Annotated in this window: 97 protein-coding genes, 8 tRNA genes, 1 other RNA gene and 1 pseudogene (1 of these 107 running past the window's edge); 60 read left to right on the forward strand and 47 right to left on the reverse strand. The window is 25.6% G+C overall.

All coding sequences use genetic code 11. The features are described 5' to 3' along the window. The 9 genes from mnmG (at window position 1) to atpC (ending at window position 8,518) form a co-directional block, all read left to right on the forward strand. On the forward strand, window positions 1–1,893 hold the full coding sequence (gene mnmG, locus RJT54_RS00005; RefSeq protein ID WP_343128196.1) for a tRNA uridine-5-carboxymethylaminomethyl(34) synthesis enzyme MnmG: 1,893 nt from the start codon (window positions 1–3) through the stop codon (window positions 1,891–1,893). A 100-nt stretch (window positions 1,894–1,993) separates the two neighbouring features. Beyond that, entirely contained in the window at window positions 1,994–2,815 is an 822-nt protein-coding gene (atpB, locus tag RJT54_RS00010; protein ID WP_343128197.1) for a F0F1 ATP synthase subunit A, read from the forward strand. A gap of 34 nt (window positions 2,816–2,849) precedes the next feature. Next, entirely contained in the window at window positions 2,850–3,086 is a 237-nt protein-coding gene (gene atpE, locus RJT54_RS00015; protein WP_343128198.1) for a F0F1 ATP synthase subunit C, read from the forward strand. Window positions 3,087–3,153: 67 nt separating this feature from the next. Then, complete coding sequence (locus RJT54_RS00020; protein ID WP_343128199.1) at window positions 3,154–3,624, forward strand: F0F1 ATP synthase subunit B; 471 nt, start codon at window positions 3,154–3,156, stop codon at window positions 3,622–3,624. A 16-nt stretch (window positions 3,625–3,640) separates the two neighbouring features. Then, entirely contained in the window at window positions 3,641–4,177 is a 537-nt protein-coding gene (gene atpH, locus RJT54_RS00025; protein ID WP_343128200.1) for an ATP synthase F1 subunit delta, read from the forward strand. Between the two features lie 18 nt (window positions 4,178–4,195). Further along, on the forward strand, window positions 4,196–5,734 hold the full coding sequence (atpA, locus tag RJT54_RS00030) for a F0F1 ATP synthase subunit alpha (protein ID WP_343128201.1): 1,539 nt from the start codon (window positions 4,196–4,198) through the stop codon (window positions 5,732–5,734). 52 nt (window positions 5,735–5,786) lie between these two features. Next, entirely contained in the window at window positions 5,787–6,665 is an 879-nt protein-coding gene (gene atpG, locus RJT54_RS00035) for an ATP synthase F1 subunit gamma (RefSeq protein ID WP_343128202.1), read from the forward strand. A 27-nt stretch (window positions 6,666–6,692) separates the two neighbouring features. Beyond that, window positions 6,693–8,090 carry a F0F1 ATP synthase subunit beta gene (gene atpD / locus RJT54_RS00040; RefSeq protein WP_343128203.1) on the forward strand — a complete coding sequence of 466 codons (1,398 nt, stop codon included), beginning with the start codon at window positions 6,693–6,695 and terminating at the stop codon, window positions 8,088–8,090. A 20-nt stretch (window positions 8,091–8,110) separates the two neighbouring features. Further along, the gene (gene atpC, locus RJT54_RS00045; protein ID WP_343128204.1) at window positions 8,111–8,518 is read left to right on the forward strand and encodes an ATP synthase F1 subunit epsilon; all 408 of its coding nucleotides are present in this window, start codon (window positions 8,111–8,113) and stop codon (window positions 8,516–8,518) included. 26 nt (window positions 8,519–8,544) lie between these two features. On the opposite strand, the gene gyrB is transcribed toward atpC, so the two are convergent. Together gyrB and dnaN are read right to left on the reverse strand one after the other, a co-directional pair. Then, window positions 8,545–10,959 carry a DNA topoisomerase (ATP-hydrolyzing) subunit B gene (gene gyrB, locus RJT54_RS00050; RefSeq protein ID WP_343128378.1) on the reverse strand — a complete coding sequence of 805 codons (2,415 nt, stop codon included), beginning with the start codon at window positions 10,957–10,959 and terminating at the stop codon, window positions 8,545–8,547. Window positions 10,960–11,066: 107 nt separating this feature from the next. After that, the gene (gene dnaN / locus RJT54_RS00055; protein WP_343128205.1) at window positions 11,067–12,167 is read right to left on the reverse strand and encodes a DNA polymerase III subunit beta; all 1,101 of its coding nucleotides are present in this window, start codon (window positions 12,165–12,167) and stop codon (window positions 11,067–11,069) included. Between the two features lie 307 nt (window positions 12,168–12,474). On the opposite strand from dnaN, the gene rpmH reads away from it, so the two are divergent. The 4 genes from rpmH to mnmE all read left to right on the forward strand — a co-directional run bounded on the left by rpmH (window position 12,475) and on the right by mnmE (window position 16,088). After that, window positions 12,475–12,618, forward strand: a complete 144-nt coding sequence (gene rpmH / locus RJT54_RS00060; RefSeq protein ID WP_343128206.1) for a 50S ribosomal protein L34 — start codon at window positions 12,475–12,477, stop codon at window positions 12,616–12,618. Between the two features lies 1 nt (window position 12,619). Then, complete coding sequence (rnpA, locus tag RJT54_RS00065; protein ID WP_343128207.1) at window positions 12,620–12,979, forward strand: ribonuclease P protein component; 360 nt, start codon at window positions 12,620–12,622, stop codon at window positions 12,977–12,979. Between the two features lie 127 nt (window positions 12,980–13,106). Then, window positions 13,107–14,696 (forward strand): membrane protein insertase YidC, encoded by a 1,590-nt coding sequence (yidC, locus tag RJT54_RS00070; protein WP_343128208.1) that lies wholly within the window; start codon window positions 13,107–13,109, stop codon window positions 14,694–14,696. 27 nt (window positions 14,697–14,723) lie between these two features. Beyond that, window positions 14,724–16,088 (forward strand): tRNA uridine-5-carboxymethylaminomethyl(34) synthesis GTPase MnmE, encoded by a 1,365-nt coding sequence (gene mnmE, locus RJT54_RS00075; RefSeq protein ID WP_343128209.1) that lies wholly within the window; start codon window positions 14,724–14,726, stop codon window positions 16,086–16,088. A 35-nt stretch (window positions 16,089–16,123) separates the two neighbouring features. Here the strand turns inward: mnmE and RJT54_RS00080 are convergent. Continuing rightward, window positions 16,124–16,196 (reverse strand) — tRNA-Phe (locus tag RJT54_RS00080). Window positions 16,197–16,454: 258 nt separating this feature from the next. On the opposite strand from RJT54_RS00080, the gene RJT54_RS00085 reads away from it, so the two are divergent. From RJT54_RS00085 to RJT54_RS00095, 3 genes are all read left to right on the forward strand, one after another. Next, entirely contained in the window at window positions 16,455–16,748 is a 294-nt protein-coding gene (locus RJT54_RS00085) for a co-chaperone GroES (RefSeq protein WP_343128210.1), read from the forward strand. 52 nt (window positions 16,749–16,800) lie between these two features. Beyond that, on the forward strand, window positions 16,801–18,447 hold the full coding sequence (gene groL / locus RJT54_RS00090; RefSeq protein WP_343128211.1) for a chaperonin GroEL: 1,647 nt from the start codon (window positions 16,801–16,803) through the stop codon (window positions 18,445–18,447). A 104-nt stretch (window positions 18,448–18,551) separates the two neighbouring features. Continuing rightward, window positions 18,552–19,127 carry an elongation factor P gene (locus tag RJT54_RS00095; protein ID WP_343128212.1) on the forward strand — a complete coding sequence of 192 codons (576 nt, stop codon included), beginning with the start codon at window positions 18,552–18,554 and terminating at the stop codon, window positions 19,125–19,127. A gap of 6 nt (window positions 19,128–19,133) precedes the next feature. On the opposite strand, the gene RJT54_RS00100 is transcribed toward RJT54_RS00095, so the two are convergent. Both RJT54_RS00100 and rsmD read right to left on the reverse strand, forming a co-directional pair. Beyond that, window positions 19,134–19,868 carry an ATP-binding protein gene (locus RJT54_RS00100; protein WP_343128213.1) on the reverse strand — a complete coding sequence of 245 codons (735 nt, stop codon included), beginning with the start codon at window positions 19,866–19,868 and terminating at the stop codon, window positions 19,134–19,136. Between the two features lie 62 nt (window positions 19,869–19,930). Further along, entirely contained in the window at window positions 19,931–20,488 is a 558-nt protein-coding gene (gene rsmD, locus RJT54_RS00105) for a 16S rRNA (guanine(966)-N(2))-methyltransferase RsmD (RefSeq protein ID WP_428994171.1), read from the reverse strand. 102 nt (window positions 20,489–20,590) lie between these two features. Here rsmD and ftsY point away from each other — a divergent pair, with 102 nt between their 5' ends. The 3 genes from ftsY to metE all read left to right on the forward strand — a co-directional run bounded on the left by ftsY (window position 20,591) and on the right by metE (window position 25,137). Next, the gene (ftsY, locus tag RJT54_RS00110) at window positions 20,591–21,607 is read left to right on the forward strand and encodes a signal recognition particle-docking protein FtsY (RefSeq protein WP_343128214.1); all 1,017 of its coding nucleotides are present in this window, start codon (window positions 20,591–20,593) and stop codon (window positions 21,605–21,607) included. Between the two features lie 137 nt (window positions 21,608–21,744). After that, window positions 21,745–22,593, forward strand: coding sequence for an RNA polymerase sigma factor RpoH (gene rpoH, locus RJT54_RS00115; RefSeq protein WP_343128215.1), 849 nt, complete (start codon window positions 21,745–21,747; stop codon window positions 22,591–22,593). 270 nt (window positions 22,594–22,863) lie between these two features. Then, window positions 22,864–25,137, forward strand: coding sequence for a 5-methyltetrahydropteroyltriglutamate--homocysteine S-methyltransferase (gene metE / locus RJT54_RS00120; RefSeq protein ID WP_343128216.1), 2,274 nt, complete (start codon window positions 22,864–22,866; stop codon window positions 25,135–25,137). 82 nt (window positions 25,138–25,219) lie between these two features. Here metE and purH read toward each other — a convergent pair whose 3' ends face one another. Further along, window positions 25,220–26,809: a bifunctional phosphoribosylaminoimidazolecarboxamide formyltransferase/IMP cyclohydrolase gene (purH, locus tag RJT54_RS00125; protein WP_343128217.1), complete on the reverse strand. Its 1,590-nt coding sequence runs from the start codon at window positions 26,807–26,809 to the stop codon at window positions 25,220–25,222. 178 nt (window positions 26,810–26,987) lie between these two features. Here purH and RJT54_RS00130 point away from each other — a divergent pair, with 178 nt between their 5' ends. Then, on the forward strand, window positions 26,988–27,497 hold the full coding sequence (locus RJT54_RS00130) for a TIGR00645 family protein (protein ID WP_343128218.1): 510 nt from the start codon (window positions 26,988–26,990) through the stop codon (window positions 27,495–27,497). Between the two features lie 153 nt (window positions 27,498–27,650). Here the strand turns inward: RJT54_RS00130 and rpoC are convergent. The 12 genes and pseudogenes from rpoC to RJT54_RS00190 form a co-directional block, all read right to left on the reverse strand. After that, window positions 27,651–31,772, reverse strand: a pseudogene (gene rpoC, locus RJT54_RS00135) (DNA-directed RNA polymerase subunit beta'); the annotation flags it as partial. A gap of 72 nt (window positions 31,773–31,844) precedes the next feature. Further along, window positions 31,845–35,873, reverse strand: coding sequence for a DNA-directed RNA polymerase subunit beta (gene rpoB / locus RJT54_RS00140; RefSeq protein WP_343128380.1), 4,029 nt, complete (start codon window positions 35,871–35,873; stop codon window positions 31,845–31,847). Window positions 35,874–36,133: 260 nt separating this feature from the next. After that, window positions 36,134–36,502 (reverse strand): 50S ribosomal protein L7/L12, encoded by a 369-nt coding sequence (rplL, locus tag RJT54_RS00145; RefSeq protein WP_343128219.1) that lies wholly within the window; start codon window positions 36,500–36,502, stop codon window positions 36,134–36,136. A 66-nt stretch (window positions 36,503–36,568) separates the two neighbouring features. Continuing rightward, the gene (rplJ, locus tag RJT54_RS00150; RefSeq protein WP_343128220.1) at window positions 36,569–37,069 is read right to left on the reverse strand and encodes a 50S ribosomal protein L10; all 501 of its coding nucleotides are present in this window, start codon (window positions 37,067–37,069) and stop codon (window positions 36,569–36,571) included. 76 nt (window positions 37,070–37,145) lie between these two features. After that, window positions 37,146–37,838: a 50S ribosomal protein L1 gene (gene rplA / locus RJT54_RS00155; protein ID WP_343128221.1), complete on the reverse strand. Its 693-nt coding sequence runs from the start codon at window positions 37,836–37,838 to the stop codon at window positions 37,146–37,148. Beyond that, window positions 37,839–38,267, reverse strand: a complete 429-nt coding sequence (rplK, locus tag RJT54_RS00160; protein ID WP_343128222.1) for a 50S ribosomal protein L11 — start codon at window positions 38,265–38,267, stop codon at window positions 37,839–37,841. Window positions 38,268–38,326: 59 nt separating this feature from the next. Next, window positions 38,327–38,875 (reverse strand): transcription termination/antitermination protein NusG, encoded by a 549-nt coding sequence (nusG, locus tag RJT54_RS00165; protein ID WP_343128223.1) that lies wholly within the window; start codon window positions 38,873–38,875, stop codon window positions 38,327–38,329. Between the two features lie 2 nt (window positions 38,876–38,877). Next, window positions 38,878–39,066 carry a preprotein translocase subunit SecE gene (secE, locus tag RJT54_RS00170; RefSeq protein ID WP_343128224.1) on the reverse strand — a complete coding sequence of 63 codons (189 nt, stop codon included), beginning with the start codon at window positions 39,064–39,066 and terminating at the stop codon, window positions 38,878–38,880. A gap of 196 nt (window positions 39,067–39,262) precedes the next feature. Continuing rightward, a tRNA-Thr gene (locus tag RJT54_RS00175) sits at window positions 39,263–39,337 on the reverse strand. A gap of 8 nt (window positions 39,338–39,345) precedes the next feature. Beyond that, window positions 39,346–39,417, reverse strand: a tRNA-Gly gene (locus tag RJT54_RS00180). A 16-nt stretch (window positions 39,418–39,433) separates the two neighbouring features. Continuing rightward, window positions 39,434–39,516: transfer RNA gene (locus RJT54_RS00185), tRNA-Tyr, on the reverse strand. Window positions 39,517–39,532: 16 nt separating this feature from the next. Next, window positions 39,533–39,605, reverse strand: a tRNA-Thr gene (locus RJT54_RS00190). 194 nt (window positions 39,606–39,799) lie between these two features. Between RJT54_RS00190 and RJT54_RS00195 the strand changes: the two genes are divergently transcribed. From RJT54_RS00195 to argH, 4 genes are all read left to right on the forward strand, one after another. After that, on the forward strand, window positions 39,800–40,696 hold the full coding sequence (locus RJT54_RS00195; RefSeq protein ID WP_343128225.1) for a methylenetetrahydrofolate reductase: 897 nt from the start codon (window positions 39,800–39,802) through the stop codon (window positions 40,694–40,696). A gap of 66 nt (window positions 40,697–40,762) precedes the next feature. Further along, a complete protein-coding gene (locus RJT54_RS00200) occupies window positions 40,763–41,428 on the forward strand; it encodes a hypothetical protein (protein WP_343128226.1) in 666 nt (221 codons plus the stop codon). A 127-nt stretch (window positions 41,429–41,555) separates the two neighbouring features. Next, window positions 41,556–42,761 carry an argininosuccinate synthase gene (locus RJT54_RS00205; protein ID WP_428994172.1) on the forward strand — a complete coding sequence of 402 codons (1,206 nt, stop codon included), beginning with the start codon at window positions 41,556–41,558 and terminating at the stop codon, window positions 42,759–42,761. A 67-nt stretch (window positions 42,762–42,828) separates the two neighbouring features. Next, window positions 42,829–44,220, forward strand: coding sequence for an argininosuccinate lyase (gene argH, locus RJT54_RS00210; protein ID WP_343128228.1), 1,392 nt, complete (start codon window positions 42,829–42,831; stop codon window positions 44,218–44,220). Between the two features lie 100 nt (window positions 44,221–44,320). On the opposite strand, the gene rpoD is transcribed toward argH, so the two are convergent. The 3 genes from rpoD to rpsU all read right to left on the reverse strand — a co-directional run bounded on the left by rpoD (window position 44,321) and on the right by rpsU (window position 48,220). Continuing rightward, window positions 44,321–46,147: an RNA polymerase sigma factor RpoD gene (gene rpoD / locus RJT54_RS00215; protein WP_343128229.1), complete on the reverse strand. Its 1,827-nt coding sequence runs from the start codon at window positions 46,145–46,147 to the stop codon at window positions 44,321–44,323. An 86-nt stretch (window positions 46,148–46,233) separates the two neighbouring features. Further along, window positions 46,234–47,958: a DNA primase gene (gene dnaG / locus RJT54_RS00220; protein WP_343128230.1), complete on the reverse strand. Its 1,725-nt coding sequence runs from the start codon at window positions 47,956–47,958 to the stop codon at window positions 46,234–46,236. A 46-nt stretch (window positions 47,959–48,004) separates the two neighbouring features. Beyond that, the gene (rpsU, locus tag RJT54_RS00225) at window positions 48,005–48,220 is read right to left on the reverse strand and encodes a 30S ribosomal protein S21 (RefSeq protein ID WP_343128231.1); all 216 of its coding nucleotides are present in this window, start codon (window positions 48,218–48,220) and stop codon (window positions 48,005–48,007) included. A 112-nt stretch (window positions 48,221–48,332) separates the two neighbouring features. Between rpsU and tsaD the strand changes: the two genes are divergently transcribed. Next, the gene (tsaD, locus tag RJT54_RS00230) at window positions 48,333–49,346 is read left to right on the forward strand and encodes a tRNA (adenosine(37)-N6)-threonylcarbamoyltransferase complex transferase subunit TsaD (protein ID WP_343128232.1); all 1,014 of its coding nucleotides are present in this window, start codon (window positions 48,333–48,335) and stop codon (window positions 49,344–49,346) included. A 7-nt stretch (window positions 49,347–49,353) separates the two neighbouring features. On the opposite strand, the gene ribB is transcribed toward tsaD, so the two are convergent. The 4 genes from ribB to RJT54_RS00250 all read right to left on the reverse strand — a co-directional run bounded on the left by ribB (window position 49,354) and on the right by RJT54_RS00250 (window position 52,832). Next, window positions 49,354–50,001: a 3,4-dihydroxy-2-butanone-4-phosphate synthase gene (gene ribB, locus RJT54_RS00235; RefSeq protein ID WP_343128233.1), complete on the reverse strand. Its 648-nt coding sequence runs from the start codon at window positions 49,999–50,001 to the stop codon at window positions 49,354–49,356. A 146-nt stretch (window positions 50,002–50,147) separates the two neighbouring features. Next, on the reverse strand, window positions 50,148–50,651 hold the full coding sequence (gene crr / locus RJT54_RS00240) for a PTS glucose transporter subunit IIA (protein ID WP_343128234.1): 504 nt from the start codon (window positions 50,649–50,651) through the stop codon (window positions 50,148–50,150). A gap of 48 nt (window positions 50,652–50,699) precedes the next feature. Then, window positions 50,700–52,412 (reverse strand): phosphoenolpyruvate-protein phosphotransferase PtsI, encoded by a 1,713-nt coding sequence (ptsI, locus tag RJT54_RS00245; RefSeq protein ID WP_343128235.1) that lies wholly within the window; start codon window positions 52,410–52,412, stop codon window positions 50,700–50,702. A gap of 162 nt (window positions 52,413–52,574) precedes the next feature. Beyond that, window positions 52,575–52,832: an HPr family phosphocarrier protein gene (locus tag RJT54_RS00250; RefSeq protein WP_343128236.1), complete on the reverse strand. Its 258-nt coding sequence runs from the start codon at window positions 52,830–52,832 to the stop codon at window positions 52,575–52,577. Between the two features lie 344 nt (window positions 52,833–53,176). Here RJT54_RS00250 and ligA point away from each other — a divergent pair, with 344 nt between their 5' ends. Then, window positions 53,177–55,207, forward strand: coding sequence for an NAD-dependent DNA ligase LigA (gene ligA, locus RJT54_RS00255; protein WP_343128237.1), 2,031 nt, complete (start codon window positions 53,177–53,179; stop codon window positions 55,205–55,207). Between the two features lie 2 nt (window positions 55,208–55,209). Here ligA and RJT54_RS00260 read toward each other — a convergent pair. Together RJT54_RS00260 and RJT54_RS00265 are read right to left on the reverse strand one after the other, a co-directional pair. Beyond that, window positions 55,210–55,282: transfer RNA gene (locus RJT54_RS00260), tRNA-Lys, on the reverse strand. Window positions 55,283–55,292: 10 nt separating this feature from the next. Beyond that, window positions 55,293–55,365 (reverse strand) — tRNA-Val (locus tag RJT54_RS00265). Between the two features lie 146 nt (window positions 55,366–55,511). On the opposite strand from RJT54_RS00265, the gene gltX reads away from it, so the two are divergent. The 7 genes from gltX (at window position 55,512) to RJT54_RS00300 (ending at window position 64,145) form a co-directional block, all read left to right on the forward strand. Beyond that, window positions 55,512–56,924, forward strand: a complete 1,413-nt coding sequence (gltX, locus tag RJT54_RS00270; protein ID WP_343128238.1) for a glutamate--tRNA ligase — start codon at window positions 55,512–55,514, stop codon at window positions 56,922–56,924. 183 nt (window positions 56,925–57,107) lie between these two features. Continuing rightward, the gene (fliF, locus tag RJT54_RS00275; RefSeq protein WP_343128239.1) at window positions 57,108–58,397 is read left to right on the forward strand and encodes a flagellar basal-body MS-ring/collar protein FliF; all 1,290 of its coding nucleotides are present in this window, start codon (window positions 57,108–57,110) and stop codon (window positions 58,395–58,397) included. A 1,633-nt stretch (window positions 58,398–60,030) separates the two neighbouring features. Further along, on the forward strand, window positions 60,031–60,189 hold the full coding sequence (locus tag RJT54_RS00280) for a hypothetical protein (protein ID WP_343128240.1): 159 nt from the start codon (window positions 60,031–60,033) through the stop codon (window positions 60,187–60,189). Between the two features lie 1,466 nt (window positions 60,190–61,655). After that, complete coding sequence (locus RJT54_RS00285; RefSeq protein ID WP_343128241.1) at window positions 61,656–62,012, forward strand: hypothetical protein; 357 nt, start codon at window positions 61,656–61,658, stop codon at window positions 62,010–62,012. Beyond that, complete coding sequence (gene fliP, locus RJT54_RS00290; protein ID WP_343128242.1) at window positions 62,009–63,079, forward strand: flagellar type III secretion system pore protein FliP; 1,071 nt, start codon at window positions 62,009–62,011, stop codon at window positions 63,077–63,079. The genes RJT54_RS00285 and fliP overlap by 4 nt, the downstream gene beginning before the upstream one ends. 29 nt (window positions 63,080–63,108) lie before the next feature. Continuing rightward, window positions 63,109–63,387, forward strand: coding sequence for a flagellar biosynthetic protein FliQ (locus tag RJT54_RS00295; protein ID WP_343128243.1), 279 nt, complete (start codon window positions 63,109–63,111; stop codon window positions 63,385–63,387). Between the two features lie 2 nt (window positions 63,388–63,389). Continuing rightward, window positions 63,390–64,145, forward strand: a complete 756-nt coding sequence (locus RJT54_RS00300; protein WP_343128244.1) for a flagellar biosynthetic protein FliR — start codon at window positions 63,390–63,392, stop codon at window positions 64,143–64,145. A gap of 75 nt (window positions 64,146–64,220) precedes the next feature. Here RJT54_RS00300 and rpmG read toward each other — a convergent pair whose 3' ends face one another. From rpmG to rsmI, 5 genes are all read right to left on the reverse strand, one after another. Next, window positions 64,221–64,388, reverse strand: coding sequence for a 50S ribosomal protein L33 (gene rpmG, locus RJT54_RS00305; protein ID WP_343128245.1), 168 nt, complete (start codon window positions 64,386–64,388; stop codon window positions 64,221–64,223). After that, the gene (gene rpmB, locus RJT54_RS00310) at window positions 64,360–64,620 is read right to left on the reverse strand and encodes a 50S ribosomal protein L28 (RefSeq protein ID WP_343128246.1); all 261 of its coding nucleotides are present in this window, start codon (window positions 64,618–64,620) and stop codon (window positions 64,360–64,362) included. Before rpmB ends, rpmG begins: the two co-directional genes overlap by 29 nt. Before the next feature lie 45 nt (window positions 64,621–64,665). Then, the gene (ppa, locus tag RJT54_RS00315; RefSeq protein WP_343128247.1) at window positions 64,666–65,223 is read right to left on the reverse strand and encodes an inorganic diphosphatase; all 558 of its coding nucleotides are present in this window, start codon (window positions 65,221–65,223) and stop codon (window positions 64,666–64,668) included. A 393-nt stretch (window positions 65,224–65,616) separates the two neighbouring features. Next, window positions 65,617–65,970: RNase P RNA component class A (gene rnpB / locus RJT54_RS00320), an RNA gene on the reverse strand. A 20-nt stretch (window positions 65,971–65,990) separates the two neighbouring features. Further along, window positions 65,991–66,851: a 16S rRNA (cytidine(1402)-2'-O)-methyltransferase gene (gene rsmI, locus RJT54_RS00325; RefSeq protein ID WP_343128248.1), complete on the reverse strand. Its 861-nt coding sequence runs from the start codon at window positions 66,849–66,851 to the stop codon at window positions 65,991–65,993. Between the two features lie 147 nt (window positions 66,852–66,998). Here rsmI and RJT54_RS00330 point away from each other — a divergent pair, with 147 nt between their 5' ends. From RJT54_RS00330 to dapE, 4 genes are all read left to right on the forward strand, one after another. Next, window positions 66,999–68,192, forward strand: coding sequence for a beta-ketoacyl synthase N-terminal-like domain-containing protein (locus tag RJT54_RS00330; RefSeq protein WP_343128249.1), 1,194 nt, complete (start codon window positions 66,999–67,001; stop codon window positions 68,190–68,192). Window positions 68,193–68,308: 116 nt separating this feature from the next. Then, on the forward strand, window positions 68,309–69,259 hold the full coding sequence (gene tal, locus RJT54_RS00335; RefSeq protein ID WP_343128250.1) for a transaldolase: 951 nt from the start codon (window positions 68,309–68,311) through the stop codon (window positions 69,257–69,259). Between the two features lie 38 nt (window positions 69,260–69,297). Continuing rightward, window positions 69,298–71,319 (forward strand): transketolase, encoded by a 2,022-nt coding sequence (tkt, locus tag RJT54_RS00340; RefSeq protein ID WP_343128251.1) that lies wholly within the window; start codon window positions 69,298–69,300, stop codon window positions 71,317–71,319. A 40-nt stretch (window positions 71,320–71,359) separates the two neighbouring features. Then, complete coding sequence (dapE, locus tag RJT54_RS00345) at window positions 71,360–72,487, forward strand: succinyl-diaminopimelate desuccinylase (protein ID WP_343128252.1); 1,128 nt, start codon at window positions 71,360–71,362, stop codon at window positions 72,485–72,487. Between the two features lie 70 nt (window positions 72,488–72,557). Here dapE and dapA read toward each other — a convergent pair whose 3' ends face one another. Further along, complete coding sequence (gene dapA / locus RJT54_RS00350) at window positions 72,558–73,466, reverse strand: 4-hydroxy-tetrahydrodipicolinate synthase (RefSeq protein WP_343128253.1); 909 nt, start codon at window positions 73,464–73,466, stop codon at window positions 72,558–72,560. Between the two features lie 414 nt (window positions 73,467–73,880). Continuing rightward, a complete protein-coding gene (gene aroC / locus RJT54_RS00355; RefSeq protein ID WP_343128254.1) occupies window positions 73,881–74,957 on the reverse strand; it encodes a chorismate synthase in 1,077 nt (358 codons plus the stop codon). Window positions 74,958–75,208: 251 nt separating this feature from the next. On the opposite strand from aroC, the gene smrB reads away from it, so the two are divergent. From smrB to metG, 11 genes are all read left to right on the forward strand, one after another. After that, entirely contained in the window at window positions 75,209–75,739 is a 531-nt protein-coding gene (gene smrB, locus RJT54_RS00360; RefSeq protein ID WP_343128255.1) for an endonuclease SmrB, read from the forward strand. Window positions 75,740–75,933: 194 nt separating this feature from the next. Next, window positions 75,934–76,833 (forward strand): ATP phosphoribosyltransferase, encoded by a 900-nt coding sequence (gene hisG, locus RJT54_RS00365; RefSeq protein WP_343128256.1) that lies wholly within the window; start codon window positions 75,934–75,936, stop codon window positions 76,831–76,833. A gap of 2 nt (window positions 76,834–76,835) precedes the next feature. Next, window positions 76,836–78,149, forward strand: coding sequence for a histidinol dehydrogenase (hisD, locus tag RJT54_RS00370; RefSeq protein ID WP_343128257.1), 1,314 nt, complete (start codon window positions 76,836–76,838; stop codon window positions 78,147–78,149). Then, complete coding sequence (hisC, locus tag RJT54_RS00375; protein WP_343128258.1) at window positions 78,139–79,209, forward strand: histidinol-phosphate transaminase; 1,071 nt, start codon at window positions 78,139–78,141, stop codon at window positions 79,207–79,209. Before hisD ends, hisC begins: the two co-directional genes overlap by 11 nt. Window positions 79,210–79,236: 27 nt before the next feature. After that, entirely contained in the window at window positions 79,237–80,304 is a 1,068-nt protein-coding gene (gene hisB / locus RJT54_RS00380) for a bifunctional histidinol-phosphatase/imidazoleglycerol-phosphate dehydratase HisB (protein WP_343128259.1), read from the forward strand. Next, the gene (hisH, locus tag RJT54_RS00385; protein WP_343128260.1) at window positions 80,305–80,895 is read left to right on the forward strand and encodes an imidazole glycerol phosphate synthase subunit HisH; all 591 of its coding nucleotides are present in this window, start codon (window positions 80,305–80,307) and stop codon (window positions 80,893–80,895) included. It abuts the gene before it with no gap. A gap of 4 nt (window positions 80,896–80,899) precedes the next feature. After that, a complete protein-coding gene (locus RJT54_RS00390; RefSeq protein WP_343128261.1) occupies window positions 80,900–81,652 on the forward strand; it encodes a 1-(5-phosphoribosyl)-5-[(5-phosphoribosylamino)methylideneamino] imidazole-4-carboxamide isomerase in 753 nt (250 codons plus the stop codon). After that, window positions 81,616–82,392: an imidazole glycerol phosphate synthase subunit HisF gene (hisF, locus tag RJT54_RS00395; protein WP_343128262.1), complete on the forward strand. Its 777-nt coding sequence runs from the start codon at window positions 81,616–81,618 to the stop codon at window positions 82,390–82,392. The genes RJT54_RS00390 and hisF overlap by 37 nt, the downstream gene beginning before the upstream one ends. Further along, a complete protein-coding gene (gene hisIE, locus RJT54_RS00400; RefSeq protein ID WP_343128263.1) occupies window positions 82,386–83,003 on the forward strand; it encodes a bifunctional phosphoribosyl-AMP cyclohydrolase/phosphoribosyl-ATP diphosphatase HisIE in 618 nt (205 codons plus the stop codon). The genes hisF and hisIE overlap by 7 nt, the downstream gene beginning before the upstream one ends. A gap of 90 nt (window positions 83,004–83,093) precedes the next feature. Next, complete coding sequence (gene gndA, locus RJT54_RS00405; RefSeq protein WP_343128264.1) at window positions 83,094–84,488, forward strand: NADP-dependent phosphogluconate dehydrogenase; 1,395 nt, start codon at window positions 83,094–83,096, stop codon at window positions 84,486–84,488. Between the two features lie 189 nt (window positions 84,489–84,677). After that, window positions 84,678–86,249 carry a methionine--tRNA ligase gene (metG, locus tag RJT54_RS00410; RefSeq protein WP_428994173.1) on the forward strand — a complete coding sequence of 524 codons (1,572 nt, stop codon included), beginning with the start codon at window positions 84,678–84,680 and terminating at the stop codon, window positions 86,247–86,249. Here the strand turns inward: metG and tilS are convergent. Next, window positions 86,242–87,537 carry a tRNA lysidine(34) synthetase TilS gene (gene tilS, locus RJT54_RS00415; protein ID WP_343128265.1) on the reverse strand — a complete coding sequence of 432 codons (1,296 nt, stop codon included), beginning with the start codon at window positions 87,535–87,537 and terminating at the stop codon, window positions 86,242–86,244. The two genes, metG and tilS, sit on opposite strands and share 8 nt — an antisense overlap. 48 nt (window positions 87,538–87,585) lie before the next feature. Continuing rightward, a tRNA-Val gene (locus RJT54_RS00420) sits at window positions 87,586–87,659 on the reverse strand. A 135-nt stretch (window positions 87,660–87,794) separates the two neighbouring features. On the opposite strand from RJT54_RS00420, the gene RJT54_RS00425 reads away from it, so the two are divergent. Both RJT54_RS00425 and tyrS read left to right on the forward strand, forming a co-directional pair. Then, the gene (locus RJT54_RS00425; RefSeq protein ID WP_343128266.1) at window positions 87,795–88,427 is read left to right on the forward strand and encodes a riboflavin synthase subunit alpha; all 633 of its coding nucleotides are present in this window, start codon (window positions 87,795–87,797) and stop codon (window positions 88,425–88,427) included. Between the two features lie 86 nt (window positions 88,428–88,513). Continuing rightward, complete coding sequence (gene tyrS / locus RJT54_RS00430) at window positions 88,514–89,773, forward strand: tyrosine--tRNA ligase (RefSeq protein ID WP_343128267.1); 1,260 nt, start codon at window positions 88,514–88,516, stop codon at window positions 89,771–89,773. Window positions 89,774–89,788: 15 nt separating this feature from the next. Here tyrS and RJT54_RS00435 read toward each other — a convergent pair whose 3' ends face one another. Further along, window positions 89,789–90,157 (reverse strand): iron-sulfur cluster assembly accessory protein, encoded by a 369-nt coding sequence (locus RJT54_RS00435; RefSeq protein ID WP_343128268.1) that lies wholly within the window; start codon window positions 90,155–90,157, stop codon window positions 89,789–89,791. A 242-nt stretch (window positions 90,158–90,399) separates the two neighbouring features. Here RJT54_RS00435 and RJT54_RS00440 point away from each other — a divergent pair, with 242 nt between their 5' ends. From RJT54_RS00440 to pheT, 7 genes are all read left to right on the forward strand, one after another. After that, window positions 90,400–91,446 (forward strand): 3-deoxy-7-phosphoheptulonate synthase, encoded by a 1,047-nt coding sequence (locus RJT54_RS00440; RefSeq protein WP_343128269.1) that lies wholly within the window; start codon window positions 90,400–90,402, stop codon window positions 91,444–91,446. A gap of 599 nt (window positions 91,447–92,045) precedes the next feature. Further along, window positions 92,046–93,245 carry a threonine--tRNA ligase gene (thrS, locus tag RJT54_RS00445; protein ID WP_343128270.1) on the forward strand — a complete coding sequence of 400 codons (1,200 nt, stop codon included), beginning with the start codon at window positions 92,046–92,048 and terminating at the stop codon, window positions 93,243–93,245. A gap of 17 nt (window positions 93,246–93,262) precedes the next feature. Further along, entirely contained in the window at window positions 93,263–93,811 is a 549-nt protein-coding gene (infC, locus tag RJT54_RS00450) for a translation initiation factor IF-3 (RefSeq protein ID WP_343128365.1), read from the forward strand. A 26-nt stretch (window positions 93,812–93,837) separates the two neighbouring features. Further along, on the forward strand, window positions 93,838–94,035 hold the full coding sequence (gene rpmI, locus RJT54_RS00455) for a 50S ribosomal protein L35 (protein ID WP_343128271.1): 198 nt from the start codon (window positions 93,838–93,840) through the stop codon (window positions 94,033–94,035). A 50-nt stretch (window positions 94,036–94,085) separates the two neighbouring features. Continuing rightward, complete coding sequence (gene rplT, locus RJT54_RS00460; RefSeq protein WP_343128272.1) at window positions 94,086–94,439, forward strand: 50S ribosomal protein L20; 354 nt, start codon at window positions 94,086–94,088, stop codon at window positions 94,437–94,439. A 131-nt stretch (window positions 94,440–94,570) separates the two neighbouring features. Further along, window positions 94,571–95,545: a phenylalanine--tRNA ligase subunit alpha gene (gene pheS, locus RJT54_RS00465; protein ID WP_343128366.1), complete on the forward strand. Its 975-nt coding sequence runs from the start codon at window positions 94,571–94,573 to the stop codon at window positions 95,543–95,545. Then, a complete protein-coding gene (gene pheT / locus RJT54_RS00470) occupies window positions 95,545–97,881 on the forward strand; it encodes a phenylalanine--tRNA ligase subunit beta (protein ID WP_343128273.1) in 2,337 nt (778 codons plus the stop codon). Before pheS ends, pheT begins: the two co-directional genes overlap by 1 nt. An 84-nt stretch (window positions 97,882–97,965) precedes the next feature. Here pheT and glyS read toward each other — a convergent pair whose 3' ends face one another. Beyond that, window positions 97,966–100,038, reverse strand: a complete 2,073-nt coding sequence (gene glyS, locus RJT54_RS00475; protein WP_343128274.1) for a glycine--tRNA ligase subunit beta — start codon at window positions 100,036–100,038, stop codon at window positions 97,966–97,968. Continuing rightward, window positions 100,028–100,954: a glycine--tRNA ligase subunit alpha gene (gene glyQ, locus RJT54_RS00480; protein ID WP_343128275.1), complete on the reverse strand. Its 927-nt coding sequence runs from the start codon at window positions 100,952–100,954 to the stop codon at window positions 100,028–100,030. Before glyQ ends, glyS begins: the two co-directional genes overlap by 11 nt. A gap of 223 nt (window positions 100,955–101,177) precedes the next feature. Here glyQ and rplY point away from each other — a divergent pair, with 223 nt between their 5' ends. Continuing rightward, a complete protein-coding gene (gene rplY / locus RJT54_RS00485) occupies window positions 101,178–101,465 on the forward strand; it encodes a 50S ribosomal protein L25 (RefSeq protein ID WP_343128276.1) in 288 nt (95 codons plus the stop codon). A 176-nt stretch (window positions 101,466–101,641) separates the two neighbouring features. Here rplY and RJT54_RS00490 read toward each other — a convergent pair whose 3' ends face one another. Continuing rightward, complete coding sequence (locus RJT54_RS00490) at window positions 101,642–102,295, reverse strand: DedA family protein (protein ID WP_343128277.1); 654 nt, start codon at window positions 102,293–102,295, stop codon at window positions 101,642–101,644. A gap of 154 nt (window positions 102,296–102,449) precedes the next feature. Here RJT54_RS00490 and rsmA point away from each other — a divergent pair, with 154 nt between their 5' ends. Further along, the gene (gene rsmA / locus RJT54_RS00495; protein ID WP_343128278.1) at window positions 102,450–103,265 is read left to right on the forward strand and encodes a 16S rRNA (adenine(1518)-N(6)/adenine(1519)-N(6))-dimethyltransferase RsmA; all 816 of its coding nucleotides are present in this window, start codon (window positions 102,450–102,452) and stop codon (window positions 103,263–103,265) included. Between the two features lie 337 nt (window positions 103,266–103,602). On the opposite strand, the gene carB is transcribed toward rsmA, so the two are convergent. From carB to ileS, 5 genes are all read right to left on the reverse strand, one after another. Beyond that, entirely contained in the window at window positions 103,603–106,824 is a 3,222-nt protein-coding gene (gene carB, locus RJT54_RS00500; RefSeq protein ID WP_343128279.1) for a carbamoyl-phosphate synthase large subunit, read from the reverse strand. A gap of 1 nt (window position 106,825) precedes the next feature. Beyond that, window positions 106,826–107,986 carry a glutamine-hydrolyzing carbamoyl-phosphate synthase small subunit gene (gene carA, locus RJT54_RS00505; RefSeq protein ID WP_343128280.1) on the reverse strand — a complete coding sequence of 387 codons (1,161 nt, stop codon included), beginning with the start codon at window positions 107,984–107,986 and terminating at the stop codon, window positions 106,826–106,828. Window positions 107,987–108,096: 110 nt separating this feature from the next. Continuing rightward, window positions 108,097–108,888, reverse strand: a complete 792-nt coding sequence (dapB, locus tag RJT54_RS00510) for a 4-hydroxy-tetrahydrodipicolinate reductase (RefSeq protein WP_343128281.1) — start codon at window positions 108,886–108,888, stop codon at window positions 108,097–108,099. Between the two features lie 123 nt (window positions 108,889–109,011). Next, window positions 109,012–109,434 (reverse strand): signal peptidase II, encoded by a 423-nt coding sequence (lspA, locus tag RJT54_RS02135; RefSeq protein WP_428994174.1) that lies wholly within the window; start codon window positions 109,432–109,434, stop codon window positions 109,012–109,014. 20 nt (window positions 109,435–109,454) lie between these two features. Next, complete coding sequence (ileS, locus tag RJT54_RS00515) at window positions 109,455–112,271, reverse strand: isoleucine--tRNA ligase (protein WP_343128282.1); 2,817 nt, start codon at window positions 112,269–112,271, stop codon at window positions 109,455–109,457. 183 nt (window positions 112,272–112,454) lie between these two features. Between ileS and rpsT the strand changes: the two genes are divergently transcribed. Continuing rightward, window positions 112,455–112,721: a 30S ribosomal protein S20 gene (rpsT, locus tag RJT54_RS00520; protein ID WP_343128283.1), complete on the forward strand. Its 267-nt coding sequence runs from the start codon at window positions 112,455–112,457 to the stop codon at window positions 112,719–112,721. A 91-nt stretch (window positions 112,722–112,812) separates the two neighbouring features. Here rpsT and dnaJ read toward each other — a convergent pair whose 3' ends face one another. Together dnaJ and dnaK are read right to left on the reverse strand one after the other, a co-directional pair. Next, on the reverse strand, window positions 112,813–113,955 hold the full coding sequence (gene dnaJ, locus RJT54_RS00525) for a molecular chaperone DnaJ (RefSeq protein ID WP_343128367.1): 1,143 nt from the start codon (window positions 113,953–113,955) through the stop codon (window positions 112,813–112,815). 90 nt (window positions 113,956–114,045) lie between these two features. Further along, window positions 114,046–115,343, reverse strand: the 3' portion of a protein-coding gene (gene dnaK, locus RJT54_RS00530; protein WP_343128284.1) for a molecular chaperone DnaK. It continues 616 nt past the right edge of the window; only the last 1,298 of its 1,914 coding nucleotides appear in the window; the start codon falls outside the window, past its right edge; its stop codon occupies window positions 114,046–114,048.

A 115,343-nucleotide genomic window follows, 5' to 3' on the forward strand; every position in this document is an offset into this window, starting at 1 on the left:
ATGAATTTTTATAATAAATATTTTGATGTTCTCGTTGTTGGTGGAGGACATGCCGGAATAGAAGCAGCATTAGCTGCATCTCGTATTGGTTGTAAGACACTACTTTTAACACAAAGAATACATACTTTAGGTAATTTATCATGTAATCCAGCAATAGGTGGAATAGGAAAAAGTCATTTAGTAAAAGAAATAGATGCATTAGGTGGTATTATGGCTGTTGCTACTGATATTTCTGGTATTCAGTTTCGTATTTTAAATGCAACTAAAGGACCAGCTGTACAAGCTACTCGTGCTCAAGTTGATCGACAAATATATAAAAATGTTATCCAAAAAATATTGTTTCAACAAGAACATTTAAAGATATTAGAGGCAGAAGTTATTGATTTAGTTATAAAAAATAACTGCATATTAGGTGTAAAAACTATTTATAAAAATATATTTTATGCACAATCAGTTATACTCACTACAGGAACATTCTTAGGTGCTAAAATACATATAGGATTAAAAAGTTACTACGGAGGTAGGATAAATGATGTTACATCGATACAATTATCAAACAAATTGAAAAAATTACCATTACAAATAAAAAGATTAAAAACTGGAACACCACCCAGACTAGATATACGAACAATTAATTTTCAGAATTTAACTATACAGTCAGGCGATAAACCTGTACCAGTATTTTCATTTTTAGGTCATTATACACAACATCCAAAACAAGTTGTTTGTTATATTACAAAAACAAATGAAAATACTCATAATATTATAAAATCAAATTTACATCAAAGTCCAATGTTTATAGGAAATATATCAAGTAAAGGACCACGATATTGTCCATCTATTGAAGATAAAATTATCAAATTTAAAGATAAAAATAGTCATCAAATTTTTATTGAGCCTGAAGGTATTCATTGTATCGAAGCATATCCAAATGGTATTTCAACAAGCTTGCCTTTTAACATTCAAATGCAATTTATTCATTCAATACAGGGTTTTGAAGATGTTAAAATTATTCAACCAGGATACGCAGTTGAATATGACTTTATAGATCCAAGAGGTTTACAACCGACCTTAGAAAGTAAATTTATTAAAGGTCTCTTCATGGCAGGCCAAATTAATGGTACAACTGGATATGAAGAAGCTGCAGCTCAAGGTTTATTAGCAGGTATTAATTCTGCCTTATTAATTCAAGGTAAAAATTGTTGGTATCCAAAAAGAAATGAATCATATTTAGGTGTTTTAATTGATGATTTATGTACTAAAGGTATAAGCGAACCTTACCGTATGTTCACTTCACGTGCAGAATTTCGTTTATTATTGAGAGAAAATAATGCAGATTTAAGATTAACTGGACATGCTAAAAAAATTGGTTTAATTGATCCAAATCGATGGGCAGCATATCAAAAAAAGATTCATTGTATAAATCAAGAAAAAAACAGGATTAAAAATATCATTATCCGTATGAACTCTAAGGAATCAAAAGAACTAAAAGATGTTTTTAATATTCAATTAAAAAGTAATATTTCCGGATATGAATTATTAAAAAGACCAGAATTAACATTTAATAATATTAAAAAATCAAAAATTTTTTTTAATAAAAATACTAATTTTTTTGCATTAAATGAAGTAATGATAGATATTAAATATCAAGGATATATTATTAAACAAGATCAACAAATTACTCAATATAAAAAATATGAAGATACCATATTGCCAATTAAATTTAATTATTGTAATATTCCAGGATTATCAAAAGAAGTAATGAGTCTCTTAAATGATTATCAACCAAGTTCTTTAGGGCAAGCTTCTAGAATTTCTGGTATTACTCCTGCTGCAATATCTATTTTATTAATTTTTTTTAAAAAAAATAATTTTTTAAATAAAAAAATATAAAATACTATAATTAATTACTCTAAATATAAATTTTATTTTTAAATATTCTATAAGAATAATTTACTTAATAGATTCTCTATTAATGAAGGTCTTTTTTATTATGATATTATCAACAATACCCAATCCTGTAAAATATATTCATCATCATTTACAACATTTACAAATTAACCTAAAAAAATTAATTTTTGTACATGATAATACAAAACAAACATTTTGGGTTATTAATATTGATTCAATTGTATTTTCTTTATTTTTGGGTATTATATTTTTAGCTATTTTTTATTATATCAGTAAAAATTTATCTTTAAAAAATCCATCAAAAATACAAATTTTCATTGAATTAATTATAGAATTTGTTAATAAAAATGTAAAAGATATATATTATGGAGATAATGTATTAATTGCCCCGTTATCGTTAACAATATTTGTTTGGATTCTGTTGATGAATACTATGGATTTAATTCCAATTGATTTTATACCATATTTATTGAATTTAACATTTTCTATTTCTTATTTTAGAATTGTACCTTCAGCAGATATTAATGTTACAATTGCAATTGCTATCGTCGTATTTGCATTAATCATTTTTTATAGTTGTAAAACCAAAGGGATAATCGGTTTTTTAAAAGAATTAATTACACAACCATTTAATTATTACGTATTTTATTTAATAAATTTCTTTTTAGAATCTATATCATTATTATCCAAACCAATGTCTTTAGCACTGCGTTTATTTGGTAATATGTATGCTGGTGAAATGATTTTTATTTTAATCGCTGGTTGTTTACCCTGGTGGTTACAATGGACGTTGAGTGTACCCTGGGCTATTTTTCATATCTTGATTATTTTTTTACAAGCATTTATTTTTATGATTTTAACAATTGTTTATTTATCTATGGCAACTAAAAAACACGATTTATAAAATATTTTTTATTATTAAAAAAAAGGATATTGATATGCATAATTTATATATGTTATATTTAGCTGCAGGAATTATGATTGGTTTAGCATCTATTGGTGCGGCAATTGGTATTGGAATTTTAGGTGGAAAATTTTTAGAAGGAGCAGCACGTCAACCTGATCTAATTCCGATTTTAAGAGCACAATTTTTTGTTGTAATGGGTTTAGTTGATGCTATTCCTATGATTGCTGTAGGTTTAGGTTTATATATGATTTTTGCGTTTTCTAAGTAGTTTTGTATCTAATGTTATAAATTTATTTTTCTTAAATATTACTTTTTTATATAAGGTTATATAATTTATGGATTTAAATTCAACAATATTAGGTCAAATAATTGCATTTATTTTGTTTATTTGGTTTTGTATGGAATATATTTGGCCTAACTTAATTACAATAATTAAAAAACGTCAATCCTTAATTCAAGAAAAATTATTTAATATTAACAAAAAAAAAAAAGATGTAACAAATATGTATCATCAAGCAAAAAAAGAAATTGCTGATTCTCAAAAAAAAGCTCGTGATATTATTAATGATGCTAATAAAAATAAATTATTAATTATAGAACATGCTAAACAATGTGCAAGACAAGAAAAAGAAAAACTGATTAAACAAGCTAACATGGAAATTAAAATCAAAGAAATTCAATTAAGAAAAAAACTTACAACAGAAATTAGTATATTAGCTGTGATGATGGCAAAAAAAATAATTATTAATAGCATATCTTGTAAAGATAAAAATTGTAATATAGAAAATATAATTAATAATTTATAATTTTGGGGTAATATTTGTGCAATACAACTTAATTATAGCTCGTGCTTACGCTACAGCAATATTTAATACTTCTATTCAACATCGATCTTTGAAATATTGGAAGGTATTATTAAGAAAGTTATTACAAATATCTCAAATCCAAAATGTGAATCAATTTTTTAATATAATTTACCCGATTGATGTTATATTGAAAATTATTATCACAACGTGTTCTGACATAAAAATCGATAAATATGGTACAAATTTTATTAAATTATTAATTCTAAACCAAAGATTACATTTAATAAAATATATTTTTCATGAGTATATGACATTGTATAATAATCATTATAATATTATTAATGTTGAAATTACCACTACGCATGCTTTGGATAAAGACCAAAAAGAAAAAATTAATATTATTTTAAAACGTAGATTTCGTAAAACTGTTAATTTAATTTGTTTCACTGATCCATCTATTTTATATGGTGTGATTTTAAGATATCATGATATGGTAATTAATGACTGTATTTTTATAAAATTACATGAATTATCAAATTTTTTAATATCATAAATGAGAATAAATAAAAATATGCAATTACATTCAAATGAAATTAGTGATTTAATTAAACAACGTATTGAAAAATTTAATATATTAAAAAAAATTTATAATGAAGGTATTATTATTTCTGTCAGTGACGGTATTATTAAAATTCATGGTATTACTGAAGTAATGTTTGGTGAAATGATCCTTCTGCCAAATAATTTACATGCTTTGGCTTTAAACTTAGAACAAGATATTACAAGTGCTGTAGTATTGGGATGTTATTTAAATATTACGGAAGGTATGCGTGTTTATTCAACAGGAAAAATGCTTGAAATTCCTGTTGGTTCTAATTTATTAGGTCGTGTTGTTAATGCATTAGGATGTCCGATTGATGGGCAAGGTGATATTGTTAGTACAGTATCTTATCCTATTGAACAGGAAGCTCCAGGAGTGATTGAACGTATTTCGGTATCTGAACCAATTTATACAGGGTATAAATCTATTGATTCTATGGTACCGATTGGTAAAGGTCAAAGGGAGTTAATTATCGGTGATAGACAAACCGGAAAAACTACATTAGCTATAGATACTATTATTAATCAAAAAAAATCAGATGTGTTGTGTATTTATGTTGCAATCGGTCAAAAACAATCAACAGTGTTACATGTTGTGAAAACATTGGAAAAATATCATGCTTTATCACATACAATTATTGTTAATGCTTCGGCATCTGAAGCTCCAGTTATGCAATATTTAGCACCTTATTCTGGATGTGCTATTGGTGAATATTTTAGGGATCATGGAGAAAATGCGTTAATTATATATGATGATTTATCCAAACATGCCATTTCATATCGTCAAATTTCATTATTATTAAGACGTCCTCCAGGACGTGAAGCATTTCCAGGAGATATTTTTTATTTACATTCACGTTTATTAGAAAGATCAGCCCGGATTAATATAAATAGTGTGAAAATAAGGAGTAAAAATCAAGTTTGCAATAAAACAGGGTCATTAACTGCGTTGCCAATTATAGAAACACAATTTGGCGATGTTTCATCTTTTATACCTACAAATGTTATTTCAATAACTGATGGACAAATTTTTTTAGAATCTAATTTATTTAATATTGGTATTCGTCCTGCTATTAATCCTGGTATTTCAGTGTCACGGGTCGGAAGTGCTGCTCAAATACAAATTATTAAAAAATTATCTTCTAAAATTCGCGTAGCTTTAGCGCAATATCGTGAATTGGCTGCATTTGCTCAATTTTCTACTGATTTAGATACAGTTACTAAAAAACAATTAAATTATGGGAAAAAACTTACTGAATTATTAAAACAACAGCAACATGCTCCACTTTCTGTGGCAGAACAATCAATTATTTTTTTTGCGGCTGAACATGGTTTTATAGATGATATTGATATAGATAAAATTTCTATTTTTGAGAAAGATATAATAGAATATTTTAATAAATATCATATTGATTTAATCGATCATATTAATAGTGCAGATATATATACAAAAGATTTAGAAAATAAAATTAAAAATAATATTAAATTATTTAAGAAAAGTATTAGTTAGTTATCTAATATATTTGATATCGCATATATTGTATATACAATAAGGGTGATTTATGGCAAATACGAAAACGATACGTAATAAAATTTCGAGTATAAAGAATACTCAAAAAATTACAAAAACTATGGAAATGGTTGCAATTTCTAAAATGAAAAAAGTGAAAAAAAAACTACTAATTAGTTCTCCATATTTAGAAAATATAAAAAAAATCATTTCCCATTTTTTTCATGGTAAATTAAGTTATAAACATTGTTTTTTACATAAAGAAAATATAACTAAAAAAATAGGTATTATTATTATATCATCTAATCGTGGTTTATGTGGTAATCTTAATTATAATGTTTTTAAACAAGTGAATAATTTTATTGCCATACATAAAAAAAAAAATATATCTTGTAATTTATACCTGTTAGGTTCAAAAGCAATATTATTTTTTAATAATTCTTATTATTCAAATGTTAAAAAAACTATGTACTATAATGATGATATTAAACATGACACGTTATTACCTTTAATAAACGAATTAATTCAAGAATATCAAACCGATGGTTTTGATCAATTATTTATTGCAGGCAATAAATTTCACACTCAGAATAATAAAATGTCATATATATTACAATTATTACCATTACAATCGATTCTTTTTATGGATAAAAAATATACAAAATATACGATGTGGGATTATTTGTATGAACCCAATTCAAGTATAGTATTAGATTATACATTACAAAAATATATTTTATTACAAGTATTTCAGGTAATATTAGAAAATATTGTCTGCGAACAATATTCAAGAAGATTAATTATGAAAACTGCTACCGATAATAGTGAAAATATAATTCAAGAATTACAATTATTATATAATAAAATTCGTCAATATAGTATTACTCAAGAAATTATGGAAATTGTGTCAGGTGCATCAAGTATTAATTAATTATTTATCGTAATTAGCGGAGTAAATATGAAGACAGGTAAGATTGTGCAAGTGATCGGTGCTATAGTAGATGTAGAATTTCCAAAAGATCATATTCCGAAAATATATCATGCATTGGAAGTACATAACGGTACTCTAGTATTAACTTTAGAAGTACAACAACAACTTGGTTCAGGCATTGTGCGTACCATTGCTATGGGTTCATCTAACGGCTTGAAAAGGGGTTTATTAGTAAAAAATATGGGTCATTATATTCGTGTGCCTGTTGGATCGGCTACATTAGGTAGAATGATTAATGTACTAGGGGAACCAATTGATATGAAAGGCCCAATAAAAAGATCAGATGGTACTGATCCTGAATACTGGGAAATTCATCGAGCAGCACCAACATATCAAGAACAATCAAATATGGAAGAAGTGTTAGAGACTGGAATTAAAGTTATTGATTTAATCTGTCCATTTGCTAAAGGTGGTAAAATTGGTTTATTTGGAGGGGCGGGAGTTGGTAAAACAGTTAATATGATGGAATTAATTCGTAATATTGCAGTTAAACATTCTGGATATTCTGTGTTTACTGGAGTTGGTGAAAGAACACGAGAAGGTAATGATTTTTATCATGAGATGCAAACATCTAATGTATTAGATAAAGTATCGTTAGTATATGGTCAAATGAATGAACCGCCAGGTAGTAGATTAAGAGTGGCTTTTACAGGGTTAACAATAGCAGAGAAGTTTCGAGATAATGGTAAGAATGTATTATTATTTATTGATAATATTTATAGATATATTTTAGCTGGTACAGAAGTTTCCGCATTACTGGGAAGAATGCCTTCTGCGGTTGGTTATCAACCAACATTATCTGAAGAAATGGGGTTACTTCAAGAGCGCATCACTTCAACTAATACAGGTTCTATTACATCAATACAAGCTGTATATGTACCAGCAGATGACTTGACAGATCCGGCTCCGGCAATAACATTCTCGCATCTTGATGCTACTATTACTTTAAGTCGTCAAATAGCATCTTTAGGGATTTATCCTGCTGTTGATCCTTTAAATTCAACAAGTCGTCAATTGGATGTAGAATTGGTAGGTTTGGAACATTATCAAACAGCTAGAAATGTACAGTCAATTTTACAAAAATATGAAGAATTAAAAGATATTATTGCAATATTAGGAATGGATGAATTGTCGGAACAAGACAAGATTTTAGTTTCACGTGCACGCAAAATACAAAAATTTTTATCACAACCTTTCTTTGTAGCTGAAGTTTTTACTGGTTTTCCCGGCAAATATGTTTCTTTAAAAGATAGTATTCGGGGGTTTCAGGGTATCATAGAAGGTGAATTTGATAATTTACCTGAACAGGCTTTTTATATGATTGGTAATATTGAAGAAGCAATAAAAAAGGCAAAAATATTATAATTAATGTGGAGTGTTGCACGATGGATTGTTTTTTAAATGTAATTAGTATAAAACAACATTTATTTTCTGGTGCTATTCAAAAAATTCATATTACTGGATATCAAGGTGTATTAAATATTTATCCTGGGCATGCACCATTATTAACGATGATTAGAGCAGGATTATTATCGATTTTTACTAACGATAATACACAATACTTATATGTTTCAAGGGGTATTTTAGAAGTACAGCCTTTTGTTATTTATGTTTTACCAGATGAAGGATGTTTTTTAAGTGATTTAAAATACGATGAATTAATATATCAAAAAAAACAGCTTAGTAAATCAATATTACAAGTTAAAGATAGCGAAAAAAAAATTTTACAGCGTCAATTATTAGATATCGTACTAAAAATTAAATTAATAAATAATTATTGTAACATTTCATAAAATAGAAGTATTTAAAGCGTTAAATTTTAAATATCAATATTTTCAACCATGAGGGCATTCTTTTCTATAAAGATTTTACGCGGTTCGACTAAATCACCCATGAGCGTTTGAAATAATGTACTTGCGGATTCGGCATCTTTTATTGTTACTTGTAACATATTACGTGTTTGAGGATTCATAGTCGTTTCCCATAATTGCTGAGGATTCATTTCTCCTAGTCCTTTATATCTTTGTATATGTATTTCTTTTTGAACGGTATTCATAAGCCATTCGGTTGTGGATCTTAGGTTAATAATTTTATGTATTTCGTTACCTTTTTGAATATAATCGCCGTTTTGAATTAATTCACTCCATTGAGTATGTATTTTTTGCATGTGTGTATATTCACTACTTAATAATAATTTATTAGTAATATAATAAGTATTATTTTTTGTATTTAATCTATTATATTCTAAAATTCTTGGTTCAAAAATATTTTTAATAATATTGTTTTTGATTTTACTAGAATATGTGATATATTTTGTTTTATTATTTAAATTTAAGACTATATTATTTATCCATGTTGCAATCTTGGCTTTATTCTTTAAATTTTCTAGTTTTGGTTGATGAATTAATTCATCTAATACGACATCTGAAAAATAATATTGATTTTTTTTCAAACGATATTTAATATCTTCATATTCAAAAATAATATTTTTAAATTTTTCAGAATATCTATTATGATGATCAGAATTTATTTTAAAATATATTATTTTTTTTAATGCAATATACATTTGTGTTTTATGCATGTCTTCCTCGTTTTTAATGTATATTTCTTTCTTACCTTGTTTAATTCTATAAAGCGGGGGTTGTGCAATGTATATATGTCCTTTTTGAATTATTTCTGGCATATATCGATAAAAAAATGTCAATAATAATGTACGAATATGTGAACCATCAATATCAGCATCAGTCATAATAATAATATTGTGATATCTAAGTTTGTCAGGATTATATTCTATTTTTCCAATTCCGCAACCTAATGCAGTAATAATTGCATTGATTTCTTGTGACATTAACATTTTTTCAAATGTTGCTTTTTCTACATTAAGTATTTTCCCTTTTAATGGTAAAATTGCTTGGTTTTTTCGATTTCTTCCTTGTTTAGCTGAACCTCCTGCAGAATCACCTTCTACTAAGTAAATTTCTGACAGTGCTGGATTTTTTTGTTGGCAATCTGATAATTTTCCAGGTAATCCACTTAAATCTAATATTCCTGTTTTTTTACTAATTTCACGTACTTTTTTTGCTGCTTCTCTCATTTTTGATGCATGAATAATTTTATTAATGATATTTTTAGCATCTTTTGGATTTTCTAATAAAAAATCTGATACATGTGTTATTATTACAGATTCTATTACTGCTTTTACTTCTGATGATACTAATTTTTCTTTTGTTTGTGATGAAAATCGCGGATTTGGCATTTTAATGGAAATAATTGCAGTTAATCCTTCTCGTGTATCATCACCTGTTGTTTGAATTTTTCCTTTTTTATTATATCCCTCTTTATTAATATAATTATTAATAGTTCGCGTTATAGCAGTTCTAAAACTGGATAAGTGTGTTCCTCCGTCTTTTTGAGGTATATTATTTGTAAAACAATAGATTTGTTCCTTAAATGAAGTATTCCATTGTATGGATATTTCTAATTCAATTTCATGTTTTATTACATGAAAATATATTGGTTGTAGATGTATTGGTTGTTTATTAGTATTTAAAAATTTAATAAATGCTTTAATACCTCCGGTATAATGAAATGTATTTTGTAATTTTTTTTTACGGTCTATGATTTGAATTTCAAGATTAGAATTTAGAAATGATAACTCTCTTAATCTTGATGATAATATTTCATATTGAAAATGAATAATATGATTAAATATTTTATGACTTGGCCAAAAATGGATTTTTGTTCCTCTAATATTTGTGTTTCCGGTAATTTGTAATTTATGGATTGGGGTACCGTTTTTATACGTTTGTTGATATATATTTCCCTGTCTATATATTGTCAATTTTAGTTTTTTAGATAATGCATTAACAACAGAAATACCTACACCATGTAAACCTCCAGATATTTTATATGTATTATTATCAAATTTTCCACCAGAATGTAACATCGTTAAAATCACTTCTGCAGCTGATATACCTTCTTCAGGGTGAATATCAGTAGGTATACCCCTTCCATCGTCTTGTACGGAAATTGATCCATCTAGATGCATTACGACGGTAATTTTTTTACAATATCCAGATAGAGCTTCGTCAATAGCGTTATCTACTATTTCAAAAACCATATGATGTAATCCACTACCATCATCTGTGTTACCAATATACATACCAGGTCGTTTACGAACAGCATCTAATCCTTTTAAGATTTTAATATTAGATGAATTATACATATGAAAGATTTTTCCTTATTATCGTGTTTGTTATATAAATATATATATATAAAGTTCATTAGGTATTATAAATATACACAAATAGTATATTGTATATGATAGATAACGGTAATTTTTTATAAAATTAATGGCATAATTATATGATATGAATTATAATCTGACTTATATTTTATATATATTATTGAGCTTGTATTTTGTAGAAATATATTGATGTTTGGTTGGTTAATAATATTAATAACATCTAAAAAATAGTTAATATTCATTGTTAATTCGATCGGTTCATCGGAATAATTAATCTGAAATTCTTCTTGAATCGTTTCATCATGTTCATTACTTGCTTGTATAATACATAATCCTTTTTGGATAATAATTCTCACACCATGTAGTTTTTGATTTATTACAATTAATGCTCGCAATAACGCTTGTTTTAATTTTTCTCGATCAAGAATAATATGTTTATCAAATTCTTTTTGTATCAGATTTACATATTTTGGGAATTGATTTTCAATTAATTTACTAGATAAGGTATATTGTTTTAAATTAAATTGAATAATTTTATTACCAATATATACTTGCATCTCATTATTTTTTGATTCTAATAATTTAATTAATTCTATTATTGTTTTATAGGGTATAATTATTGAAATAGATTGTGTATTATTTGGATATGATGTATATGTTATTGCCATACGATAACCATCGGTAGCAACTGAAAATATTTTATTAGAATTAATCTCAATATTTAAACCATTTAAATAATGACGTACATCTTGTTTTGCCATAGCATAATGGCTATTATAAATTAGATTTTTGAATACATATTGATTAAGGTAAATATTACGTGTAATTTTTTCCGTCTTAAATCTTGGAAAAGTTTTTGCGTGTAATGTATTTAATTTAAAAATAATATTTTTATACTGTAATGTCATAATATTATTTTTCGCGGTTATGTGAATTTCTGATTCACTTGGAAAGCTACGAACAATGCTTAATATTTTTTTACCAGATACAAGGATTTCACCAAGATTAAAAATTTTACTACAGTGTATTTTTGCAATAATTTCTAATTCTAGATTTGTACTTATTAAATACGTATACTTGTTATGAATATAAAAGAAAATATTGTTAGTAATTGGATTTTTATGATTTGCAAATAGAATACTATTCAATTTTTGTAATGGCGTTAAGAAGTTTTTTTTTGTTATAGTAAATTTCATATTTTTTTATAATTGTAAAATCTAGTGAATGAATGAAACTAAATTTGACAAAATATATATATACTGAATTAATTATAATGATTTAAATGCAGTATTTTTAATATCTTTGACATTATATCACAATTATTGTATGTTAAATAGAATTTTTGTATAAAATATTTTATAATTAAGACTTCCATATGTCATGTGGTAATTATATTTTATACTATGCATATTTATATGAATCAAGAATTTTTTAGTTATTTATATATATATTTAGCGTATGTTTCAATATGATTAATATGTAAATCATAATAAGGAAGATTATATGAAGCGAACTTTTCAACCGTCTATATTAAAAAGAAATCGTGTTCATGGTTTTAGAGCGCGTATGGCGACTCGTTCAGGTCGTGATATTTTGTCACGTAGAAGAAGTAAATTACGTGTTCGTTTAACCATTTCAACAAAATAATATGAATGCTCCGGATCGGTTATTTTTTAAAAAAAAATTGAGATTACTAAAAACGAATGATTTTAGAAGAGTATTTCAGAAATCTAGAAAATATGTAACTTCTGAATTAATTACATTTAATATACATAATCAATTTAATTATCCGAGATTAGGTATTATTATTTCAAAAAAAATTTCTAAATCTTCTGTTAAACGTAATTTAATAAAACGATTGATTCGAGAAAGTTTTCGTATCTCGCAATATTATTTATTAAATTTAGATTTTATTATTTTAGTAAAATTCAATATTATGAAAATTACTCGTTTGGCATTAAAAAAAAATCTTAATAATTTTTGGATGAGGTATTTTGAGAATTTTTAAAAGATTGAACTATTTTTATCAATACGTGTATGACATATTATTGCGTATCTTTTGGATATTTATTGTATTCAATATTTATCAAATCAACTATCTTTATACAAACTATAATAAAAAGAGAATATTTAACATGCGTTTAAAGCGTTTTTTTTTAATATTTATATTATTATTATGTTCATTATTTTTATGGAAATTCTGGACTATGCGATTATATAGTTTTGACACCAAAACAATACAAATTAAATATGATATTTTAGAAACAAATACCCAATTGCAGAAAAATAAAATTATTAATGTAAAAACTGATGTCATGGATTTAAAAATTAATTTATATAATGGAGATATCTTGCAAGGGAGATTATTAAATTATCAGGAAAAACTATCATGTTTTAAAAAATTAGAATTAATTAATCAGAATCATTCTGAACAAAAAATAATCAGTGGTTTAATATATAATAATAAAAATATTTTTCATGATTATAAACATATATCATACCAAGCAAATCGTATTAATTTTAAACTACTAAATGGACAACAAATATTATTTGTCCCAATTGTGTTAGATATAAAAAATAATTTACATCTTGTAAAAACATTTATTTTTAAGAAAGGATCTTACGATATTGGTATTGAATATAAATTATATAATTATAATACATATCCAGTATCATATTACTTGTATGGTGGCCTGAAACAAAAATTATTCAGTGAAAATGTTAATTCAGATACTTTAAGTAATCAGTTTGAAAACATTGCATATTCTCAAGATCATGTAAAGTATAAAAAATATTTTTTAAATGATATTAAAAATCAACACCCAATACATTATATTTCACATAGTGGATGGATTGCATTACTGAAAAAGTATTTTTCTATTGCGTGGATTTTAAATAAATCAGATAAAAATACTGTTTATATTATTAATAAAAATAATCAAGATGTAGTTTTTTGGTATCAAACATCACAATGTACTATTTTACCTGAAACAAATATTATTAAAAGAACTATATTTTGGTTTGGTCCAAAAATTCAAAATCAAATATCATCTATTGCTCCATATTTTGATTGCACAATAGAATATGGATGGTTTTGGTTTTTATCAAAACCGTTATTTCAGTTTTTAACTATACTACATTATTTTGTGAATAATTGGGGTTATGCAATTATTTTAATTACATGTATTATTCGGACTATTACATATCCATTGATTAAATCTCAATATCTTGCAACAATTAAAATGAAAATTTTACAACCTGAAATTCGTCATCTGAAAAAACAATTTAAAAATGATCGTAAAAAATTAAATGCAAAAATATTACAATTATATCAAAAAAGTGCAATTAATCCATTAAGTGGATTGTTTCCGGTGTTATTACAAATGCCTATTTTTCTAGCATTGTATTATATGTTAGTTAATACAATAGAATTAAGACATGCGCCTTTTATATTATGGATTAATGATTTATCTGCTCAAGATCCATTATATATTTTACCTGTCTTGATGGGTATAACAATTTTTTTTATGCAAAAAACCGCTCCTGCTAATTACTTTACGCTTTCTATACAGGAAAAGATAATAAATTTTTCACCTATAATATTTGTATGTTTTTTTTTCTGGTTTCCTTCGGGATTAGTTTTATATTATACTATTAGTAATCTCGTTACTATACTACAACAAATGATGATTCATCGTACTTTAAAAAATCATCCATATATATAAACTATATACATATGTTTTACAAAAAATATGACTATTGACACTATAGTAGCTCAATCTACTCCTTATGGACGTTCTGGAGTAGGTATCTTAAGGGTTTCTGGTACAAAGACTCGTGATATCGCAAATAAAATCTTAGGATTATTACCTCCAGAACGATATGCATATCATACAACATTTTTAGATTATTTTGGAGTAGCTATTGATGTAGGTATTGCAATATGGTTTCCTAAACCATATTCATTTACCGGAGAAGATGTATTAGAATTACAAGGACATGGTAATCCCGTCATTTTAGATTTGTTAATAAAATCTATTTTATACTTTAAAAATGTTCGTATAGCGCATCCGGGTGAATTTTCTGAACGTGCGTTTTTAAATGGAAAAATTGATTTAATACAAGCTGAATCAATTATTCAGTTAATTAATGCTACTACTGAATCTAGAGTAAAATGCGCATTGCGATCTTTACAAGGTCAATTTTCAAAACAAATCCATCATTTAATCAATAATGTTATTGAAATACGTATGTTAATTGAAGCAATATTAAATTTTCCAGAAGAGGATTGTTGTATATATGATAAAACAATAGAATTAAAATTAAAAAAATTTTTTAGTGATATAAAAAATATTTATAAAAATGCTAAGTTGGGATATATACAACATGATGAAATTAAAATTGTGATTTCTGGTCAAACTAATGTAGGTAAATCCACTATTTTTAATCTTTTAGCGTGTAAAAATTCTGCAATAATAACAAATATTGCAGGAACTACTCGTGATATTTTACATGAATCTCTTTATATAGACGGTACACAAATTAAATTAATTGATACTGCTGGTTTTCGTGAAACACAAAATATTATAGAAAAAATAGGTATTAATAAAGCGTGGGAACAAATTAAATTATCTGATCATATTTTGTTTGTTCTTGATAATACCCAAAGTTTATTATATCAAAAAACTATAATTACAACTTTTATGAAAAAGTTGATAAATAAAGATAAAGTTACATTCATTATAAATAAATGTGATCTTTTTAATAGAAGTATTGGTATAAGAACATATTATGGTGGGCATACATATATTATGATTTCTGCAAAATATGGTTTAGGCTCGGAAATACTCAAGAACCATTTAAAATATCTTGTGCAAACTTTTATGGTACATAACACAGAAACAGTATTTTTAACACGTCGACGACATTTAAATATTTTAAGGTGTATTAAGAAACAGGTTACATATTTAAAATATAATTGGTTTTTATTAAGAAATTTTGAATTATTGGCTGAAGATTTTAAAATAATCCAAAATAGGTTAAATGAAATTACTGGTTCTGTTACCTCTGATGATATTTTGAATTCAATTTTTAAAAATTTTTGTATCGGGAAATAAGAATATTTATTATTTTTGATACGGAATTTTCGTTTTGCCCGAAGGCGGAATTGAACCACCGACACGGGGATTTTCAGTCCCCTGCTCTACCAACTGAGCTATTCGGGCAAACAGTTTACTATTTATTAAACCATATAATTACAGTTTGTGTCAATAGTTTTTATAATCTTTGGTAGTATAAATATGGGATATATTTGTGTTCAGTTAAGTATTTTTTTACATTATAAAATATTATTTTATTATTGAAAATTTTTATATGTATCCTTATAATTATTTGTGATATAATAATAGTTATTTATACAAAATATTCATTAAAAAATAATTTTTAGATGAGATATTTAAAAATGTTTTAAGGAGCTTAACGTCATGAAAATTCGTCCATTGCATGACCGGGTTATTATTAAAAAGAAAGAGGTGGAATTAAAGTCAGCAGGTGGTATTGTCTTAACTGGTACAGCTGCAGGTAAATCAACTCAAGGAACAGTAATTGCAGTAGGTAATGGTCGTGTTTTAGAAAATGGAACAATTAAAAAATTAGATGTTAAGAAAGGCGATATTGTGATTTTTAATGAAGGATATGGCGCAAAAACTGAAACGATTGATAATGAAGAAGTATTAATTTTAACTGAAAGTGATATTTTAGCAATCGTTGAAGAGTAATATATTCTTTATAAAGTAATGATAAATATTTTATATATGAAGGAATATGATTATGGCAGCGAAAGATGTAAAATTTGGTAATGAAGCTCGTGTTAAAATGCTTCGTGGAGTAAATGTATTAGCAGATGCTGTGAAAGTTACTCTAGGACCAAAAGGTAGAAATGTTGTTTTAGACAAGTCTTTTGGTGCGCCTAGTATTACGAAAGATGGTGTATCTGTTGCTCGTGAAATTGAACTTGAAGATAAGTTTGAAAATATGGGCGCACAAATGGTAAAAGAGGTTGCGTCAAAAGCTAATGATGCTGCTGGGGATGGAACAACTACTGCAACTTTATTAGCACAATCTATAGTAAATGAAGGATTAAAGGCAGTAGCTGCTGGTATGAATCCTATGGATTTAAAAAGAGGGATTGATAAAGCAGTTATTAAAGCTGTTGAAGAATTAAAAAATATGTCTGTTCCATGTTCTGATTCTAAAGCTATTACACAAGTTGGTACAATATCTGCAAATGCTGATGAAACTGTTGGTAAATTAATTGCTGAAGCGATGGAAAAAGTTGGTAATGATGGAGTTATTACTGTAGAAGAAGGAACTGGTTTACAAGATGAGTTAGAAGTTGTAAAAGGTATGCAATTTGATCGTGGTTATTTATCTCCATACTTTATTAATAAATCTGAAACTGGGATTGTTGAATTAGATAATCCTTATATTTTAATGGCAGATAAAAAAATATCAAATATTCGTGAATTATTACCATTATTAGAAGCAGTAGCTAAATCAAGTAAACCGTTATTAATTATTTCTGAAGACCTAGAAGGTGAAGCATTAGCTACTTTAGTAGTTAATTCTATGAGAGGCATTGTTAAAGTGTCAGCTGTAAAAGCTCCAGGTTTTGGAGATCGAAGAAAAGAGATGTTACAAGATATTGCTATTTTAACATCTGGTACAGTAATTTCTGAAGAATTAGCAATGGAATTAGAAAAATCTACTTTAGATGATTTAGGACAAGCAAAACGAGTTGTAATTACTAAAGATACAACAACAATTATCGGTGGATTTGGTAATAAAGGTGGAATTCAAAATCGTATCATGCAAATTAGAAAACAGTCACAAGAAGCAACTTCAGAATACGACAAAGAAAAGTTAAATGAACGGTTAGCGAAATTATCAGGCGGAGTAGCAGTTTTAAAAGTTGGTGCAGCAACAGAAGTAGAAATGAAGGAAAAGAAAGCTCGTGTTGAAGATGCATTACACGCAACTCGGGCAGCTGTAGAGGAAGGCGTAGTTGCTGGAGGTGGTGTAGCGTTAGTAAGAGTTGCCGGTCGTATCTCAAATTTATCTGGTCAAAATGAAGACCAAAATGTTGGTATTCGTGTTGCATTACGTGCAATGGAGGCTCCTTTACGTCAAATAGTTTCTAATTCTGGAGAAGAACCATCTGTTGTAACGAATAATGTAAAAGATGGTAAAGGAAATTATGGATATAATGCTGCAACTGATCAATATGGTGATATGATTAATTTTGGTATATTAGATCCAACTAAAGTTACTCGATCCGCTTTACAATATGCAGCTTCTGTAGCTGGTTTAATGATTACTACTGAATGTATGGTAACAGATTTACCAAAAGATGAAAAACAGGATCTTAGTGCTCCTACCCCAGGAGGTATGGGTGGTGGAATGGGTGGTATGATGTAATTTTTTTTGTATACAGATTTTTTAATACATTAATAATTACCCTAAATAACCTTTTATTTAGGGGTAATTATTAAAATTTTACATATAAATAAAATTGATAATTTATGATTTTATATTTTAGTAATAGTTTTAAATCAGGACTAAAAGTATTGTTTGATAATGCTCCGTATCTCATTGAGAGTGTTAATTTTGTAAAACCAGGAAAAGGTCAGGCATTTGCTAGAGTGAAACTAAGAAATTTATTGACTAAACAATTATTAGAAAAAACATTCCGTTCTACTGATAGTTTGATGCATGCTGATGTAGTAGATGTAAAATATATATATATATATTATGATAATAATGCTTGGTATTTTATGAATCCCGAAAATTTTGATCAATTGTCATTAAATACGGCAATTATTGAAAATAAGTATAAATGGTTAATAGAACAACATGAATATTTAATTACTTTTTGGAATAACATTCCAATATTCATAGAGATTAATAAATTTATGAATTTAAAGGTTGTTTCTGATGTTTCAGCTAAAGAATTAAATTCTATTATGAGTAATAAAAAATGTAAATTATATAAATTACAAACTGGATTAATTATGCAGTTACCGTTATTTATTCAAATCGGAGATATCGTTAAAATTAATACTATAACCGAAGAATACCATTCTAGAATTAATATATAATATCTTTTATTGCATATTATTTGTTTTTTTACGATAACTATTCCAATTAAAATTTAGCCATAAACTATTACTTAAGTTTATTCTATCAATAATTCTTTCTCCTAATATTTTTTTTATCGTATAATAATTTAGGTTAGATAATATACCTATTGGTTTTTTTGCAGATGATCTTTGATCAATAATTTGGTTGATAATAATTTTTTCATATTTTGATTCTGTCTGTATACCAATTTCATCTAATATTAATAAATCTATATTACTTAAGCGATATATAAATTTTTTTTCGGTCATTTGATTATTATTATTAAATGTTTCTTTCAGCGTTGACATTAAATCAGCTATTGTAATAATAAATACTGTTTTACCTCTTAAAATTAGATAATTACTAATTGCTGTAGCTAAATGGTTTTTTCCAGTCCCCGGTCGACCTAAAAAGACAAAACTAGATTGATTGTGATCAAAGTTTTGAGCATAGTTTTTTGTTAAATATACTGCTTTTTTATGTCCTTCATGTTCTATGATATAGTTATAAAATGAACAATTTGCATATAAGGCACGGATTCCAGATGTTAAAAATGTATTTTGTATTTTATAATCTTGATTTTTTTGAATAATTTTTTTAGAAAAAATTTTTCCTTCTTGTTGATTCCAATATAATAAATCATTTTGATTTTTAAATTTTGGTTTAATGTGATCAGGAATAATATTTTGTAATTTTTTTAAAAAATTTTTATTATTCATAAAATGACCTTAATTTATCTGAGACGCATTAATATAATAATAAAGATTATTATGTAATTATTTTATATTGAAATATATAATTTATAATTAATATCATTATTATATTTATTTTTGCATAATTTCCAATTTTTTGGATATTGAATTTTTTGATTTTTATTGGTTTCTACATATATATATCCTAATTTTTTGATTAATTTATTTTTTTCAATTAACCAAATTGCTTTTTGTAAAGTTTGACTAGAATATGGTGGATCTAGGAAAATAATATCATATTTATAAAATTGTGTTTTTAACCAAAATAATGTATTTGTATGAATAATTGTGATATTTTTAATATTTAATTTTATAATATTATATGTTAGATTATCAAATATTTTCTTGTTGCTTTCTAATGCTGTAACATGTTTAGCTGATCGAGATATTGATTCGATACTTAATGCACCACTACCAGCAAAACAATCTAAACATTCAGCATCTGGAATTATTGTAATTAACCAATTAAATAGTGTTTCTTTAATTTTATTTAATGTTGGTCTTAATATAGAAACTGGAATAGTGCGTATTACACGTCCTTTTAATATTCCTGAGATAATACGAATATTTTTAAAATATAGATTCATGTGTATATAGAGTTTTTATAAAAGTTATTTTATATTAATTATATATATATTTAATGCTATATTGAATGTATTATTATTAATATCATTATTTAGGTACAATTTATGTTAAATAAAAAAAATATATTTTCTTGGTTAAATTTTTTTAAAAAAAAGTCATTAAATAATAATAATAAAATTATAAATAACGATAATAATAACTCTACAGTTAATAGTGTATTACAAAGTATTAAACATACTAAAAATAATTTTTTATTTAAAATTAAAAAATTTTTTTTAAAAAATACACTTAATGACCTTTTTTTTGAAAAATTAGAAGAACAGTTATTACAATATGATTTCGGAGTGTTTGTTTCAAAAAGTATTGTTAATAATATTTTTAAAAAATATAAAAATAATGTGTTAAAGGATGAATCAGATATATATTTAGAATTAAAAGATAGTCTTTATAAAATTTTAAATAAACCGATTCTCAATCGTGATATTATTGTAAAATCTACTCAACATAATCCATACATTATATTATTAATTGGTATTAATGGTGTTGGTAAAACAACAACAGCAGCAAAACTAGCATATTTTTATAAAAATTTAGGAAAGTCTGTTGCTTTATCCGCAAGTGATACTTTTCGTGCTGCTGCTATTGAACAGATTAAAGCGTGGGGTGATAAAATTTCTATTCCTGTATTTTGTAAACAATATGGTACAGATCCTTCTTCTGTAATTTTTGATTCGATAGATTTTGCTCGTACGAATAAGATTGATGTTTTAATTATTGATACAGCTGGTAGATTGCATAGTAACATTAATTTAATATATGAATTACAAAAAAATATTCGTGTCATACAAAAAAAAATGTCTGCTAATCCTAATGAAGTATTATTAGTTTTAGATGCGTGTAATGGTCAAAATTCTTTTACGCAAACAGAATTATTTTTTCAACATATATCAAATATTACAGGTATTATATTGACTAAATTGGATGGTACTGCTAAAGGTGGAATAATATTTTCAATAATAGAAAAATTTTCTATTCCAATTCAATATTTTTCAAATGGTGAAAATTTATCTGATTTTTATAAATTTGATGCAAAAGATTTTATTGAAAGTATTTTTTCATAGTATTTTTGTATACTGTTATGATTGTTAGTACTGTAAATACATATTACTATATTATATATATTTCATAATATTATGGTTGAAAACAATTTTATTAATTATGTTTGGAAATATACTTGACTGATATAGGAACTAGTATAATGTATGATGCAAAATGTTTAAATAAACTTTCTTTAAAAGATTTGCCTGCATATATTCATACAGTAAATTCATGGAAGATATTATCTAGTGAAGAAGAACGTTTTTTAACAGAACGTATATATTATCATTCAGATGTATTAGCTGCAAAAACCATTATTTTATCTAATTTACGATTTGTTGTGCATATTTCTCGTAATTATGTAGGTTATGGGCTTGCACAATCCGATATTATTCAAGAAGGGAATATTGGTTTAATGAAAGCTGTTCGTCGATTCAATCCGAATATGAATGTACGTGTTATATCTTTTGCTGTACATTGGATTAAAGCCGAAATTCATGAATATATATTAAAGAATTGGAGGATTATTAAAGTTGCTACTACGAAATTACAAAGAAAAATATTTTTTAATTTACGAAAAATAAAAACAAAATTAGGGTGGTACACTGGATGTGAATCAAAAACCGTTGCTAAAGAATTAGGTGTTTCATATCATGATCTGAAAGATATGGAATCACGAATGTTGGTTCAAGATATAACATTATATGCACCTTTAAAAAATAGAGCTAATATAAAAATAACAAATATTGTACCAATTTTACAGGATTATACATCAAATTTTTCTATCCAATTAGAACGTTATAATTGGGATACACATGCATCAAATAAATTAAAGTATACAATATTACAATTAAATGAGCGTAGTCGATATATTTTATATTCGCGTTGGTTAAACAAGAAACATAAAATTACACTTTATGCAATATCCAATAAATATGATATTTCGGCGGAACGCGTACGTCAGTTAGAATACCAAGCGGTAGAAATATTAAAATTAAATACAGAATAGCTCGATAGTATTATTATATACATAAGCAAATTTATCATATAAAAATGTATGTAGTGTGTGATTAGTTGTATTTGTACGGTGTAATATTTTTATAAATATTCATTCGTTATGTATATTTATTACTATTGATAGAAAATTCTTTTATTGTGTATAATATACGTATGTTATATTTTATAAATTGATTATGGTATAATTAATATTACTGTGATATAATAAATTATTAGGGAAATTTATAATAATATTTATTAAAAAGTTCATAGGATATTATTTATGACTGTTATGAATCATATTTTAGGATTTCCCAGAATAGGATCTAAAAGGGAATTAAAACAAGCTCAAGAACAGTATTGGTCGAATAAGATTTCGAAACAACAATTGTTAGATGTAGGATCGAAACTTCGACTGAAACACTGGAGACAGCAGAAAAAGCTAGGTATTGATTTACTTCCTGTAGGTGATTTTGCTTGGTATGATCACGTTTTATCAACAAGTATGTTATTAGGCAACATCCCAAATCGGCATCAAAATAAAGATGGCGTAGTTGATTTAGATACATTGTTTTATATAGCTAGGGGTACATCTCCAAATAATAAACCAGTTTTAGCATCTGAAATGACAAAATGGTTTAATACAAATTATCATTATATTGTACCTGAATTTATTGAAAATCAAACCTTTAATTTAACTTGGTGTCAATTATTTCATGAAATTGATGAAGCGTTAAATCATGGTTATAAAGTGAAACCAGTTCTTTTAGGTCCAATAACATATTTATGGTTAGGTAAAATTAAAGGTAATTTTTTTAATCGATTAGATTTGTTGCAGAATTTATTACAAGTATATCAGGAGATATTTTGTAAATTAGAAGAACGGGGTATTGAATGGGTGCAAATTGATGAACCTATTTTAGCGTTAGAGTTACCCCAAGAATGGTTACAAGCTTTTCAATCTGCGTATACATTTTTATCTAGTACGTGCAAGTTATTATTAACGACATATTTTGGAAGCATAGAACATAATTTAGATACAATTATTAAATTACCGGTACAGGGTTTACATATTGATTTAGTGCATGGTACATATAATCTTACAAAATTCAATCAATTGATACCAGATCATTGGATATTATCACTAGGTATAATTAATGGTCGTAATATTTGGAAATCAGATTTAAAACATTGGTTTAAGATTATTAGCCCACTGCGTAATGTTCGGCAAGAGATTTGGATTAGTGGTTCTTGTTCGTTTTTACATTGTCCTGTTGATTTAAAATATGAAAATAATATTAGTCTTGAGGTAAAAAACTGGTTTTCTTTTGCAATTCAAAAATGTTATGAAATTAATTTGTTTACACAAGCAATGCAGTTGAATGATGCGACTATATTAGAAGAGTGGAGTAATTTATTATATACACATCATTATTCGAATCATGTAAATAACATATCTGTTCAAAAAGCAATTAACAACATTCATGATACTGATACAGTTCGGAATACACCGTACGTAATTCGTTCGAAATTACAAAAAAAAAAATTTAATTTTTCGATTTTACCTACTACTACCATTGGTTCTTTTCCTCAAACAGAGGATATTAGAAAATTACGTTTGAATTATAAAAATAAAATAATTACGTTTCAGGATTATAGTACAGAAATTAAAAAACACATTAAATATGCTATTAGAGCACAAGAAGCCTTAGATCTTGATGTATTGGTACATGGTGAATCAGAACGAAGTGATATGGTTGAATATTTTGGCGAACATCTAAATGGCTTTGTATTTACAGATTTTGGATGGGTCCAGAGTTATGGTTCAAGATGTGTGAAGCCACCGATTATTATAGGTGATATATATCGTTCTAATAAAATTACAATTGAATGGTTACAATATGCACAATCATTAACGAAAAAACCAGTCAAAGCTATGTTAACAGGGCCTGTTACAATTTTATCTTGGTCATTTATCAGAGAAGATCTTCCTAAGGAAATTATCTCTAATCAAATTGCATTAGCGTTACGTGATGAGGTCTCTGATCTAGAACAGGTTGGTATACATATTATTCAAATTGACGAACCAGCTTTACGTGAAGGTTTACCATTAAAACAATCTGAATGGAATGAATATTTATCTTGGGCAACTAAATCGTTTCGATTAGCGTCTTCACAAGTACAGGATATTACACAAATTCATACACATATGTGTTATTGTGAGTTTCAAGATATTATGAATGCTATCGTTGAATTAGATGCAGATGTCATAACTATTGAAACTGCTCGATCTGATATGGAATTATTAAGATTTTTTAAAAAATTTCAATATCCTAATGAAATTGGTCCTGGTGTTTATGATATTCATTCACCAAATATTCCAAATGTTCATAATATTGAAAGTTTATTGAATGAAGCAATAAAATATATTCCAATAGAACGTTTATGGGTAAATCCGGATTGTGGTTTAAAAACAAGAAGCTGGAAAGAAACAAAATCGGCTTTAAAAAATATGGTTTTTGCAACAAAAAATATTCGAAAAAAATATCAAAATTAATTTTTTTTAGTTTTTTTGATAAAAAAAGGGGGAGATATTTGCCCCTTTTTGTATTGATATTATAAATATGGTGATATAATATCTAATGTTTAAAAATTCTATGATCAGTAAAAATCATACAAATGTTATTTTCATTAGCCGCTTGTATAACTTCTGCGTCTCGTATCGATCCTCCTGGTTGAATTATGCAAGATATATCATGATTTTTTTCTTTACATATGTCGATACTATCTCGGAATGGAAAAAATGCATCAGAAACCATAATTATTTTTGGATTTTTTAGTTTGAGTTGTTTTTTATTTTGAAAATATTTAGAATTGGCAATTTTTACAGCTTCTACACGATTGGTTTGTCCTGCTCCAATACTAATTGTATTAAATCCATTTATATATACAATAGCATTAGATTTCACAAATTTTGTTATTTTCCATCCGAACAAAGCATATTTTTTTTCTAGCACTGTTGGTTGTTTAATACTGACAATACGCCATTTTTTATAATCTTCAAATTGATTGTTTATTTCTTGCACTAATAAACTATTGTTAATGGTTTTATATTCTATCGTAGCAGAATGTTTTTTTTTATAATTATTAAAAATTAATATTTTGATTTTATTATTTTGCTTGATAATATTCATTGCATCTTTAGTAATTTCAGGTCCAATAATTAGTTCAACAAATTGTTTTTTAATAATTGTAGAAATGAGTTTTTTATCAATTAGTTGATTAAAACCAATAATTCCTCCAAATGCTGAAATAGAATCGCTATTATATGCATGTAAATATGCTGATATTAGATCAGTAGCGCTTGATGCGCCACATGGATTACCATGTTTAATAATTACGCATGTTGGGTTTGTAAATTGATTTACACATTCAAATGCTATGTGAGCATCATAAATATTATTGTATGATAATTTTGCACCGTTCATTTGCTGCATGGATTCTATATAATCTGTATTACATTCTGTGTTTTGTACATATAACGCTGACTTTTGATGTGGGTTTTCACCGTATTTTAAATTTTGTTTTTTATGATATTTGATATATATTGTTTCAGGTAAATTATTTTTTTTATTTTCTGAAATATTAATTTTATTTTGTAAGTATTGTAGAATTAATTGATCATAATGTGCAGTATATTCAAATGCTTTTTTTGCTAATCTTAGTCTTGTTTCTATACTGATAATACCAGTATTCTGTATTTCATTTAAGAAAATCTGATAATCTAATATATCTACTATAACAATAGTATTTTTATAATTTTTTGCGGCTGCGCGTACCATCGCCGGTCCTCCAATATCAATATTGGGTTTTACATAATCTTTTATATTATATAAAGTGTGACATGGATAGAAATTAACTATTACTAAATCGATAATTGGGATATTATATTTTTTAGTAGTTTCTATGTTTTTATTATGTTTCCCTAAAATTCCTCCAAATATTTTTGGATGTAGTGTTTTTATTTGTCCATCGAAAATTTCTGGATATTTTGTAATTTCTGAGACATCTTTTGTTATAATGTTATTTTTTTTTAAATATTTTCCGGTTGAATTGGTTGTAAATAGTGTAATATTTTTTTTAAATAATTCTTTTACTAAAGAAATAATATTTTTTTTATTATATACACTAATTAATGCGGTTTTAATTTTTTGATTTTTGTAATACATATTATTTCCAATAAAAATACATATTATATTTTTAACATAAATATTAAATTACGTTCTTAAAATATGGTTTTTACATATTTCATAATTTCTTTGTAATTTTTTTAAGTATATTGTGTATATATTATATTATTATAAAATATTCATTCAAAAATATTAAATACATATAGGGAGTGGAGACATGGAAGAAAAAATTGAGAGAATGATATATGCTTCTCGTTGGTTAATGTTTCCAGTGTATGTTGGTTTATCTTTTGGTTTTATTTTATTAACATTAAAATTTTTTCAACAAGTGATTTCTGTTATACCGGAAATTTTAATTATGTCAGAGTCAGGTTTAGTATTAATTGTATTATCATTAATTGATATTTCTTTAGTAGGTGGGTTATTAGTGATGGTTATGTTTTCAGGGTATGAAAATTTTATTTCTAAGATGGATATTCATGATAGTACAAAACGATTGAGCTGGATGGGTACAATGGATGTTAATTCTATTAAAAATAAAGTTGCTTCTTCAATAGTAGCCATTTCTTCCGTACATTTATTGAGATTATTTATGGAGGCAGAAAAAATATTAGATGATAAAATTATGTGGTGTGTAATTATTCATTTAACATTTGTATTATCAGCTTTTGGTATGTCATATATTGATAAAATGACTAAAAAAAAAATGTATCTTGGTAAGATGTAGTATAATTTCAAAATATATAATAAATTTATATATTTTTTATAAAATATAATATTGTGATAGCCGTATCTTGAAAATAGGTTATCACAAATAATATATTATTATATCATTTAATATATTTTCAGAGTATTATTTTTTATTTTTTTTTGTATTTTTTTTGTGTTTAATACGATTAATATGATAAATATATCCTGTACCTGCCGGTATTAACCGGCCTACAATAACATTTTCTTTTAGTCCTCTTAAGTTATCTCTTTTTCCTGATACTGCTGCTTCAGTTAATACGCGTGTTGTTTCTTGAAATGATGCTGCAGATATAAATGATTCTGTTGCAAGAGATGCTTTAGTTATACCTAATAAATTTCTTTCAAAAGTAGCAGGTGTTTGATACATATGTTCTAATTTGCTATTTTGTATTTTAATACGAGCGTATTCTACTTGCTCACCATTTAAGAACTTGGATTGTCCGACATCAGTGATGGTAACTTTTCTTAACATTTGTTTAATAATTACTTCAATATGTTTATCATTAATTCTTACACCTTGTAATCGGTATACTGCTTGTACTTCATTAACGATATATTTTGTTAAATGTTTTACGCCTTTTAAACGTAAAATATCGTGTGGGGATTCAATTCCATCAGATATAATATCTCCTTTTTTAATGTTTTCGCCTTCAAATACATTAACTGGTCTCCATTTTGGAATCATTACTTCATATGTTTTTTCATCTTGATTACTTGGAGTAATAATTAATCTAATCTTTCCTTTTGTTTCTTTACCAAACGATATTACCCCATCTATTTCAGATAGAATTGCTAAATCTTTACCATATCTTGCTTCAAATAAGTCTGCTACTCTTGGTAAGCCTCCTGTAATATCTTTAGTACCCCCTGTTGCTTGTGGAATTCTTGCAATAATATCTCCTGGATGTACTGTACTTGTATCACTTAATTGAATGATTGCTTTTCCAGGTAAAAAATATTGTGCTGGTACTCCTGATCCAGGTATTAATATATCTTCTCCATTTTTTTGGGTAATTTTGACTGTAGGTCGTAATTCTTTACCAATATTTGTACGTTCAGAGGTATCTAATATTACTATAGAAGATAAACCAGTTAATTCATCCCTTTGTTTAATGATACTTTGCCCTTCTATCATATCTATAAATTTTATATGCCCGGGAACTTCAGTAACGATTGGTATGGTATGTGGATCCCAGGTAGCTAGTGTTTCTCCGATATTGACTGTTTCTCCATGTCCTTTTTCTAGGGTAGCACCATAAGGTATTTTATAACTTTCTTTAATTTTTCCCATAAAATCTAGTATGTGTAATTCAACTTTATTATCAACAATCACGGTTTTTCCATAAAAATTCAGTACTGTTTTGGCATTATTTAAGTTGATTGTACCTTTATTTTTTACTTCAATACGTGATTCTGTTACAGATCTTGAAGCTGCTCCACCAATGTGGAATGTTCGCATTGTTAATTGAGTACCTGGTTCTCCAATAGATTGCGCGGCTATTACACCAATAGCTTCACCAGTTTTTACTAATTCTCCTCTCGCTAAGTCATATCCGTAACAACATGCACAAACTCCAAAATTAGTTTCACAATTTACTACTGATCGTACTGTTATTGTGTCGATACCATATTTATCTAATATATCACAATGATAATCACTAAGTAATGTATTTTGTGAAATTAGTATTTTATTTGAATTAGGATGTAAAATACTTTTTGTAGTTACACGTCCCAATACTCTTTCTCTTAACGGTTCTTTTACGTCACTACCTTCAATAATAGGATATAATTTAATACCTTTGTTAGTACCACAATCGTATTCTGTTATTACTAGGTCTTGAGCGACATCAACTAATCTACGTGTTAAATAACCAGAATTGGCAGTTTTTAAGGCGGTATCTGCTAATCCTTTTCTTGCGCCATGTGTAGAAATAAAATATTGTAATACATTTAAGCCTTCTCTAAAATTTGCTGTAATTGGTGTTTCAATAATCGATCCATCTGGTTTGGCCATCAAACCTCTCATACCTGCTAATTGTCTAATTTGAGCTGCAGAACCTCTTGCTCCAGAATCAGCCATCATAAAAATATTATTAAAAGATTTTTGTTTTATATTTGTGCTATCTGTATTTTTATCATGTGTTATAGATAAGTTTTTCATCATTGCTTGTGATATTTTATCGTTTGATGTGGACCATATATCAATAATTTTATTATATTTCTCTCCTGAAGTCACTAATCCTGATTGAAACTGTTCTTGTATTTCTAATACTTCATATTTTGCCGCTTCAAGAATACTCTCTTTTTCTTTTGGGATCACCATATCATCGATACCCACTGAAATACCTGATAATGTAGAATATTTAAATCCAGTATACATAATCTGGTCTGCAAATAGAACTGTTTTCTTTAGCCCTAAAGTTTTAGAACATAAAGTTAATAAAGATGAAATAGATTGTTTATTTAAAGTCGTCTTTAGTAAGCTAAATGGTAATCCTTTTGGGAAAATTTGCCATAAAATTGCTCTTCCTACACTGGTACGAAGAATGCGTGATTTTTTGATAAAAGTATTGACTTTTGTTTTAGTATATTCAACAATTTTGACATATATTATAGCATGTAAATCAATTGATCCCATTTGGTATATTTTTTCCACTTCACGTACATCTTTGAATAAAGATCCTTCTCCTTTGCTATTTTTCTTTTTTCGGGTCATATAATATAAACCCAATACAACATCTTGTGATGGAATAATTACGGGCTCACCATTTGCAGGGGAAAGAATATTTTTTGTTGACATCATCAAAGATTGTGCTTCAAGTTGAGATTCTTGGGTTAACGGTATATGCACGGCCATTTGATCTCCATCAAAATCAGCATTATACGCAGCGCATACTAATGGATGCAATTGTATTGATTTACCTTCTATTAATATTGGGTTAAATGCTTGTATTCCTAATCTGTGCAATGTTGGTGCACGATTTAATAAAATCGGATGTGTGTGAATAATTTCATCTAATACATCCCATATTATAGGATCGGATAATTCAACCATTTTTTTAGCGCTTTTAATAGTGGCAGCAAAACCTTTACTTTCCAATTTTCCTAGAACGAATGGTTTAAATAATTCTAATGCCATTTTTTTTGGTAAACCGCATTGATTTAATTTTAAGTATGGTCCTACGGTAATTACAGAACGACCAGAGTAATCTACTCGTTTACCTAGTAAATTTTGTCTAAATCTACCTTGTTTCCCTTTAATCATATCTGCTAATGATTTTAATGGCCGTTTATTAGAACCTAAAATTGCTTTTCCTCTTCTTCCGTTATCAAGTAGTGCATCCACTGCTTCTTGCAGCATTCTTTTTTCATTACGGATAATAATGTCCGGAGCAAATAATTCTAATAATCTTTTTAATCTGTTATTTCGGTTTATAACACGTCGGTATAAATCATTTAAATCTGATGTTGCAAATCTTCCTCCATCAAGTGGAACTAGTGGTCGTAAATCAGGGGGTAAAATGGGTAATACGTTTAAAATCATCCATTCTGGTTTATTATTAGATAGAATAAATGATTCTATAATTTTAATTCTTTTAGTTAATTTTTTTTTCTTATTTTCTGCTTGTATGCCTTGTAATTGATTATGTAATTGTTCATGTTCTTCAGATAAATCAATTTCTTTTAATAAGATTTGAATCGCTGCTGCTCCCATTTGAGCATCAAATTCATCTCCAAATTCTTCTAATGCATCTAAATATTGTTCTTCTGTTAAAATTTGTTTTCTTTCAAGATCCGTCATGCCTTCTTCGATTATGATATAAGATTCAAAATATAGTACTCTTTCTATATCACGTAACGGTATATCCAATAGCAAGCTTATTTTTGACGGCAATGATTTTAAAAACCAGATATGAGATACCGGTGTAGCTAATTCAATATGACCCATACGTTCTCGACGTACACGCGTTTGTGTGACTTCTACGCCACATTTTTCACACATGATACCACGATGTTTAAGTCGTTTATATTTTCCACATAAACATTCATAATCTTTAATTGGCCCAAATATTTTTGAACAAAATAATCCATCTCTTTCAGGTTTAAATGTACGGTAATTAATAGTTTCTGGTTTTTTAACTTCTCCAAATGACCAGGATCGAATTGTATCTGGAGAAGCAAGTTGAATCTTAATAGAGTTAAAGTCTTCAATAGTATTATTATTTTTAATAAATTGTATTACGTCTTTCACAAAAGACTCCGTTATTTTTAAAACTGTTGTTTAAGGTATTGTAAAAATGGTTGTATGTTGATTGTTAATATTTTATTCATCGTCGAGTTCAATGTTTATACCTAAAGATCGAATTTCTCGTAATAGTACATTGAATGATTCTGGCATTCCTGGATTCATATGGTAATTACTTTTTACTATATTTTTATATATTTTTGTTCTACCAGTGACATCATCTGATTTTACAGTTAACATTTCTTGTAATGTATATGCAGCTCCATAAGCTTCTAAAGCCCATACTTCCATTTCTCCAAATCGTTGTCCACCGAACTGTGCTTTTCCACCGAGAGGTTGTTGTGTAATTAAACTATATGAACCTGTTGATCGAGCGTGCATTTTATCATCAACTAAATGATTTAATTTCAACATATACATATATCCAACTGTTACTGGTCTATCAAATTTATTACCAGTGCGTCCATCAAATAAATTAATTTGACCAGATTGTGGTATACCACCTAGTTTTAATAATTCTTTAATTTCTTGTTCAGTAGCGCCATCAAATACTGGTGTTGCAATTGGCAATCCGTTTTTATAATTGCGTGCTAATGTTAATATTTCCGTATCGGAAAAATTATTAAAGTTAATTTTTTGTCTAATGTTATGTCCTGTATTAAATACTTTTTGTATGAAATTACGGATATTTGTAACTGATTGTTGTGTTTTAAACATGTTATTGATTTTATTACCTATACCTTTTGCTGCCATTCCTAAATGTGTTTCTAATATTTGTCCAATATTCATACGTGATGGTACGCCTAATGGATTAAGAACAATATCTATTGGTATTCCATATTTATCATATGGCATATCTTCAATTGGATTAATTTTTGATATTACTCCTTTGTTTCCATGTCTACCTGCAATTTTATCACCAGTTTGTATTTGTCGTTTTATTGCTAAATATACTTTAATAGTTTTTAATACCCCAGGTGCTAAATCGTCACCTTGTACAATCTTTTTCTTTTTAAAATCTATTTTTTTTTCAAATTCTTTTTTGAACGTATAATACTGATCAAATATTTTATTGATTTGTTGAGCGATGTTTTGATCAGTAATTCCAATTTTATACCATTTTTCTTGATTCATTTGTTGTAATTTTGTTTCTGATATTCCATATTTTATTAAAATATTTTTTATTCTTTCAAATAAATAATATTTAAAAATTTTAAATTCTCTTGTTAGTTCTTTTTGAATATTTTTAATTTGGATATTTTCAATTTCTAATGTTCTTTTATCTTTTTCTACTCCATTTCTTGTAAATATTTGTACATCTATAACTGTTCCTGATATTCCGCTCGGTACTCTTAAGGATGAGTCTTTGACATCTGATGCTTTTTCTCCAAATATTGCTCGTAATAATTTTTCTTCTGGTGTTAATTGACTTTCATTTTTTGGTGTTACTTTACCAACGAGAATATCACCTTCAGTGACTTCGGCACCGATATATACAATACCTGACGCATCTAATTTCGAGAGACACGATTCACTAATATTTGGTATATCAGCGCTAATTTCTTCAGGTCCTAATTTAGTATCACGAGCCATACATGATAATTCTTGAATATGTATTGTAGTAAATTGGTCTCGGTGTATAATTTTTTCGGAAATTAATATCGAATCTTCAAAGTTATATCCATGCCATGACATAAATGCTACGCGCATATTTTGTCCTAATGCAAGTTCACCTAAATCTGTTGCAGGGCCGTCTGCTAATACATTACCTTTGCTAATTTTATCTCCTATTTGAATACACGGTACTTGATTAATACAAGTATTTTGATTCGATCGAGTATATTTAATAAGATTATAAATATCAATACCAGCTTCTTCAGATGTGATTTTATTATCATCGACTTTAATAATAATTCTAGATGAATCAACATGTTGTACAGTTCCACTTCTTTTTGCAACTACTGTAACACCCGAATCGACAGCAACAGCTCGTTCTATTCCAGTTCCTACTAATGGTTTTTCTGCTTTCATTGTTGGGATTGCTTGTCTTTGCATATTTGCACCCATTAGTGCTCGATTAGCATCATCGTGTTCTAAAAATGGTATTAAAGATGCGCCAACAGAAACTGTTTGTTGTGCAGAAACATCCATATAATGAATTTTATTTTTTGGAAATAAATTTGATTCTCCTTGGAAACGACAAGTAATGAGTGGATTAAGTAATTCGCCTTTTAAACCAAGTTTTGTACTTGCTTGAGCAATAATATAATTATTTTCTTCTATTGCTGATAAGTAATGTATATGATTTGTTACTATTCCATGTTGTACTTGTCGATATGGTGTTTCTAAAAAGCCATATTTATTAATTTTTGCATATAGTGCTAATGAATTAATTAATCCGATGTTTGGTCCTTCTGGAGTTTCAATTGGACAAATTCTACCATAATGTGTTGGATGTACATCGCGTACTTCAAATCCAGCTCGTTCTCGAGTTAATCCACCGATTCCGAGTGCAGAAATTCGTCTTTTATGTGTAATTTCAGAAAGTGGGTTATTTTGGTCCATAAATTGTGATAATTGACTTGATGTAAAAAATTCTTTTACAACAGCTGAAATTGGTTTAGAATTAATTATATCTTGTGGCATTAAAGTATCTAAATCACCTAAAGATAATCTATCTCGTATAGTTCTTTCGACTCGAATGAGTCCGATTCGAAATTGATTTTCGATCATTTCTCCGATTGATCGGATACGTCTATTACCCAAATGATCAATATCATCAATTTTACCTTTACCATCTCTGATATTAATTAATTTACGAATTACAGCAATAATATCATTTTTACTTAAGACACTTTTTTTTGTTTTCTTATTTTTACATAACGCGTTATCAAATTTCATTCTTCCAACGGAAGATAAATCGTATCGATCTTCTGAAAAGAATAAATTTTCAAAAAGATGTTCGGATGCTTCTTTAGTTGGTGGTTCTCCTGGTCTCATAATACGATATATTTCTATGAGTGCGCTTGTCGTATCAGATGCTGGGTCCATTTTTAATGTTTTTGAAATATATGGCCCTCGATTATCACGATTTGTAAAAATCGTTTCTATAGTACAGATATTATTTTTTTTTATTTTTTTGATATATTCTGCTGTCAGTTTTGTGTTTGCAGGAACAAGATTTTTTTTATTTTTTGAATCATAATAATCTTTAGAAACAATTTTACCGATTAAATGTTCGATTGGTACTGGTGTTGATGTAATATTTTCTTTTTTTAACATTTTAATATGTTGATTATTAATTTTTTCTCCTTTTTTAATGTAGATAATATTCTTATGAATAATATTGAATGATATTTTTTCATTTTTTAATATCGTAGGTTCAAATTCTAAATAGATTTTATTATTAATAAATCGGTAAATCATTTTATCAAAAAATAAATTTAAAATTTCTGTGGTATTGTATCCTAAAGCACGTAATATGATACTAACTGGAATTTTCTTACGTCGATCAATACGTGCAAATAAATTGTCTTTATGGTCAAATTCAAAATCTAACCAAGAACCTCGATATGGTATAATTCTAGCATTGTACAACGTTTTTCCAGATGAGTGTGTTTTTCCTTTATCATTATCAAAAAATACTCCTGGACTTCTGTGAAGTTGCGATACGACGACTCTTTCAGTTCCATTGATAATAAATGTTCCATTATTCGTCATAATCGGTATTTCACCCATATATACTTCTTGTTCTTTTATATTTTTAATATTTTCTTTTTTTCCATCTGGTTCATATATTATTAATCGTAACGTTGCACGTACCGATATAGAATATGTTGTACCTCTAATTTGACATTCCCTAGCGTTAAATATTGGTGTTCCTAGGAAATAATCAACATATTGTAATTCTGCATTATTATTATAACTTTTAATTGGAAAGATAGATTGAAAAACTGATTCTAAACCTTTTTGACCTGTTTTATCTTTTTGAATAAATTTCTTATAAGATTTTATTTGTACAGAAAGGAGATAGGGAATATCTAACACTGTTACATATTTTCCAAAATCTTTCCGAATGCGTTTTTTTTCAGTTTCAGAATACACTATTATACGCCCAATCTTTTAGATAATGGATTTATATATATTAAATATAATTTAATATATATAACGTGAATTATAAATATTGTTATTTTTTGCTAACAATAACATGAAATTAACATTTATGTATTATTTTAGTATATTATAGTTTATAATATTTTTTTATTTTATAATAGTATTATTAATAATATACTATAGCTGGTGATACTATATTTCACCAGCATTTATATGTTATNAANATATATATAATTTATTATTATAAATGTAAATTATTTAATTTCAATAGTAGCACCGGCTTTTTCTAAAGTATCTTTAAATAATTCAGAATCTTTTTTACTGATTTTTTCTTTTAGCATAGTTGGCGCTGATTCTACTAAATCTTTTGATTCTTTTAATCCTAATCCCATAGTACTGCGCACAGCTTTAATAACTGATATTTTGTTTTTGCCAAATGATTTTAGAAATATGTCAAATTCTGTTTTTTCTTCTGGTTGTTGTGATTGTTGATTTTCATTGTTTGTGACAACTGGAATAGAAGATACACCAAATTTTTTTTCCATAGTAGAAACAAGATCAACAATTTCGATAACAGACATTGTTGATATTGCGTCTATTATTTGTTCTTTTGTAATAGCCATTATTCAAGATTCCTAACAACAATAAAAATTAATTTTATTTAATGTTTTAGTTTACTACAGTAGTATTTATTTTAATATTATTTTCTTATCTTTAATCGCTAATAATGTAGAAAATAATTGTCCTATCGTTGCAGTTTTTATGGTTATTATAAAACGTGTTATTGCTTCTTTGAAATTTGGTAAATTTGCTAAATCATGAATTTCTATCTGTGATAGAATTTTATTATTCAAGGCAGCGGTTATAATTGAAAAGCCTTGATTTTCTTGAGAAAATCTTTGAAATATTTTTGCTGCACTGCCTGGATTATCTAATGAAAAGCCAATTAGAGTTGATCCGTTAATTTTTGTATTTAAGCATGCTAATTGTGTATCTTTTAAAGAAAGTTTGAGCAAGGTATGCTTTATGACATATAAAAATACGTTTTCTGTACGACTTATTTTTCTTAATTCGGTAATTTTATTTGCTGGGATATTTTTTAGTGTTGCAATAACTGCAGATAATGCTGTTTTTGCAATTTGATTAATTTTTATAACGATATTTTTTTTTTCTGCTAAATTTAATGCCATGTATTTTATTGATCCTTCATGAAAGTTATAAAGATATCTAATGAGTACATCATAATATTAAATCATTTTCTATTATTTATATTATACTATTTAAATCAATTATAATTCCACAACCCATTGTAGTTGATAAGGTCATTTTTTTAATAAAATTTCCTTTTAAGTTTTTTGGTTTTAGTTTTTTTATTTCTGTAATAAATTGTTTGATATTTTCATGTATTTGATTATCTGAAAAATTAATTTTTCCAATTGTAGTATGTATTATTCCGTTTTTATCATTTTTATATCTTATATTACCTTTTTTAGCATTTTTTACTGCTGTTCCAATATTTTCTGTAATTGTTCCTGTTTTTAAATTTGGCATCAGTCCTCTTGGACCTAATATTGGTCCTAATTTACTAACAATATGCATAGTATCAGGGGAGGCTATAACAATATCAAAATTATTTTTTTTGTTTTTTAAAATTGGTATTATATCTTCATTACCCGCGATATTAGCGCCATTATTTCTTGCAATTTGTATGTTTTCACCTTGTGTAAAGACAGCAATTTTAATATTTTTACCTAAACCATGTGGTAATATTGTTGCACCTCGGATGGTTTGTTCTGTTTTTTTTGGATCGATACCTAAATTCATTGCAATATCTATGCTTTCAATAAATTTATGTGTTTTGTATTTCTTTAAAATAGTAATGGCTTGTACAATATTATATTCTTGATTGAGGTTAATTTTTTTATATATAATTTGTTTTTTTTTTGTAATTTTAATCATTTAGTCCTCAATTGTTAATCCCATAGATCGTGCTGTTCCTTGGATGGAATTTTTAATTTTATCAAGATTCGCGCCTGTCATATCTGACAATTTAATTTTTGCTATTTCTTGCATTTGTTGTTGGGTAATATGTCCCACTTTTTCTATTTTAGGTTTTTTAGAGCCTTTTTCAATTTTAGAGTATTTTTTTAATAAAAAAGACGCTGGAGGAGTTTTTGTTATAAATGTGAATGATCGATCAGTATACACTGTAATCACTACTGGAATTGGCATACCTTTTTCTAAATTTTTGGTTTTTTCGTTAAATGATTTACAAAATTCCATAATATTTACTCCTTTTTGCCCTAACGCGGGTCCGATTGGGGGGCTAGGATTTGCCATTCCTGCAGAAATTTGTAACTTGATATATGATTGTATTTTTTTTGCCATAATTTCTCTTTATGTAAATAAAAGATTTTTTATTTATACCAATATAGTATTATATATTTTTATGTATTTTTTTCAACTTGACTAAAATTTAGTTCTACTGGTGTAGAACGGCCAAAGATTGATATTGACACTGTCAATCTGTTTTTTCCATAATCTATATTTTCCACAATTCCTATAAAGTCTATAAATGGTCCGTTTTTTACTCTTATTTTTTCTCCTGGTGTAAATATAATTTTTGGTCTTGGCTGATCTCCCAATTCTGATAATCGGCGATTAATTTTATCAATTTCACTATCATCAATAGGAGAAGGTTGGTTTGAGGCGCGTCCTATAAATCCAATAACTTTTGGAACGCTCTTTATAAGAGACCAACTTTTTTCATTTAAATGCATATTAATAAAAATATATCCAGGAAAAAATTTAATTTCACTTTCTTTTTTTTTTCCAAATTTTATTTCTACTACTTGTTCACCTGGTGCCATAATTTTTCCGAAAAGATTTTGTGCTTGACTAGATGCGATTTGTTCTTTTATTTTTTGTATTACATAGTTTTCCAAACCTGAAAACGTTTGTAAAATATACCAACTTTTTTTGTTATTATTATACATTTTTAAAACCGTATATTGATAATAGATGATATTATAAAAAACAAAGTTTTATCTATAACCCATAAAACTAAAGATAGTATAGTACTTACACTAAATATCGTGAATGTCATTTGTAGTGTAGTAGTATATTCTGGCCAACATATATTATTAATTTCGTTTTTTAAACGTTGTATGAAATATAATATTTTCATATATGAAATGTAATTTTTATTATTTTTAATATTTTCATGATATTTTTTCAATAAATATTATATATTATTACATAATATAATATGTTTATAATATTATACTATATATAATATACTTTTATTTTTATAATTATTTTTATAATATTTTAATTTTTTGGATTTATTGAGTATCTTTTTATTATATAAAATTTTATTGTTTTGCTGATACCCAGATTCGAACTGGGGACCTCACCCTTACCAAGGGTGTGCTCTCTACCAACTAAGCTATATCAGCTAAATATCAGCGGGTAGCGGGAGTCGAACCCGCATTTTTAGCTTGGAAGGCTAAAGTAATAACCATTATACCATATCCGCATTTTTATATTTTATATGGTGGAGGAAGGATTCGAACCTTCGAAGTCGTTAGACGACAGATTTACAGTCTGCTCCCTTTAGCCGCTCGGGAACTCCACCGAAAAATAATAATTTATGCCGGCTACCGGAATCGAACTGGTGACCTACTGATTACAAGTCAGTTGCTCTACCTGCTGAGCTAAGCCGGCTAAGTATTTTTTTCTCTTACTTTATATATTACTTTTAGATCATGAATTATGCAAGTTGAAATTTCATATTTTTAAAGTTTTATTCCGTTTTATACAAAATATTTGTAATCAACTATAATATTATTATATATTATTAAAAAATATAATTTTAAAAATATGATATAAATTATATTAATTATACCTGGTATATATTTATGAAAAATAATTATAGTCATCATGATACTTTGTATCAAACTATTTTTGATATTCAATCTACAGTAAATTTTTCTTTTGAGTTTTTTCCACCAAAAACATTATATAATATAAATAACAATTTTTTACCCACAATTAATAAATTAAGTATATTTAATCCAAAATTTATTTCAGTAACATGTTCTCCACAAATAGAATATTCGATTGATTATACTTATCAAGCTATTCAGAATATTCCTAAGAATTTAAGTTTAAATATTGCTCCTCATATTACATATATTAATAATATTAATAAAATTTCTGAATTAGCTCAACGATATTGGGATCATGGTATTAAAAATATTGTTGCTTTACGTGGTGATGTTATATCACAAGAATATTGTACAGAAGTTTATGCTTGTGATTTAGTTACATTATTAAAAAAAATTGCTGATTTTGATATTTCGGTTGCAGCATATCCTGAGATGCATCCTGAAGCACAGAGCGCTAAATTAGATTTATTATATTTAAAAAAAAAAATTGATTGCGGTGCAAATAGAGCAATTACACAATTTTTTTTTGACGTTGATAAATATTTAAGGTTTAGAGATCGTTGTATTGCGATTGGTATTGATGTTGATATTATTCCAGGCATTTTACCAATTTTAAATTTTCAACAATTACAACGATTTGTAAAGTTAACAAATGTTTATGTACCAACTTGGATACATAATATTTTTTATAATCTTGATAGTAATAATTCTACTTTGAATAAAATGGCTAGTTTAATGATATGTGTAAATATTATTCAAAGATTATGTACAGAAGGGGTAAAAAACTTTCATTTTTATACACTAAATCAATTTGATATTACATATTCTTTATGTACATTATTAAAAAACAAGATAAAAGTAAATTAATTTTTATGTTATAAGTTTTATTCGAGATAGAACCAATATAATTTGTATTTAAATGAGTATATTTATATGAATGATATATTAGTCATCAAATTAGGAGGTATTTTATTAACTAGTAATTATGTTGTTAATAATTTTTTTAAAATATTATCTCAATATAAAAAGTTAGATCAGCATATATTACTTNTGCATGGANGGGATAGTTGGGCAAAGTCTTTATTTTATAATTTTACTGATTGTATACAAGATAATCGATTGTGTAAGTTAGATTATAAGAATAATACTAATAATGATTTTAAAATAGGTTTATTTGCAGGCACTATCAATTTAAATCTTGTAAAATATGCTGGTATGCATGGTTTTAATGCCATTGGTTTACATTATACGGATGGCGATACTCTAGTTTTTAATTCAGAACATATACAAGATTTTTTATTTTTTAAAAATAATTCATTAAAGTTGATTCATTATCTTTTTAAGTCTAATATGATACCAATTATTAGTTCCACTGGTATTACTAAAAATCATATATTAATTAATATTGATTCTGATGTAATAGCTGCATTATTAGCACAAGAATTACAAGTGTGTTTGATTATGTTAACAGATGTTGGTGGGGTGCTAAATGGTGAGGGCCATATAATAAAAACCATGAATTATAACATGTATCACCAATTAATGTTGGATGGTATTATTAATGAGGGTATGATGATCAAGGTTAATGCAGAGCTATGAGAGTTTCAAAATATTTAAAACAAGTAGTGTACATTGCAGGTTGGATAGATTATATATAATTAAAAAAATTTTTTTATGATCATAATATTGGTACTATGATTGTAAATATAGATAAGGAAATTTCTTTGTGAACAGTATGAATAATAGAAAGGTTGTTTTAGCATATTCTGGGGGTTTAGATACTTCCGCGATTATTCCATGGGTTAAAGAAAATTATTCATTAGATGTTATAGCGTTTGTTGCAGATATTGGACAATCTAAAAAAGAATTGGACGGAATATTTGAAAAAGCTATACAGTCAGGAGCGATAGATTGTTGTATTGTTGATTTAAAAGAAAAGTTTATTCGAGATTATATTTTACCAGTATTGAGTACTGGTGCACTATATGAAGGTAATTATTTATTGGGAACGGCTATGGCAAGGCCAATTATTGCAAAAGAACAAATAAAATTGGCGCTTCAAAAAAAAGCTATTGCGGTTTGTCATGGTGCAACTGGAAAAGGTAATGATCAGATTAGGTTTGAAATGGCATATGCGGCCTTAGCTCCTAATTTACAAGTATTATCTCCATGGAGAGAATGGAAATTATCGTCTCGTGAAGAATTAATTGAATATTTAAAATTGAGAAATATTCCAACAACTGCTACAAAAGAGAAAATTTATAGTAGAGATGAAAATATTTGGCATATTTCCACAGAAGGTGGAATATTAGAAGATACTTGGAATGCTCCGGATAAAAATTGTTGGGTTTGGACAAACGATCCTATTTCTGCTCCAAATGAAGCTGAATACGTAACGATAGAATTTAAAAATGGATACCCAATTTCTGTTAACGATAATAACTTGAGTTTATTAGGTGTGTTAACGTTTTTAAATCAAATTGGTTCAAAACATGGTATAGGTCGTATTGATATTGTTGAAAATCGTGTGACTGGTATGAAATCACGAGGATGTTATGAAACCCCTGGTGGAACAATTTTAGTAACAGCAATGAGAGCAGTAGAACAATTAGTATTAGACCGTCATAGTTTTCAATGGAGAGAACAACTTGGTTTAAAAATGTCTACTGTGGTATATGATGGACTTTGGTTTACACCTGTTCGAAAAGCAATACAAAATTCAGCGATGGTTTTTTTTAATATGTTATCTGGTAAAATTGTATTACAGTTATATAAAGGTAATGTTTTTGTTATTAAAAAATATGCTAAACATACATTATATTTAGAAGAGTTTGCAACTTTTGGTAAAGATACAGTCTATAATCAGAATGATGCTCAAGGGTTTATTAAATTATTATCTTTATCTTCTAAAATTCGAGCACTACAAAAATAAATGATATTACAATTTTTTTTAAACAGTTTATATATTTTTATGAATATTTTAAAGGTTTAATAAATTTATGAATCAAAATAAAAAATTGTGGGGTGGTCGATTTTATCAAAAAACGCATCCATTGTTTGAGAAATTTAATAATTCTTTACAGGAAGATTATTTTTTAGCAAAATATGATATATTAGGTTCAATTGCATGGTCAAAATCTCTATTGGAATGTAATATCTTAACTGGGGATGAACAACATAAAATTGAATATGCATTAAAAAAAATTCTAAAAATAGTAGACCGTAACCCTATAATCATGTTAGATTCAACAGTAGAAGATATTCATAGTTGGGTAGAATTAAAATTAATTAATCTTGTTGGTCATTTGGGTAAAAAATTACATACTGGTCGTAGTCGAAATGATCAGGTTACAACAAGTTTAAAATTATGGTGTAAATATATTATCAATGAATTAATTTTTTATTTAAAAAAACTACAATATACATTAATTTTACAAGCTGAGATCTCTTCTGCATATATTATGCCAGGATATACTCATTTACAAAGAGCACAGCCCATTACCTTTGCTTATTGGTGCCTGGCATATATTGAGATGTTGCAAAGAGATGAAAATAGATTAAAAGATGCATTATTAAGACTCAATATTAGTCCTTTAGGATCTGGTGCTTTATCTGGCACATTTTGTAATATTAATCGAGATAGATTAGCGTTAAATATGGGTTTTTACAGTTCTACACAAAATAGTTTAGATGCTGTTTCTGATCGTGATTATGTGCTAGAATTATTATCCATCTCATCGATTAGTATGATGCATTTATCAAGATTATCTGAAGATTTAATTTTTTTTAATTCTGGAGAGGTGAATTTTATTGAACTATCAGATTATGTGACTTCTGGTTCATCTTTGATGCCTCAAAAAAAAAATCCAGATGCATTAGAGTTGATTAGAGGTAAAACAGGTACAGTATATGGTTGTTTAATGAGTATGTTAGTCGTATTAAAAGGATTACCTTTGTCTTATAACAAGGATATGCAAGAAGATAAAAAAATTTTATTTTCTGCAATTGATAATTGGATTATGTGTTTAAAGATGACTTCTTTAGTCATAAAGACTATAAAGATTAATCAAGATGTATGTTTAACGTCTGCTAAAAAAGGGTATGCTAATTCTACTGAATTAACAGAATATTTAGTTAATAAAGGTGTAACATTTAGAGAAGCACATTTTATTGTTGGAAAAATCGTTTTAGAAGCAATAAAAAAAAAATGTACTTTAGAGGATTTAAGTCTTAATTGTTTTAAAAAATATCACCAGGCTTTTCAAAATGATTTATATAAAAAATTAAATATTTTCATGTGTATTAATAGTAAGAATTCAACCGGTGGTGTTTCTTCGCATCAAGTATTAAATCGTATTTTACAAGTTAAACGTAATTTATATTCTAATTGATTTTTAATTTTTTATATGATTTAATTTTGTAATAATAGTATTATAAAATAATTAGCTTCCGATTAGTTTTAGGAAGCTATATTTATGTTTTTCATATTAATTAGTCATCTAAAAAATTTTTTAAAATATCTGATCTGCTTGGATGTCGTAATTTACGTAATGCTTTTGCTTCAATTTGTCTAATTCGTTCTCTAGTTACTGAAAATTGTTTACCGACTTCTTCCAGAGTGTGATCGGTATTCATATCAATTCCAAAACGCATTCTTAGTACTTTAGCTTCTCTGGGGGTTAGTGCAGATAAAATATTATATGTGGCTAATCTTAAACTATCAGTTGTTGCTAAGTTAATTGGTAATTCTAAATTTGTATCCTCGATAAAATCACTTAATTGTGAATCTTCATCATCACCAACTGGTGTTTCCATGGAAATCGGTTCTTTAGCTATTTTTAATACTTTTCGAATTTTTTCTTCTGGAATCAACATTCTTGTTGATAGTTCTTCAGGTGTTGGTTCTCGGCCAATTTCTTGTAAAATTTGTCTAGAAATACGATTTAGTTTATTAATAGTTTCAATCATATGTACTGGTATGCGTATTGTTCTCGCTTGATCAGCAATGGATCGTGTAATAGCTTGTCTAATCCACCAGGTTGCATATGTAGAAAATTTATATCCTCTCTTATATTCAAATTTTTCAACAGCTTTCATTAAACCAATGTTGCCTTCTTGTATAAGATCTAAAAATTGTAGGCCCCGATTAGTGTATTTTTTAGCAATAGAAATTACTAGTCTTAAGTTTGCTTCGATCATTTCTTTTTTAGATTTTTTAGTTTGTATTTCTCCCATAATCATCTGTCTATTAATATGTTTGATTTCATATATCATTAATCCAGTTTCTTTTTCTATTTGTTTTAATCTTTGCATGATTATACAAAATTTATTTTTATATTTATCAAGTTTTTCTGCCCATGATATTTTTAGTTTTCCGATATTATGTAACCATGTTTTATTAGTTTCGTTATCAATAAAAAATTTTATAAATATTTTTTTTGGGATTTTGCATTTTTCGATGCATAATTTCATAATAATACGTTCTTCTGTTCTAATTCTTTGTATCATATTACGCATATTATGCATTAAATAATCAAATTGTTTAGGTACTAATTTGACTGTTTTAAACATTATTGAGAGTTTGTAAATTTCTTGTTTTATATCTTGATTATGTCGATTTTTTTTATTAGCAATTTTAGACACTTTGATATATTGATTTTTTAATTGCATAAAAAAGTTTTCTGCTAATTCTGGATCAATATTGTATTCTTCTGTAGTTATAGTAGTGTCTGTTTTTTCAATATTAGTATCATTATTAATATTTTGGTTATTATTCAAATTAGGTTGTATGAAAAAATTCTTTTTTATTCCAGATTGTGTAAAACCGGAAATTACATCAGATAGTCGAATTTGTCCTAACTGTACGCGTTCATATTGATTTAATAGATAAATAATCGCTTCAGGATATGTAGATACTGAAGATTGGATTTGTTTCATACCTGATTCAATTTTTTTTGCAATATTAATTTCTCCTTCTCGTGTTAATAATGCAACAGTTCCCATTTCGCGCATGTACATACGAACCGGATCGGTTGTTCGTCCTACTTCTGTATCTGTATCAGTATTTCCTGTTTTTGTTGATATATTCGTATTTTTATTTTTTTTTTTATTCATGTATAAATCTTTCGTATTTTTTTTTGGTATTTTATCAATGACTTGAATACCCATATCATTAATCATTTGAATAATATCTTCAATTTGATTAGAGTGAATAACTTCTTTTGATAAGAAGTTATGAATATCTAGATAAGTTAAATATCCTTGTGCTTTTCCGTGTATGATCAGTAATTTAATTTTTAATTGTGAATTTTGTTCCATAATACATTTCCTGTGGTATTCTGTTTAATATCAATGAATTATATATTGTAATAAAATCTCTATTTTATATTTTAAATATGATATTATTAATTATGTGATAATGTTTTATTAATTTTCCATAATATACATTTTTCATCATAATTTAGATGAGTTAATCTATCTTTGATGATTAATTTTTGATATTTTTTATCTAGAGCGATATAGTATATTTTTTTAATTAAATTAATAAATACATGATTTATTGTATCGTGATCAATAAAATTATTCCAGTATGCTAATTTAGTAACCACAGAAAAAATATTTTTATTTCTATAAAATTCAATAATTTGCCCGGTATTAATATTATTATATTTTCTACAAATATGTAAAATTTCCAAAAATAAAGATAAGCCATTAATATGAATCGTTTTGAGTTCATTAATATCAAATATTAAAATATTACTTAATTCAGGATTTTGTATAATTAAACTAATTAAAATCCGTATATTATTTGGTTTAATCACTTTATTAAGTATATAATGTTTTTTTTTATAGAATATTTGATTTAATTGTATTTCGTCAAAAATACCTATTTTTTGTCCAATAATTTTTTTTAAATGTATTTTAATATATGTATTGGGTATTTGATGAACTAATGGTACAGCAATATTAAGCATGTTATTTATTTCATATAATGAATTTAATTTCAGATTTTTTATGAGCATGTTAAATAAAAACTGTATTATATTTATAGAATGCTTCATTCTTTTTTTAAATTTTATAGTACCTTCTTTATGAATCAGACTATGTGGATCTTCTCCTGTTGGTAAAAACATAAATTCAATATTTATATTTTGGTGTAGGTGTGATAACATAAGTTGCATAGTTCTCTGAGATGCTTTTTTTCCTGCTATATCGCCGTCATAGCAGAAAATAATATGTTTACTAAATTTTAATAGTAGGTTGATTTGGTATTTTGTAATAGTAGTTCCTAGGATCGCTACTGTATTATGGATATTAAATTGGGTTAATGATATAACATCAAAATATCCTTCTACTACTAGTATATATTTATTGTTGGATTGTATTTGTACTTTTTCAATTCCGTATAGTTGATAACTTTTATTAAATATTGTATTTTGTGGTGAATTAATATATTTTGGATAATTATTATTTAAATTCCGTCCTCCAAAACCAGTAATTTTACCATATTGATTTTTAATGGGAAAAATAATTTTTTTATAAAATCGATCATATTGATAGGTATGGTTTTTATTAAATAAAATGCCTAGGTGTATTAAATAATCAATATATATGTTATTATGAATATTTTTTGATAAAAAAAATGGATTATTAGAAAATCCAATATTAAAGTTTTTTATTGTGTTTAATGTAATATTTCTATTTTGTAAATATTGTATTGCTTCTTGAGAATATTTTAATTGAATATTTTTACAATATAATTTTGCTGATTCTTGTGTCGCTTGATATAGTTGATTTTTATAATATGCTGTTTTTGTATTATTTGCATGAGTTTTTTTAAGTGTTATACCTGTAATACTTGAAAGTTCATATATACTTTCTAAAAAACTCATGTGATCGTATTGCATTAAAAAATCAATAATATTACCGTGTACATGACATCCGAAACAATAAAAATATTGTTTTTCATAGTTTATAGTAAATGATGGTGTATTTTCTGTATGAAATGGACATAAAGCATAATAATTTTTACCGATTTTTTTTACTTTAATACGTTCATTAACAATATTTACGATATTTGTTTGATCAAGTAGTTCTTTGATAATATCCGATGGTATAAATTGATGCATATTATATTATCTATAATTTTATTGAAAATGGAATTTATATATTATATTAGTATAAACGTACACGACGAGCATTTTCTCGAGATAATTTTTTTATCAGTCTTTTAATAGCAGAAGCTTTAGCTCTTTTTCTTTGTGTAGTAGGTTTTTCATAAAATTCTCTTCTACGAATTTCAGATAGTATTCCTGATTTTTCGCATGCTCTCTTAAAACGTCTTAATGCTACATCAAATGGTTCATTATCTCTTATTTTAATAACTGGCATAAGTTATGTCCTTAAATTTGTTATTTAAAAATATTTTTTATTTTTAATATATATATTATATAATATCTTATTTTAAATATTTAAATAAGTGTGTTATGTTTAGGGATAAAATATGCGTATATTAGGTGTAGAAACTTCTTTTGATGATACCGGTGTTGCTATTTATGATGACCAGAGTGGATTATTAATCAATAAATTATTACATCAAAATAATATACATAGTAAGTATGGTGGTGTAGTACCAGAGTTAGCATTTCGACAATATATATATCAAGTTGCTCCATTAATTAGAGATGTTATAAAAAAATATAATATTTGTTTAGATAGTATTAACGGTATTGCATATACTGCGGGTCCAGGTTTATCTGGTTCTTTACTGATTGGTGCAGCAGTAAGTTGTGCTTTTGCTTATTCCTGTAATATTCCTGCGATTCCAATCAATCATATGGAAGCGCATTTATTATCACCAATGATGGAAAATAATTCTATTCAATTTCCTTTTATTGGTTTATTGGTATCAGGAAAACATACGCAATTAATTAATGCACATAAGTTAGGTCAGTATGAAATTTTAGGTAATACATTGGATGATGCTGTCGGGGAAGTATTTGATAAAGTTGCTCAAGCATTACATTTAGGGTATCCAGGCGGAGCACTACTATCACAATTTGCACAAAAAGGAGAATTAGGTAAATTTGTTTTTCCTTTTCCCATGAAAAATAATTCAGGATTCAATTTTAGTTTTTCAGGATTAAAAACTTTTACATTAAAGTTAATACAACAAAATCTTCATAATATTCAAAATTTACATAATATTGCTTGTCAATTTGAATATACAGTATTTGATATTTTAAGACATAAAACGTATTATGCTGTACAAAAAGCAGGTTATAATCGTGTTATTGTTGCTGGAGGTGTGAGTGCAAATTTAAGATTAATTCATTTATTGAAATCAACGTTTCAAGACAATAATATAGTATTATATTCTCCAAGTGTTAATATTTGTACGGATAATGCAGCAATGATTGCATATTTAGGGTTTTTATATTTTCAATCTGAAAGTTTCACTCAAAACACAGATATTTTTATTAATCCCCGTTGGTCCATGGCGAGTATAAAAAAATGATACATAATTAAATATATATATTATTTCTTACGTATAATATTAAATCATCTATTGTTAATACTGGCATATTATGTAAATAAGAAAATTGTATAATGTCTTTGATTTGTGCCATACTACCGTCTTTATTTGTAAGTTCACAAATTACACTCATAGGTTTAAAACCTGCTAAAGACATTAATGTAATTGATGCTTCTGTATGACCTGGTCTTAATAATAAACCCCCTGAATGGGCACATAACGGGAATACATGACCGGGTTTATTAAAATCACTTGATCGTGCAGTATCTGAGATAGCTGTTTTTATTGTTTTCAGTCTGTCTTTAGCGGATACACCTGTTGATATACCCTTTGCTGATTCAATGCTAATTGTAAATCCTGTATGATAAGTACTAGTATTATTTTTTACCATCATTGGTAAATCTAACTGTTTTCTTTTTTTTTCAGTAATACATAAACAAACAATGCCACTACCATAACGTATTGTTAATGCCATTTGTTTAATTGTCATGTTCTCACATGAAAATATCAAGTCACCTTCATTTTCTCGATTTTTATTATCTATTAAAATAACACCTTGATGTAAACGTAATGCCAAGATTGCTTTTTTTATTCTGGTGTTATAATGACTGAGTTTTGATAAACAAAATTTTTTCATAAATGGATTTCATTCTATGGAGTAAATTAAAATGTTTTATATCATATAATAAATATTAACGATTGTATAATATATATTGATTTTGTATATCATTGACTGTTGAAAACGGCACTATATTTTATCGTACCGTTTCAAAAAATTGTTTTTTATTTAAAAATTTTCATAATTAGCGTTTTTCCCGCTTTGACTGTTCCTGAATATTTTGTTATTTTTTTTATTTCATCTATATTTGAAACAACAACTGGCGTTAAAATAGATTTTGCATTATTTTTTAGGAATTGTAAATCATATTCAATGATTGTATCACCGATATTAACGTATTGGTTTTCTTTTGCAATTTGTTTAAATCCCTTTCCTTTTAATAGAATTGTATCAATACCAAAATGTACAAAGATTTCTATTTTTTCTTTCGATAGGATTGAAAAAGCGTGCATAGTTTTAAAGATTTTACCAATAGTGCCTGCAATAGGTGCAACAATTCTTTGACCTGATGGATTAATAGCTATACCATCACCAATAATTTTTTTTGAAAATACTTCATCAGGAACAGATTGTAAGTTGACTACGATTCCAGAAATAGGAGCAAAGATTTTTATATTTTTTTCTAATAAATGTGATTTTTTATTAAAAAAGTTAGAAAATAAGTTCATAATTTATTCTTAATTAGTGTATTCGTAATAAAATTTTAAATATTTAATTTATAAAATATAACTATTGAGTAATTGCATAATGTTTTTATGAGTGTTTTGTTTTAATACCATATTTGCTAATTCTTGTGCTTTTTTAAATGTCGTGGTTCTGATTATTTTTTTAATTTTTGGAATAAACGATGCATTCATACTAAATTCATTTAACCCCATTCCTAACAGGAGTATTGTTGCTTTTTCGTTACCCGCAAACTCACCGCACATACCTGTCCATTTACCTTCTTCGTGTGATGCATTTATAACGTTTTTTATTAATTTTAAAATAGATGGACTCATTGGATTATATAAATGTGAAATAAGGTCATTTCTTCGGTCTACTGCTAAGGTATATTGTGTTAAATCATTTGTACCAATACTAAAAAAATCTACTTCTTTAATTAAAGAGTGTGCAATGATAGCGGATGAGGGTGTTTCAATCATGATACCAATTTTAATATCTTTATCAAATGGTATTTTTTTTTGATGTAATATGTATTTAGCTTTTTGAATTTCATGTTTTAATTCATGTATTTCTTCTATTGAAATAATCATCGGAAATAATATTCTTAGTTTTCCAAAATGTGATGCCCGTAAAATTGCTAATAATTGTGTGATTAAAATATCTTTTTTGGCCAGGCTGATTCGAATTGCTCGCCAACCAAGAAAAGGATTTTCTTCTTTTGGAAAATTCATATACGGAATTTCTTTATCTCCGCCAATATCCATTGTGCGGATAATTACTGGTTTATGCTGCATAATTATTGCAGCTTTTTTATATTCATGAAATTGTTCTTCTTCAGAAGGTAAGTTTGTACGTTCCATAAATAAAAACTCTGTTCTATATAAACCAATTGATTCTGCTCCGTATTTTTTTGCATTTATTATATCTTGTATATTACTAACATTAGCGCTAATTTCTATTTTACGATTATCAATAGTTATTGCTGGTAAAGAAATAAATTTTTTTAGTTTGTTTTTTTGATTTAGATATGTTTTTTTACGTATTTTGAAAGTATGAATAATGTGTTCATCAGGGTTAATAAATATTTTGTTATTGATGCCATCTAATATGATAAAATCACCACTTGTGATTTTTGTTGTAATATTACCTGTTCCAACAATAGCAGGTATTTCTAAAGAACGAGCCATAATAGATGTATGTGCTGTTTCACCACCAACATTTGTAATAAAACCCTGGATATATTGAAAATTAATTTGAGCTGTTTGAGATGGTGTTAAATCATGAGCTATTAGTATAACTTTTTCTTTTATATTTTTTAAATCTATTGTTTTTAAATTTAATAAATTTCTTAACCATCTATTACCAATATCTCGAATATCTACAGCTCTATTTTGCATATATGTATTTTTAATTTGTTGAATTTTTTTTATTTGTTTAGAAATAATATATTCAATTGCAAATGCTGCAGTTTGATATTGTGTTTTAATTAATGTAATAATTTCTTTTTCTAATTCTATATCTTCAAGGATCATAATATGTCCTGAAAAGATATCTGCTTCTGTTTTAGAAAATATTTTTTTTGATGTTTTTTGAATATTTTTTAATTGTTTAATAGACTTAACTTTAGCTTGTGATAATTGATTTATTTCATATTCAATATTTATAGGATCAATATTTGTTTTTTTGATAAGTATAGTTTCTGTTTCTAACAATAATGCTTTACCAAAAGCAATACCTGGTGATGCTAAAATACCTGAAATCATAATATTACCTTTATTTTTTAATATGAAATGTATCTGTATTTGCATGTAAGATATACGATGGTATGAACAAAAATGTTATGAGCAAATCTTTAACTGAATGTATGATTTCAGAGATATTTTTATTGTAATTAAAAAGTTATTTTTTATATTTTATTAATAAATTTATTTTAATTTTTCAAGTTTTTGAATTAAATATTCTACAGCTTGTTTTTCGTCTTCACCTGTTGCAGAAATAGTCAGTATATTATTTTTTGATAAATCTAACGTTTGTAATTGAAATAAACTTTTTCCATTTGCAGATTGTCCATTAACAGTAATATTAATATCAGAGATAAATTGTTGTGCGTATTTTACAAATTTTGCAGCTGGTCGTATGTGTAAACCATGTTGAGCGGTAATTTTAATATTTTTTTGGAACATTCATATATTCCTGGATGAGTAGTAATGTTATTAATAAGATCATATCATGTCATGTATTAAAAATATATTTTAATGCAATATGTATGTATTTATATAATATTTTTTTATACAGTTATTTTAGACAGATTGTGTATGATGTAAATATTTTTTTGAAAATATTTTATATTTATTTTTTTATATATGATATATTATTTTATATTTATTTTTTAATGTGGCTATTTTATATTTTTATAATGTTTTAATACGATTAATATAATTAGCATAGGAATATATTTTTGTACAACTGTATACGTGATTTTTATATTGCGTATGACAAGCATGTATCTTTGATATTATTATAATATATGAATTCTATAAAAAACAGATTTTTAGATTTATATGCATTATTATGTTATCATGATTATTTATATCATGTTTTAAATATGCCTATTTTATCTGATCTAGAATATGATTTTTTATTACAAAAATTTTATTCTTTACGAAAAAAATATGTTTATTTAACCAATGTAGTTAATAATAACGGTAGTGTATTTCCTCAATTAAATTATGATACATGTAATAAGCATTACACACCGATGCTATCTTTAGAAAATACATTTGATGTAAATGGATATATTAAATTTCATAATAATATAAAAAATAATTTTATAGATTTAAAGGTAAATTTTTTTTGTGAATTAAAATTTGACGGTGTAGCTTTAAGTTTGTTATATCAAAACGGTAAATTAATTCGTGCGTTAACTCGTGGAGATGGAGTATTTGGGGAAGATGTTACGAAAAATGCTCGTGTCATTAATAATGTTCCTTTAATATTAATAGGCAATAATATACCTCAATTAATGGAAGTGAGAGGTGAAGTATGTATGCTAAAAAGAGATTTGAATCAACTAAATTCTGTTGTTGGTAAGAAGAATCAAAAAATCTTTTTGAATACAAGAAATGCAGCAGCTGGATCATTAAGACAAAAAAATATTGCCATCACTAAATCAAGAAATTTATTCTTTTATTGTTATGGTTGTAATATTATTACACGGTTTCAACGATATTCTACACATTCTAATCAACTGAATATGTTGGTTAAGTTTGGTTTTTTAATTAGCCCATATGTTTTATTGTCTTCAAATGTAAATAAAATTTTAAATTTTTATTATTTAATGCAGAAGGTTCGAAATTTTCTATCTTTAAATACAGATGGTATTGTTGTAAAAGTGGATTCTATCGAATTACAAACACGGTTAAGTTATACTAATAAATTTCCGAAATGGGCCATAGCAATAAAGTTTATATCTCAATTCGCAAAAACAAAATTACTAGGTGTAGATTTCCAAATTGGGCGAAGTGGTATAATTACTCCAGTGGCTATATTAGAACCTATTTTATTATCTGGGGCTATAATTAAAAAAGCTTCTTTATATAACAAACACGAAATCGAAAAATTAAATTTATTTGTGAATGATACTGTTGTAGTACATCGGATAGGAGATGTAATTCCTAAAATTCAATCTGTGATTTCATGTGATAGATTGCATCATGCAAATAAAATTATTTTTCCTAAGTATTGTCCATCTTGTAATTCATTGTTGTATAATAATATAAATGATACTATTGTTCAATGTTTGGCTGGAGTAAATTGTTTGGAACAAAAAAAGAAACAAATTGAACATTTTTTTTCTAAAAATGGATTATATGCAGAGGGTTTAAGTACGGGTATTATTAAACAATTAATATTAAATGGATATATTAAAAAACCTGTAGATTGTTTTAAATTGCAGTTTCAATCATTATTACAATTAAAATATTTTGGTAAAAAATCTGTTGCTAAATTATTACATACATTAGAACAATGTAAAAAAACAACATTAAGCAAATTTATTTATGCATTAGGTATTCCAGAAATTGGTGTAGAAAATGCCAATTTAATTGCTAAATATTTTCATTCTTTAGATAATATTATGAATTGCACAATTACTGACTTACAAAAAATTAAACATATTGGAAATATTTGTGCTAGTTATTTTTATAATTTTATAAATTCGAAATATAATATAGAATATATTACGCAGTTAATAGTAGAAGGTGGAATTACTTTTATTGATCAATCTAAATGTATTATTAATAATAAAAATAATTATTTCTTAAATAAAAAAATTGTTTTAACGGGTAAATTTCAAACTTATAAAAGAAGTAATATTATTAAGATCGTATTAAGTTTAGGCGGAATTGTTTCCAGTAATATTTCTAAAAATACAGATATTTTAATTGTAGGTAGTAGCCCAGGTCAGAAAGTAATAAATGCTTCACGTCTAAATATTAAACTTATGCTAGAAAGTGATATTTGTAAAATATTTAAAAATAATAATTTTGTAACAATGTAATTTGGGTCGTGCAGGATTTGAACCTGCGACCAATTGATTAAAAGTCAACTGCTCTACCGACTGAGCTAACGACCCATGATCTACATGGGTAATGACGGATTCGAACCGCCGACATCCTCCGTGTAAAGGAGGCGCTCTGCCAACTGAGCTAATCACCCAAATATTCTAATTCATTAACCAATTATAACGTTCAAAAAAAAATAGTCAACAAATTATGATATAATTTTTATTTGCCATATTGAACAGTATCAATATAATTATTACATAATAAATTTATTTTACTGCGTGTAATAGAAGATATAATATGAATATTAAAACTAGATTTGCACCAAGTTCAACAGGTTGTTTACATATTGGTAGTGTAAGAACAGCGTTATATTCGTGGTTATTTGCACAACATTATAACGGATCGTTTATATTACGTATTGAAGATACTGATATTAAACGATCAAATAATCAATATATTGATAATATTATAAAAACATTAAAATGGTTAGGTATTTTTTGGGATGAAGGTCCTTATTTACAGAGTGATAGATTAACAATATATAAAAATAAAATCAACGAATTGTTAGATTCAGGACATGCATATAGGTGTTATTGTTCCATAGATCGATTAAAAAAATTAAGGTTAAAACAAATTTTACATGGATATAAACCAAATTATGATCGCAAGTGTAGGGATAAAAAAAGGTTGATTCTTAATAATCAAGATTATGTTGTACGTTTTAAGAATCCTGTAACAGATCAAGTGATTTTTCATGATCAAATTAGGGGTAAAATTATTTTTAATAATTCTGAGTTAGATGATTTAGTGATTCAACGTCGTAATGGTATGCCAACTTATAATTTTTGTGTTGTAATAGATGATTTAGATATGAATATTACACATGTTATTAGAGGTGAAGATCATATTAATAATACTCCCAGACAAATTAATATTTTAAAAGCGTTAAACGCGTATATTCCAAATTATGCACATGTATCTATGGTGATTAACCCTGATAAAAGTAATTTTTCTAAACGAAAGAACGCGTGTGATGTTTTAGAATATAAAGAAAAAGGCTTCTTAAAAGAAGCGATATTAAATTATCTATTAAGATTAGGTTGGTCATATCAAAATCAAGAAATTTTTGATATTAATGAAATAAAAAAAATATTTTCTATAAGAAATATTAGTAAATCGCCCAGTGAATTTAATTTGAAAAAATTATTATGGTTTAATAGTTATTATTTAAATAAATTGCCTATTGATTGTATGTTCATTAATCAATTAAAAAAATATTTAATAAAATTAAATATTCAATATAATCAAGACATTAATATTATTAAAGTTATTGAATTAATGCGTAGCAGATGCAGTACTTTACAAGAATTAGCTGTAAAATCCCGATTTTTTTTTGATGATATCATAAATATTGATGCTAAATTAATGAAAAAATATTTTTTCAAACAATATAATGTAATATTACAATTTATATATGATACATTATATAGTTTAAAATTTTGGAATGCAGAAAGTATTATTTATTCTTTGAAAAGTATTGCAATGGAATTTTCTATTTTATTGAAAAATATATTTATGTCATTACGTATTGCTATTACAGGTTCGGATCAATCTCCTAATATTAGTGTAATTATGGAAATTCTTGGAAAAGAAAGGACATTATGTAGAATGAAAAAATTATTAAAAATCGCTAAAGATATGTTTGATTAATATTAAAATATTAATTATACTTAAAACTAATTTATGAATTTATTGTATATATAAATTCTTTATATTTAATATTTTATATAAAGATATTAATAATTTTTTTTGTTATATTTAGTATAACATTTATGTATATAGTATATAATTATTTTAGTTAATTGTAATGTATTATTGAATTAGGTGATGATGATGCATGTTAATCATATCAATCATTCAAATCCAGAAAAAATACAATCTAATATGAATTTTAAAAATTCTAGTCGGAATTATTTTAATGTATTATTATTAATATTATTTTTATTTTTTTCTATATTTTTTATATCATCTTTCTTTTCACATCATGTACAGTATCAGTTAGTTTGTAATCATCTTTCGGATGAAGATAGTGTATTAATTATTTCTAATCTTGTAAGAATGAAAATACCATACCGTTATGTTGTTACTTCTGGTGAATTATTAGTACCCCAAGATTTAGTTCAAAAAGTGCATGTTATGTTATTATCAGAAGGTTTACCTAAACCAAAAAGTATTGGTTTTGAACTATTGGATCAAGAAAAATTTGGTATTAGTCCTTTTAATGTACAATTAAATTATCAACGTGCTTTAGAAGGGGAATTATCACGGTCTATTCAAAAGATTCATATAATTAGAACAGCACAAGTACATCTTGCATTTCCAAAATTATCATCATTTTCAAATAAAAATCTACTTCCTTCTGCTGCTGTTATTCTTGGTTTGAAACATGGTAAGTATTTAAATTTTGAACAGTGTCGAGCAATTACTGCTTTAATTGCTGCGAGTGTACCGGCATTATTACCTAATAATGTTGTTATAGTAGATGAATGCGGTCATTTTTTAAATAAACATAGTAAATTATTTTTTGATATTGGTGTGTTACAAAAAAATACAATACAATCTATAGAAAAAGATTGTTATCAACGGATAACATATATATTACAATCAATAGTAAAATTAAAAAACTTTAATTTACAGTTAAAAATAACACAAAAAAACGATATACATGACTATAAAATGAAATTTTATTTTAATCATAGTAAAAAATTGATTATTGGAAATACGCATGATTTTTTATCATCTATATTTTTTCATAAACCAAACAACGTTCCTATTCAGAATACTATTCGATATCAAGCATCCGTCTTATTATTTATACATTCCGTACAGCATGAAAAAAATCAATTAGCATCATTAGATCAGTTAGAAATTAAAAATATTAGATATATATTATTAAATGTATTAGATTATTTGAATATTAAATGTATGTATATGAAGATTATTAATACGAATTTTTTAAATAATAACAATGTTGTTATTGTTCATAATTCTATTTTTAGTTTTATAAAACATATACCGAATTATCTGTTATTAATGATATTGCTATTTTTATTTTTCGTAATTTTTAAAGCTCTATATACTTTTTTTTTAAAAATATTAAAATTAATAATAAAAATCCAGTAGATTCAGGTAGAAATTTTATATCTTCTTCAGATAAAAAATATGAATAAAAAACTTACACCATGTAAACAAGAATTAAATAATATTTTTTAAAAATAATAAATTAATTTATAGTATTAAAAATATCGTAAATAATAATACGAAATTAATTGTAATAATTATTCAAAATTAGATAAATAATAATAAATGACATGTAATAATTTAAATAAAAGTATAATTTTATTCATATTTTTTTGGATTAGGAAATATAATACAAGTTTTTTAGAAAGATATAAGTGAAATTTTAAATAAATTTTTATTGTACCATGTAAATATCGAACGTTTTTTAGATTATAATATATAAAATCATTAAAATGAATGTGTGCAATAAAAATTTGAACATGTTTGAAAAATATTTTCTGAAAAATTTTTTCATAGAATATAAGATTTTTATAATATTTATAACAGAATTTTATTTGGTGTATTAAAATGTTAAAATTGGTATATCATAACATTAATATTATTTTTTGGATTATAAATATGTAGCTAATTTTATTGCATATTTTACGGATAAATAATGATCGAAAATTATGTACTGGATAGTAAATTTTTCTGGTTTGTATAAATAATAACTTTTGGGGTTAAATTAAGTTATTAATATTATTTATCTGAATATAAAAAATATTTTTCAAAAAATTTTATATGGTTATTGATATTTTACAAACTATGCATTTTATAAAAAGTCATAAAATTATTTTTAATATTATAAAAATATCATTTAGACTTTAGAGATAACATGTTATATTCTACTCTTTCGTTTGACGATTTTGAAAAATTTACTGATAATAGTATTATAAAATTAGTAAAATATATTGATCAATATTAAATGATTATTTCTTTATATCATGTTAGGAAAGAAATAAAATATAAATTTTTTAAGTATTATAAACATTTGGAAGTAAAGATTATGATTTTAGAATCGGGTCAAAAAGATATATCTGATGATGTTTTTAAAAATGTAGAATCATTAATTGTTTTAATGACAAAACGGTTATTAAAAAATAAAAAAATTTCTATTTTATTATAATTGAATGTTATTTTTAATAAAAAAGCATCATAGATAATTTCAAAATTATGTTTAAAATATATTCAGTAAGATATTTTAACAAATTAAAATGGAATGGATATAAGAGTATATCATGATGTATTGTGTCAAGTATGTTTATGGTAACAAGATTTAAATGAAATGCTATAGTAGATTATCTATTAAAATTAAAAACGAATCTTTAATATAATATGTACGATTATTAATATTATACAAGATTTTTTACCTTTTTATTGTTTAGTTTAGTGAATGACTTGGTGGTAGTGTTTTATGATAAATATTATAAAATATTTTAACTCATGTTGTATATATTCATAAACTAGACGTAAAAATATAAAATTTATAATTCCGAAACTAATCATGTTAAATAATTTTAATATTATATATAAAGTGTCATGGTAAAATATTATTTTAATATAATAATTGTATATAATATGATATAAAAATTACCATTAGCATATTATATATATATTTTCGATTTTTAGACAATTAATTAAAATTATATTTATAAAATTGAAATAATGATATTTTATTTTTATATAATATAATTATGTGTATAAGAATAACTTAATTGGACCTATTTTATTATATGATTTAGATTCATTTTTTTCGAGTGTTATATTTGATTTAATTTCAATATTATCAATTTTTGGACAGATATTAAATTTACTGGATCGAGATCCTATTAGTACAATTTGTTTGGATTATTAGATGAATGCATATTGTATTAAATATTATCAGGTTCAGAATAAATTGGATTATTTTCATAATTGAATATAATGATAGGATTTTGAATATTCTTAAAAATATATTATTAATTATTTATTTTGAATTTATTATTTTATATAAATATGATAAATTCCTTTTGAATTATTGATATCTCTTGGTTAGTTAAGTTATTCCATGTGTACATTGATTGAATACTTTAATTTTATGAAATGATTTATTTAGTGTAAAATTATACATCTATAATGATATTTTATAATATTTTATGATACTTATGAGATCATGCTTTGAATATAAAATTATTCAATGTATTATATGATAAAAGATTAGTTATGTAAAAATTATTAATAACACAGTTTATAAATTGCATTTAGGATTTAATACATGTTGGTATGTGTAATGTATTACGTTATGTCATAATATGACAATGTAAAAAATGGTTAAAAATATGATTTTTAAATCAGTATTTTAAATTTCATTATATTATTTAATAAATATATTGTTCTTAATATTATTATACTATTTCAAAATATTGTATATGCCTGTTGATTAAATTTAATCGCGAAATTAAATATCATTAATGTACAGTATAAGATATGTTATGATACACGAAAATTTAGTTTTATTATAATTGGTTATATAAAAATATATTATATGTTTTTACGAGGATTTAATATCAGACAAGTATATAATAATACAGTATAAGTCTCATGTTATCATAAAAAGTTTATTCTCATTGTTTACAAAATGAGTTTTGTATAATGATATCTATATTCAATGGTTTACAAATATGAAAAATTATTAAAATACATATTGTATTTGACTGGATAAATCACAGTGATGATTTAGTGTGTTGGAACTTGGATTATTCAAAAAATGATGCATAAAATCTTAAAATGTACTCTCTTAAAATATTTAATATTATTAAATTGTGTTCTTAAATATGATTTTTTACTTGTTTATTGTATGATTTTTTATATTTATAATACATTTTTATTACGAATATACTTATTAAGTAATTAATTAAACTAATATTTCAAATACTAAAAATGGTATCTTATAAAAATAATAATAATTTATTGCTCTATAAAAAATTATATATTATATAAAAATTAATATATATATTTGTAGCTTTATATCATACTTTTTATAATATCTACAATTTAATATCAAAATATTTAACACATAGAAACCAATAAAGTAATTTCTTATTTTAAATAAGAATAATAAATTGTATCATTTGATTAGATAATTTTCTAGCCCGAGTGAATTATATTCTAAATTGATCAGTTGGTTAAATATTATATATTTAGAAATTTGATACTATTATAATATATATAGAAAATAATATTCTGATTTTAACTAGAAATAGTATTATTATTGTAATACAAAAATATTTTATATACGTAAAAAAATTTTATCAATATTAATTCTAATACTAAGAAATAGTAATGAATACAATTTTAGTAAAAATCAAACATAATCTATTTAAATTACAAAAATTAAATAATGATATTTTCAATTTACAGAAATATAAAAATCAAATCAATAATTTAAATATTAAAAATAGTATATTACTTACAGTAGTTTTAAAGATTGTTGTGCAATCAGAAACAATCATATTTAAAAGACAGTATGTATTACAGATTCCTTTAGGTCAGATATTATATTTTAATAAAGTAAATAATAATATTTTGGATATTATTTTATATAATATCATAATTGTTAAAGTTATATTAACGCAATTAAATGATAGGTATGGTATTAGTATTATGATAATTCTTCAATTACATTATACAATTTTATGAAAGATATCTTTGGTTTATTTAATCAAAAAATTTTTTATAATAATAATTTTTTTTTCAAGACGATAATAGTTTTGTTTTTAATATTATGGATTATAAAAATTATTAGTTTTGTTGCTGTGAAAAATAATCATACATTGATTCAGGTGATTACTCAAAAAAAAATTGATTCAAATAATAAAATTTTTATCTTGGATATTAGTGGTGTTAGATTGATCTTAGGATCAACATTATATAATATTCGTACTTTATATACTTTACCAATTTCAGATGATAATAAAAAAAATATTGTGCAAAATTACATTGAAAATTCTAAATTATCGTTATGTAAAAATATCATATATAAGTTATTTTTTTTTTTAATATTATGCTGTTATAGTTCTAATGCATATGCTGCAGAATTTTCGGAATTAACTAAACATATTTTTTTCAATAATATATCTCATTGGTCTTGTTCTAGTCAAATTGTATTATTAACATGTATTGTAACATTAGTATCAGCACTTATTATCATGACCACTAGTTTTACGAGAATTATTATTGTATTAAGTTTATTACGAAATGCATTAGGTATACCAACTTTACCGCCTAATCAATTACTGATGGGTATATCATTTTGCTTAACATGTTATGTTATGTATCCTACATATCATAGAATATATCAAGAAGCATATATACCATTTTATACGCATCATATTCAAATTGATGATATTTTTATAAAATTATTACAACCTATTTATGATTTTATGTTACATCAAACACGTCGATCGGATTTATTAGTTTTTTCTCAATTATCACATCTTCCGTTACCCGATAATGATCATACTATACCAATACAAATATTACTACCATCATTTATTACTAGTGAATTAAAAACTGCATTCCAAATCGGATTTACGATTTTTATACCATTTCTAATGATTGATTTATTTATTACCACGATATTAATGTCATTAGGTATGACGATGATTTCTCCAAATACTATTTCATTACCAGTTAAACTGATATTATTTGTATTAGTTGATGGATGGCAGTTAATTTTTTCTTCTTTAATAAATAGTTTTTATTAAATTTATTTTTATGTAATATTAGGAGATGTATGCAATCTATTTTTATAGAAACATTATTTTATGAATCTTTTAAAGTATTATTTTTTTTGTCATTGCCAATATTTTCATCTGTTTTCTTAATTAGTTTGATTATGAATGTTTTACAAATAATTACATCTATTCATGAACAAACATTGTCTGTGATTCCAAAAATTATAACTGTATTTTTAGTATTTACATTTTTTGGAACATGGATGGTAAATTTAATTACTCATTATATGGATTATGTATTTAGACATGTTGCATTTGCTATTTTTTATTCATATTAAATATGTATAATAATATTATAGTATTAAATCATTTAATATTTATTTTTTTTAGAGTATTATCAATAATATATACGGCGCCTATTGTTGGTAGTTCTGTTGTAAGTCGTAAATTAAAATTTTTTTTATCGTGTCTATTAAGTATACTTATTTTTTTTATCATACCCTGTGCAAAAATAAAATTATTGTCATGTCATGGTTTAGTAACATTGATAGAGCAAATTATTATTGGTATGTCTATTGGTTTTTCGATAAAATTAATAGTATTTTTTATTATTGTTTCTGGAGAAATTGTTAGTTTACAAATTGGGTTGTATAATATTATTAATACTGATGATACTGTTTATTTAGAAAGTACTATAATTACGCAAATATTTAATATTTTTTTATTATTATTATGTTTGTACTATGATGGACATTTATATATAATAATTTTTATTGTTAAAAGTTTTTATTTATTTCCGTTATATAGTACAGTATTTGATATGAAATTTGTGTTAATTTTTATTAAATTATTACATGCATCTTTTTTAAATGGTTTAATTTTTGTACTACCAATCATTATCTTATTTTTTTTATTTTATATTCTCATTGGAGTATTTTTTAGATTATCAACTAATATTTCAACTGTTTTTGTAAATTTATCGTTATTATATTTTATAATAATATTTTTTTTATTTTTTTCAAGTTCAATATTTTTTTATAATTTAACATTTATATTAAAAAAAATTATTCATTTATTATATATATTATTTTTGTAAAAATATACTATATATTTATATTTTATATAATAAAATACATATAGTATATTTTATAATTAAATTTTTTTAATATTTTTATTTAATTTTTTTTTCGTGGTATAAAACATGTTTTCTAATAACGGGATCATATTTTTTTAATTGAATTTTTTTTTGGTTAGCTTTTTTATTTTTAGTAGTAGTATAAAAATGTTTGGTCCCTGAAGAGGATAATAATTTAATTTTTTCTCTTGAGCTTTTGGCCATGATTTTTCCGATTTTTCATATATAGATGAAATACTTGTTCGATACCTTTTTTATTAATTATTCTTAATCCTTTAGTTGAAATACGGATTTTAATAAATTTTTTTTCTTTTGGTATCCATAATTTATGATATTGTAAATTAGGAAAAAATTTTTTTTTTGATGCATTTAATGCATGTGATCTATTATTACCAAACATTGGTTTTTTTTTAGTAATCATGCAAATTTTAGACATGAAATATCCTTATGTAATATATTAGAATTATAATTAGAATAATTTTCATATATTATCATTGATATTAAGGTTGTTTGTTTTTAAAAAATTTTTTATTGATTTTATAATTTCTTGTTGTGCGGATTGGGTATCTTCAAAACCAATAATTTTCACCCATTTATTTTTCTCTAAATCTTTATAATGTTGAAAAAAATGTATAATTTGTTGTTTAAAACTATTAGATATATCATTAATATTATTTATGTGTTGATACTCACTAGAAATATTATTATGTGGTAGAGCAATAATTTTAGAATCTGATCCAGATTCATCAATCATTTTTAATACTCCTATTGGTTTACATTGAATAATACAACCATATTGTAGTTTGTATGGAATAGGAATTAAAACATCTAACGGATCTTTATCATCTGATAGGGTATTATTTATATAACCATAATTACAGGGGTATAGCATAGCGGTTGGTAAAAAACGATCAACAAATAAATTTTGTGTTTCTTTATCTATTTCATATTTTATAGGATATGAATGATATGGTATTTCAATAATAACATATATATCATTTGGAATATTTATCCCTGAAGGTACATTTTTTAAATTCATATGTTTAATATTTTAGTTAATGATAAATGATATTTTATTAAATATATTACAAAAATGATGCTATATTAATTATTTATCATGGAAAAAATAAATTTTAGTATGGTGATGTAATAATAGTAGATATTATTATATGTTTTTATTCTAAGCATGAATACTTATCAAAACTTATTTCCATTTATTATATTATAAAAGAATACAATGATAAATACTATATTTCATGATAAGATATATATGTTGTATTCTAATAAATAACGTTATATAAATTGATGTGTTTTTTAATATAATATTTAAATTATATTAATTTTTTTTAAAATTATTATTGATTTTATATATTAATGAATAAATATATAAATTTCATTCTCTATTTAATGTAGTATGATAAATTAATGTATGTTTTTAAGTTGACTAATAAGCCGGGTTCTGTATGAGACAGTCATTTATCTAGACTAATAATCACTTATTAGTTCAAGCGGTTTACCTGAATTATAATACGAGCAGTATTTAAAAATTCTATTTAACCTTGCTCCGAGTGGAGTTTACATTGCCATATTTATTACTAAATATGCGGTGTGCTCTTAACACGCCTTTTCACCCTTGCTATAAGTACAATTATAGCGGTATATTTTCTGTTGCACTTGTCGTCAGAATGATGATTCTGCCCAGGTATTATCTGGCACTCTTGCTCTAGGAGCCCGGACTTTCCTCTATTTAATATCATAATTAAACAGCGACTGTCTGGTCAACTTTTATATATTATAATTTATTGTTTATTTTTTGTCATGTAAAAATTTTTTTATAGCATAATTATATATTTGATTTTTATGTATTTTATGAATTAACGCAGTCAGTTGTATTGCTTGTTTCATTTTTAATGTTTTAATTAAAATCGACAAAGTTCGTTGAACTTTTATAGGTATGATATTGTTATGATTATTCATGCCACTAATAATGATAACCATTTCTCCTTTTTGTCTTAAATCATCTTTTTTTAACCACGTTAATATATCTACGGCTTTTCCGTATTTGATTCTTTCCCATATTTTTGTGATTTCTTTCACTAACACAATGATCCGATTTTCTCCTAGATAACTTACAATATCTTGTATACTATATAAAATTCTATGACATGATTCATAAAATATAATTGTTTCTTTTATATTTTGGATATGTAATAAAATTTTTTTTCTTGATAATGTTGTTTTTGGTAAAAAGCCCTTATAATAAAAATTATCTCCTGGTAACCCTGATGCGCTTAATGCAGCAATGAGAGCGCATGGGCCTGGAATAGGTATGACTGTTATATTTTCTTTATGACAGGCGTGTATTAATATATATCCTGGATCATGAATTGCTGGTGTTCCAGCATTAGATACTAAAGCGATATTTTTTGTATTTAATAAAAAAATAATTTTATTAGTAATTTTATGTTCGTTATATTTATGTAACGATATCATTTTTGTTGTAATATTAAAGTGATTTAATAAATTTTGTGTATGCCTGGTATCTTCTGCCGCAATTAATTGTACTGTTTTTAATATATGTATTGCTCGGTATGTAATATCTTTTATATTGCCAATTGGAGTAGCAACAACGTATAATATTCTGGTTTTGATTTTATTAATATTCATATTTTTATATTTTTATACAATATTAATCGGGAATTGTAATATATGGTATTAGATTAAGATATTTATATTACAAAAAAAATTTTACCTTGATGTATGACAATTATTATAATGATATATAATGTGATATAAACTATTAAGGACAATATAGTGAAGAGGGTTGTGATTACAGGTTTAGGTATTATTTCCAGTATTGGTAATAATAAAAAAAAAGTTTTATCTTCTCTACAGAATAGTAAGTCAGGTATTATATTTTCTCGTCAAATGAAAGAATTTGGTATAAAAAGCAACATTTGGGGAGCATTATGTGTAAATATTGAAAAAATTGATCGTACTATATTAAAGTTTATGAATCGTGCATCAATTTATACGTATTTTGCTATGAAACAAGCTATACGTGACTCTTGTTTAAATAGTGATGTATATCAAAAAAATTATCGTGTTGGTATAATTACAGGTTCTGGATGTAATGTTGTTGAAAAAAATGCTATATGTATGAAGAAAAAACAGAATTTATATTCCATTATTCAAAATATGCCGTCAAATATTTCTGCATGTTTATCAACTTTTTATAATATTTATGGTATTAGTAATTCCTTAAGTGCAGCTTGTGCTACATCATTAAATTGTATTAATTATGCTGTTGAATTAATTCAATATGGTAAGCAAGATATAATTTTTGCTGGAGGGGCAGAAGAATTAACTTGTGAGTTGGCTGCTAAATTTGATATAATGAATGCATTATCTGTAAAATATAATTTTAATCCTAGTCAAGCTTCACGTCCGTATGATATTAATCGTGATGGTTTTGTTATTTCTGGAGGATCTGGTATTTTAGTTTTAGAAGAATTAGAACATGCACGGTCTAGAAAAGCACGTATTTATGCTGAAGTTATTGGTTTTGGTTCTGCATCAGATGGTTTAAATATGATTAGACCTTCTGGATTAGGTTTAGTGAAAGCAATGAAAATTGCACTCTATAATGCAGATAATATAATTATTAATTATATTAATACGCATGGTACATCTACTAAGGTCGGTGATTTTATTGAATTAAAGGCCATCAAACAAGTGTTTAGAAAATTTATTCCATATCTTTCTTCAACTAAATCCATGACTGGTCATTCATTAGGGGCATCTGGAGTACACGAAATTATTTATGTAATTTTAATGATGTATAATAATTTTATCGCCCCTAATATTAATATAGATTGTTTAGCTCCATTTGCAAAAAATATGAATATTGTGACTCGCATGAAACCATATAATATTATGGTAGCGATGTCAAATAGTTGTGGTTTTGGTGGCATAAATTCATCTATAATATTAAAAAAATATCTTTAATATTGTTGTAAAATACATATAATAAAATTATATCTTGAATTTTTTTTGTACATGTATATATTTTATAATATAGTATATTTAATTTTTTTTGAGTTATTTTTCTCATAAGGATTAAAATGAATCAATTGAATGAATTAAAAAAATTTACTACGATTGTTGCAGATAGTGGAAATGTACATGAAATTATTAAATATAAACCAATGGATGCCACAACAAATCCATCATTAATTTTAAAAACTATTTTAATTCCACAGTATAAAGATTTAGTAATAGATGCTATTAGTTATGGAAAAAAAAACGGATCTTCTGAAAAAGATAAAATTTCACAAGCAAGTGATAAAATTTTAGTTAATATTGGTTCAGAAATTTTAAAATATATTCCGGGAAGAGTATCAAGTGAAATAGATGCTCGTATTTCTTTTAATAAAGAATTATGTATTTTAAAGGCTAAAAAAATTGTAAATATGTATGAAGATTTAGGTGTATCACGTTCGAAAATATTAATTAAGTTAGCTGCAACATGGGAGTGTATTCAAGCGGCACAATCTTTAGAAAAAGAGAATATTAATTGCAATTTAACATTATTATTTTCATTTGCCCAAGCTAAAGCGTGCGCTGAATCAGGTGTATTTTTAATTTCTCCTTTTGTTGGTAGAATATATGATTGGTATTATGAAAATAACTTAATTAAAAAATATAATCCTATGAATGACCCTGGTGTATTATCTGTAAAAAAAATATATCAATATTATAAAAAACATAATTATCGTACTATTATTATGGGAGCAAGTTTCCGTAATGTGGATCAGATTTTAGAACTTGCTGGTTGTGATTATCTTACAATTTCTCCTGTATTATTAGAAAAACTACAAAATAGCCGTGGTACAGTAATAAGAAGGTTAGTTCCTAATAATATCAATATAACATCTTCATCGGTTTTAACTGAATCTAATTTTAGGTGGGAACATAATCAAGATCGTATGGCTGTAGAAAAGTTATCAGATGGAATACGTCAGTTTAGTGCTGATCAGGAAAAATTAGAACAAATATTATCTTCGATGTTTTAAAACAATTTCATTTTCAATTTACTAACTAGGAATTAAGCATGTGTTCTAGACAAGAATTAGCCAATGCAATTCGAGTTTTAAGTATTGATGCGATTCAAAAGGCAAATTCTGGACATCCTGGAGCATCTATGGGTATGGCTGATATAGCTGAAGTGTTATGGAGAAGTATTCTAAGGTATAATCCAAATAATCCATATTGGGACAATAGAGATCGCGTTATTGTGTCGAATGGACATGCTTCTATGCTATTATACAGTGTTTTACATCTTACTGGATATGATATATCAATAGATGATTTACAGGATTTTAGAAAATTACATTCTAAGACACCAGGCCATCCGGAAGTTGGATGTACTCCAGGAGTTGAAGTTACGACCGGTCCTTTAGGTCAAGGACTAGCTTCTGGAATAGGGATGGCTATTGCAGAAAAGATACTCGCATCATACTTTAACCGACCACAATATAATATTGTGGACCATGATACTTGGATATTTGCAGGCGATGGCTGTTTAATGGAAGGTATTTCACATGAAGCATGTTCTTTAGCTGGAACATGGAAATTAGGTAAATTAACTGTACTATATGATAGTAATAAAATTTCAATTGATGGGAAAATTCATAATTGGTTTACTGATGATACTGCAAAACGATTTCAATCATATAATTGGCATGTTATTAATAATGTCGATGGTCATAATTCTAATTCTATTATGAAAGCTATAAAAATTGCTAAATCAGTTACAGATAAGCCATCTATTATTATTTTTAATACTAAAATTGGTTTTGGTTCTCCTAATAAATCCGGTACAGCTGAGGTTCATGGTTCACCTTTAGGAGTACAAGAGGTTTTATTAACTAAAAAAGCATTACATTGGAAGTATCCTCCGTTTTATATCCCAGATGAAGTGTATGATCATTGGGATATGCGTAATATTGGAAATAAGTTAGAAGAATATTGGAATACATTGTTTTCAAAATATAAAATAGATTATCCAGATTTATCGAGTGAGTATACTCGTCGTATGTCTGGTTTATTGCCAATAGATTGGCCAGATAAAATACGTGCAATTGTTCATAGCTTGAATAGTCGTAATGCAATTGCAACACGTCAATCTTCTCAAAATATTTTAGAGCATATTGGAAAAATATTACCAGAATTATTAGGTGGTTCTGCAGATCTAGCTCCTAGTAATTTAACTATGTGGTCTGGTTCAATTCCGATCAATCAGAAAAAATCAGGAAATTATATTCATTATGGTGTACGTGAATTTGGTATGACTAGTATTGCTAACGGTATATCACAACATGGTGGATTTATTCCTTATACAGCAACCTTTTTAGTGTTTTTAGATTATGCTAAAAATGCAGTTCGTATGTCTGCATTAATGGGTACAAGACACATTATGTTGTACACACATGATTCAATTGGTTTAGGAGAAGATGGCCCTACACATCAACCAATAGAACAATTATCAAGTTTACGTTCTATACCGAATATGAGTGTTTGGCGTCCTAGTGATACTCTAGAAACAATTTTTGCTTGGACATGTGCTATAGAACGTTATCAAGGTCCTACTGCTTTAGTGTTATCCCGTCAAAATCTAGAACAAGCATCACGTGATAAAGTTCAAATCAATAATATTGCTCGTGGTGGATATATTTTAAAAGATTTTGGACAGACTATTGATGTCATTTTAATTGCAACTGGTTCAGAAGTACAGTTAGCGGTATTATCTGCAAATAAAATACATGATTTAGGGTACGGTGTTAGAGTGGTTTCAATGCCATCTATTGATGTTTTTGAAAGTCAAGATGATGATTATAAAGAATCTGTATTACCAAAATTAATAAATAAACGTGTTGCAATTGAGGCCGGACAATCTAATATTTGGTATAAATACGTTGGTTTACATGGAATGATTGTTGGCATTGATCAATTTGGTGAATCCGCTTCTGCAGATGATTTATTTAAAAAATTCGGTTTTACGGTAAATAATGTAGTACGTAATGTGAAAAAATTGTTAGATAATAAATCTTTTTCATATAAGCTATATAAATAATTTCGTTGTTATTTTAAACAAGGTAATTGAGTGTAATCGTATGTATTGTCCAATTATTGATTTAGCAAAAGCATTAGTCTCTATACCTTCAATTAGCCCGCTTGATCTTCAGTGTCAAAACATTCTTTTAAAAAGGTTGTTAGCATTAGGTTTTAATATTATGTTGTTTAAAAATAAACATACAAGTAATTTTTGGGCTTATCGGGGTATAGGAGTTACATTATCTTTTGCTGGACATACAGACGTTGTTCCTGCAGGAATTTTAATGAATTGGAAATATCCGCCATTTATACCTGTTATACGAGACGGGCTATTATTTGGACGGGGTATAGCAGATATGAAAGGATCATTAGCAGCTATGATTATAGCTGCTGAACGTTTTATAGTATCTAATATGAATTATTTAGGCCGGCTATCTTTTTTAGTTACATCTGATGAAGAATCATCTGCGATAGATGGTACAATTCGTCTTGTTGAATACTTAAAATCTATTAATGATTATATTAATTTTTGTATTGTTGGTGAACCAACGAGTGATCATATTATTGGGGATACGATTAAAATTGGTCGTAGAGGATCGTTACATGCCAATATATCTATTTATGGTGTACAAGGCCATATAGCATATCCTCAATTTGCAGAAAATCCTATTCACAATGCTGCACCTTTTATAAACTCTCTAATTAATACAATATGGACTACCGGAAATAAATATTTTACTGCAACAAGTTTACAAATATCTGATATATATTCCGGGAATAATAGCGAAAATATTATTCCTGGAGCATTACATATTCGTTGTAATTTTAGATTTGGTACTGATATTTCTGTTGAAAAACTGCAATTTGATTTGAACAGTTTATTAAAAAAATTCGATCTAAAATATTCCATAAAATGGAAATTATCTGGTTTACCATTTTTAACAAGTGCAAATCAATTAACAACAATTGTTAAAACAGTAATTCAAAGTATTTATAATACGAATAGTCATCTCTCCACAGACGGTGGTATTTCTGATGGTCGGTTTTTAAAATTAATTAGTAATGAATTAATTGAACTTGGTTTACAAAATCGTACTATACATAAAGTAAACGAACATGTTAAGGTACAGGATTTACAGATGTTAAGTATAATATATGAACATATTATAAAAAAAATATTAACCTAAAGTGTGTATCTTGATGATTTTTTCAGAGTATCATGACGATACTCTGTATTTTTAAATCTGGTTAATAATATTATTTTATATCGTTATTATCTGAAAAATTACGTATAATGTCTGCTTGTTGTAGTGCGTTTTGTAATACTATCTGTGTATTTCTTGATAATGGTGTTAGTGGTAATCGTAATGTATTATATTGAATCATATTTAATTTCCAAGCAGCCCATTTTATAGGTATTGGATTTGGATCTAAAAACAATGCTTGATGTATAGGCATTAATTTTGTATTAATTAATCTTGCATTAATAAAATCATTTTTTAGAGCTAAACGACACATTTTTGACATTTCTTTTGCTGCAATATTTGCGGTAACAGATATTACTCCATCACCTCCAAGTTGCATAAAATCCAATGCAGTAATATCATCACCACTTATAATTAAAAAATTCTTTTTTACATGATCTTTAATTTTATGAATTCTTGTTAAATCTCCGGTGGCTTCTTTAATCCCAATAATATTATTTAATTTAGATAATTTAATTACAGTCTCAGGTAACATATCACAACCGGTTCTACTAGGTACATTGTATAAAATTTGAGGCATATTTGTATTTTCTGCAATTGCTTGAAAATGTTGATATAATCCATGTTGTGTTGGTTTGTTGTAGTAAGGTACTACACTTAAACAACCATAAATACCTGAATTTTCTAGTTTTTTTGTTAATGCAATAGCTTCAGATGTTGAATTAGCTCCAGTTCCTGCAATGATTGGTATTTTACCATCTGCAAATTCTATTGTTGATAAGATAGTATAATGATGTTCATTTTTATTTAATGTTGCAGATTCTCCTGTTGTTCCAACAGAGACAATGGCTTTTGTATGATTATGAATATGATATTGAACAAGTTTTTTCAAACTATGACGACAAATTTGTCCTTTTTCGGTCATGGGTGTAATTATTGCAACAATACTACCTCTAAACATATTTTTTCTCCGATAAAATTGATTATATTGTTAGTGCAATCACAATCAATTTTTGGATCATATATTACGAAAAAAATGAACTATAGATGTGTTGACATTATTTTTTATTGAAATTGTTTTCATACATTGTATATATATTTTATTATATAATTGATAAAAATATTTAATTAAAATTGTAATTATATTGATAAATTTTAATATTATAGATGTTTTATTAATTTTATAGATTTAAAGTATTAAATTATAACTTTACATATATTTTCAAGATTAGTTAGGGTTAAAAGATTATAATAATAATTTTATTATAGATCTAAATTATATAATATTAACATACATTTTTATAAATATGTATCTTTATACTACTAAACAATTAGTAGTATAATTGTACTGTTATTGTGATAATAAGATATTATTTTAGTCTATAGGTGTAATTTTTCCGCATTGTGCTTGAAATCTTAATACATGATCCATAATAATAATTGCAGTCATAGCCTCTGCAATGGGTACTGCACGAATACCTACACATGGATCATGTCTGCCTTTAACTTTAACTTGTGTTTCTTGATTATCTTCTGTGATTGTTTGAATCGACATATTAATACTTGATGTTGGCTTTAATGCAATCTTTGCGATAATTGGTTGTCCATTACTGATACCACCTAAGATACCTCCGGCATGATTACTTAAAAATCCTTTTTTTGTTATTGCATCTCGATTTTCACTTCCTAGTTGTTGAACTACAGAAAATCCATCACCTATTTCAATTCCTTTAACTGCATTAATACTCATTAATGCATGTGCTAAATCGGCATCTAATCGATCGAATACTGGTTCACCTAATCCTATTGGTGTATTTTCAGCTATTATTGTTACTTCTGCTCCTATGGAATTTCCATCTTTTTTTAGTTGTTGGATTTTTTTTTTCAATAGGTGTATTTTCTGAATATCGGCACAGAAAAAAGGGTTATTATTTACTTCATCCCAAGATTTTAATTGACATGATATTGTACCTAACTGTGATAAGTATCCTCTAATATTAATATTATAGATATTTTTTAAATACTGTTTAGCAAATGCTCCTGCTGCTACTCGCATAGCGGTTTCTCGTGCCGAAGATCGCCCGCCTCCTCTATGGTCGCGTATTCCATATTTTTTATAGTATGTATAATCAGCATGTCCCGGTCGAAATATATGTTGTATAGCATTATAATCTTGTGAACGTTGATCTAAATTATTAATGGTTAAACCAATGCTTGTTCCTGTAGTAATACCGTTAAATACTCCAGAAAGAATATTAATTTTATCTGTTTCGCGACGTGGTGTAGTATATTTTGAAGATCCAGGTTTTCTACGATTTAATTCATGTTGTATGTATGTTTTTGATATTTTTATTCCTGGAGGCATCCCGTCGATAATACATCCTAGAGCAATACCATGGGATTCACCAAAGGTATGTACTTTAAAGATTTTACCAATTGTATTACCTGGCATATTTTATCTCCATGCAAGATTTTATAAAAATTATTTTTTATATTATATGTTTTCAAAGCTGACATTTTTAATTATTCATCTTATGATATATAAAATATAATTCACAATTATTATTGTATAAATAAAATATTGTTATGATAATATGTTTTGCAATGTGGTAAATATTTATTTTAAATAATTATAAAAAAAATTATAACTAATAATATTAATTCAAGCATGTATAAGATACATAATTTTTTGGAAATCCTATAATGAAAAAAACGCCATTGGATAATTTTAAAGATATATCTTATTTTTATAAAGAGATTAAAAATGTTAAAAAAATAAAACAAGATACTGTTTTTCATGAAAAATCACATCAAAAAAATAATCAATATGCTAAAAAACGTGATTTATGTAATCAAGATGCTCATATTCAATTTTTTAATGCACATGTTCCACATAAAGTTATTGATAAGAATCCAGTTTCATATGTTCGTGAAAAATTTTTAATCACCGAATTAAAGAAACTACAAAAAAAGATTTATGTTCCTGAAATTTGTATAGATTGCCATGGTTTAAATCAATATCAAGCACAACAAGAATTAGGTAAGTTAATTTTTACATGTTATAAAGAACGCATATTTTGTTTTGGAGTAATACATGGTCATGGTAAAAATATTTTAAAAAATTATATTCCGGTTTGGTTGTCAAAACATCCAGATGTACTGGCTTTTTATCAAGCACCAATCATGTTTGGTAAAAATACAACATTATTTGTATTAATGAATTATAAAAAATGATCATTATTAAATATTGATCTGTAAAAATTAATATATTAGTAGTTTTTTATAATAAAAATTGCATTCATTATAATATTATATATGTCATATTTTGGAAATCATAATATTACAGTATAAAATTTTTTAATGTATTATATAAATTAATACAAGATTAGCATATTTAATATCTTTAGTAATGTTAGCAAGGTAAATTCATGTTTAATAAAAATAGATTACGTATTGCTATACAAAAATCCGGTCGTTTAAGTAAAGAATCTATAAAATTATTAACACAATGCGGAATAAAAATTAATTTAAAACAACAACAGTTAATTTCTTTTGCTGAAAATATGCCTATTGATGTTGTTCGTGTCAGAGATGATGATATTCCTGGTCTAGTAATGGATCAAGTAGTAGATTTGGGTATTATTGGTGAAAATGTTATTGAAGAAGAATCGTTACGTCGCAATGTGCAACCTATTAAATTATTATATAAAATTATACAACGTTTAGATTTTGGTTCTTGTAGATTATCTTTAGCAGTGCCTATTAATCAAGAATATATTGATATTCAATCGTTAAGTCATGCTCGTATTGCAACATCATATCCTTATTTATTAAAAAAATATTTTAATAAAAAAGATGTCGATTTTAATTTTTTTATGTTAAATGGTTCTGTAGAAGTTGCACCAAGTGCTGGTTTAGCTGATGCTATTTGTGATTTGGTTTCAACTGGAGCTACATTGGAAGCTAATGGTTTAAAAGAAGTAGAAGTAATTTACTCTTCTACAGCATGCTTAGTATCTAGAATAGGATATATTTCTGATTTAAAAAAAACATTGATTAATAAATTAATTACCCGTATTCAGGGTGTGATTAAAGCCAGGGAATCAAAATATATTATGTTACATGCGCCGTATTCTAAATTGCAATCTGTAATATCGTTATTACATGGGGCAGAACATCCGACAGTATCTAAGTTAGCGGGTGAAACGGATAAAGTAGCGATACATATGGTTAGTAGTGAAACGTTATTTTGGGAGACGATGGAGAAATTAAAGATTTTAGGAGCTAGTTCAATTTTGGTTTTACCAATCGAAAAAATGATGGAATAAATATGTTTGCGAATCATGAAATATCTTATTGGTATAGGTTAAATCAGCATCAAAGAAATAATATATTATTACGACCGAATATTATTGCATCAGATGATTTAAAAACACGAATTAAGTTAATTTTAGATGAGATTCGAAGATGTGGAGACAATGCGATATTCAAATATACTAAAATATTTGATAAAATAGATTTAAAAACAATAACTGTATCACAAGATAGAATTAATAATTCGGAATTTATTATATCAGATTCTTTAAAACACGCTATTTTAATTGCCAAAAAAAATATTCAATTTTTTCATAATAAACAAAAAATAAATTCTATTGATGTGTATACGCAAGTTGGTGTTCGATGTCAACAAGTTTTTACTCCGATACAATCAGTAGGATTATATGTACCGGGAGGATCTGCTCCTTTATTATCTACTGCATTAATGTTATCAATACCTGCGATTATTGCAGGATGTAAAAATATTATATTATGTTCTCCTCCTCCTATCAGCAATGAAATTTTATATATTGCTAAGTTGTGTAATATTCATCATGTTTTTGAAGTAGGGGGCGCACAAGCTATTGCAGCTCTTGGATTTGGTACGCAGACTATCCCTAAAGTGAATAAAATATTTGGTCCAGGTAATTTATATGTTACTGAAGCTAAAATACAATTAACTCAATTATTACCTGGTTTAGCAATTGATATGATTGCAGGTCCTTCAGAATTATTAATTATCATTGATAAAACTGCGAATCCGGCTTTTGTTGCCGCTGATGTATTATCACAATCAGAGCATGGTGTTGATTCACAAGTAATTATTGTATCTGATAATATTAATATATTACAAAAGGTGTTATTACATATTAATCAACAGGTCTCTAGTTTATCTAGAAAAAATATTATTTTAAAGTCATTAAAAAATCATCAATTTATTTTAACTAAAGATTTATCAGAATGTATTCAAATATCTAATATGTATGCTCCAGAACATTTAATCATTCAAACAAAATATCCTAGAAAATTAATACATGGTATTACCAATGCTGGGTCTATATTTTTAGGACCATGGTCCCCTGAGTCGGTTGGAGATTACGCTTCAGGAACAAATCACGTATTACCTACTAATGGTTATGCTGTTGCTGCATCCGGGTTAGGTATAATAGATTTTCAAAAGAAGATGACTATACAAGAATTAACACCATTTGGATTAAAAAATATTGCCAAAGTAGTGCAAACATTAGCATTTTCTGAAAAAATGGACGCTCATGCACATGCTGTAACAGTACGATGTAATGCGATGAAGGATAAATATGGAAAATAGTATTCAAAAATTGTCCAGAAAAGATATTGTGTTTTTGAAAGCATATCAATCCGCACGATCAATTGGAGGAATAGGACACACTTTATTAAATGCAAACGAATTACCTGTTTTTAATACGTATAGTATAAAAAATGTTATTGTAAATCGTTATCCGGAATGTCAACCGAAAGAAGTAATTTTACAATATTCTGATTATGTTAATCTGCATGTAGGAAATATTTTAGTCAGTCGGGGTTCTGATGAAGCAATTGAATTACTGATGCGTGTTTTTTGTATCCCGTATCGAGATGCAATTATGACATTTTCACCCACCTATACAATGTATTCTAAAATTGCAGAAATTTATGGTATTAAAAATGTGATTGTACCGATGATTAATAATGTATCTTTAAATTTTTCTAAAATTAAGAAAACATTACATCTTGTTAAAATAATATATATATGTCGTCCAAATAACCCTACCGGGCATATATTAGATATTGATAGTATTATTAAAATATTAACATACACTGTTGGTAAAACTATTGTTGTTATTGATGAAGCATATATTGAGTTTTGTATGCGTGAAAATATTGTATTTTTATTAAAACGTTTTGTACATTTAGTCATTTTAAGAACGCTATCTAAAGCTTTTGGTTTAGCTGGTATACGATGTGGATTTACTTTAGCTCATAAAGATATCATAAAATTATTAAGTAAAATAATTACTCCGTATCCATTACCAGTCCCGTCAATTAATATTGCTAAACAAGCATTATTACCATCTGCAATTTTTGATATGAAACACCGAGTCTTACAATTACAGGAGAATAAAATTTATTTATTACGGTTTTTAAAAAAAAGTGATTTGGTACAGTATATTTTTCATAGTGAAACTAATTATATTTTAGTGCAATTCTATAATGCTAAAAATATATTTGATGTATTATGGAGTCAAGGGATAATTTTAAGAAATCAAACACATGAACCTAGTTTACAAGAATGTATTAGAATATCTGTTGGCACTAAAAAAGAGTGTTTACGTTTAATCAGTGCGCTAAAAATTATATCATTAAATTAATGTTCTTGTTTGGAAGGAAGTTATATTGTGCAAGATAAAATATTGTTTGTTGATCGTGATGGAACATTAATTCACGAACCTACTGATAATTTTCAAGTGGATCATCTTCATAAACTAATATTTGAACCTGATGTTATTATAGTGTTAAAAAAGTTAATTACATTAAATTTTAAATTGGTCATGATTACTAATCAAGACGGATTATATACTAAAAGGTTACCATATGATTCATTTATTGTACCACATAAGTTCATGGTTGATATATTTGCTTCACAAGGGATATTTTTTGATTATATATTAATATGTCCGCATTTTGAAAATGATTTATGTAATTGTCGCAAACCTAATATTGAATTAGTGAAACCTTGGATAATAAAAAAATCTTTAGATAAAAAAAATTGTTATGTGATTGGAGATCGAGAGACAGATGTTGAATTAGCAAAAAATATGGGTATTCAAGGTATACTATATAACAAAAATAGTTTTGACTGGAATTGTATTTATAATGTTATTGCTAATAATACACGATATTTTACAAGTGTAAGACATACTACAGAAACTAAAATAAAAATTGAGTTATGGTTAGATAAACCTGGTATTAGCAATATTAATACTGGTATTAATTTTTTTAATCATATGTTAGAACAAATTGCAATTCATAGTAATATTTTGGTTAATATTCATGTTAAAGGTGATATTGATGTTGATGATCATCATATTATTGAGGATACTGGTATTGTTTTAGGGCATACGTTGTTAAAATGTATAGGTAATAAGATGGGAATTAATAGATTTGGGTTTCATATACCTATGGATGAAAGTTCAGCATATTGTTTATTAGATATTTCTGGAAGACCATATTTAAAATTTATTGGTGAATTTAATCGTCAATTTGTCGGTGATTTTAGTACAGATATGGTTGAACATTTTTTTCGCTCATTAGCTTATTCTATGAAAAGTACAATTCATTTGATTAGTTCAGGTATTAATGATCATCATAGAATTGAAAGTCTTTTTAAAGCATTTGCTAGATCTTTAAAACAAGCAGTTAGTATTTCTGGTACTATATTACCTACTTCAAAAGGAATATTATAAATGAATATAGTAATTTTAGATACAAATTGTGCTAATTTGTTATCTTTGAAATTATCTATTGAAAAATTAGGTTATCAGGCTACTATTACAACTGATCATGATATTATTAAAAATGCTGATAAATTATTTATACCTGGTGTAGGTAGTGCCTCAGAAATTATCAAACAATTATCAAGCAGTAATCTTATTCAAGTAATTAAAGATAGTGCATGTCCAACATTAGGAATATGTTTAGGTATGCAATTATTTTCTTCTTGTAGTGCAGAATCTCATGGAATAGAAATGTTAGGTATTGTTAATACTCCGGTTACATTATTAAATTCACAAACATTACCACTACCTCATACAGGTTGGAACCAAGTTTTTTTTGATAAATCTCATCCGTTATTTAATAATATTCAATCAGGTTCATGGTTTTACTTTATTCATAGTTATGCTTTTCCTATAAATAAATATACAATTGCTAGTACTGATTATAATGTAAAATTCAGCTCAGTTATTCAAAAAAATAATTTTTTTGGAGTACAATTTCATCCCGAAAAATCTGGTTCTGTAGGTTCAACACTAATATTCAATTTTTTAGAGATTTAATACTATGATTATTCCAGCAATTGATATATTAAATGGTCAAATAGTGCGCTTATATCAAGGGAAGTATGATTTAGCACAATATTATAATTACGATGTATATGATTTAATAGAAAAATATTTATTACACGGAGTTAAAATTATTCATATAGTTGATTTAGAGTCTGCGCGTTCTCCTAGTAATGATAGAAACAAAATTTTTGATAAAATTATTCATACATTTGGAAATTATATACAATTTGCCGGTGGTGTTCGCTCCGAACGAGATATAGAATATTTGTTATTACATGGCGTGAAACGTGTGGTGATTGGAACTGCAATTATTAATCACATGCATGATGTTGAAAAGTGGATTCATTATTATGGTAGTGAATATATTGTTGCAGCGTTAGATATAAATATTAAAAATAATATTAATCGTATTTTTATTAACGGTTGGAAAAAAAATACTAATCTTTGTTTAGAAAATGTATTAAAAAATTTATCTGATATAGGTATTAAGTATGTATTATGTACAGATATATCTAAAGATGGTACTTTATTAGGACCAAATTTAATACTTTATCAAAATCTAATTAAACAATTTTCTAATATTTATTTTCAATCTTCTGGTGGTGTTTGTTCATTAAATGATATCATTGAACTGAATAAAGTAGGTGTACATGGAGTAATTTTAGGAAAAAGTTTACTGGAAAATAAGTTTACTATTTTGGAGGCAATACAATGTTGGCAAAAAGGATTATCCCTTGCCTCGATGTGAAAGACGGGCATGTTGTGAAAGGTATACAGTTTCGTAATCATGTTATTATGGGTAATATTGTTGATCTTGCAAAAAAATATACTCAAGACGGTGCTGATGAGTTAGTATTTTATGATATTCAAGCATCAACAAATAATTGTTTAGTAAATAAAAAATGGATATCTGAAATTGCAGAAGTCATTGATATTCCATTTTGTGTTGCAGGAGGGATTCAAAATATTTACGATGTAAAGGATATTTTGTCTTTTGGTGCAGATAAAATTTCAATTAATTCTCCGGCTATTAATAATCCTGATTTAATTTCACGTATTGCTGATAGATTTGGATCACAGTGTGTTGTCGTTGGTATAGATTCTTGGTTTGATAAACGAACTCAACAATACGTAGTATGTCAATATACTGGCCGTACAGAATCCACGAAAAAAACATGTTGGGATACAATGACATGGGTCAGAGAAGTACAAAAAAAAGGAGCAGGAGAAATTGTACTTAACATGATGAATCAAGATGGTGTATGTAATGGATATGATTTACAACAACTTAAAGCTGTTAAGGGTATTTGTCATGTTCCATTAATTGCATCTGGAGGAGCTGGTACCATGTCGGATTTTTTTCATGTATTTCAGGAAACTAATATTGATGGTGCATTAGCTGCATCTGTATTTCATAAAAATATTTTTAGTATTCAACAATTAAAAAATTTTTTAATACAACAAGGGATCAGAATTAGATTATGTTAAATAATAAACAATTATTGAGTATTAATTGGAAAAAAGTTCATGGATTAATTCCGTGTATTATACAAAATATTTTTTCCTCTGAAATTTTAATGCATGGTTATATGAATCAAGACGCATTAAATATTACAATAAGAAATAAAGAAATAACTTTTTATTCCCGAACAAAACAAAGACTATGGACTAAAGGTGAGATATCGGGTAATTTTTTAAAGGTAATGGATATTATTATTGATTGTGATCAGGATAGTGTATTATTTTTAGTTAATCCGACAGGTAAAACATGTCATCTAGACAACGCTAGTTGTTTTAATGGAAAAAAATCCAATTACACGGATTTTTTTTATTTAGAAGAAAGTATTAAACAAAAAAAAAATTTTTCTATCAATAAATCATATACTGCACAATTACATAATAATGGTATTAATAGAATAGCTCAAAAGGTAGGAGAAGAAGCAGTGGAAACGGTTATTGCTGCTATTAACACAAATAAAGAAGATTTAATTAATGAATCATCTGACTTAATATATCATTTATTAGTGTTATTACATAATCAGAATTTAAATTTTATTAATATCATACAAAAGTTAAATTTACGTAATCAGAATAATTAAAAAATAAGTACATTTTAATTAATATAAATTTTATTTTTATATATCATATTTCATAAAATTGTTAAATTGCATGTTCTGGAGTTATACAATATGAAAAAAAATGATATTGGAGTAGTTGGTATGGCTGTTATGGGCCGTAATTTAGCCTTGAATATTGCAAATCATGGTTATAATGTCGCTATCTTTAATCGTACTGCACAAAAAACAAAAGATGTTGTACAGAATCAACCAAGAAATATATTACCTTATTTTTTTATTAAAGAGTTTATTAATTCTTTAAAAAAACCACGATGTATTATATTAATGATACAAGCGGGTAATTCTACAGATAGTGTGATTACCTCTCTTATCCCCTATTTAAATTCTGGTGATATTATTATTGATGGTGGTAATTCATTTTATCAAGATACCATTCATCGATATAATGAATTATTAAAAAATAATATTCACTTTATTGGTGCTGGAATATCAGGCGGTGAATATGGAGCGTTAACCGGTCCATCAATTATGCCTGGTGGAGATATACAAGCATATAAAGTAGTTGAGCCTATTTTAAATTCTATATCATCAAAATATGAATCAGAATCGTGTGTATCATATATCGGTCCTGATGGCTCTGGTCATTATGTAAAAATGGTACATAATGGTATTGAATATGCTGATATGCAATTGATTGCAGAAACTTATGGTATACTAAAAAATATTTTAAATTTAAATAATCAAGAAATTGCTGATATTTTTAAGAATTGGAATCAAGGTGAATTAAATAGTTATTTAATTGGTATTACTAAAAATATTTTATTAAAAAAAGATGGTAATGATGATTTGATAGACTGTATTTTAGATGTTGCGGTTAGTAAGGGCACCGGCAAGTGGACATGTCAAGAAGCCTTGGACTTAGAAGAATCGTTAACTATTATTACTAGTTCTGTTTTTGAAAGGTTTTTATCATCATTAAAGTCACAACGTGCTCTGGCTTCAAAAATATTATTAGGTCCTACAGTTACTCCGATTGTTCATAATAAAACTGATTTTATAGAAAAACTAAGGCAATCGTTGTATCTTGGTAAGATTATATCATATGCTCAGGGATTTTCACAATTAGGGAGTGCGTCTAAGAAATATTGTTGGAATTTAAAATGTGGTGAAATTGCGAAAATTTTTCGTGCAGGTTGTATTATTCAAGCGTCCTGTTTAAACAAAATTGTTGAAGTATATAAATATGATGATGTAATAATTAATTTATTGTTATCGCCTTATTTTCAGGATATTTCCAATAGATATCATTATGCATTACGTGAAATTGTATCTTATGTAATTCAACAAGGTATATCTATTCCTGCTTTTTCCGCGGCAATTACTTATTATGATGGTTACCGATCTATAAATTCTACTGCTAATTTAATACAAGCACAAAGAGATTATTTTGGAGCTCATAGTTACAAAAGGTGTGATAAAGAAGGTTTGTATCATACAAATTGGTAAATTTATTTTTTAACATATCATAGTATATAACGTTTAAATAGATTAATGCATTGCTTTATGTTACATATTAATCTATTTAAAATATTTTTATATACTGATTATTATAACAGTTTTTTATGACTTGATGAAAATTATGATTTTAAAAAAAAAATTTTAGTTACTTGCGCATTACCTTATGCAAACGGTTCTATGCATATTGGCCATTTATTAGAACATATTCAGGCAGATATATGGGTACGTTACAAACGTATGTTAGGACATGAAGTTTGGTTTATTTGTGCAGATGATTCACATGGTACGCCAATTTTGCTTAAATCTCGTGCATTACATATTCAACCAAAAAAATTAATATCTGAAATCTTTAAACAACATATACATGATTTAGAGTGTTTTAATATCTCATATAATAATTATTCTTCTACACATCATAGTATAAATTTATATTTTTTAAAAAAAATATATTATACTTTAAAAATTAATAATTTAATTACATTAAATACAATTACACAATTATATGATGTGCAAGAAAATATTTTTTTACCTGATCGTTTTGTTAAAGGTACTTGCCCAAATTGTTATACAATAGATCAATATGGTGATCATTGTGAAGCATGTAATGCTGTATATAAAACTATTGATTTAATTAATCCAATATCAACTATTTCAAATATTGCGCCTGTTTTACGTAATTCAGTACATATATTTTTTAATTTGACAGTTTTGCAAAATAATTTATATCGATGGATGAAAACTGATGTGTTAAATAAACATGTTGTAAATAAAATGAAAGAATGGTTTAACACGGATCTTAAGGCTTGGAATATCTCGAGAGATAAACCCTATTTTGGTTTTAAAATTCCTGATTTAAAAAATAAATATTTTTATGTATGGATGGATGCACCAATTGCTTACATGAGTACATTTAAAACTTTATGTAATAATAACAGATTATTGGATTTTAATGAATTTTGGAATATAAATTCTACTACAGAATTATATCATTTTATTGGTAAAGATATTGTTTATTTTCATGTTTTATTTTGGCCAGCAATGTTAGAGAGTATGCAATTTAGAAAACCGACTCAAATTTTTGTACATGGACATGTCAAAATTCATGGTATAAAAATGTCGAAATCAAAAAATGAATTAATTACTGTACGAAAATGGTTGGAATATTTTGATTCTGATAGTTTACGATATTATTATGCTTCAAAATTATCATCTAAGATAGAAGATTTTGAGTTTAATGTGCAAGATTTTATTCATAAAATTAATGCTGATCTTGTAAATAAAATTGTTAATTTGGCATCTCGTAGTGCAAGTTTTTTAAATAAATATTTTGATAGTATGTTATCAAAAAAATTAGAAAATGAGCAATTATATAAAAAATTTATTTCTGTATCATATAAAATAAAACATTTATTTGAAAATAGAGAATTTAATTTAGTGATACATGAAGTTATACAATTATCTGAAATTGCAAATCAATACTTTAATCATCAAGCACCATGGAAAATATTAATTCCAAAAAATAACATAAAATTACAAGAAATTTGTTCGATGGTAATTAATTTATTTCGAATAATTATGATTTATTTAAAACCTATTGTACCAAATTTAGTGCATAGATCTGAAAAATTTTTATTAACTATTTTAGATTGGAATAGCATACATCTGCCATTGTTAAATCATCGCATTTCTATTTTTAAAACTTTATACCCAAGAATTAATATTAATAATGTGGATGATTTATTTAAATAATGAAATCGATCCATGATAATCTCCAGGTATTAGTATATGTATGTTGATTTTTAATTACTAAAAAACCCATAATAGCAATTAATTTTGTATTATAAAATAATATTGGTATACGATTTCGATTCCAGGGCGCAATTTTATTTTTTTGCCAGAAGTTTTTTCGTGTTGTTTCCCCTATATCTGTACGAATATTTTCATAAAGTTGAAATCGTATATTAATTAAATCAGATGTATTTGGTTTTGGTAATAACATACCATATTGATCTTGTATAATATATCCTAGATGGTTTGGTAATTTTAATGGTTTATAATAATCAAACCAAAATAAAATTCTATTTTTAATATTTTGATGTTTTGGAATATAAAAGATATTATTTTTATATTTTTGAATTGAAATATTTTTTATATTTATTCTATTAATCGTGTTTTGGTTTTTTGTTGTAATAATATTATTGTAAATATTTTTTGTTTCATTATAGGATATGTGATGTTTTTGGTTAAAAAACATCCATCTTCTTAGTAATAATATTTGTATTGCTTTAGGATATATATAAAATTTTGAAATGTTTAATGTATCAGTAAATAATGAAATATCATGAATGATTTGATCTAAAAAATAATTTATGGCTATATTTTGATCATAACATAATCGCATACTTCGAATACAGTTTTGTATGAAATATGGCCATCTTTTTTGTATTGGTATAATAATTTTATTTCTAATAAAATTCCGGTCATATTTATTGATGTAATTACTATCATCTTCAACCCAATTAATATTTTTTTTTATAGCCCATGTCTCTAATTGTTCTTTTGAAATATTTAATAATGGTCGAATAATTTTTTTATTTTTATTAAAAAAACTTTTTTGTAATATTCCGGATAATCCAGAAATTCCACTACCTCTTTTTAATGATAAGAATAATGTTTCACATTGATCATTGCTATGATGTCCGGTTACTAATATTTCATCTGGTAACATATGTTCTGCAATAATTTTATAACGTAATTTTCTTGCAGTTTCTTGAATATTATTTTTGGTTTGGATATGTAATGTTTTAATAATGATTGGAATGGAATATTTTTTACATATTTTTCGACAATATTGAGCCCATGAAAAAGATTGTTTATTTAATTGATGATTAATATGAATTGCACGTAATTTTAAAAACGGGATTTGTTTGATAAATGGTATTAGTTGGTATAATAATACTGTTGAATCTAATCCACCACTATAAGAAATTAAAATTTTTTGGTTATTTTTAATATTTTTTATAAAGTCTTTAATCAAATTTTAAAACCTAAATATGTCATGTAGTTAAAATAGAGGTATTACTTGTGCGTTCGAGTGGATTTGAACCACTGACTTTCACCATGTCATGGTGACACTCTAACCAACTGAGTTACGAACGCTAGTGTTAATTAAATTAATTTAATACATTATATATCATAATATTATGAATATATAATATTTGTTTTTTGTAATAATTTATAATATATAAATTATTATATTATAATTAATTTTTTATTTTATTATATAGGGTAAATATGTTTACTGGTATCGTCCATGGAATTGCTGTAGTATTATCTATTCAAAAACAAAAAAATTTTCAAACATTTAAAATGCAATTCCCATCATATTTAATACATGATATTAAAATTGGAGATTCGATTTCAAATAACGGCTGTTGTTTAACTGTTTCAAAAATGTATGATAATAATATTTATTTTGATGCAATGGATGAAACTTTAAAGACAACAAATCTTGGATTATTGCAAATTGGTTCTTTAGTGAATATTGAACGGTCGTTAAAATTTGGTGATGAAGTAGGTGGGCATTTAATGTCTGGGCATATTATAGGAACAGCCAAAATATTAAATGTTATTAATTATAATAATAATAAAAAAATTTTCTTTCAGGTAAAGAATGATCGTATTATGAAATATATTTTCTTAAAGGGCTTTATTGGTGTTAATGGTATCAGTTTAACTGTTAGTGATGTATATAAAAACATTTTTTGTGTATATTTTGTGCCAGAAACCATTATTTCTACAAATATTAAGAATAAAACCATTAATTCAATAGTAAATATTGAAGTTGATTATTATACACAAATTGTTGTAGATAAATTAGATTATTATCTGAAGTATTATTCTGTTAAGAATGTATCTCATATATAATATCTTTGGTAATAACAGATATGTTTCATGTATTTTGTATTATTCATTTTCGTTTTTTATATCGTGATTAGGTAATTTAATATTTTATGAGTACAAAAAATTTATTTTATGAATTAAAATCTAGAGGATTTATTAATAATATTAGTAATATTGTTGATTTCACACTTAGACTTGAAAATTCTAATCTTACCGTGTATTGTGGTTTTGACCCCACAGCTGATAGTTTACATATTGGACATTTATTACCACTATTGTGTTTAAAATGGTTTCAAAAATATGGCCATAAAATTATCGTTTTATTAGGTTATGCTACTAGTTTAATTGGTGATCCTAGTTTTAAAGAAAAAGAGAGAACATTAGAAATACCAGATCAATTATTTAAATGGACTCAAAATATTATTAATCAATTAAAAATTTTTTTTCAAGAAAAACAATTAGAAAAACTGATTATTGTAAATAATTATGACTGGTTTAAAGAAATTAATATAATTTCATTTTTGCGTGATACAGGGAAATTATTTTCAGTAAATAATATGATAAATAAAGCATCAGTCCAAAATCGTATTCATAGAGCTGATCAAGGAATATCATTTACAGAATTTTCTTATAGTATACTACAAGCATACGATTTTTTACATTTATATAAAACACATAAAGTGACTTTACAAATTGGTGGTGCAGATCAGTGGGGAAATATTGTTTCTGGTATTGATTTAATACGTAAAATATATCGTGATCAAGTTTTTGGATTTACTATTCCACTATTGATTTCTTCAGATGGTGTAAAATTTGGTAAAACTGAGAAAAACAAAACAATTTGGTTAAATAGTAAACGTACTAGTCCGTATACTTTTTATCAATTTTGGTTGAATATAGATGATAAACAAGTATATCCTTTGTTAAAGTTATTTACTTTTATTGATTTAAAAACAATTCAGGACATGTATAATTCAAATTGCAACATTCAAGAGGTTAAATTAATGCTTGCAAATTTTGTTACACAATTTGTACATGGTAAAAATCAATTATGTGCTGTACAAAGAATTACTAATAATTTATTTAATGGAAATATTGAGGAGTTAAAAAAAACTGATTTTTATCAGTTACAACAAGATGGTATATATTCTATACCAGTATCTACAGAAGATTTAAAACAAGTATTAGTAAACGCGAAATTTGCTGCATCACGTAGTGATGCATACCGTTTAGTGACTAGTCATGCAATTAAGGTTAATAATAGAAAAGAAAATAATCCCAATTATAAATTTAATAATTTAGATAAATTATTTAATAAATTTACCATATTAACTAAAGGTAAAAAAAAACATCTTTTATTATTATGGTAATACACTATCTTGTATTTAACACGTTATATGAAAACTATCACCGCACCCACAATATTTGTTAATTATTGGATTTATAAATTTAATATACATATTAATGCCATCGGTTGTTACATAATCTATATGTGTTTTATCTAACCAAACCATATATTTATTTGGGATATATATTTTAATATATTTATTTTCGTAAATATAAAACTCACTTTCATGTTTTAGGTGATGTGTTTTTAAAAATGATAACTGATATCGAAAGCCAGCACATCCTGATTTTTTAACTTCAATTTTGATACCAATTATATTTTTTTCTTTTTGGATTAAGTTATAAAAATATTTTTGTGCTGTTTTTGTAAGTGTAATACCTGTCCATTTTTTTTTTTTAATATGCATATATTTATTTTTTCAAATATTTAACATAATTATAGTTATGTATTTTACATTATATTAGAACATATTTTTAAATTTTAGTAATAAATCTGTCATGATATTGATTTGATCGTATTATTTATGTTGTGTATGTTTTAATAAAAGAAATGATGATGGTAGAATATCGATTTTATGAAATTTCATTATATTTATTTAATTATATTATTATATTTATAGTTTAAAAATAACTTGATTTTGAGAATAATATGAGAAAAACAGATGAATTGCGTACTATACGCATTGATCCATTAATTACGCCTGTAGATTTAGCAAAACGATATCCATTAACTTCAGATATTGTTGATAATGTTATTCTTACAAGATTAAATATCGCAAATATCATGACAGGAAGGGATAAACGATTATTGGTAATTATTGGTCCTTGCTCATTACATGATCCTATTGCTGCTGTAGAATATGCACAACAATTATTCACATTACGTAAACAATACTGTAATCAACTTGAAATTGTTATGCGTACTTATTTTGAAAAACCACGAACTGTTGTTGGCTGGAAAGGATTAATTTCAGATCCTGATCTTGATAATAGTTTTAAAGTGAATCACGGGTTATCAGTAGCAAGAAAACTATTATTAGATATTAATGCAATAGGTATGCCAGCTGCAACAGAATTTTTAGATATGGTTCTTGGACAATTTATTGCAGATTTGATTAGTTGGGGAGCGATTGGAGCTCGAACCACTGAAAGTCAAATTCATAGGGAAATGGCATCATCATTATCTTGTCCGGTTGGCTTTAAAAATGGCACAGATGGCAATATTAATATTGCGATTGATGCAATTCGTGCAGCTCAAGTACGACATTTATTTTTTGCTCCAAATAAAAGCGGTCAAATGACAATTAATCATACTACTGGTAATCCTTATTCGCATATCATTATGAGAGGAGGAAAACATCCAAATTATCATGCTGATGATATTCAGAATGCAGTAAAAAAATTAAGAAAATTTCAGTTACCGGAATATGTTATGATTGATTGTAGTCATGGTAATTGTTTAAAGCAGCATCGTGTGCAATGTGATGTAGCAGATTCAATATGTAAACAAATTGTTGATGGTACAAAAAATATTTCTGGCGTAATGATTGAAAGTTTTTTAAAAGAAGGGACACAGAATGCTTTTCCTAAACAAAATTTAATATATGGTAAATCAATTACTGATCCTTGTTTGGGATGGGACGATAGTTTACGTGTTATTGCACAGTTAGCGAAATCTATTGAGCGTCGTTTATAAAAAATGATGCCAGTCGAAGTGACTGGTATCTTTTATATTATATATGATGAGAGTAATATTGATTTAATTATAAAATATATTATAATGTTCTTGTATAATGTGTGTTATGCAATATTATTGATTATATAAGCTGTTATTCTTCTTGTGATATATTTATGAATTTTGATACAAAATATTATTTTTATTAAGTATATTAAGTGAGATGATTTATTTTTATTTTTTTATTTATAATTAGGTAAGCTATATTTTTAGTGATATTTTATATATGTGATATCAAGTATACACATACTATTATAAATAAAAAAATTTTCTTGTATGTATCATATATAATATAGTATGCTTAATATTAAGTATAAATAATATTTTATTTTATAAAATAGTTATATTTATGTACTATTGTAAGTAGAATATTATTTTAAATATATTTTAAGATAAAAAATATGTTTTTTTATGACAGGTATTTTAATTTTTTAAATATTGTATCTTGATAAGATAAAAAATTTTTCTTTTTAATAATAACAAATAGTATATGTAATTTTTATATCTTGAATAAGTTTTTACAGAATATGTATGGTATGATTTAGTTGGATAAATTAATAATGATAGATAAACAAGATCATAGAAAAATCAATAAAATTATGCGTTTGTACCATAAACAAAAAGAAGCTCCAGGTATGATATTTTGGCATCATAATGGATGGATCATTTTTAATGAATTAAAAAAATTTGTGAGTATGCAATTAAATAAATGGAATTATCAAGAAGTAAATACACCGATTATGTTAAGTAAATCTTTATGGAATGTTAGTGGTCATTTAGAAAATTTTTTTGAATCAATTTTTTTTACACATTCAGACAATAAAAAATATTGTATTAAACCAATGAATTGTCCCGCACATATACAAATATTTAATAAATATTTAAAATCATATCGTGATCTTCCGGTACGAATAGCAGAATTTGGTATTTGTCACCGTAACGAAACATCTGGTGCATTATATGGGTTAATGCGATTAAAAAGCTTTACACAAGATGATGCGCATATATTTTGTACACAAAATCAAATACAACAAGAAATAGTTAATTGTATTAATATGATTATAGAGTCTTATTTAGTCTTTGGGTTTAAAAAAATTCATATTAAATTTTCTACGCGTCCTGAAAAAAGAATTGGAACAGATGAAATTTGGGATAAAGCAGAATTAAGTTTAAAATATGCGTTATCTGATAGTAATCTTGATTTTGAATATCAACATGGCGAAGGTGCATTTTATGGTCCTAAAATTGAATTTATTTTAGAAGATTACTTAAATAGATTATGGCAATGTGGTACAATACAACTAGATTTTTATTTACCAGATCGTTTTGGATCATATTATATTGATGATAATAACAATCGTAAAATACCAATTATGATTCATCGTGCAATATTAGGATCAATAGAGCGATTTATTGGAATTTTATTAGAACAATATTCAGGATTAATGCCAGTATGGTTATCACCTATTCAAGTGATGCTGATTAATATTAATGATAATCATAGTCAATATGTTATTGATCTGGCTGCTAAATTATGCAAATTAAATATTAGAGTTCGATATAATATAAAGAATGAAAAAATTAATTTAAAAATAAGAAAGTATATTGTTGAAAAAATTCCTTATATATTAATTTGTGGTGATCAAGAAATACGTAATAATCAGATTAGTGTTCGTGATAGAAATAATGAAACTACAATTATGAGTATTAAGGATTTTATAAAAAAAATACAGTATGAAATTGATTTTCGTGTGCTATAAACTTTGGAGGAATAAGTATTAAATCGAGTAAACGTATTCAATGTATGAAAAATAATCGTATTAATGATGAAATTCGAGCAAATAAAATTAGGTTAATTGGTGTAAATAACGAATTAATTGGTATTGTAACGATTGATGTAGGTTTACAATATGCAAGAAAATTAAAATTAGATCTAGTAGAAATTAGTCCTAATGCAAATCCAATTGTTTGTCGTATTATGGATTATGGTAAATTTTTATACAAAAAAAGTAAAAATTTGAAAGAACAAAAGAAAAAACAAAAAACGATACAAATTAAAGAAGTAAAATTTAGGCCTAATACTGATATTGGTGATTATCATGTTAAAGTAAATCATTTAATACGATTTTTACAACAAGGACATAAAGTAAAAATTACATTACGATTTCGTGGTCGAGAAATGGCATATCAACATATTGGTATTTCTATGTTAAATAGGATTAAAGATGATTTAATGAAAATATCAATTATAGAGTCATTTCCTAAAAAAATAGAAGGTCGTCAGATGTTAATGATTTTATCACCTAAAAAAATTAATACTTTATGAATTTAACTTTAGTACAGGTCATATTTATGCCTAAGATGAAAACATTGAAAAGTGCTTCCAAACGTTTTAAGAATATTAATGATGGAAAATTTAAACGAAAACAAGCAAATTTAAGACATATTTTAACAAAAAAAACATCTAATCGGAAAAGACATTTGCAAAAAAAAATTTTGGTATCAAAATCTGATACAAATCATGTGCGATCCTTTTTTCCGTATATGTAATTTTTTTACGATTATAATATTTATGATAATATTTTTAGAAAGGGGTGTACATGGCTCGTGTTAAACGGGGTGTAACTGCACATTCAAAACATAAAAAACTTTTGAAAAAAGCGAAAGGATATTATGGTGCTAGATCGCGTGTTTATCGTGTTGCAAAACAAGCAGTCATTAAAGCTGGTCAATATGCATATCGTGATAGAAGACAAAAAAAACGACAATTTCGAAAATTATGGATAACACGTATTAATGCAGCTGTACGTATACATGATATTTCATATAGTAGTTTTATGTTTGGATTAAAAAAAATGGATATAACAATTAATCGTAAAATATTATCAAATATTGCTATTATTGATAATGGTACTTTTGAGACCTTAGTAGAAAATGTAAAAAATAATTTATAATAATTATTTTATCGTATGATACTAATATTTTGATATAAGCTTCCTATTATGGAAGCTTTTATAAATATATACTTTTAGGTAGCATTGTGAACGAAGAAAATATTGTATTTAATGATAAACAATTTCTTACTATTTTTAAAACAGAATGCAGTAATGTTAAAACAACAACTGAATTGGATAAATTAAGAATTAAATATCTTGGAAGAAAAGGTTTAATTCCATATTATATTAAAAAATTTCAGTCTTTGGTATTAATAGAACGTAAATATTTTTGTAAAAAAATTAATGTTGTTAAAAATAAAATTTATACATTGATTAATATAAAAAAAATATTTCTTGAAGATTTATATACTCAAAAAAAAAAAAATACACCTTACATAGATATTTCTCTGCCAGGCAGAAGGAGCGATATTGGTGCTATACATCCAATTACTGGTATGTTGTATTATATTGAATCTATTTTTTGTCAGTTAGGTTTTCAAATTATTTATAATGGTTTTGAAGTAGAAGATCAATACCATAATTTTGATGCTTTAAATATACCTGTATTTCATCCTGCTCGTAATATGCAAGATACATTTTGGTTTAATGCGAATGATTTATTACGCACTCAAACATCAAATATGCAAATTCATGCTTTAGAGAAAAAGAAATTACCGATTAAAATTATCATGCCGGGGAAAGTATATCGTAAAGATTATGATCAAACACATAGTCCAATGTTTCATCAGATTGAAGGTTTAATAATTGATAAAGATATTAGTTTTTCTAATTTAAAATGGATTATAAAGAATTTTTTAAGTATTTTTTTTGAAAAAAAAATGACTTTTAGATTTCGAGCATCTTATTTTCCATTTACTGTATTATCTGCAGAAGTAGATATTATGAATCATAGCAATTCTTGGTTAGAAGTTTTAGGATGTGGTATGGTTCATCCAAATATTTTAAAACAATTTGATATTGATACTACAATTTATTCTGGTCTGGCTTTTGGGATGGGTATAGAACGTATGATTATGTTATATTATGGAGTAAATGATTTACGTGCATTTTTAAAAAATGATTTAAAATTTTTACAACAATTTAAACAAGGCAGGTATTATTAATGAAGTTAAGTGAGCAATCTTTACGAAATTGGATTGACACAAAATTAAATATTCAAGCTATTTGCGAACAGTTAACCATGTCTGGTTTAGAAGTAGAAGATATTCAATATTATATAAAAAAATTTAGTTATATTTATATTGGTGAAATTATTGCATTGCAACAACACCCTAATGTTACTTATTTAATTATTGTGCAAATTAATCTTGGTAAAAAAATTGTTAATATTGTTTGTGAGAGTGGTATAGTATCAAAAAATATGAAAGTTTTTGTTGCATGCCATGGTGCAAAATTATGCAACAAAAATATTATAGAAACTATGAATATTCAAGGAATAACCTCTGAAGGTGTAATTTGTACATTGAGTGATTTAGGTTTTATTGATTATAAAAATACAATTATTGTATTACCATATTCTAGCTCGATTGGGTTATGTGTTATGGATTACATATTTTATCAAGATACAATTATTAAAATTAATACTATGTTTAATAGATTAGATGTATTAGGTGCGTTTGGTGTTGCTCGTGATGTTGCAATTTTAAATAATTTACCAATCCCAAAAATCATGCGTATAAATATACCAGTGACTATTACAGACTATTGTAAAATATGTGTTGAAGATCATAATATCGTTTATCGTTGTTGTGGGGTATTGATTAGAAATATCAATTTAAACATTAAAACACCTATTTGGATGAAGGAAAAATTAAGAAAATATGATATTAATTCTGTAAATATTGTTGTAGATATTATTAATTATGTTTTTATAGAATTAGGGCAATCGATATATTCATTTAGTTTTTTTGATCAAATATATGATATTATTGTTAGCTGTAAAAATAATAATATGTATTGTATGAAGTACAATAATCATGTTATATCCTTTTTAGGAAATATTGATTTTAATATGTTACCTATTAATGTAAATGATACAAATTTATTTATTGGATCATTTTTTATAGATCCTAATATTTTAAATCATTCTCTTTATTATGCAAAAAATAAATATCAATTTAAAACAAGTGAATATTTTGTTGATCCGGTGTATCAAGAACAAATAATAGAATATGCAACAAATTTATTTATAAGAATTTGCGGTGGTAATGTTAGTAAAAGGACATGTATACAATCTAATAATTATCATAATTTTATATATAGAAAAATTAAATTATCACATACTTATATTATTAAAATCCTTGGTAATCATATTTCGCGTGATGTGATTGAAAAAATATTAATTCAATTAAAATATAAAATTATTTTAATAAATAATATTTGGTATGTGATTCCTCCTTCTTGGCGTATGGATATATTAAGTGTTGAAGATGTGATTTCAGATATGATGAGAATTTATCAATATGATAAAATATTACCTGTTCCTTTAATAAATAAAAGCATGATATTACAGAGTAATAAATTAGAAAATTTTTTAAAACGAGTAAAATATACATTAATAGATCGCGGTTATTATGAGGTGATTAATTATAGTTTTATTGACCCTAAAATACAAAGTTATTTTCATAAAAAACAAAAATATTTATCTTTAATGAATCCGATATCACAAGATATGTCATGTATGCGGCGTTCAATTTGGCCAGGTTTAATAAAGACTTTGTTATATCATCAAAACCGTCAACATCATGAAATACGCTTTTTTGAAAGCGGGTTATGTTTTATACCTGACCTGATGAATAAGTTAGGTGTACATCAAAACTTACATTTTGCTGGAATTATTAGTAATATCGATTATAAAAAGCATCATTGGGATATATCTGCTAGACGGTTTGATTTTTATGATTTAAAAGGAGATATTGAATCTATTTTTGATACAATAGGATATTTAGAAAATATTATATTTAAAAGAAAAGAAATACCTGGTTTACATGTTAGCAATAGTGTAGAAATTATGCTTGATAAGCATATTATTGGTATTATGGGTGAAATAGATCCATTTGTTTTAAAGAAATTGCATATAAATTATTCAACTTTTGTGTTTGAATTATTTTGGCATAAGATAGAATTCAAAGATCAGGTTTTTGTAAAAAAAATATCAGATTTTCCGCATAGCATTAGAGATATTTCAATTATTGTAAATGAAAATATGCTAATTGGAGATTTAGTATTATGTTTACGTAAACAATTTTTAAATGAAATTCATACAATTAAAATATCTGATATATATACAGGACATACTATTAAAAATGGTAAAAAAAGTGTTACATTAACATTGTTATTTCAGAGTATCTATAAAACACTGACAGATGATTATATTAATGATATTATAAAACGTTTTTTACAATATTTATACGATAATTTTCATGCAGTATTAAGGTAGAAATATGATATAAACAGTTATTATGATACTTATATAGGTTGACTTGATAATGATTATTATATTTTTATATAAATAATATTATATTTATAACTCTTTAAAGTCAGCGAACATTAAAAATAGTTTTTGAATGTTGAATAATAATATTATACGATTTTGTTTAATATTTTCTGCAGCATGTTTAATGGAATTTTGATTTAAAAAATCATTTATAGGTTTAATACATTTAGTAAGTAATATAAAGTATTGATCATATTTTTTTTTTTTAATTAGCATATATGATTTACAAGTCATATTATTAATTTTGATAAATATTGTTTTTTCTAATTCATTTTGAAATAATTGATAATTTATAATATAATGTTTATTATAATTTAGATTTATTGATTGTAATAAATTTGTAATTCTTTTATATGTAGTAATTAAATTTTGTAATAAGATATTTTTTTTAAATTTTGATATTATTTGTAAGATAATATTCATATTTAATAAATTTTTTTTATGACATGAAATTACGGCTTTGATAATATTACTATGATATTTTTTTTGATACCATACATATAGTCGTTTTATTATAAACGACATAATAATATCTATTTTGTTTTCTTGGGTTTTTAAATCACAATATGTGGATGCTGCATATTGAATTGTTGCATATAAATCAATATCAATATTTTTTTCTATTATGATACGTATAACCCCGATTGTTAATCTTCTTAAAAAGAAAGGATCTTTATCTTTTGTTGGTATTTGATTAATTAAAAATAAACCTACTATAGTATCAATTTTTTCTGTTAAAGCTAAAGTACAACTTAAAGTTGTAGAGGGTAATGTATCGTTAGAAAATTTTGGATAATATTGTTCTTTTATAGATAAAGCAATATGTTTCGATTCACCTTGTTGGAATGCAGCATACATACCAATAATTCCTTTTAATTCTGGAAATTCATATACCATATTAGTATTTAAATCACATTTCGATAAATATGCTGCACGTATGCTATCATTCAGGTTAGTTTGAGTATATTGTGAAATATATTTCATTAATTGTATTAATCGTTTTGATTTATCAAATATTGTACCTAAATTTTCATAAAAAATAATATTTTTTAATAATACAAAATGGTCTTGTAATTTTATTTGATTATCTTTTTCTAAAAAGAATTGTACATCAAATAATCTTGCATGTAACACATTTGTATTTCCTGATATAATATTATAATTATTTTTAGAATTACTGTTTGCAATAATAATAAAGTAATTTGTTAATCTGATATTATTTTTATAGTATATAGGAATAAATTTATGTATTTTTTCCATAATGTATATCATAATTTCTTGTGGTATTTGTAAGAAATTTCTTTTATATTTACCTAATAGAATATTTGGCCATTCTACTAAACCAGTAATTTCATCTAATAATATATTACAAATTTGAATTTTACCGTTTATTGTATTAGCCAGTTTTTGGCTTTGGTATTTAATTTTTTTTTTTCGTATAATAAATTTTGAAATTACTTTGCCTTTTTGGTATAATAGGTTTTCGTATTCTTTAGCATGTTGAATGTTAATTTTATTAAATTTATTAAATATATTTCCGTATAAATATTTTTTTGAAGATAAGTGATGTAACTGAAATGGTATTAATGTTTTATTTAATAAAAGAATAATATTTCTAATTGGTCTAATAAATTTTATATTATCGTTATTCCAAGACATAGATTTTGGAGTGTGGATATTTTGTATTATTATATTAACTATGTTAATTAAAATATTTTGTATTGGTATTGTTTCTGTATTATATTGATAACATAACCACGATCCTTTATCAGTATGTATATTTTTTGTTTGTTTTAATGTAATATTAAATTTTTTTAACCATTTTAATGCTGCATGTGTTAGTAAACCTTGAGAGTTAAAGGCATATTTTATAGCTGGTCCACGACATTGTATAGTATTAATTATAGGTTTAGCGTTTAATTTTTTAATTATTAACGCAATTCTTCTGGGAGATTCAAACATAATAATTTTAGAAAAAAGTATATTATATTTTTTTAGTTCGTTGTTACAAACAATATAGCATTGATGAGCTATTTTTCTAATTTGTTGTGATGGTATTTCTTCAATGTTTAATTCTAATAAAAATGTTTTATAGTTCATGTGATGTCATTTTACCGTTTAATAACGGGAATCCTTGTTTTTTTCTATCTTGATATTGTGCTTTAGCAATTTTGGTTGATATATTACGGATATTTAAAATATATTTTTGCCTTTCGATATTGGAAATAAGTTTTCGTGCGTCTAGTAAATTAAAATTATGAGTTGCATATAAGATATGTTCGTAAGCCGGTATTATTAATGGTTTTTTTAAGGATATTAAGCGTTCTGATTCTTTAAGGTGTGTATTAAATAAAGTTATTAAAATATTGCCATTTGAAATTTCAAAATTATATTTTGATTGTTCATATTCATTCTTTTGAAATAATTCACTATAATAAATTTTACAATGTTGATTTTGATCCCATAGTATATTATATACATCATTTACATTTTGAACATGCATAGCTATTCTTTCTATACCATATGTAATTTCTGTTGTTACTGGTTTGCATATTAATGAACCCATTTTTTGAAAATATGTAAATTGTGTAATTTCCATACCGTTGAGCCATACTTCCCATCCCATTCCCCATGCACCTAATGTTGGATTTTCCCAATTATCTTCAATAAAACGTATATCATTTAATTGCATATCTATATTAATAGATTCTAAGGATTGTAAGTATAATGTTTGGATATTATCTGGGGCGGGTTTCATAACAACTTGAAATTGATAATATTGTTGTAATCTATTTGGGTTATTACCGTATCTTCCATCCGTTGGTCGACGTGAATGTTGTAAATATGCTATATTTAATGGTTCTGGACCAATAGATTTTAAAAATGTATACTGATGAAATGTTCCAGCACCAACTGGAATATCTGTTTGTTGTGCAATAATACAACCTTGTTGTGACCAAAATTTTTGTAATTTCAAAATTAATTTGTAACAACTGATATTATTTTTGATTTTCATATAAAGTAATTTTTATTATTTAATATATAGTATTATGTTATATATATAAAATCAATGTTATATAATTGTATAATGTATAATATTACATATATTTACAAAATATAGTGATTTTTTTTTTGTATATCATGTATATTAATTATGTAAATTATTTTTAATATACCATATCAATTTTTTAAAAATTTTTCATCTTATTCATTTTTTCAATATATGATACAGGTAAAATATGATTATAATATATGGCGAAGAACGTATTCACACCGGAAAAAGCGCTAGTAGGAGATTAAGAAAAAATAATAATCAAATTCCAAGCATCATTTATGGTCCCAAAAAACCGATATTACATATATCATTAGATCATAATACAGTTTTTCATTTACAGCAAAATAATAATTTTAATAATTGTCTTTTAACGATTAAAATTGCACATAAATCATATGTAGTCTCTGTACATGCTGTACAAAGACATTGTTTTAAAAAAAAAATATTACATATTGATTTTTTATATCAATAGATTTTTATTAAATATATTTATTGTCGGTACGTAATTATTTATTTTTTTATAGTTGGTATTTTTATGATGATTTATATTTTAATTTTCGTACCGATATAATTATTATATTAATATATTACATGTATGTTTCATAAATTTTTATGCAATATATTATTAATAATAATGTATTATATTGATTATTTAATTATTTTTTTAATTATTTTTTGTAATATTTGGTATATTTTTTTATTTTTATAAAGTATCCATATTATGAATATTATAAATATTGTAATTAGGATGCTTGGAAATAATAACCGTGTCGATAAAAATTTTTTTGTATAGTTTGGATGTTTAATAATAATACCTGTAAATATTCCAGGCATGAAATATAATATTGGCCATATAATACAACTTATTAGACTTGGTAACATGAATTTTTTAATCGGAATTTCTACCATACCCGACATCATAGGAATTAATGGTCTAGTTGGACCAATTAATTTTCCAAATAGTATAGTAGTCATACTATATGTGTTGAGTATTTTTTTTATTTTATTAAATAAAGTAATATTTTTTTGAAAAATACTAATTGTATATATCCACTTCTTAAATTTCCATCCAATATAATAAGATAAATAATCACCAATAGAACATGTAATAATACTAGCAATCCATGCAGTGTAAAGTGATAATTTACCACTACCAATTAGTGTACCAATTGTTGTCATTAATACAATACCCGGTAATACTAAACCTAATAATGCTACAGATTCTAGAAATGTGACTATAATAACTAAAAGTAAAGGATGTGATGAAAACTGTGTCAACAAAGATGATAACCAAGCTTTCATAGTGTCTCATTTTCTGTTTATGAATTAAATTTTGTTTTATCTGTTTATTATATTTTTTTAAAAACAAAAAGTATTTTTATATTATTCTTATTTTAACATATTTTATATAATAACATATTATGTAATATTTTCAAATTGGTATTTAAATTAATACATGTATAAAAATTTATTTAATAAATATATTCCTAAAAAATATTTAGGACAGCATTTTCTAAAAGATAAAAATATAGTAGATAAAATTATTACTTTTATTTACCCTAAAAAACAAGATATATTAGTTGAAATTGGTTCAGGGTTGGGAGCATTAACAAAACCAGTATGTAATTTCATTGATCATTTAGTGGTTATTGAAGTAGATTATGATTTATTATTATCTTTAAGAAAGTATAGTTTTTATAATAAATTAACATTGGTCAATAAAAATGTTATGCATGTTGATTTTAAAAAATTGTCTATTCAAAAAAAAAATATGTTACGTATTTTTGGTAATATTCCGTATAATATTTCAATACAGTTAATTTTATATTTAATACAATTTCGTCAATATATATTTGATATGAATTTTATGGTGCAAAAAGAAGTAGCAGATCGTTTGATTGCTTGCCCTGGTAATAAAAAATATGGCAGATTAAGTGTAATTGCTCAATCTTATTATACTATTGAAATTGCATTTAATATTACACCTCATGCTTTTTATCCCCAACCTAAAGTACATTCCAGTTTTATTAAAATTAAACCGAAATTTCCTGCGTTATATCCATGGCGTAAAATTCATATTTTAGAAAAAATCACGTGTTTAGCTTTTCAAAAAAGAAGAAAAATTCTGAAAAATAGTTTACTAAATATTATTGATACAAATAATCTTATGAAATTAAATATTAATCCTAATGTACGTGCGGAAAATATATCAGTACAAGAATATTGCAAAATTGCAAATTTTTTATTTAAATCAAAATATTTTATTACGTAATTTACATATCGTTAATTAATCATGTGAATTCCATAATATACTGATTTTAAATTAGTTATATTCATTATGGCACTTAGTATGTATGAAGTAAGGATCTTAGAAAGATATAAGATTTAAGATCTGCGACTTGAGTTGATAATATATTTTTTATATATGTAACTATAATAATATATGTGAGGTTTATTTTTGTAGAATCAAGCTTGTTTTTTCTGTAATGTAATATAAATTATATAAATTATCATTGTGTACTATTTGTTATGTATATAAAAATTTATTATTGTAATTTTTTATATATTATATTTATTATAAAAAAGTATTTCGTATGTATTAATAATAATTATATATTTTGATTTAAGTCTTGTAATTTAATAATTTCTTTATACGGATTATGTTTTAATGATAGTATTGTAGCAAACGCTGCGTTAATTGTGGTATCATAGTTAATATTGTATATTAAAGCTAATGATCTCATATGTGTCAATTGTGTATTTTTTATACTGTCATCTGTTGTATCGATAATATATGAATATTCATTATTTTTTAAGTGGTCTTGAATATTTGGACGGCCTTCATTAATTTTATTCACAATTCTAGTTTGTATGCCAGATTTTTGTAAAAAATTGTTTATTTCTACTGTTGTATCAATCTTAAATCCTGATTGAATTAACATAATAGCTAAATTCAGGACGTATTTTTTATCTGATTTTTTTATTGATAGTAAAACTCGATTTATTGTTTTTATATTTGTATGTGATGCTAATTTCGCTTTTGAAAAAGCATAATGAAATGTTTTTCCAATACCCATAACTTCACCGGTAGAACGCATTTCTGGTCCTAGTATTGGATCAACTCCTGAGAATTTATTAAATGGTAAAACAGCTTCTTTCACAGAAAAATGAGATAATTTGATTTGGGTATTATGATATTTTTGTTGTTTTAAAGTTTTTCCAATCATAACTTTAGCTGCAATTTTTGCTAATGGTATACCTGTGGCTTTAGATACAAATGGTATGGTGCGTGATGCTCGGGGGTTTACTTCTAAAATATATATTATATTATTTTTAATGGCCATTTGTACATTCATTAATCCTTTTACTGATAAGGCAAATGCTAGTTTCGTAACTTGATTTTTTATTTTATCTAAAGTACATTTTTGTAATGTATATGTTGGTAGTGAGCATGATGAATCTCCAGAATGAATACCTGCTTGCTCAATGTGCTCCATAATACCTCCAATTAATACATGATTTGTATCACAAATAATATCAATATCGATTTCTGTAGCGTTTTCTAAATAATGATCCAATAATATTGGATTTTGTAAAGACGGCATTAAGATAGTTTCAAAATATTTTTTTAAGTCTTGTTCATGGTAGACAATTTTCATAGATCTGCCACCTAATACGTAAGATGGTCGAACCATAATTGGATACTGAATAATATTGCTTGTTTCTATACCTTGTTGTACATTATAAATGGTAGCATTTTTTGGTTGCTCTAATTTTAATTGAGATACAATTTTTTGAAATTGATGTCTATCTTCTGCTTGATCAATATTGTTTGGATTTGTTCCAATAATCGGAACATGAAATTTTTGCAGTTGTTTTGCTAATTTTAAAGGCGTTTGCCCGCCATATTGTATAATAACGCCCAACGGATTTTCTATACGTACGATTTCTAATATATTTTCTAATGTAACAGATTCAAAATATAATCTATCAGATATGTCATAGTCTGTCGATACTGTTTCTGGATTACAATTTATCATAATAGTTTCGTAGCCTTCTTCACGTAAGGCTTGTGAAGCATGTACACAACAATAATCAAATTCTATACCTTGTCCAATACGATTTGGCCCCCCGCCTAAAATAATGATTTTTTTAGTAGATTTATTTGGCTTCGATTCACATTCTGAACCCCATGTGGAATACATATATGCTGTTTCTGTATGAAATTCTGCAGCGCAAGTATCAATTCTCTTATATACAGGGTGTAAATTTAAATTATAACGTATTGCTCGAATATCTTCTTCTGATGTTTTCATTAGTACTGCAATTCTTGAATCTGAAAAACCTTTTTTCTTTATTTTTTTTAAAAAATCATAATTTATATCATAAATTTTTTTGGTTTTAATAGTTTTTTCAGTTTGGATAATATCCTGGATTTGTATTAAAAACCAGGGATCAATAGATGTTAATTCTTGTATATCTTTTACAGACATATCCATTCTAAATGCATCACCAATATACCATAATCTTTCTGATCCGGGATTTTTTAGTTCATATTTGATTTTTTCTATATTTTGAATATTTTTAATTTTTATTTTTGAATTAAAACCATTAGCATCAATTTCTAAGCCTTGCATAGCTTTTTGTAAGGATGCTTGAAATGTAGTACCTATTGCCATGATTTCACCAACAGACTTCATTTGTGTTGTTAAACGGTCATTACAACCCGTAAATTTTTCAAAATTAAATCTCGGTATTTTTGTAACTACATAGTCTATTGTTGGTTCAAACGACGCTGGGATTTTAGAATGCATAATATCATTTTTTAATTCATCTAAAGTATACCCAACTGCAAGTTTTGCTGCAATTTTAGCAATTGGAAAACCAGTTGCTTTAGAAGCAAGTGCTGACGATCGTGAGACTCTTGGATTCATTTCAATAATTAACATGCGTCCATTTTTTGGGTTAATAGCAAATTGTACGTTTGAACCTCCTGTTTCTACACCAATTTCTTCTAAAATTTTTATTGATGCATTACGCATATTTTGGTATTCTTTATCAGTTAAAGTTTGCGCCGGGGCCACTGTAATTGAATCACCGGTATGTATTCCCATAGGATCAAGGTTTTCAATGCTACATACGATAATACAATTATTATTTCGATCACGTACTACTTCCATTTCATATTCTTTCCAACCTAATAATGATTCATCAATTAATATTTCTTTTGTTGGCGATAATTGAAAACCATATTTACACATTTTTTGAAATTCTTCAGCGTTGTATGCAATACCCCCCCCAGTACCACCCATTGTAAAAGATGGACGAATAATACAAGGAAATCCAATTATTTTTGATACTTGTAATGCATCGTCAAGATTATTAACAATTTCGCATTTAGCTGTTTTTAATCCTATTTTTTCAATGGATTTTTTAAATAAGTTTCTATCTTCTGATTTTTTAATAGAGTTAATACTTGCACCGATAAGCTTGATATTATAGTCTGATAATATATTTTTTTCATATAATTGTAGTGTACAATTTAATGCTACTTGTCCGCCCATTGTTGGTAATATTGCATCTGGTTTTTCTTTTTGGATAATTTTTTTGATAACTTTCCAATGTATAGGTTCGATATATGTAGCATCAGCTATATCTGGATCGGTCATAATAGTGGCTGGATTTGAATTGATTAATATAATTTTATAACCCTCTGATTTTAATGCTTTACATGCTTGGGTTCCTGAATAATCAAATTCACAAGCTTGTCCAATGATAATGGGACCTGCCCCAATAATTAAAATTGATTTAATATCAGTACGTTTTGGCATGTTAGTTCCTATATTGTTTTTTTTTATAATGTTTTATATTTTTTATAAATCGATTAAATAGTTCTTCTGCGTCGTGGGGTCCTGGATTTGCTTCTGGATGTCCTTGAAAACCGAACGCATATTTTTGGACAATTGTAATTCCTTGTATTGTATCATCAAATAAAGATTGGTGTGTAATTTTAATATTTTTTGGTAAATTATTTTTATCAATTGTAAAATTGTGATTTTGTGTTGTAATCATAACTTTTTTTGTTGTTATGTTTTGTACGGGATGATTGCTACCATGATGTCCAAATCTCATTTTTATAATATTTGCTTTATTTGCTATTGCAAGTAATTGATGTCCTAAACAAATTCCAAATATTGGAATCATAGTTGATAATAATATTTTAATATTACTAATAATATTAGTACATAATCTAGGATCTCCAGGCCCATTTGATAAAAGAATTCCATCAGGATTTAATGATATTACTTGTTCAGCGGGTGTTTCTGCTGGTATTACAGTAACATGACACCCATGATCAACAAGACAATTTAATATATTTTTTTTAACACCAAAATCATATACAATAACGTGAAATGGTGAGTGTTTTATTTGATTTGTGAAAATATTATGAATTTTATTTGTTCCGACAGTCCACTTATAAATATTTTTTGTACTAATTTTTTGTACTATATCTAATATAGGATTTTTGATGGCATTTTTAATGTATTTATGAGCAATATTAATATTTGTATATGCATCGCTTAATATACAACCATATTGAGTACCTGTATTTCTGATAATTTTAGTTAGCTTTCTTGTATCAATATTCATAATACCAATAATATTATTTATTCTTAAATATTTTGATAAAGTCATTTTGCTTTGATAATTACTACTAATTAAAGATAGATTATGTATAATAATTCCTTTAACTTGGATTCGATTTGATTCATTATCAATATTATTGATTCCGGTATTACCTATATGTGGATATGTGAATGTAATGATTTGATTGTTATAGGACGGATCTGTTAATATTTCTTGATAACCTGTCATAGAAGTATTAAATACGATTTCACCTACGGTCATTCCTTTTATACCAATTGATACACCCTTAAATAATGTTCCATCTTCTAAAGCTAAAAATGCAGATTCTCTCAATTTTTGCTCCAATATAATAAAATTTTATTTTTAACGATTTATAGTCTTTTATAATATATAAATTCGATATTTTTAAATCATAAATGATAATATTTAAATATTATATATATTAAAATTTGGTATCATATATTTAAAACATGCATCATATTAAATAATCCTGCAGTTTTATTTGTAACCCAAATTGCTGCTTGTATTGCTCCTTCTGAGAAGGTATTTCTGTTACTTGCTTGGTGAGATAAAGTAATTTTTTCTCCTGGGCCTAAAAACATTACTTTGTGTTCACCAATAACGTCACCACCTCGAATAATTGAAAAACCAATTTTTTTTCTTTCTCTTATATTGGAGATTTGTTTTTTTCGATATGTTGCATATGTTTTTAGATTCCAATTTTTAGTTTTAGCAATAATATCTCCCATACTAAGGGCAGTTCCTGAAGGAGAGTCTAATTTATTCCTGTGGTGTGCTTCAATAATTTCAATATCATAAGTATCATTCAAAGTGCGTGCTGTTTTTTTTAATAATTGAAAAATTAGATTGATACCAATACTAAAATTGGATGAAAGTACAATTCCTATTTTTTTTGAAAATTTTTTAATTATAGTATGTTCTTCTTCAGTAAATCCTGTTGTTCCAATAACAATATTTTTTTTATTTTTATAACAAAAATGTAAATTTTGTAATGTATTTTTTGGAGTACTAAAATCTATCAATACGTCAAAATCTTGTATAGCTTGTTCTATATTTGTATGAATAAGTATTTTTTTTTGTTCGTTTGTAAATATATTTACTATTTTTTTTTTTACAATCGCGCATGTTAAAGTGATATCTTGATATTGTTGTATTGTTTGGATTAAGTTGGATCCCATACGTCCATATGCACCAGTGATCGCAATTCGGATATTGTGTTTATTCATATTGTATATACTTGTTCAATAAATGAAATAGTGTATATGATTAAAGAAAATTTGTATTTAAAATTGTATTTCTTAATTTCAAAAATTTTGTTATTTTAATATATCAAATTTATATTATGATAATTATTTTTTAAATTGCTCAAATATTTGAAAATTACATAATATTGTGACTATACCTATGATAATTATTAAATCAGCGAAATTAAAAATTATAATACTGTAATTATTAATTTTAATATCTATAAAATCAATTATAAAACCGTAATATAAACGATTAATTATATTACTAATTCCGCCGCTAAATATAAATATGTATGCAATGTTATTAGTATAAGTTAGTTTTTTGAAATAAATATAAATGAATATTAAAAATAGTACCATAAATATATAGTATAGCTTTTCATAATATACATCAAATATATTAAATGCTATTCCATAATTTTGAACATATAGTATATGTATTACAGAAAATATTGGTTTACTTTCATTAGGTTTTATATTATGTATAATGTAATATTTGCTATAAAGATCTGTTAGTAATATCATAAAAATTAGTATAATATTTATTATAAAAATTTACGAATTTCTCCTTTTTGATAAATGTTTTTATTACATCTATTACAAATATTTTTATCGTGATTATCTATATTAATTTTATTAAAAAAATTCCAACAACGTGGGCATTTTGTACCTAAATATTTATGAATTAATAGTTTCATTTTTGGAATTAGATCGCTTTTATAAGCGTTATGTGGAGCAGCTTGATATTCTAAAATTGTTGTTTTTGAAACTAAAAACATGAATTTTAATTCTTTTCTTAATATTTTTAGTATATTATATATACTATCATTTGTATATATAGTAACTGTTGTTTCTAGTGATGTATTTATTTCTTTTAGATTTTTTTTGTTTTCTAATATTTTATTTATTTCGGTTTTAATTTTGTATAAAAGATTCCACGATTCTTGAGTGATTAATGTATTGCTTTGATTGTTATTATCAATTTCAAACCAATTTTTAATAAAAATAGTATTTGTATGATTAATATTTGGGATATTTTCCCAAATTTCATGTGCTGTAAATGGTATAATTGGAGTAATCCAACGTACTAAAGATTGTATAATATAATATATTGCTGTTTGACAACTTCTTCTTGATAGGCTATTCTTGTGTGTTGTATATTGTCTATCTTTAATAATATCGAGGTAAAATGACCCTAATTTTATTGAACAAAATGTGATAATTTCTTTTACTATCTTATGAAACTTGTACTTTTGATATAGTATGATGATTTTATGTTGTAAATGTTGTGTTTGTTCAATGATCCATTGATCTAAAAGGATCATGTTCTTAAAATTCACTTTATTTTTTTGATAGTGAAAATCATACAAATTTCCTAATAGGAATCTGCTTGTATTTCTAATTCTTCGATAATTTTCTGATATTTGGTTTAAGACATCTTTTGAGATTGAAATATCATGGACATAATTTATTGATGCTATCCATAATCTTAATATATCAGCTCCAAATACTTTAATAATTTCATTTGGAGTAATGATATTTCCAGTAGATTTAGACATTTTTTGCCCAGATTGATCTATTGCGAAACCGTGTGTTAATACCTTTTGATAAGGTGCTGATTGGTGTAAAATTGTTGAAATTATTAAAGAGGACATAAACCACCCTCGGTATTGATCTGATCCTTCTACATACATATTAATATAATCATTATTAGCTAATGTTTTATAAATATTTAAATTATATATACAACCAGATTCAAACCAAACATCTAAGACATCTGTAGATTTTTTATATTCGTTATAATTTATACCTAAAAGTTTTTTTTTATCTAATTTCCACCATATTTCTGATCCTTGTAATTGTATCATTGTTTGTATTTTTTTCATAATTTGTATAGTTTCAGGATGTAATTCTCCTGTTTTTTTATGTGTAAAAAGTGGAATTGGTACTCCCCAAGCACGTTGTCTTGAGATACACCAATCTGGTCGTTTTTTTAACATAGAATACATTTTTTTGTAACCCCATTTTGGTATCCACTGTACTTTTTTAATAATTTCTATTGCGTTTTTTTGTAGTTCTGTATTTTGAATTTTGATAAACCATTGCTTTGTGACTCGATATAGTATTGGTGTTTTATGTCTCCAACAATGAGGATATGTATGTTTTATAGTATGATTATGAAATAATTTATTATGCATTTTAATAACATCAATGATAATATTATTACTTGTAAAAATATGTTTTTTATCTAATTCTGGATGTATATTTTCTATATATAATCCTTTTTCATTGATGACATTAGCTAATTCAATATTATATTTTTGGCTAATTAAATAATCATCTTCTCCATGATCTGGAGCGATATGTACTGCCCCTGTTCCTATGTCTATTGTAACATGTCTAGATAAGATAATTGGGATTGTAAAATTTAAAAATGGATGTTGAAAATGTATATTTTCTAATTCTTTCCCAAGTATTGTTTGGATAACATGCCATTTTTTTATATTCATATTTTGCATGATATTAGGAACTAATGCTTTAGCTATAATAATATATTGGTGTTCAAAATGAATTAATTGGTATTTAAAGTCTGGATGTACCGCAATTGCTCGATTTGCTGGTAAACTCCATGGCGTAGTTGTCCAAATTATAATATTGATTTTGTTAATTTCATGACATGATATAAATATTTGTTTTAAATTACTATGATATAATATTTTAAATTTAACAATTATTGCTGTTGCTATTTGATTATAATATTCAACTTCTGCATCTGCTAGTGCTGATTGGCATTGTATACACCAGTGGACAGGTTTTAATCCGCGATATATATATTTTTTTTTAATAATTTTTCTTAATATATTGAGTACATTAGATTCTAATATTTTATTTGTCGTTAATTGGGGATTATCCCAATCGCTAAAAACACCTAATCTAACAAAATCTATTTTTTGTTTTTTTACTTGTTTTGTAGCATATTTATAACACATATTACGAAATTCTGTTGTTTTTATAGTATTTTTTAAAATACCAATTTTATTTTCAATTTTATGTTCGATAGGTAAACCATGACAATCCCAAAATGGGATATATGGTGCATCAAATCCTGATAGTGTTTTTGATTTAATAATAATATCTTTTAAAATTTTATTAATAGCATGACCGATATGAATGTTACCGTTTGCATAAGGTGGTCCATCATGTAATAAAAATTTTTTTTTATCTTTATTATATTTTCTGATAATTTGATATATGTTGTCTTTTTGCCATGTTTTTAATATTTCAGGTTCTTTTTGTGTTAAATTACCTTTCATTGGAAAGGTTGTTTTTGGTAAATTTAAAGTATTTTTATATAATTTCATTTATTTCTCATATTTTTGTAAAGATATTTTTAATTATTTTTTTGAAATGATTTTAGGTAAATAAATAATATTGTGTTATGGTATTTATATTTAGATGATTTTTTTATTGTTAATTATGTTGATTGTATTAATCATGATATTATAATATAATTAAAATTATTATATAGAAATTAGGAGTATCCATTGTCTAATATTAAATCTTCTCAAAAACATGCTATTCAATCCAAAAAATTTAATAAAATTAATTCTATACGAAAGACTATATTACGTAGATTAATTAAGAAATTTTTAGATTCTATTATACAAAAAAATAAAATTGTTGCACATACAATATGGTCAAAATTGCAGTCTAATTTAGATAAATTTGCTCAAAAAGGTTTGATTCATAAAAATAAAGCCGCTCGATATAAGTCTAGATTTCATTTAAAAATTAAAAGTTTAGTTGAATGATTTTGGTTTAATAATATTATATAGTTTTTTTTAGTAGTACTGCTTCATATATTATGATTTTTATGAAACATGAAGCAATACTAACAATTATTCATCTTGTTAAATCATCAAAAAATTTTTTTACTCCTTCAAAGAATTTTTTTGATTTTGGATTATTACTTGCTATATTATGTTTATTGAGGCTAGTATTAAGTTGTTGCAATAGTTGTTTTTGTTGTTCGTTTAAGTTTACAGGTGTTTCGATCATTACACGACATAATAAATCTCCTGTTTGGTATGTTCTAAGAGAATTAACACCTTTATTTCTAATTCGGAATAATTTACCTGATTGTGTTTCAGGAGGAATTTTAATTTTTATTGTTCCGTTTAAGGTTGGAACATCTATATTTCCGCCTAATGCTGCCATACAAAAATTAATTGGAATTTCACAATATAAATCATTACCTTTTCGTTGAAAAATAGGGTGTTTTTTTACAAAAATTTTAATATATAAATCACCTGAAGTACCGTTATTTTTACCTGCTTCGCCTTCGTTATTTAATTTAATTTTATCGTTATTATCAACCCCTGGAGGAATTTTAACTAATATTTTTTTTTGTTGTTTTATACGACCTGTACCCTGACAATGTAAACATGGATTAGAAATGATTTTACCCTGTCCTTGACAAGTTGAGCAAGTTTGTTGTACGGAAAAAAATCCTTGTCGCATGTGTATTTGGCCACTACCGTTACAGGTTTGGCATGTATTGATTTTTTCTCCAAAACGTGATCCACTTCCATGGCAAGAGTTACATTTTTGGAGCGTAGCAATTAATATTTCTTTATTAATTCCTTTCACTGCTTCTTCTAAATTTAATTCCATATTATATTGTAAATCTGATCCTCTTTGGGATTGGCTAGATTTATTATTAAAAATATCGCCAAATACATCACCAAAAATATCACTAAAATCAGTATTATTTGAAAAATTTGGATCAAAAGAAGAATAATTTGAGTAATTTCCACCTTTATTAAAGGCAGAGTGTCCGTGTTGATCATATGTAGCTCGTTTTTGAGGATCGATTAAGATTTCATATGCCTCTTTAATTTCTTTAAATTTTTTTTCTGCGTTTTTATTTCCCTGATTACGGTCTGGGTGGTATTTCATAGCTAATTTTTTATATGATTTTTTAATTTCTTGGTCATTTGCTGATTTTGAAATTCCTAAAATTGTATAATAATCTTGTTTTGTCATACGCATATTCCTGAATAGCACTAAATCTAATAACGGACGTAAATATATTTTTATACGTCCGTATGAAATAATATATTTTATATTTAATATTTATTTTTTTGGTTCTTTTACTTCTTCATATTCTGCATCAACAACATTATCATCTTTTTTATGTGTTTCTTGATTGGTAGTTTTTGGTTGAGTCTGTGCTTGTTTTTGTGCTAATTCTATTAATTTAGAAGATTTTTTGATTAATTCTTGTATTGCATTTTCTATATTAGTTTTATTGTCTGTTTTTATGATTTTTTCTAATTCATCAATTTGGTTTTGTATATCTTTATGCTCAGTAGTACTTAATTGGTTTTTTACTTCTTCTAATTGTTTTTTAGTACTGTGTATAATTTGATCGCCTTGATTCTTAATTTTAATTAATTCTTCAAATTGTCGGTCAGATTCAGCATTAACTTCCGCGTCTGAAATCATTTTCTTAATTTCTTCTTCATTTAATCCAGAAGATGCTTGAATAGTGATTTTTTGCTCTTTTCCTGTTTTTTTATCTTTAGCAGAAACATGTAATATACCATCTGCATCAATATCAAATGTTACTTCAATTTGTGGTATACCTCGAGGAGCAGGTTGTATACCATCCAAGTTGAACTGTCCTAAAGATTTATTATCAGTTGATTTTTTTCTTTCTCCTTGTAGTACATGTATAGTTACTGCAGATTGATTATCTTCTGCTGTTGAAAAAACTTGACTGTGTTTAGTTGGAATAGTAGTATTTTTTGTAATTAATGGTGTCATGATACTACCCATAGTTTCAATACCTAAAGACAATGGGGTAACGTCTAATAATAATACATCTTTAACATCACCAGATAAGACACCGCCTTGTACTGCAGCTCCAATAGCTACTGCTTCATCTGGATTAACATCTTGTCTTGGTTTTTTACCGAAGAAATTACCTACTTTTTCTTGTACTAAAGGCATTCTTGTTTGTCCGCCTACTAAAATTACATCATGAATATCTGATATAGATAGTTTTGCATCTTTTAAAGCAGTTTGAAGAGGTTGAATTGATTTGATAATTAAGTCTTCTACTAATGACTCTAATTTTGATCGAGTAATTTGAATGTTGAGATGTTTGGGACCATTTGCATCAGCAGTAATATAAGGTAAATTAACATCGCTTTGCTGTGCAGATGATAATTCAATTTTAGTTTTCTCTGCAGCTTCTTTTAATCTTTGCATAGCAAGTGGATCATTTCTTAAATCTATATTTTGATCTTTTTTAAATTCTTCTACTAAATAATTAATTAATCTATTATCAAAATCTTCACCACCTAAATGGGTGTCTCCGTTTGTTGCTAATACTTCAAATGTTTTTTCTTGATCAACGTTATCAATTT

This window comes from Buchnera aphidicola (Takecallis taiwana) (assembly GCF_039355125.1).
GTDB classification, from domain to species: Bacteria; Pseudomonadota; Gammaproteobacteria; order Enterobacterales; family Enterobacteriaceae; genus Buchnera_L; species Buchnera_L aphidicola_AG.

Bases quoted from the DNA above. Each gene is read 5' to 3' on its own strand.
- rpmB (WP_343128246.1), bottom strand. From the start codon at position 64,620: ATGTCTAAAATTTGCATGATTACTAAAAAAAAACCAATGTTTGGTAAT.
- RJT54_RS00095 (WP_343128212.1), top strand. From the start codon at position 18,552: ATGATTTTATATTTTAGTAATAGTTTTAAATCAGGACTAAAAGTATTG.
- RJT54_RS00435 (WP_343128268.1), bottom strand. From the start codon at position 90,157: ATGCATATTAAAAAAAAAAAATGGACAGGTATTACACTTACAAAAACA.
- RJT54_RS00300 (WP_343128244.1), top strand. From the start codon at position 63,390: ATGTATAATAATATTATAGTATTAAATCATTTAATATTTATTTTTTTT.
- hisG (WP_343128256.1), top strand. From the start codon at position 75,934: ATGTTTAATAAAAATAGATTACGTATTGCTATACAAAAATCCGGTCGT.
- dapE (WP_343128252.1), top strand. From the start codon at position 71,360: ATGTATTGTCCAATTATTGATTTAGCAAAAGCATTAGTCTCTATACCT.
- mnmG (WP_343128196.1), top strand. From the start codon at position 1: ATGAATTTTTATAATAAATATTTTGATGTTCTCGTTGTTGGTGGAGGA.
- RJT54_RS00195 (WP_343128225.1), top strand. From the start codon at position 39,800: ATGAAAAATAATTATAGTCATCATGATACTTTGTATCAAACTATTTTT.
- glyS (WP_343128274.1), bottom strand. From the start codon at position 100,038: ATGAACTATAAAACATTTTTATTAGAATTAAACATTGAAGAAATACCA.
- ileS (WP_343128282.1), bottom strand. From the start codon at position 112,271: ATGAAATTATATAAAAATACTTTAAATTTACCAAAAACAACCTTTCCA.
- dapB (WP_343128281.1), bottom strand. From the start codon at position 108,888: ATGAATAAACACAATATCCGAATTGCGATCACTGGTGCATATGGACGT.
- rpmI (WP_343128271.1), top strand. From the start codon at position 93,838: ATGCCTAAGATGAAAACATTGAAAAGTGCTTCCAAACGTTTTAAGAAT.
- nusG (WP_343128223.1), bottom strand. From the start codon at position 38,875: ATGTATAATAATAACAAAAAAAGTTGGTATATTTTACAAACGTTTTCA.
- RJT54_RS00020 (WP_343128199.1), top strand. From the start codon at position 3,154: ATGGATTTAAATTCAACAATATTAGGTCAAATAATTGCATTTATTTTG.
- rpoH (WP_343128215.1), top strand. From the start codon at position 21,745: ATGTATGATGCAAAATGTTTAAATAAACTTTCTTTAAAAGATTTGCCT.
- rsmD (WP_428994171.1), bottom strand. From the start codon at position 20,488: ATGAATCTATATTTTAAAAATATTCGTATTATCTCAGGAATATTAAAA.
- dnaN (WP_343128205.1), bottom strand. From the start codon at position 12,167: ATGAAATTTACTATAACAAAAAAAAACTTCTTAACGCCATTACAAAAA.
- tsaD (WP_343128232.1), top strand. From the start codon at position 48,333: ATGCGTATATTAGGTGTAGAAACTTCTTTTGATGATACCGGTGTTGCT.
- gltX (WP_343128238.1), top strand. From the start codon at position 55,512: ATGAATATTAAAACTAGATTTGCACCAAGTTCAACAGGTTGTTTACAT.
- atpG (WP_343128202.1), top strand. From the start codon at position 5,787: ATGGCAAATACGAAAACGATACGTAATAAAATTTCGAGTATAAAGAAT.
- rplJ (WP_343128220.1), bottom strand. From the start codon at position 37,069: ATGGCATTAAATTTAGCAGAAAAAAAAAATATCGTTATAAAAATTAAT.
- RJT54_RS00440 (WP_343128269.1), top strand. From the start codon at position 90,400: ATGAGAAAAACAGATGAATTGCGTACTATACGCATTGATCCATTAATT.
- gndA (WP_343128264.1), top strand. From the start codon at position 83,094: ATGAAAAAAAATGATATTGGAGTAGTTGGTATGGCTGTTATGGGCCGT.
- rpoD (WP_343128229.1), bottom strand. From the start codon at position 46,147: ATGGAACAAAATTCACAATTAAAAATTAAATTACTGATCATACACGGA.
- metG (WP_428994173.1), top strand. From the start codon at position 84,678: ATGCATATTGGCCATTTATTAGAACATATTCAGGCAGATATATGGGTA.
- atpD (WP_343128203.1), top strand. From the start codon at position 6,693: ATGAAGACAGGTAAGATTGTGCAAGTGATCGGTGCTATAGTAGATGTA.
- ftsY (WP_343128214.1), top strand. From the start codon at position 20,591: ATGTTAAATAAAAAAAATATATTTTCTTGGTTAAATTTTTTTAAAAAA.
- atpC (WP_343128204.1), top strand. From the start codon at position 8,111: ATGGATTGTTTTTTAAATGTAATTAGTATAAAACAACATTTATTTTCT.
- atpA (WP_343128201.1), top strand. From the start codon at position 4,196: ATGCAATTACATTCAAATGAAATTAGTGATTTAATTAAACAACGTATT.
- RJT54_RS00390 (WP_343128261.1), top strand. From the start codon at position 80,900: ATGATTATTCCAGCAATTGATATATTAAATGGTCAAATAGTGCGCTTA.
- lspA (WP_428994174.1), bottom strand. From the start codon at position 109,434: ATGATATTACTAACAGATCTTTATAGCAAATATTACATTATACATAAT.
- thrS (WP_343128270.1), top strand. From the start codon at position 92,046: ATGATAGATAAACAAGATCATAGAAAAATCAATAAAATTATGCGTTTG.
- hisF (WP_343128262.1), top strand. From the start codon at position 81,616: ATGTTGGCAAAAAGGATTATCCCTTGCCTCGATGTGAAAGACGGGCAT.
- smrB (WP_343128255.1), top strand. From the start codon at position 75,209: ATGAAAAAAACGCCATTGGATAATTTTAAAGATATATCTTATTTTTAT.
- rpmH (WP_343128206.1), top strand. From the start codon at position 12,475: ATGAAGCGAACTTTTCAACCGTCTATATTAAAAAGAAATCGTGTTCAT.
- ribB (WP_343128233.1), bottom strand. From the start codon at position 50,001: ATGAAAAAATTTTGTTTATCAAAACTCAGTCATTATAACACCAGAATA.
- RJT54_RS00425 (WP_343128266.1), top strand. From the start codon at position 87,795: ATGTTTACTGGTATCGTCCATGGAATTGCTGTAGTATTATCTATTCAA.
- rplT (WP_343128272.1), top strand. From the start codon at position 94,086: ATGGCTCGTGTTAAACGGGGTGTAACTGCACATTCAAAACATAAAAAA.
- metE (WP_343128216.1), top strand. From the start codon at position 22,864: ATGACTGTTATGAATCATATTTTAGGATTTCCCAGAATAGGATCTAAA.
- RJT54_RS00100 (WP_343128213.1), bottom strand. From the start codon at position 19,868: ATGAATAATAAAAATTTTTTAAAAAAATTACAAAATATTATTCCTGAT.
- glyQ (WP_343128275.1), bottom strand. From the start codon at position 100,954: ATGAAAATCAAAAATAATATCAGTTGTTACAAATTAATTTTGAAATTA.
- atpE (WP_343128198.1), top strand. From the start codon at position 2,850: ATGCATAATTTATATATGTTATATTTAGCTGCAGGAATTATGATTGGT.
- RJT54_RS00130 (WP_343128218.1), top strand. From the start codon at position 26,988: ATGGAAGAAAAAATTGAGAGAATGATATATGCTTCTCGTTGGTTAATG.
- RJT54_RS00285 (WP_343128241.1), top strand. From the start codon at position 61,656: ATGAATACAATTTTAGTAAAAATCAAACATAATCTATTTAAATTACAA.
- hisD (WP_343128257.1), top strand. From the start codon at position 76,836: ATGTTTGCGAATCATGAAATATCTTATTGGTATAGGTTAAATCAGCAT.
- rplK (WP_343128222.1), bottom strand. From the start codon at position 38,267: ATGGCAAAAAAAATACAATCATATATCAAGTTACAAATTTCTGCAGGA.
- tal (WP_343128250.1), top strand. From the start codon at position 68,309: ATGAATCAATTGAATGAATTAAAAAAATTTACTACGATTGTTGCAGAT.
- RJT54_RS00490 (WP_343128277.1), bottom strand. From the start codon at position 102,295: ATGAAAGCTTGGTTATCATCTTTGTTGACACAGTTTTCATCACATCCT.
- tyrS (WP_343128267.1), top strand. From the start codon at position 88,514: ATGAGTACAAAAAATTTATTTTATGAATTAAAATCTAGAGGATTTATT.
- crr (WP_343128234.1), bottom strand. From the start codon at position 50,651: ATGAACTTATTTTCTAACTTTTTTAATAAAAAATCACATTTATTAGAA.
- yidC (WP_343128208.1), top strand. From the start codon at position 13,107: ATGCGTTTAAAGCGTTTTTTTTTAATATTTATATTATTATTATGTTCA.
- hisC (WP_343128258.1), top strand. From the start codon at position 78,139: ATGGAAAATAGTATTCAAAAATTGTCCAGAAAAGATATTGTGTTTTTG.
- purH (WP_343128217.1), bottom strand. From the start codon at position 26,809: ATGTATTACAAAAATCAAAAAATTAAAACCGCATTAATTAGTGTATAT.
- rsmI (WP_343128248.1), bottom strand. From the start codon at position 66,851: ATGAATATTAATAAAATCAAAACCAGAATATTATACGTTGTTGCTACT.
- tkt (WP_343128251.1), top strand. From the start codon at position 69,298: ATGTGTTCTAGACAAGAATTAGCCAATGCAATTCGAGTTTTAAGTATT.
- ptsI (WP_343128235.1), bottom strand. From the start codon at position 52,412: ATGATTTCAGGTATTTTAGCATCACCAGGTATTGCTTTTGGTAAAGCA.
- rplY (WP_343128276.1), top strand. From the start codon at position 101,178: ATGATTATAATATATGGCGAAGAACGTATTCACACCGGAAAAAGCGCT.
- dapA (WP_343128253.1), bottom strand. From the start codon at position 73,466: ATGTTTAGAGGTAGTATTGTTGCAATAATTACACCCATGACCGAAAAA.
- secE (WP_343128224.1), bottom strand. From the start codon at position 39,066: ATGAAAATATTATATTTCATACAACGTTTAAAAAACGAAATTAATAAT.
- atpB (WP_343128197.1), top strand. From the start codon at position 1,994: ATGATATTATCAACAATACCCAATCCTGTAAAATATATTCATCATCAT.
- rpmG (WP_343128245.1), bottom strand. From the start codon at position 64,388: ATGGCCAAAAGCTCAAGAGAAAAAATTAAATTATTATCCTCTTCAGGG.
- RJT54_RS00250 (WP_343128236.1), bottom strand. From the start codon at position 52,832: ATGTTCCAAAAAAATATTAAAATTACCGCTCAACATGGTTTACACATA.
- groL (WP_343128211.1), top strand. From the start codon at position 16,801: ATGGCAGCGAAAGATGTAAAATTTGGTAATGAAGCTCGTGTTAAAATG.
- hisIE (WP_343128263.1), top strand. From the start codon at position 82,386: ATGTTAAATAATAAACAATTATTGAGTATTAATTGGAAAAAAGTTCAT.
- rsmA (WP_343128278.1), top strand. From the start codon at position 102,450: ATGTATAAAAATTTATTTAATAAATATATTCCTAAAAAATATTTAGGA.
- RJT54_RS00295 (WP_343128243.1), top strand. From the start codon at position 63,109: ATGCAATCTATTTTTATAGAAACATTATTTTATGAATCTTTTAAAGTA.
- pheT (WP_343128273.1), top strand. From the start codon at position 95,545: ATGAAGTTAAGTGAGCAATCTTTACGAAATTGGATTGACACAAAATTA.
- dnaJ (WP_343128367.1), bottom strand. From the start codon at position 113,955: ATGACAAAACAAGATTATTATACAATTTTAGGAATTTCAAAATCAGCA.
- argH (WP_343128228.1), top strand. From the start codon at position 42,829: ATGAATCAAAATAAAAAATTGTGGGGTGGTCGATTTTATCAAAAAACG.
- rpsU (WP_343128231.1), bottom strand. From the start codon at position 48,220: ATGCCAGTTATTAAAATAAGAGATAATGAACCATTTGATGTAGCATTA.
- mnmE (WP_343128209.1), top strand. From the start codon at position 14,724: ATGACTATTGACACTATAGTAGCTCAATCTACTCCTTATGGACGTTCT.
- rplL (WP_343128219.1), bottom strand. From the start codon at position 36,502: ATGGCTATTACAAAAGAACAAATAATAGACGCAATATCAACAATGTCT.
- dnaG (WP_343128230.1), bottom strand. From the start codon at position 47,958: ATGCATCAATTTATACCATCGGATATTATCAAAGAACTACTTGATCAA.
- ppa (WP_343128247.1), bottom strand. From the start codon at position 65,223: ATGAATTTAAAAAATGTACCTTCAGGGATAAATATTCCAAATGATATA.
- fliP (WP_343128242.1), top strand. From the start codon at position 62,009: ATGAAAGATATCTTTGGTTTATTTAATCAAAAAATTTTTTATAATAAT.
- carB (WP_343128279.1), bottom strand. From the start codon at position 106,824: ATGCCAAAACGTACTGATATTAAATCAATTTTAATTATTGGGGCAGGT.
- aroC (WP_343128254.1), bottom strand. From the start codon at position 74,957: ATGCCAGGTAATACAATTGGTAAAATCTTTAAAGTACATACCTTTGGT.
- rnpA (WP_343128207.1), top strand. From the start codon at position 12,620: ATGAATGCTCCGGATCGGTTATTTTTTAAAAAAAAATTGAGATTACTA.
- ligA (WP_343128237.1), top strand. From the start codon at position 53,177: ATGAATTCTATAAAAAACAGATTTTTAGATTTATATGCATTATTATGT.
- hisH (WP_343128260.1), top strand. From the start codon at position 80,305: ATGAATATAGTAATTTTAGATACAAATTGTGCTAATTTGTTATCTTTG.
- rplA (WP_343128221.1), bottom strand. From the start codon at position 37,838: ATGATTAAAATTACAAAAAAAAAACAAATTATATATAAAAAAATTAAC.
- RJT54_RS00085 (WP_343128210.1), top strand. From the start codon at position 16,455: ATGAAAATTCGTCCATTGCATGACCGGGTTATTATTAAAAAGAAAGAG.
- fliF (WP_343128239.1), top strand. From the start codon at position 57,108: ATGCATGTTAATCATATCAATCATTCAAATCCAGAAAAAATACAATCT.